Source organism: Acinetobacter sp. ANC 3903 (genome assembly GCF_002135315.1).
Taxonomy (GTDB): Bacteria; Pseudomonadota; Gammaproteobacteria; order Pseudomonadales; family Moraxellaceae; genus Acinetobacter.
Map to the genome: position 1 here is coordinate 57,672 of NZ_NEGA01000005.1, position 115,343 is coordinate 173,014.

Annotated in this window: 104 protein-coding genes, 1 other RNA gene and 3 pseudogenes; 35 read left to right on the top strand and 73 right to left on the bottom strand. The window is 41.7% G+C overall.

Annotated elements, in window-relative coordinates; translation table 11 throughout:
• Nucleotides 1-38: 38 nt before the first annotated feature.
• Both B9T29_RS04820 and B9T29_RS04825 read left to right on the top strand, forming a co-directional pair.
• Entirely contained in the window at nt 39-1,541 is a 1,503-nt protein-coding gene (locus B9T29_RS04820; protein ID WP_086174826.1) for a PLP-dependent aminotransferase family protein, read from the top strand.
• Between the two features lie 417 nt (nt 1,542-1,958).
• The gene (locus B9T29_RS04825) at nt 1,959-3,404 is read left to right on the top strand and encodes an amino acid permease (RefSeq protein WP_086174827.1); all 1,446 of its coding nucleotides are present in this window, start codon (nt 1,959-1,961) and stop codon (nt 3,402-3,404) included.
• Between the two features lie 1,718 nt (nt 3,405-5,122).
• Here B9T29_RS04825 and B9T29_RS04835 read toward each other — a convergent pair.
• The 7 genes from B9T29_RS04835 to B9T29_RS04865 form a co-directional block, all read right to left on the bottom strand.
• Nucleotides 5,123-6,304: a maltoporin gene (locus tag B9T29_RS04835; protein ID WP_086174828.1), complete on the bottom strand. Its 1,182-nt coding sequence runs from the start codon at nt 6,302-6,304 to the stop codon at nt 5,123-5,125.
• Between the two features lie 90 nt (nt 6,305-6,394).
• Nucleotides 6,395-7,462: a maleylacetate reductase gene (locus B9T29_RS04840; protein ID WP_086174829.1), complete on the bottom strand. Its 1,068-nt coding sequence runs from the start codon at nt 7,460-7,462 to the stop codon at nt 6,395-6,397.
• Between the two features lie 11 nt (nt 7,463-7,473).
• On the bottom strand, nt 7,474-7,839 hold the full coding sequence (locus tag B9T29_RS04845; protein WP_086174830.1) for a nuclear transport factor 2 family protein: 366 nt from the start codon (nt 7,837-7,839) through the stop codon (nt 7,474-7,476).
• Nucleotides 7,840-8,141: 302 nt separating this feature from the next.
• Nucleotides 8,142-9,353 (bottom strand): 3-oxoadipyl-CoA thiolase, encoded by a 1,212-nt coding sequence (gene pcaF, locus B9T29_RS04850; RefSeq protein ID WP_086174831.1) that lies wholly within the window; start codon nt 9,351-9,353, stop codon nt 8,142-8,144.
• A gap of 160 nt (nt 9,354-9,513) precedes the next feature.
• Nucleotides 9,514-10,170: a 3-oxoacid CoA-transferase subunit B gene (locus B9T29_RS04855; RefSeq protein WP_086174832.1), complete on the bottom strand. Its 657-nt coding sequence runs from the start codon at nt 10,168-10,170 to the stop codon at nt 9,514-9,516.
• A 13-nt stretch (nt 10,171-10,183) separates the two neighbouring features.
• Nucleotides 10,184-10,864, bottom strand: a complete 681-nt coding sequence (locus tag B9T29_RS04860; RefSeq protein WP_086174833.1) for a 3-oxoacid CoA-transferase subunit A — start codon at nt 10,862-10,864, stop codon at nt 10,184-10,186.
• Nucleotides 10,864-11,739, bottom strand: coding sequence for an intradiol ring-cleavage dioxygenase (locus tag B9T29_RS04865; protein WP_086174834.1), 876 nt, complete (start codon nt 11,737-11,739; stop codon nt 10,864-10,866). Before B9T29_RS04865 ends, B9T29_RS04860 begins: the two co-directional genes overlap by 1 nt.
• Nucleotides 11,740-11,858: 119 nt before the next feature.
• Here B9T29_RS04865 and B9T29_RS04870 point away from each other — a divergent pair, with 119 nt between their 5' ends.
• The 3 genes from B9T29_RS04870 to B9T29_RS04880 all read left to right on the top strand — a co-directional run bounded on the left by B9T29_RS04870 (nt 11,859) and on the right by B9T29_RS04880 (nt 14,379).
• Entirely contained in the window at nt 11,859-12,779 is a 921-nt protein-coding gene (locus B9T29_RS04870) for a LysR family transcriptional regulator (protein WP_086174835.1), read from the top strand.
• Between the two features lie 178 nt (nt 12,780-12,957).
• The gene (locus B9T29_RS04875; RefSeq protein ID WP_228146560.1) at nt 12,958-14,031 is read left to right on the top strand and encodes a Gfo/Idh/MocA family protein; all 1,074 of its coding nucleotides are present in this window, start codon (nt 12,958-12,960) and stop codon (nt 14,029-14,031) included.
• A 57-nt stretch (nt 14,032-14,088) separates the two neighbouring features.
• The gene (locus B9T29_RS04880) at nt 14,089-14,379 is read left to right on the top strand and encodes a putative quinol monooxygenase (protein WP_086174837.1); all 291 of its coding nucleotides are present in this window, start codon (nt 14,089-14,091) and stop codon (nt 14,377-14,379) included.
• Nucleotides 14,380-14,502: 123 nt separating this feature from the next.
• Here the strand turns inward: B9T29_RS04880 and B9T29_RS04885 are convergent, their stop codons facing one another.
• From B9T29_RS04885 to iolG, 4 genes are all read right to left on the bottom strand, one after another.
• Nucleotides 14,503-15,693 carry an MFS transporter gene (locus B9T29_RS04885; RefSeq protein WP_086174838.1) on the bottom strand — a complete coding sequence of 397 codons (1,191 nt, stop codon included), beginning with the start codon at nt 15,691-15,693 and terminating at the stop codon, nt 14,503-14,505.
• Between the two features lie 253 nt (nt 15,694-15,946).
• A complete protein-coding gene (locus tag B9T29_RS04890) occupies nt 15,947-16,810 on the bottom strand; it encodes a sugar phosphate isomerase/epimerase family protein (RefSeq protein WP_086174839.1) in 864 nt (287 codons plus the stop codon).
• Nucleotides 16,811-16,841: 31 nt separating this feature from the next.
• Entirely contained in the window at nt 16,842-18,113 is a 1,272-nt protein-coding gene (locus tag B9T29_RS04895) for a sugar MFS transporter (protein WP_086174840.1), read from the bottom strand.
• Nucleotides 18,114-18,221: 108 nt separating this feature from the next.
• A complete protein-coding gene (gene iolG, locus B9T29_RS04900; protein WP_086174841.1) occupies nt 18,222-19,247 on the bottom strand; it encodes an inositol 2-dehydrogenase in 1,026 nt (341 codons plus the stop codon).
• A gap of 625 nt (nt 19,248-19,872) precedes the next feature.
• Here iolG and chvE point away from each other — a divergent pair.
• The 6 genes and pseudogenes from chvE to B9T29_RS04930 all read left to right on the top strand — a co-directional run bounded on the left by chvE (nt 19,873) and on the right by B9T29_RS04930 (nt 26,039).
• Nucleotides 19,873-20,937, top strand: coding sequence for a multiple monosaccharide ABC transporter substrate-binding protein (chvE, locus tag B9T29_RS04905; RefSeq protein WP_086174842.1), 1,065 nt, complete (start codon nt 19,873-19,875; stop codon nt 20,935-20,937).
• Nucleotides 20,938-21,040: 103 nt separating this feature from the next.
• Nucleotides 21,041-22,585 carry a multiple monosaccharide ABC transporter ATP-binding protein gene (gene mmsA, locus B9T29_RS04910; RefSeq protein ID WP_086174843.1) on the top strand — a complete coding sequence of 515 codons (1,545 nt, stop codon included), beginning with the start codon at nt 21,041-21,043 and terminating at the stop codon, nt 22,583-22,585.
• Nucleotides 22,572-23,786 carry a multiple monosaccharide ABC transporter permease gene (gene mmsB, locus B9T29_RS04915; protein ID WP_086174844.1) on the top strand — a complete coding sequence of 405 codons (1,215 nt, stop codon included), beginning with the start codon at nt 22,572-22,574 and terminating at the stop codon, nt 23,784-23,786. The genes mmsA and mmsB overlap by 14 nt, the downstream gene beginning before the upstream one ends.
• 339 nt (nt 23,787-24,125) lie before the next feature.
• Nucleotides 24,126-24,767 carry a hypothetical protein gene (locus tag B9T29_RS04920; protein WP_086174845.1) on the top strand — a complete coding sequence of 214 codons (642 nt, stop codon included), beginning with the start codon at nt 24,126-24,128 and terminating at the stop codon, nt 24,765-24,767.
• A gap of 94 nt (nt 24,768-24,861) precedes the next feature.
• A pseudogene (locus B9T29_RS16465) lies at nt 24,862-25,278 on the top strand (HD domain-containing protein); the annotation flags it as partial.
• 365 nt (nt 25,279-25,643) lie between these two features.
• Nucleotides 25,644-26,039 (top strand): hypothetical protein, encoded by a 396-nt coding sequence (locus tag B9T29_RS04930; RefSeq protein ID WP_086174847.1) that lies wholly within the window; start codon nt 25,644-25,646, stop codon nt 26,037-26,039.
• Between the two features lie 106 nt (nt 26,040-26,145).
• Here the strand turns inward: B9T29_RS04930 and B9T29_RS04935 are convergent, their stop codons facing one another.
• The 12 genes from B9T29_RS04935 to ssrA form a co-directional block, all read right to left on the bottom strand.
• The gene (locus tag B9T29_RS04935; RefSeq protein WP_086174848.1) at nt 26,146-29,352 is read right to left on the bottom strand and encodes a type I restriction endonuclease subunit R; all 3,207 of its coding nucleotides are present in this window, start codon (nt 29,350-29,352) and stop codon (nt 26,146-26,148) included.
• Nucleotides 29,353-30,759, bottom strand: coding sequence for a restriction endonuclease subunit S (locus B9T29_RS04940; RefSeq protein ID WP_171263977.1), 1,407 nt, complete (start codon nt 30,757-30,759; stop codon nt 29,353-29,355).
• The gene (locus tag B9T29_RS04945) at nt 30,749-32,326 is read right to left on the bottom strand and encodes a type I restriction-modification system subunit M (protein ID WP_086174850.1); all 1,578 of its coding nucleotides are present in this window, start codon (nt 32,324-32,326) and stop codon (nt 30,749-30,751) included. The genes B9T29_RS04940 and B9T29_RS04945 overlap by 11 nt, the downstream gene beginning before the upstream one ends.
• Before the next feature lie 372 nt (nt 32,327-32,698).
• Complete coding sequence (locus B9T29_RS04950) at nt 32,699-32,929, bottom strand: helix-turn-helix transcriptional regulator (protein ID WP_086174851.1); 231 nt, start codon at nt 32,927-32,929, stop codon at nt 32,699-32,701.
• Between the two features lie 96 nt (nt 32,930-33,025).
• Entirely contained in the window at nt 33,026-33,925 is a 900-nt protein-coding gene (locus B9T29_RS04955; RefSeq protein ID WP_086174852.1) for a hydrolase or metal-binding protein, read from the bottom strand.
• A gap of 176 nt (nt 33,926-34,101) precedes the next feature.
• On the bottom strand, nt 34,102-35,166 hold the full coding sequence (locus tag B9T29_RS04960; protein ID WP_086174956.1) for a YqaJ viral recombinase family protein: 1,065 nt from the start codon (nt 35,164-35,166) through the stop codon (nt 34,102-34,104).
• A gap of 158 nt (nt 35,167-35,324) precedes the next feature.
• The gene (locus B9T29_RS04965; protein ID WP_086174853.1) at nt 35,325-36,362 is read right to left on the bottom strand and encodes a DUF932 domain-containing protein; all 1,038 of its coding nucleotides are present in this window, start codon (nt 36,360-36,362) and stop codon (nt 35,325-35,327) included.
• A 20-nt stretch (nt 36,363-36,382) separates the two neighbouring features.
• Nucleotides 36,383-36,655: a hypothetical protein gene (locus tag B9T29_RS04970; protein WP_086174957.1), complete on the bottom strand. Its 273-nt coding sequence runs from the start codon at nt 36,653-36,655 to the stop codon at nt 36,383-36,385.
• Between the two features lie 66 nt (nt 36,656-36,721).
• Nucleotides 36,722-37,639 (bottom strand): inovirus-type Gp2 protein, encoded by a 918-nt coding sequence (locus B9T29_RS04975; protein ID WP_086174854.1) that lies wholly within the window; start codon nt 37,637-37,639, stop codon nt 36,722-36,724.
• Between the two features lie 307 nt (nt 37,640-37,946).
• On the bottom strand, nt 37,947-39,497 hold the full coding sequence (locus tag B9T29_RS04980; protein WP_086174855.1) for a hypothetical protein: 1,551 nt from the start codon (nt 39,495-39,497) through the stop codon (nt 37,947-37,949).
• A 380-nt stretch (nt 39,498-39,877) separates the two neighbouring features.
• Nucleotides 39,878-41,020, bottom strand: coding sequence for a tyrosine-type recombinase/integrase (locus B9T29_RS04985; RefSeq protein ID WP_086174958.1), 1,143 nt, complete (start codon nt 41,018-41,020; stop codon nt 39,878-39,880).
• Nucleotides 41,021-41,201: 181 nt separating this feature from the next.
• Nucleotides 41,202-41,560: a transfer-messenger RNA gene (gene ssrA / locus B9T29_RS04990) on the bottom strand.
• A gap of 131 nt (nt 41,561-41,691) precedes the next feature.
• Between ssrA and glpK the strand changes: the two genes are divergently transcribed.
• On the top strand, nt 41,692-43,176 hold the full coding sequence (glpK, locus tag B9T29_RS04995; protein WP_086174856.1) for a glycerol kinase GlpK: 1,485 nt from the start codon (nt 41,692-41,694) through the stop codon (nt 43,174-43,176).
• A gap of 54 nt (nt 43,177-43,230) precedes the next feature.
• Here glpK and B9T29_RS05000 read toward each other — a convergent pair whose 3' ends face one another.
• From B9T29_RS05000 to B9T29_RS05010, 3 genes are all read right to left on the bottom strand, one after another.
• Nucleotides 43,231-44,763, bottom strand: a complete 1,533-nt coding sequence (locus B9T29_RS05000; protein ID WP_086174857.1) for a DHA2 family efflux MFS transporter permease subunit — start codon at nt 44,761-44,763, stop codon at nt 43,231-43,233.
• Between the two features lie 6 nt (nt 44,764-44,769).
• On the bottom strand, nt 44,770-45,921 hold the full coding sequence (locus B9T29_RS05005; protein WP_086174858.1) for an HlyD family efflux transporter periplasmic adaptor subunit: 1,152 nt from the start codon (nt 45,919-45,921) through the stop codon (nt 44,770-44,772).
• 287 nt (nt 45,922-46,208) lie between these two features.
• The gene (locus B9T29_RS05010) at nt 46,209-46,706 is read right to left on the bottom strand and encodes a thioesterase family protein (protein WP_086174859.1); all 498 of its coding nucleotides are present in this window, start codon (nt 46,704-46,706) and stop codon (nt 46,209-46,211) included.
• A 108-nt stretch (nt 46,707-46,814) separates the two neighbouring features.
• On the opposite strand from B9T29_RS05010, the gene hemB reads away from it, so the two are divergent.
• Nucleotides 46,815-47,828: a porphobilinogen synthase gene (hemB, locus tag B9T29_RS05015; protein ID WP_086174860.1), complete on the top strand. Its 1,014-nt coding sequence runs from the start codon at nt 46,815-46,817 to the stop codon at nt 47,826-47,828.
• Between the two features lie 18 nt (nt 47,829-47,846).
• Nucleotides 47,847-48,971 (top strand): glycine oxidase ThiO, encoded by a 1,125-nt coding sequence (thiO, locus tag B9T29_RS05020; RefSeq protein ID WP_086174959.1) that lies wholly within the window; start codon nt 47,847-47,849, stop codon nt 48,969-48,971.
• Here thiO and B9T29_RS05025 read toward each other — a convergent pair.
• From B9T29_RS05025 to B9T29_RS05040, 5 genes are all read right to left on the bottom strand, one after another.
• The gene (locus B9T29_RS05025) at nt 48,957-49,865 is read right to left on the bottom strand and encodes a TIGR01777 family oxidoreductase (protein ID WP_086174861.1); all 909 of its coding nucleotides are present in this window, start codon (nt 49,863-49,865) and stop codon (nt 48,957-48,959) included. The two genes, thiO and B9T29_RS05025, sit on opposite strands and share 15 nt — an antisense overlap.
• An 84-nt stretch (nt 49,866-49,949) precedes the next feature.
• Nucleotides 49,950-50,399, bottom strand: coding sequence for an ABZJ_00895 family protein (locus B9T29_RS05030; RefSeq protein ID WP_086174862.1), 450 nt, complete (start codon nt 50,397-50,399; stop codon nt 49,950-49,952).
• A 117-nt stretch (nt 50,400-50,516) separates the two neighbouring features.
• A complete protein-coding gene (locus tag B9T29_RS16720; protein WP_265733360.1) occupies nt 50,517-50,648 on the bottom strand; it encodes a hypothetical protein in 132 nt (43 codons plus the stop codon).
• Between the two features lie 167 nt (nt 50,649-50,815).
• Nucleotides 50,816-51,439: a LysE family translocator gene (locus tag B9T29_RS05035; RefSeq protein ID WP_086174863.1), complete on the bottom strand. Its 624-nt coding sequence runs from the start codon at nt 51,437-51,439 to the stop codon at nt 50,816-50,818.
• A gap of 427 nt (nt 51,440-51,866) precedes the next feature.
• A complete protein-coding gene (locus tag B9T29_RS05040) occupies nt 51,867-52,058 on the bottom strand; it encodes an NF038215 family lipoprotein (protein WP_086174864.1) in 192 nt (63 codons plus the stop codon).
• Nucleotides 52,059-52,370: 312 nt separating this feature from the next.
• Between B9T29_RS05040 and B9T29_RS05045 the strand changes: the two genes are divergently transcribed.
• Nucleotides 52,371-53,252, top strand: coding sequence for a 1-aminocyclopropane-1-carboxylate deaminase/D-cysteine desulfhydrase (locus B9T29_RS05045; RefSeq protein ID WP_086174865.1), 882 nt, complete (start codon nt 52,371-52,373; stop codon nt 53,250-53,252).
• A gap of 54 nt (nt 53,253-53,306) precedes the next feature.
• Nucleotides 53,307-54,506 (top strand): NAD(P)/FAD-dependent oxidoreductase, encoded by a 1,200-nt coding sequence (locus B9T29_RS05050; protein ID WP_086174866.1) that lies wholly within the window; start codon nt 53,307-53,309, stop codon nt 54,504-54,506.
• Nucleotides 54,507-54,521: 15 nt separating this feature from the next.
• Here B9T29_RS05050 and B9T29_RS16245 read toward each other — a convergent pair whose 3' ends face one another.
• The 4 genes from B9T29_RS16245 to B9T29_RS05060 form a co-directional block, all read right to left on the bottom strand.
• Nucleotides 54,522-54,674: a hypothetical protein gene (locus tag B9T29_RS16245; RefSeq protein ID WP_171262957.1), complete on the bottom strand. Its 153-nt coding sequence runs from the start codon at nt 54,672-54,674 to the stop codon at nt 54,522-54,524.
• 139 nt (nt 54,675-54,813) lie between these two features.
• Nucleotides 54,814-54,984, bottom strand: a complete 171-nt coding sequence (locus B9T29_RS16250; RefSeq protein WP_171263978.1) for a hypothetical protein — start codon at nt 54,982-54,984, stop codon at nt 54,814-54,816.
• Between the two features lie 213 nt (nt 54,985-55,197).
• Nucleotides 55,198-56,979, bottom strand: coding sequence for a mechanosensitive ion channel (locus tag B9T29_RS05055; RefSeq protein ID WP_086174867.1), 1,782 nt, complete (start codon nt 56,977-56,979; stop codon nt 55,198-55,200).
• A gap of 220 nt (nt 56,980-57,199) precedes the next feature.
• Nucleotides 57,200-57,478, bottom strand: a complete 279-nt coding sequence (locus B9T29_RS05060) for a hypothetical protein (protein ID WP_086174868.1) — start codon at nt 57,476-57,478, stop codon at nt 57,200-57,202.
• Between the two features lie 467 nt (nt 57,479-57,945).
• On the opposite strand from B9T29_RS05060, the gene B9T29_RS05065 reads away from it, so the two are divergent.
• Complete coding sequence (locus B9T29_RS05065; RefSeq protein ID WP_086174960.1) at nt 57,946-58,368, top strand: hypothetical protein; 423 nt, start codon at nt 57,946-57,948, stop codon at nt 58,366-58,368.
• A 172-nt stretch (nt 58,369-58,540) separates the two neighbouring features.
• On the opposite strand, the gene B9T29_RS05070 is transcribed toward B9T29_RS05065, so the two are convergent.
• Nucleotides 58,541-59,302, bottom strand: coding sequence for a ferredoxin--NADP reductase (locus B9T29_RS05070; protein WP_086174869.1), 762 nt, complete (start codon nt 59,300-59,302; stop codon nt 58,541-58,543).
• 85 nt (nt 59,303-59,387) lie between these two features.
• On the opposite strand from B9T29_RS05070, the gene gigC reads away from it, so the two are divergent.
• Nucleotides 59,388-60,272, top strand: coding sequence for a LysR family transcriptional regulator GigC (gene gigC, locus B9T29_RS05075; RefSeq protein WP_086174870.1), 885 nt, complete (start codon nt 59,388-59,390; stop codon nt 60,270-60,272).
• Nucleotides 60,273-60,308: 36 nt separating this feature from the next.
• Here the strand turns inward: gigC and B9T29_RS16815 are convergent.
• The 16 genes and pseudogenes from B9T29_RS16815 to ndhC form a co-directional block, all read right to left on the bottom strand.
• Nucleotides 60,309-61,041 (bottom strand): annotated as a pseudogene (locus tag B9T29_RS16815) (cold shock domain-containing protein).
• An 87-nt stretch (nt 61,042-61,128) separates the two neighbouring features.
• A complete protein-coding gene (locus tag B9T29_RS05085) occupies nt 61,129-61,422 on the bottom strand; it encodes a cold shock domain-containing protein (protein WP_086174871.1) in 294 nt (97 codons plus the stop codon).
• 83 nt (nt 61,423-61,505) lie between these two features.
• Entirely contained in the window at nt 61,506-62,141 is a 636-nt protein-coding gene (upp, locus tag B9T29_RS05090) for a uracil phosphoribosyltransferase (protein WP_086174872.1), read from the bottom strand.
• Nucleotides 62,142-62,263: 122 nt separating this feature from the next.
• Nucleotides 62,264-63,757 (bottom strand): NADH-quinone oxidoreductase subunit NuoN, encoded by a 1,494-nt coding sequence (nuoN, locus tag B9T29_RS05095; RefSeq protein WP_086174873.1) that lies wholly within the window; start codon nt 63,755-63,757, stop codon nt 62,264-62,266.
• Nucleotides 63,758-63,760: 3 nt separating this feature from the next.
• Complete coding sequence (gene nuoM, locus B9T29_RS05100) at nt 63,761-65,365, bottom strand: NADH-quinone oxidoreductase subunit M (RefSeq protein ID WP_171263984.1); 1,605 nt, start codon at nt 65,363-65,365, stop codon at nt 63,761-63,763.
• A 7-nt stretch (nt 65,366-65,372) separates the two neighbouring features.
• Nucleotides 65,373-67,268: an NADH-quinone oxidoreductase subunit L gene (gene nuoL, locus B9T29_RS05105; protein ID WP_086174875.1), complete on the bottom strand. Its 1,896-nt coding sequence runs from the start codon at nt 67,266-67,268 to the stop codon at nt 65,373-65,375.
• Entirely contained in the window at nt 67,265-67,573 is a 309-nt protein-coding gene (gene nuoK / locus B9T29_RS05110; RefSeq protein ID WP_004651041.1) for an NADH-quinone oxidoreductase subunit NuoK, read from the bottom strand. Before nuoK ends, nuoL begins: the two co-directional genes overlap by 4 nt.
• The gene (gene nuoJ / locus B9T29_RS05115; protein WP_171259646.1) at nt 67,573-68,091 is read right to left on the bottom strand and encodes an NADH-quinone oxidoreductase subunit J; all 519 of its coding nucleotides are present in this window, start codon (nt 68,089-68,091) and stop codon (nt 67,573-67,575) included. The genes nuoK and nuoJ overlap by 1 nt, the downstream gene beginning before the upstream one ends.
• On the bottom strand, nt 68,091-68,633 hold the full coding sequence (nuoI, locus tag B9T29_RS05120; RefSeq protein WP_086174877.1) for an NADH-quinone oxidoreductase subunit NuoI: 543 nt from the start codon (nt 68,631-68,633) through the stop codon (nt 68,091-68,093). Before nuoI ends, nuoJ begins: the two co-directional genes overlap by 1 nt.
• Before the next feature lie 18 nt (nt 68,634-68,651).
• Nucleotides 68,652-69,668, bottom strand: coding sequence for an NADH-quinone oxidoreductase subunit NuoH (gene nuoH / locus B9T29_RS05125; RefSeq protein ID WP_086174878.1), 1,017 nt, complete (start codon nt 69,666-69,668; stop codon nt 68,652-68,654).
• Nucleotides 69,669-69,671: 3 nt separating this feature from the next.
• Nucleotides 69,672-72,353, bottom strand: a complete 2,682-nt coding sequence (gene nuoG, locus B9T29_RS05130) for an NADH-quinone oxidoreductase subunit NuoG (protein ID WP_086174879.1) — start codon at nt 72,351-72,353, stop codon at nt 69,672-69,674.
• Between the two features lie 11 nt (nt 72,354-72,364).
• On the bottom strand, nt 72,365-73,693 hold the full coding sequence (gene nuoF / locus B9T29_RS05135) for an NADH-quinone oxidoreductase subunit NuoF (RefSeq protein WP_086174880.1): 1,329 nt from the start codon (nt 73,691-73,693) through the stop codon (nt 72,365-72,367).
• Nucleotides 73,690-74,199, bottom strand: coding sequence for an NADH-quinone oxidoreductase subunit NuoE (gene nuoE / locus B9T29_RS05140; protein ID WP_086174881.1), 510 nt, complete (start codon nt 74,197-74,199; stop codon nt 73,690-73,692). Before nuoE ends, nuoF begins: the two co-directional genes overlap by 4 nt.
• Nucleotides 74,200-74,213: 14 nt before the next feature.
• On the bottom strand, nt 74,214-76,001 hold the full coding sequence (nuoC, locus tag B9T29_RS05145; RefSeq protein WP_086174882.1) for an NADH-quinone oxidoreductase subunit C/D: 1,788 nt from the start codon (nt 75,999-76,001) through the stop codon (nt 74,214-74,216).
• Between the two features lie 88 nt (nt 76,002-76,089).
• Complete coding sequence (locus tag B9T29_RS05150) at nt 76,090-76,767, bottom strand: NuoB/complex I 20 kDa subunit family protein (protein ID WP_086174883.1); 678 nt, start codon at nt 76,765-76,767, stop codon at nt 76,090-76,092.
• 6 nt (nt 76,768-76,773) lie between these two features.
• Nucleotides 76,774-77,319 (bottom strand): NADH-quinone oxidoreductase subunit A, encoded by a 546-nt coding sequence (ndhC, locus tag B9T29_RS05155; protein WP_086174884.1) that lies wholly within the window; start codon nt 77,317-77,319, stop codon nt 76,774-76,776.
• Nucleotides 77,320-77,890: 571 nt separating this feature from the next.
• Between ndhC and B9T29_RS05160 the strand changes: the two genes are divergently transcribed.
• Nucleotides 77,891-78,247, top strand: coding sequence for a hypothetical protein (locus B9T29_RS05160; RefSeq protein ID WP_086174885.1), 357 nt, complete (start codon nt 77,891-77,893; stop codon nt 78,245-78,247).
• Between the two features lie 35 nt (nt 78,248-78,282).
• Here B9T29_RS05160 and bfmS read toward each other — a convergent pair whose 3' ends face one another.
• Nucleotides 78,283-79,950 carry a sensor histidine kinase BfmS gene (gene bfmS / locus B9T29_RS05165; RefSeq protein WP_086174886.1) on the bottom strand — a complete coding sequence of 556 codons (1,668 nt, stop codon included), beginning with the start codon at nt 79,948-79,950 and terminating at the stop codon, nt 78,283-78,285.
• Between the two features lie 31 nt (nt 79,951-79,981).
• Complete coding sequence (gene bfmR / locus B9T29_RS05170) at nt 79,982-80,695, bottom strand: response regulator transcription factor BfmR (protein WP_086174887.1); 714 nt, start codon at nt 80,693-80,695, stop codon at nt 79,982-79,984.
• A 590-nt stretch (nt 80,696-81,285) separates the two neighbouring features.
• Here bfmR and B9T29_RS05180 point away from each other — a divergent pair.
• From B9T29_RS05180 to B9T29_RS05205, 7 genes are all read left to right on the top strand, one after another.
• Entirely contained in the window at nt 81,286-84,105 is a 2,820-nt protein-coding gene (locus B9T29_RS05180; protein WP_086174888.1) for a ribonucleoside-diphosphate reductase subunit alpha, read from the top strand.
• Nucleotides 84,106-84,230: 125 nt separating this feature from the next.
• Nucleotides 84,231-84,362 (top strand): hypothetical protein, encoded by a 132-nt coding sequence (locus B9T29_RS16725; protein WP_265733361.1) that lies wholly within the window; start codon nt 84,231-84,233, stop codon nt 84,360-84,362.
• Between the two features lie 142 nt (nt 84,363-84,504).
• Nucleotides 84,505-85,788: a ribonucleotide-diphosphate reductase subunit beta gene (locus tag B9T29_RS05185; protein ID WP_086174889.1), complete on the top strand. Its 1,284-nt coding sequence runs from the start codon at nt 84,505-84,507 to the stop codon at nt 85,786-85,788.
• A 106-nt stretch (nt 85,789-85,894) separates the two neighbouring features.
• Nucleotides 85,895-86,080, top strand: a complete 186-nt coding sequence (locus B9T29_RS05190; RefSeq protein WP_086174890.1) for a hypothetical protein — start codon at nt 85,895-85,897, stop codon at nt 86,078-86,080.
• A gap of 107 nt (nt 86,081-86,187) precedes the next feature.
• Nucleotides 86,188-86,535: a Shedu anti-phage system protein SduA domain-containing protein gene (locus tag B9T29_RS16730; RefSeq protein ID WP_265733363.1), complete on the top strand. Its 348-nt coding sequence runs from the start codon at nt 86,188-86,190 to the stop codon at nt 86,533-86,535.
• Between the two features lie 20 nt (nt 86,536-86,555).
• Entirely contained in the window at nt 86,556-86,750 is a 195-nt protein-coding gene (locus tag B9T29_RS16735) for a Shedu anti-phage system protein SduA domain-containing protein (RefSeq protein WP_086174892.1), read from the top strand.
• 157 nt (nt 86,751-86,907) lie between these two features.
• Complete coding sequence (locus B9T29_RS05205; protein WP_086174893.1) at nt 86,908-87,513, top strand: DUF805 domain-containing protein; 606 nt, start codon at nt 86,908-86,910, stop codon at nt 87,511-87,513.
• 328 nt (nt 87,514-87,841) lie between these two features.
• On the opposite strand, the gene B9T29_RS05210 is transcribed toward B9T29_RS05205, so the two are convergent.
• Nucleotides 87,842-88,255 (bottom strand): TM2 domain-containing protein, encoded by a 414-nt coding sequence (locus tag B9T29_RS05210; protein WP_086174894.1) that lies wholly within the window; start codon nt 88,253-88,255, stop codon nt 87,842-87,844.
• 456 nt (nt 88,256-88,711) lie between these two features.
• On the opposite strand from B9T29_RS05210, the gene B9T29_RS05215 reads away from it, so the two are divergent.
• Complete coding sequence (locus B9T29_RS05215; protein WP_086174895.1) at nt 88,712-89,311, top strand: hypothetical protein; 600 nt, start codon at nt 88,712-88,714, stop codon at nt 89,309-89,311.
• A 36-nt stretch (nt 89,312-89,347) separates the two neighbouring features.
• Here the strand turns inward: B9T29_RS05215 and lysM are convergent, their stop codons facing one another.
• The 6 genes from lysM to B9T29_RS05245 form a co-directional block, all read right to left on the bottom strand.
• Nucleotides 89,348-89,821 carry a peptidoglycan-binding protein LysM gene (gene lysM / locus B9T29_RS05220; RefSeq protein ID WP_086174896.1) on the bottom strand — a complete coding sequence of 158 codons (474 nt, stop codon included), beginning with the start codon at nt 89,819-89,821 and terminating at the stop codon, nt 89,348-89,350.
• 181 nt (nt 89,822-90,002) lie between these two features.
• Nucleotides 90,003-90,239: an acyl carrier protein gene (acpP, locus tag B9T29_RS05225; protein ID WP_004651013.1), complete on the bottom strand. Its 237-nt coding sequence runs from the start codon at nt 90,237-90,239 to the stop codon at nt 90,003-90,005.
• Nucleotides 90,240-90,322: 83 nt separating this feature from the next.
• A complete protein-coding gene (gene fabG / locus B9T29_RS05230; RefSeq protein WP_086174897.1) occupies nt 90,323-91,057 on the bottom strand; it encodes a 3-oxoacyl-ACP reductase FabG in 735 nt (244 codons plus the stop codon).
• Nucleotides 91,054-92,040, bottom strand: coding sequence for an ACP S-malonyltransferase (gene fabD, locus B9T29_RS05235; RefSeq protein ID WP_086174898.1), 987 nt, complete (start codon nt 92,038-92,040; stop codon nt 91,054-91,056). Before fabD ends, fabG begins: the two co-directional genes overlap by 4 nt.
• Nucleotides 92,041-92,245: 205 nt before the next feature.
• Complete coding sequence (gene rpmF / locus B9T29_RS05240; protein WP_004279227.1) at nt 92,246-92,428, bottom strand: 50S ribosomal protein L32; 183 nt, start codon at nt 92,426-92,428, stop codon at nt 92,246-92,248.
• 77 nt (nt 92,429-92,505) lie between these two features.
• Nucleotides 92,506-93,063 carry a YceD family protein gene (locus B9T29_RS05245; protein WP_086174899.1) on the bottom strand — a complete coding sequence of 186 codons (558 nt, stop codon included), beginning with the start codon at nt 93,061-93,063 and terminating at the stop codon, nt 92,506-92,508.
• 97 nt (nt 93,064-93,160) lie between these two features.
• Between B9T29_RS05245 and B9T29_RS05250 the strand changes: the two genes are divergently transcribed.
• From B9T29_RS05250 to B9T29_RS05260, 3 genes are all read left to right on the top strand, one after another.
• Nucleotides 93,161-93,823, top strand: coding sequence for an elongation factor P hydroxylase (locus B9T29_RS05250; protein WP_086174900.1), 663 nt, complete (start codon nt 93,161-93,163; stop codon nt 93,821-93,823).
• An 84-nt stretch (nt 93,824-93,907) separates the two neighbouring features.
• Complete coding sequence (locus B9T29_RS05255; protein WP_086174901.1) at nt 93,908-94,525, top strand: L-threonylcarbamoyladenylate synthase; 618 nt, start codon at nt 93,908-93,910, stop codon at nt 94,523-94,525.
• Between the two features lie 54 nt (nt 94,526-94,579).
• Nucleotides 94,580-94,876, top strand: coding sequence for a hypothetical protein (locus tag B9T29_RS05260; RefSeq protein WP_086174902.1), 297 nt, complete (start codon nt 94,580-94,582; stop codon nt 94,874-94,876).
• 13 nt (nt 94,877-94,889) lie between these two features.
• On the opposite strand, the gene B9T29_RS05265 is transcribed toward B9T29_RS05260, so the two are convergent.
• Nucleotides 94,890-95,549, bottom strand: coding sequence for a GNAT family protein (locus tag B9T29_RS05265; protein ID WP_322853468.1), 660 nt, complete (start codon nt 95,547-95,549; stop codon nt 94,890-94,892).
• Between the two features lie 436 nt (nt 95,550-95,985).
• Between B9T29_RS05265 and B9T29_RS05270 the strand changes: the two genes are divergently transcribed.
• The 3 genes and pseudogenes from B9T29_RS05270 to rluB form a co-directional block, all read left to right on the top strand.
• A complete protein-coding gene (locus tag B9T29_RS05270; RefSeq protein WP_086174903.1) occupies nt 95,986-96,780 on the top strand; it encodes a segregation and condensation protein A in 795 nt (264 codons plus the stop codon).
• A complete protein-coding gene (gene scpB / locus B9T29_RS05275) occupies nt 96,777-97,367 on the top strand; it encodes an SMC-Scp complex subunit ScpB (RefSeq protein WP_086174904.1) in 591 nt (196 codons plus the stop codon). The genes B9T29_RS05270 and scpB overlap by 4 nt, the downstream gene beginning before the upstream one ends.
• 41 nt (nt 97,368-97,408) lie before the next feature.
• Nucleotides 97,409-98,263 (top strand): annotated as a pseudogene (gene rluB / locus B9T29_RS05280) (23S rRNA pseudouridine(2605) synthase RluB); the annotation flags it as partial.
• 416 nt (nt 98,264-98,679) lie between these two features.
• Here the strand turns inward: rluB and bioD are convergent.
• From bioD to B9T29_RS05305, 5 genes are all read right to left on the bottom strand, one after another.
• Complete coding sequence (bioD, locus tag B9T29_RS05285; RefSeq protein WP_086174906.1) at nt 98,680-99,324, bottom strand: dethiobiotin synthase; 645 nt, start codon at nt 99,322-99,324, stop codon at nt 98,680-98,682.
• The gene (gene bioC, locus B9T29_RS05290; RefSeq protein ID WP_086174907.1) at nt 99,321-100,091 is read right to left on the bottom strand and encodes a malonyl-ACP O-methyltransferase BioC; all 771 of its coding nucleotides are present in this window, start codon (nt 100,089-100,091) and stop codon (nt 99,321-99,323) included. Before bioC ends, bioD begins: the two co-directional genes overlap by 4 nt.
• A 9-nt stretch (nt 100,092-100,100) precedes the next feature.
• Complete coding sequence (locus B9T29_RS05295; protein ID WP_086174908.1) at nt 100,101-101,258, bottom strand: 8-amino-7-oxononanoate synthase; 1,158 nt, start codon at nt 101,256-101,258, stop codon at nt 100,101-100,103.
• The gene (gene bioA, locus B9T29_RS05300; protein WP_086174909.1) at nt 101,255-102,550 is read right to left on the bottom strand and encodes an adenosylmethionine--8-amino-7-oxononanoate transaminase; all 1,296 of its coding nucleotides are present in this window, start codon (nt 102,548-102,550) and stop codon (nt 101,255-101,257) included. Before bioA ends, B9T29_RS05295 begins: the two co-directional genes overlap by 4 nt.
• Before the next feature lie 84 nt (nt 102,551-102,634).
• The gene (locus tag B9T29_RS05305; protein WP_086174910.1) at nt 102,635-103,366 is read right to left on the bottom strand and encodes a hydrolase; all 732 of its coding nucleotides are present in this window, start codon (nt 103,364-103,366) and stop codon (nt 102,635-102,637) included.
• A 195-nt stretch (nt 103,367-103,561) separates the two neighbouring features.
• Between B9T29_RS05305 and B9T29_RS05310 the strand changes: the two genes are divergently transcribed.
• Nucleotides 103,562-104,083 (top strand): peroxiredoxin, encoded by a 522-nt coding sequence (locus tag B9T29_RS05310; protein ID WP_416202478.1) that lies wholly within the window; start codon nt 103,562-103,564, stop codon nt 104,081-104,083.
• 486 nt (nt 104,084-104,569) lie between these two features.
• Here the strand turns inward: B9T29_RS05310 and ftn are convergent, their stop codons facing one another.
• On the bottom strand, nt 104,570-105,034 hold the full coding sequence (ftn, locus tag B9T29_RS05315; protein ID WP_086174911.1) for a heteropolymeric bacterioferritin subunit Ftn: 465 nt from the start codon (nt 105,032-105,034) through the stop codon (nt 104,570-104,572).
• Nucleotides 105,035-105,511: 477 nt separating this feature from the next.
• Between ftn and B9T29_RS05320 the strand changes: the two genes are divergently transcribed.
• On the top strand, nt 105,512-106,576 hold the full coding sequence (locus tag B9T29_RS05320) for an SDR family oxidoreductase (RefSeq protein WP_086174912.1): 1,065 nt from the start codon (nt 105,512-105,514) through the stop codon (nt 106,574-106,576).
• Nucleotides 106,577-106,631: 55 nt separating this feature from the next.
• Here the strand turns inward: B9T29_RS05320 and ligA are convergent, their stop codons facing one another.
• From ligA to B9T29_RS05345, 5 genes are all read right to left on the bottom strand, one after another.
• Complete coding sequence (ligA, locus tag B9T29_RS05325) at nt 106,632-108,665, bottom strand: NAD-dependent DNA ligase LigA (RefSeq protein WP_086174913.1); 2,034 nt, start codon at nt 108,663-108,665, stop codon at nt 106,632-106,634.
• Between the two features lie 91 nt (nt 108,666-108,756).
• A complete protein-coding gene (locus B9T29_RS05330) occupies nt 108,757-109,734 on the bottom strand; it encodes a cell division protein ZipA C-terminal FtsZ-binding domain-containing protein (protein WP_086174914.1) in 978 nt (325 codons plus the stop codon).
• Between the two features lies 1 nt (nt 109,735).
• Nucleotides 109,736-113,188, bottom strand: a complete 3,453-nt coding sequence (gene smc, locus B9T29_RS05335) for a chromosome segregation protein SMC (protein ID WP_086174915.1) — start codon at nt 113,186-113,188, stop codon at nt 109,736-109,738.
• Between the two features lie 10 nt (nt 113,189-113,198).
• A complete protein-coding gene (locus B9T29_RS05340) occupies nt 113,199-113,894 on the bottom strand; it encodes a GntR family transcriptional regulator (RefSeq protein WP_086174916.1) in 696 nt (231 codons plus the stop codon).
• Between the two features lie 364 nt (nt 113,895-114,258).
• Nucleotides 114,259-115,068, bottom strand: coding sequence for a sulfite exporter TauE/SafE family protein (locus B9T29_RS05345; RefSeq protein WP_086174917.1), 810 nt, complete (start codon nt 115,066-115,068; stop codon nt 114,259-114,261).
• Nucleotides 115,069-115,343 lie beyond the last annotated feature (275 nt).

Sequence of the window (115,343 nt, forward strand, 5' to 3'; positions counted from 1 at the left end):
CTCACGAGAGCCACTTTGAATTTGTAGGAGAGAGCCAATTGCGTAGCTTGCTTGGAGACTATTTGCTGCAGCGATTACAGCAAGATATCGATGGAACATTGCAGCTGCGATTATTTCGCTGCTTACGCAATGCCATAATTGACGGCGTATTGGCACCCAAGACTCGCCTGCCGGCATCCCGCGATCTGGCCAAAGAGATCAAGGTTTCCCGCAATACGGTATTAAGCGCGTATGAACAATTACAGGCACAAGGGTATATCGATGCCCGCACAGGACAAGGCACCTGGGTCACAGATAAACTGCCCGAATCCTTTTTAGTCAAGGCGGAAAATAGCAACGCCCCTATTCAAGAAAAAAAATCTCAGCAAAGTTACAGCTTGTCTCAGCGCGGTTCTTACTTAATCGGCTATTCAGCAGCTTCGCCTTATCAATGGGGTGCTTTTGTTCCCGGTGCGCCGGATGTGACAGAGTTTCCGCATCACATTTTTAGCAAAATTCAGACCCGTTTGAGCCGTGAACCGGAAATTACCCGCTTGATTTACAGCAATGCCGGCGGCTGTCTGGAACTGCGCCAAGAACTTGCGGAATATCTGAAAATTGCACGTTCGGTGCAATGCGATGCCGATCAAATCATTATTACCGAAGGCACGCATCAGGCGATTGATTTAGTCTCGCGTACCTTGAGCGACATTGGAGATGAAGTCTGGATCGAAGATCCAGCCTACTGGGGCGCCCGCAATATTTTGCGCATTAACGGGGTCAATCTGCGTTCACTACCGGTCGATCAGGAAGGCATTATTCCGGATCTTGATCCGAAAGTACCCCCTAAGCTGATCTTTGTTACACCCTCCCACCAGTATCCCCTAGGTTCACATCTAAGCCTGGAACGGCGCAAACAGCTGCTTGCAATTGCCCGGCAGCATAAAAGCTGGATTGTGGAAGATGATTATGACAGTGAATTCAGGTTTTCAGGCCAGCCCTATCCGTCTTTACAAGGATTGGAACCTGATGCCCCGGTCATTTATATGGGCACATTCAGCAAAACCATTTATCCTGCACTGCGTATCGGCTATCTGGTGGTTCCGAAGAAACTGTTTTCCCCGCTGCGCATTGTGGCCGCAGAACTCTATCGCGGTGGACATTTAATTGATCAGAAAGCACTGGCAGAATTTATCCGTGAAGGCCATTATGAGGCGCATATCCGACGCATGCGCTTACTCTACAGTAAACGCCATGCATTTCTGATTGATTTAATTCACCGTCATTTAGGTGAAGATTTTCTGCACGAATACAACACGGCAGCAGGCCTACACCTGATTTTAAAACTGCCAAGCAGCAGTGATGATGTCCTGATTGCATCGAATGCACTTGATCAAGGTATTAAGGTCAGAGCCCTATCGCAATACTATACCAAGCACTATTCTACCCGGCAGAAAGGATTACTGCTCGGTTTCGCCTGCGTGAACGAACAAGAAATATTGGTGGCTTTCGGCGTACTGTTGAAATGCTTGCGCGACAATGGAATTCATACTTTAAATTAGTAAAATTTCAATTCTAATTAAAATTTTATTTTTAAAATCAATATATTCTCGGCCTGTTTTTAAACAAGGAGTAAAACCTTTTATGGCCGCTTCATTTTATTTAGTCTTTATTTTTCTGTAAACATTTCTTTCTGTAATTTTCACCTTTTTAAAGCAATTGGCTCCCTTCAATAGCTAAAAAATGGCTCTCGTCACCTGACAACAAAAAAGAGAAATTAGCAGCATACATAAACAGCATGTAACAGTTTTGTAATCAAAGTGTGATCTTTCATGTATTTATAGAAATATCAGCTTTATTAAGTTTAACTTAAAATTAATGAAGTGATTACGAATTCGGTTACAGTTTCAAAGGACAGATAGTGTACACAAGATAGAGAGCTCTATTGCTGTTGCACTATGGATATTAAGGGAAATTATATGGCAGAACATCAACATGTCTCCACGCCCGATTCATCACACAGCTTAAAAAGTGGACTTAAGTCACGTCATCTTACAATGATCTCGATTGCCGGGGTAATTGGTGGCTCACTGTTCATTGGCTCTGGTAATGTAATCTACTCGGCAGGTCCCGCTGCAATTTTGGCCTATGCTTTTGGTGGATTGCTCATTCTATTAATCATGCGCATGCTGGGTGAGATGGCCGTTCTCAACCCGGATAGCGGTTCATTCTCAACCTATGCTGATCGTGCAATTGGCCGCTGGGCAGGTTTTACCATTGGCTGGCTGTATTGGTGTTCTTGGGCCTTACTGATGGGCTGGGAAGCATATGTCGCAGGTAAAATTCTCAACAGCTGGTTTCCGTTTATCCCTATCTGGGGCTACATGCTCCTAGTTATAGTGTCATTGGTTGTAGTTAACTTACAAAATGTCAAAAACTATGGTGAATTTGAGTTTTGGTTTGCCCTGATCAAAGTGATTGCAATTGTTATTTTCTTAGTCATTGGTAGCTTGGCAGTCATGCACTTATGGCCGTGGAGCCAAGCAGGTGCGACAGGTATTACCCATTTAACCGCTGAAGGTTTCATGCCCAATGGTTTCTCTGCGGTAATCACGGCATTACTGGGGGTTATGTTTGCTTACATTGGCGCTGAAATTGTGACGGTGGCTGCCGCAGAATCGCAAAACCCTTCACATGAAATCCGTAAAGCATCTAACTCAGTGGTATGGCGTATCCTGTTATTCTATGTTGGTTCAATGTTTATTACCGTCTGCCTCATTCCACATAACAATCCACTACTCAAAGACCCAACTTGGGGAACCTATAGTGTGACCTTAACCGCACTCGGTATTCCAGAAGCAAAACACATTGTCAATTTTGTGGTCCTGACTTCAGTGTGTAGCTGTTTTAACTCTGCACTCTATACCTGTTCACGTATGCTGTTTTCATTGTCAAAACGTGGCGATGCACCGAAAAGCTTTGGTTTAATCAACCGTAATGGTAGTCCTTGGATGGGTGTTCTGGTGTCATCATCATTCGCTTTATTCGCAACCTACCTGACTGCCACTGAAAGTATGAATGTCTATGACATCTTTATGTTAGCGACAGGTACAGCAGCACTCTATGTCTATCTCACCATTGCTTTTTCTCAATTACGTATGCGTAAGAAATTAGAAGCGGAAGGACAAGTGATTGACTTTAAAATGTGGTTATTCCCTTGGCTGACTTATCTGGCAATCGTCTTTATTATTGGTGCCCTGATTACCATGCTGGTTGAAGGAACATATTTCAAAGAAGTGACTTATACCAGCTTGCTTGCACTCTTTATTGTCGGATTAGGCATCTGTGCACAAAAATTCAATTGGGGTAAAGATTCACAAAAAAAAATTCCGCAAAATAGAATAAACCTGAGCGACAATATTTAACGCTCACGCTGATAAAATAAATCTTGGGGACAGAATCAGACCCGGCTGGTAGGTGAATCGTTAATCTAACTTTTCACCTACCAACAGCAATAAAAGATCTTTTATCATTCAAAAACTGCTCTTCTTTTATCGGATATAAATAGTAACAACGTTTTCAATAGTCGGGCATCATCTACCTAAAATGCCTTAAATAATCTCCCATTTTATAGATCTTTTTTTCCTGGATAACATGGCGAAGACATCAAGCCACAAGCAGCAAAAATCAGCTGATGAATACAAGCCTGCTGTTGTTTATCCAACTTTAAACACGTGATCAAGCTAAATACTCCATCAAGTTATATTCGATCCTGTGATTAAAAAAACAGCCCATCAAAACCTTATGCTAAAAAATTCTATTCATGCACAAATTTAAAAATCTCCCTGAATATGATGTTTCTCCAAGATCAGCAGGCTTTCCAAGCCATTAAATTGCTGCATCCTTGTTTGGCATACTTTTCCATTAGTCTTAACCATTTTTCACGTTTTAGCTCACTTGAACCGCGAACAGAACCCATATAAGCCGTGTTGATCTTTTTTATACCGCAGAACGCTAAGGTGGCTTTTTTCAGCTACCGAGTACTCGGTTCACCCAAATACCATTTATAAAACCAGCCTGGCTGGTCTAATGTGGTGATGATTCTGGCTGTTTTATTGAATAAATACCCTGGGATAGGAGTAATGGTTCAAGTTATATAAATAGTACTGCTGGCACAGGTGGTACAAATACAGTTACAACTGATTCAAGCTGCTTTGAAGTACAAATTAATCAGAATGGTAATGATGCTGTAGTTAACCCAAACAATCGTGGAGAACCACAAAAAGGTGCTGCTGCTATAAATTCTAGCATTCGGGTAATAGTGGCGGTATTGGTGCCATATTGGAATTGGAGATATTGGCTGGTCTTATGGCGGCGGTGGCGGTTCAGGTGGACGATTAAAAGTTAAATTCACTAATACAACTGAAGAAGTAATTACTTTTGATTTAGTCGTTGGTGCTAAAGCTCAAGGCTGGAAGAATGGAGGTAATTCAGGTCCAAGATGGCGGCATTGGATTTGCTATTGTTTCGACGAGTTAATTGACTACCCTGCACTATCTGGCAATTCGTTAGATAATGCAGAATAACTGCAAAATATTAAGTGCAAAATAAAAACCAGATTAGTGCAAAAAAAAGCCGAAAACTTACAGTATGGTGGATTTTTCCTAACTCACCCTATACACACCACCATACACAGCAACAAACTATATGCTCATTCATGTAACGGTATATACAGGCATAAAAAAAGCCCAAATCATTGAGATTTAGACTTTATTTATTCATACACCGTAATGTTACAGCATACAACTTTAAAAATTTGGGGTGGCGTCAATTGAACTCAAATCCCAAGCAACTGTTTTTATGTAATTTATAAGAAAAAATATATTTCATTGACCCAATTTTGACCCATATCAGATTTAGTGTATTTAATCACTTAAAAATCCTGTTCAAATCCTAATTCAGGATTTGAACTAATGTACCGATTGTATCAACATTAATAGCAATATAAAATATTACGATATAATATATCACCATCAAGCAATTCTAAAAATTTAGAGCGAAATCATTGTAATGACAACATCAAATTTATGTGGCTTAGTCTAATAGCCACATAAATTCAATTTTCCAAATGATCCTTCAAAAATTACCATGAATGCTCTAATTGAATTCCAAAATTAGAACCATTAGATGTGTTATAGAAGCTACTATCTGGGTTAACCAAATCTCTCATCCGTTGTTCAGCTGCATTCCAAAATGCATATGTATAGTAAAGCCTCAGTTCAGGTCGATCATTATATCCATTTCCATGGAGAGTAAATGTTGGAGCAAATGTTATCTTCGTCAAATCACGTGTTTCACTACCTTGTTTAATTTGATCGTAGCCAATCTCACCAGTTAACTTGAAATGATCGCTTACTACATATGATGTTCGAGTACCGACAGATAACCACTTCGCATCTTCTTGCTGTTCGTAATCATTAATTTGATAAAGAATCTGAGCTTGCCCATTAAGTACTTTATTCGGACTTTGCCAATCCAATACATCAAGCATACGGATAGCAGTATTATCACGACTTAGACTGACATCCCCAGTATAACTTAACCCTGTGCCGGGTCCTTCACCATATTGAAATGCAACAGTATTTTTACCATTAAGAATATTTGATGTAATATTTTGAATAGTGAATGCCCAGCCATCATTATCATGATCAATATAAGACACACCAAAATTCAATTTATTTCTTTCATTTAACTTGATGTCACTCACTGTGAAATCATGTTTACTGATGTATTTATCCTGAAACAAATCATCTTTTCTTGAAAAAACATAACTAAGGGCAAAATTATCTAGTTTATAGTGGTCTATCCCGAAACCAGTTCCGCTTTCATTCCAATAAAAGAAATCAGACATGTTGATATCATTTCGATTGTAGTAGCGTCGTCCAGCCCAAAAATTACCTCCATTCAAGAATGAAACATTCGTCCAATCCAGATAAATCTGGTTCATCCGAGTGTATCCACTATCCCCACTAAATTTTAAAGATTTACCATAATCATTGTAGAATTGAACCATACCATTGATGTTAATTTTCGAATGATCTGAAAGCTCAGCTAACTCTTGTGATGCAAATACCTCACCATATTGCTCACATTCGTTGCCTAAACGGTATTTTGATGGAGCACCTGTCAGCTTAAAACACTCTTGCATGTCACCATGATCTGTACCCCCCATACCCGTACGGAAGTATCCATTTACTTCCACTGCAGATACAAATTGTGAAGACATAAGTAGTGCGGCACTATACATCCATAGCGTCTTTTTCATTTTAAAATTCCATTTTTTAGACAAAATTATCCAACTGACCTAAATAAATAGGTCAGCTGTAGTACACTCGTTAATTAAGAATTGACGAATTTAGTTAGGGCGAATCCCTTCAAATGCATTCTGTAATAAATGACGAATTGCATTTTTTTCGATAGGTTCTGGATTCCAGTACGGATTAGATAATGCAATCTCCGTTGCCTTATCTAGACCAGCTTCGGTTAAACCTAGCTCAGATAATGTAGTAGGTCCTTCTAACTCAGAAACGAGATCGAATAGTGCATTTGCAGCGGTACTTTCAGTTGCGCCTAATGCTCGTTTAATTCGCTCCATTGCCTCAGGTACTGCTTTTTCGTTGTACGCGATTGCATGAGGAAGGACGACAGTATGTGTTTGTGCATGTGGTAAGTTGAAGCTTCCACCCAACGTATGGCAAAGTTTATGATGAATAGCCATACCAACATTACCTAAGACATATCCACACAACCAAGCACCATACAAACACAAGCTACGTGCTTCAATATCTTGATCATTTTTCTTAAGAAGTCTTAACCCATCAGCTAATGCACGAATCCCTTCTTCAGCCAGTAAAGACATAATAGGATTACCATTTTGGGCATACAAACCCTCAGCTGCATGAGCTATTGCATTTATCCCACTGGTGATGGACATATCAAGAGGTAAGCTTAAAGTTAGTTCAGGATCATAAATCACTGTTTTCGGCAGGACTCTTGGATCTTTACCTGTTTTCTTGATCCCATTTTCAGTGATTCCATATACAGGTGTCATTTCTGAACCTGCATAAGTTGTCGGGATAGCAAGTATTGGTAGATCATACTCAAGAGCAATTGCTTTACCTAAACCTGTAGTTGAACCGCCACCCACTGCAATTGCACAGTCAGCCCCCAATTCTCTCGCTACAGCTACTGCTTCTTTCGCTGTTTCTACTGGTACATGCATGACAGCCTTAGGAAAAATACCAACAGAAGCACTTCCGAGTAATTCTGATATTTTCTCAGCTAGTCCAACCTGTTCAGGTGTTGATAGGATTAATGCCTTTTTTGCACCTAAAGCCTCTATTTCAGCCTTTAAATTTTTGAGGGAACCTGCTCCAAAAATTACTCTGCTCTGAGGGATGTCATATATAAACTCATTTTTCATTTCAAATATCCTTATGGCAATGGCGTAGGCTGATAGGCATAGAAAAGCCATGCGCTGTTTTCTTTTCTCCAAATGGCTAAAGACTTATTCTTTAGGTTTTTTTGAATATTTCCAGCAACTAACTCTGAATGCATTTCACCAAAAACAAGTGCAACATCACCAATAATTTGAATTTTAGAAATTGGGTGTTCAATCCATTTATAATCATAGAAACCACCAAATAACTTATCTAAATACGACTCTTTAGAATCAGTAATTCCACTAGTATGGGTATAAGTCATTTCAGGATGGGCCAGTTTGGCAAAATCCTCATAGCGTCTTTCAACGATTGCATTGAACCGCTCATCTTCCAGATTTTTAATTAAAATATCGTCCATTTGATTAACAGCACTCTATATAACTCAAGATACAATTAATCCTAACTTTAAAAAAAAAAGTAAAAAACAACGATTTAGGAAATTATATTTTCAAAAATGAAAGAATAATAAATATATAAAAAACGTAAAATAAAACATAAGCTTAAAAATCATACCAACTGTTATTAGCGATATTAATTTCTACAATTCATTCACTTATTTACTGAACTCTTAGTTCTTAGAAATAATTATATAATCAATATTCAAATATTAAAAAGGACCCCAATATGGATCCTTTCTAATTCACTCCCTCTCGAGTAAAACTAGGTCACTACTCTTTCAATAATGACCGCAATTCCTTGTCCCACACCAATACACATTGAACACAGGGCATAAGTACCACCCGTTTGTTCCAATTGATTCAGTGCAGTCGTCACCAAACGTGCACCTGAAGCACCGAGTGGATGACCAATCGCAATCGCACCACCATTTGGATTCACTTGCGTCGTATCGTCTGCCAGACCTAAATCACGGGTCACTGCTAGTGCCTGTGCAGCAAAAGCTTCATTCAGTTCAATCACATCCATCTGTTCGATTGTGAGATTGGCTTGTTTGAGGAGCTTCTTAATCGCAGGGGCTGGGGCAAAGCCCATGATGCGAGGTTCTACACCCACAGCAGTAGACGCAATAATCTTGGCACGTGGTTTAAGCTGGTACTGTTCAACGGCTTGTTCTGAAGCGATCAGTACAGCAGCCGCACCGTCATTGATGCCTGACGCGTTTCCCGCTGTGACGGTGCCTTCTGCTGTGACGACTGGCTTCAGTTTAGCCAAACCTTCTAATGTGGTCGATGCACGAGGATGTTCATCCGTGTCGATCACAATCGGATCTCCCTTACGCTGCGCAATGCTCACAGGGATGATCTCGTGTTTAAAAAAGCCTTGAGCTTGCGCGGCTGTTGTGCGCTTTTGACTCGTCAAGGCAAACTGGTCTTGATCTGCACGATCAATATTAAATTGTTGTGCCACGTTTTCAGCGGTTTGCGGCATGGTGTCTACACCATACATCGCTTTGAGCTTAGGATTGATAAAACGCCAGCCCATGGTGGTGTCTTCAATCTTTTGGCTACGGCCATATGCTGTTTCTGATTTACCCATGACAAAAGGTGCGCGAGACATACTTTCGACGCCACCTGCAATGATTAAATCCGCTTCGCTGGCTTTAATCGCACGGGCTGCCATCGCAATCGCATCTAGTGATGAGCCACATAAGCGATTCACAGTCGTGGCAGGAACTTCAACGGGTAAACCTGCAAGTAATGCCGACATACGACCCACATTACGGTTGTCTTCTCCCGCTTGGTTGGCGCAGCCATAGATCACGTCATCGACTTGGGTCCAATCTACACTGGGATTACGTTGCATTAAGGCTTGAATCGGCACTGCGCCCAAGTCATCGGCACGTACTGGAGCGAGCCCACCTGCATAACGTCCAAATGGGGTGCGGATGGCATCGATAATATACGCATTTTTCATATTTCACTTTCCCTTTGAATCCCCCTAAAGCCCACTTTGATAAAGGGGACTTTCTCTGGGAGTATTCTTTTCTTTCTTCAATCCATTCCGTGTAGCTCCTCCCTTTTAAAAAGGGTGAGAAGCACTGCTTCGCAAGAGGGATTTAAGGAGATTTCATCCGTTAATTCTGTTGTGTCGAATCCACTAAAGTTGCACCCGTCATGGCCTGCAATTCTGCAAAGCTTAAACCGTCGACTTTCTCAATCACTTTTAAACCCTCTGCGGTGACATCAATCACACACAGATCCGTGTAGATCCGATCCACACATTTCAGCCCTGTTGCTGGATAAGTCAGTTCCGCCACAATCTTCGGTTCACCTTGTTTAGTGGTATGGTCAGTGGTGATAAACACTTTCTTGGCACCGACGGCTAAATCCATGGCACCACCGACTGCTGGAATGGCATCAGGTGCACCGGTATGCCAGTTGGCTAAATCACCATTGGCTGCCACTTGAAAGGCACCCAGAACTGCAATATCTAAGTGTCCACCACGCATCATGGCAAAAGAATCCCCATGATGGAAAAAGCTACCACCTTGCAGCATGGTCACATATTCTTTACCTGCATTGATCAGCTCAGGATCTTCTTCACCTGCGGCTGGTGGTGGCCCAAAAGCCAATAAACCATTTTCAGAATGCAGGAACACGTCTTTGTCGCTTGGAAGGTAGCTGGCAATCTTGGTCGGTAAGCCAATACCGAGATTGACATACGCACCATCGGGAATATCTTGTGCCACACGTTCTGCAATTTGGTTACGGCTGAGTTTTTGATAGCTCATGATGTTCTCCCGATTACACAGCAACAGGTTCAGGTTGAACCTGCACCACGTGTTGAACAAAAATACCTGGGGTGATGATGTGTTCAGGGTCTAACGCCCCCAGTTCCACCACTTCAGAGACTTGCGCAATGGTTACACCTGCGGCCATGGCCATAATCGGGCCAAAGTTACGTGCCGATTTGCGGTAAACCAGATTGCCCCAACGGTCGCCTTGCTGCGCTTTAATCAAAGCGAAGTCAGCTTTGATTGGATATTCCAGTACATAATCTTTACCGTCGATGTGACGGGTTTCTTTGCCTTCGGCCAATAAGGTGCCGTAGCCTGTTGGGGTGAAGACTGCACCGAGTCCCATACCTGCGGCTTGAATACGACAGGCTAAATTGCCTTGAGGCACCAGTTCCAATTCGATTTTGCCTGCACGATAGAGTTCATCGAAGACCCAAGAGTCGGACTGACGCGGGAACGAACAAATGACTTTTTTCACGGCACCGGCTTTGAGTAATTTAGCCAGACCATAGTCGCCATTACCAGCATTGTTGCTAACGATGGTAAGGTCTTTAATGCCGAGTTGAATTAAGCCATCGATCAGTTCAGCAGGTTGTCCTGCTGTACCAAAACCACCGATCATGATGGTTGAGCCGTCGGTGATTTGGGAGAGCACTTCCTCAATAGAAGCCGCAGTTTTATTAATCATTATGCAGCCTCTACCTTTTCCTTATTTAAAATGAAATCAAAATCTAAAGTATAGAAAGGCGCATTTTGGTATTCACCATTCGGAGCGGTTCCACTCTCATGTTTTACCCATTCCGCGATAAGCGAAGTTCGTACTCCAAATACTGCATCAGAATCCAAATATTCGCCTGCATCTTTAAATACATGAGTTACCAAACGCTCATAGCCGGGAGCAGAAATCATGAAATGTAAGTGAGCAGGTCTCCAAGGATGGCGATTTAATGCTTCAAGCATTTTTCCTACTGGACCATCATGTGGAATTGGATAAGCTTCGGGAACAATGGTTTGAAAATGATATTTACCATCTTTATCAGCATGGAATACAGCGCGACCTTGGTATTGTTCAAGATGTTCTTTCTGAACATCATAAAAACCTTCATCATCTGCTTGCCAAACTTCAATCTCGGCATTAGGAATAATTTGACCATCTATTCCTTTGATGACACCATTAACAAACCAAGATGTACCTTTAACCCCTTCACTCATATTGCTTCCTAGCTCTAAATGTGGGGCATCTTGAACGTGAAATGGACCAAATACTGTTGCTTCAGTACAGCCAATCGGCTTTTTGTGGTTTTGAGCAATTACTAAAGTGGATAGACCAAGTGTGTCAGATAAAAGAATGAATTCTTGACGCGTTGGACTACAAATTTGCCCAACATCTGTCAGGAACTTCACACCAATTTCCCATTCTTCTTCCGTTAATTGAACTTCACGGGCAAATGAATGAAGATGCTGTACTAAAGAATGCATAACATCCTTTAATCGCTCATTCTGTGTGGAACAATTTCTTTCGATAACAGCTTGCGTGATTGTTCTTTCATCTAAATTTTTCATAATTTTTCCATAAAATGAATCAAACTCCTATATTTCTCATGCTAAGCTGTTAATTATTGAAATAAAATGTTGGTTGAGAAAATCTTTATTTCATATTGGAAATAATAGGAAGGGATTGTATGGACAGATTAACGAGCATGGAGTTATTCGTTGCTGTTGCAGAGCTAGGCACACTCAATAAAGCTGCTGAAAAATTAGATATATCTAATGCGGCCGCAACTAGACATATTGCCGCACTCGAAAGTAGACTCAATGTAAGATTGATTGAACGCAGTACCCGTCGTTTATCTTTGACAACAATAGGACTCGAATATTATAAAAAGTGTAAAGACTTACTTTCCGAAATTGACCAAGCTGAATCCTCAATCAGTTCTGCTGCAGTTGAACCAGAAGGGACTGTGACGATAACTTCCTCAATTTCATTTGCGATTATGCACATCACTCCGTTAATCCCTCAATTTAATAAACTTTATCCTAAAATTAAAATCAATTTGGTTGGTGCTAATCGCTACCATGACATTATTGATAGCAACATCGATATTGCTATCAGGACTCGCGAATTTGAACCTGATTCCAATCTAACTATCCGAAAACTAGCAACTACACACCGAATTTTAGCTGCCTCATACGACTACATTAAACGTAAAGGCAAACCTCAAACTATCGAAGAACTCAAAGATCATGACATTTTGCTCTACAGTCATGCGAATAATCCGAGAATTCTAAGTTTTAGCAAAGATGATGAAATTAAAAATTTTGCATTAGATCCCATTATGGAAACCAATGATGGTCAAATTGTTAGATCAGCCGCTTTGAACGGTGCAGGTATTTTAATTCAACCTCTTTATATTATTTATCAAGATATTGTAGAAGGTAGGCTTATTCCAATTCTAACAGATTGGAAACTTCCAGAACTTACGGTCAATATTGCCTTTCAAAGTAGGCAATTTATGCCGATTAAAAATAGATTATTTATAGATTTCTTAATCGAAGACTTTAAAAACAAAGAATATGAACGTTACTGGAGTTCCATTCAATAACTGCACTTTGAGCTATGGAATATGCCAATCATTTCCCTAAACCATCATTGATATAGCATTCACAAATGATTATTTCAAAATTGAAATAATCATTTCCTTAAAAGTTCTTTATACACATATTAGAAAAAGCTAACTTTCATGTATTCAAAATTGGAAAGTTCTTTACAGGAGTTTTATTTTGCAAAAAGATAAATTAAAAGTTGCGCTTTTAGGTATTACCCACCCGCATACTTCAGGACGAGTAAAAGCACTACAACGTCGTCAAGATATTGAAATTTATGGTGCCGCAGATCATAGCGAACTTTTAAAGCCTTTCTGTGAGGCTTTGAATCTTACTGAACGCACTAAAGAAGACATTTTAAGTAATCCAGATATTGATATCGTTCTAGTTCATTCAAAAAGCTATGAAATGGCTGATTTAACAATCGCTGCATTACAAGCAGGAAAAGCTGTTTTAGTTGAAAAACCAGCTGGCCGAGGTGTAGCAGATACTCAACGCATTGTTGATGCTGTTAATGAATATAATGGCTTTGTTCAGGTTGGTTACTGCTGGCGTTTCGCCCCTTCAATCAACGTAATGCATGATGTTATTCAGCAAGGTAAAATCGGTAAAGTTTTACAAATTCGTGCTCATGCTGGTTGCTCGCACAATGAAGCTGAAACCGCACATATGAGACAGCCTGGCGATCTTGGTGGCGCATTCTTCGTTATTGGTTGTCATTTATTTGACCGCGTACTTCATCATTTTGGTATGCCTAAATCTGTGAATGCACGTATTACCAAATTCAAAGATTTTAAAGGTGAAGAATCTCGCGAAGATGCTGCAGGTGCGATTCTTAACTATGATGATAAAATTGTTGTTGTAGACTTTATGTCTTGGGATGTTCTTCCTTGGACTGAAAGTTGGGATATGACTGCATATGGCACTGAAGGTATTATGTCTTCACGTTCATTACCTTCATCTTACAAACTTTATCAAACTGGTAATATCGAAGGTACTACGGAAGGCTGGACTGAGTGGCATGAGACAAGTTTCCCTGAGATTTGGGCTACGAAGAAAACTGAATACTCTCCAGACATTGCTGAAATCGGTAATCCAGTCTATTTCGATCGTGAATTAAACGCGTTCTTGGATTCGTATCAAAATGGAAAACCATCTCAGGTACCAGCCACTCAAGCTCATAACATTTCTGTTCTACTTGCAGCGTTATTCGATTCTGCAGGTAAAGATGGCACTGAAGTCTTTCTATAATGATTAAATAAAAATGCAACTACTTATAGTTGCATTTTTACTTTTATTTGAGATTTTATGAATAAAGAAATTAGAGTTGTTGCTAAATTAGAAATTCAACGAGAACACATTAATCAAGTTATTGAAGTATTTAAAGAGCTCGTTAATAAGACCCGTAAAGAGTTCGGTTGCTTACAATATGATTTACATCAAGAGGTACATGATCCTGCTACGTTAATCTTTTTTGAGAAATGGAGAACGATGGATGACTTAAATAAACATTTAAAAACAGCGCACTTTATTGCCTGTTTTAAAGAAGTTGGAAGTCTGGTTGAGCATAATGAAACTCGCATTCTAGAGAAAATATAATAGTATATCCAACGTGTCAGTCTGAATATAAATACATAAACTAAAGAATAGTTAAACCTCAACCCTGATATTTATAAAATCACCTTTTAGCATTATAAGATAAGAGGTGATCTTATCTTAAATTTAAATTTCGTGAGTAGATTTTTCAACAAAGAAAGCGATTAATAAAATAAATAATCCACCTAAACTTAATATTGATCCAATCCAGATAGGAGCCAACCACCCCATATCATGTGTCAATACCCAGCCACCTAAAAAAGCACCGAGGGCATTGGCTAAATTAAATGCAGAGTGATTAAGTGAAGCAGCTAATACCTGTGCATCACCTGCAACATTCATAAGACGCATTTGTAGGGTATTACTTAATCCAATAATTATCATTCCGATTGCAAATAAACCAGCAATAGCAGTATAAATGTTATTCATAAAAAAACTCACTAAAATAAATGTGAGTGCAGAACTGATTAAAATACCAATAATAGTTTTATTTAGATTTTTATCAGCGAAATGGCCAGCTAACAGCCCTCCGATCACCATTCCAACTCCCCAAATCGCAAGTGCAATAGGGACGATTGAAATATCGGCATGAGTATATTCAGTGAGGATTGGAGAAATATAGGTGTATACAGAAAACATCCCACCAAATCCAACAGACCCAACAGCTAGGGTCAACCACATATTGATGTTTCTAAGACCTGCTAATTCATTCTTTATACTTGCTGTTTTATGAACAGGAATATTAGGAACAAAAATGATAATCGCAATAAGTGTGATAAAGGCGATTGTAGCTGAAACTTCAAATCCTGATCGCCAACCAAATTGTTGCCCCATCCACGTTGCCAAAGGAACTCCAACGACAGTCGCGGTGGTGAGTCCCATCATCATGAAAGCAACTGCTGTAGATCGCTGCTTAGGGTTTGCAAGTTGAGCCGCGACCAAGGCACCTACACCAAAATATGCGCCATGTGGTAACCCTGCAATAAATCGGGATAATAATACTGTTTCTGGGGTCTGAGCTAAAGCTGTAAAAGCATTTGCAATACCGTAAAACAACATGAGTATAAGGAGTAAAGTCTTACGAGGAAGCTGGGCACACAAGATAGCAATAATGGGAGCACCAATCACCACGCCTAAGGCATAAGCACTGATAAAATAACCAGCATCAGGAATAGAGACCTGTAAATCTTCCGCAATTTCCTGAATTAGGCCCATAGCTACAAATTCAGTTGTACCGATACAAAATCCTCCAATTGCAAGAGCGAAGATAACGGCAAAAAGTGAATATGAGTGAGGTAAAGTAGGATCTGATGTCATAATAATAAAAGAGAATATTGAATTATAGTTTAAAGATAAAACGGGCCTAGAAAGTTAATTCTTAAATCCACACAAGCTATCAGCAAGTTTTGGATAGCATTCTCGAATTATGTATTGATTCAACATAATGCTTTCAAAACTGTTACACCTCTTTTTTAAATTCGCCGAGCTTTAATTAAATATTTTATAAACAAAATAAAATCGACACTTATAAACCCCAATAGTTTAAAAATTACTATTGGGGTGAAAGCTATTAAGCTGTTACAAAATCGAATGCACTAATTGTTGTCTCATAAGCCCGTTTTGCCATCTCATCAAGCGGAAGCACTCGATGCTCCTGTGAAATCAACTCAACGCCATAATACGGCTGGTTAAAGCCCGCTTTCTTAATTTCATTTAAGAACAATGGGATGTCATATGATCCTTGACCACAAAGTTTTCGATGGTGTGTAGAGTCGTTAAATAAATCACCTTGAACTTCATCTGCAGCATCATTCAATTCAACTGATTTAATTAAGTGTGCTGGTACCATACTAATTTTTTCAAAATCAATATTACCACGTGCTAAATGCCAGATATCTAAGCACAATCCACCATTAGCATCACCAGTATCAACGACTTTCAAGCCATCTTCTAATGTAGCTAAACGCGAGAATGGCATAATTTCTAGAGCTACATTTGCATTCACTTGAGCCACTTCTTTACACAGCTTAGAGAATTCCTCAGCCATGTTTTCCAAGCTATTTGGAGAATTTTCAAATGGCTTAGCACCAATTTTTAAATTACACATTCCAAGCTCTGCACCAAGCTCAATCATTTTAGAACGCTCATAGTCAGAGACTTTACGAGCATCGCCAGTTAAATACCAATCTAATAAAATTTCTAGTTCGAAATATTTAATATCGTTGTCTTTAAATAACTGACGGATTGTAGCTACACTATTTTGCTCAAGTGTTGCTTGCAAATCGCTAAGTACAAGGCCAATTCCTTTCCAACCTGCTTTAGACGCTGCTTCAACACGCTGCTGTAATGTAAATGGGCTAATTTCTGTTGGAGCACCCGGGTATACATTTCCAGCTAATGTCCAATAAGCTGCTAATAAATATGGTTTGTTCATAAAATATTTCCTTTAATTTGTATTACGAAAATTATGCTTTCGAAAATTTATATCCAGTAAGATCTTGAGTAATTGCACACCAGCAAATTAGTGCATAACAAATTGCAGGAACAATAAACGCTGTAGAAATGCTTGTTATATCTGAAAGATAGCCCATAACTAGAGGTAAAATCGCACCACCAACAAACATCGTCACCATCAAAGATGCAGCCATTTGTGATTTTTTACCTAAACCGCGGACACCCATAGAGAAGATTGTTGGATATAGCGTAGATTTGAATAAGAACATACAGATAAGAACTACAACTGAAATATATTGATAGCCCAACATCACGAATAAGCATGCCAATACACAAACTGAACTATTAAAGATCTGTAGCTTTCTCGGATCGATATACTTCATTACGAAGATACCTAAGAAGCGACCACTCATATAACAGAACATAGCCATAGATAGGAAATATGCTGCTTTAGCTGGAGTGATGCCATCCCAATGCTCAATGACATAATTGATAAAGAATGCACCGATACCAAAATGCGCACCGTTATAACAAAATTGTGAAAGCATCGCTTTACGCACATTTTTATTCTTTAATAACGGAACATTTTCATAAACTGTATCTTCTGGACGCGGCTCAATATTATTTTCATCCTGATGATTAGCTTCTGGCAATCTGATCGAAATCATATAGCCCACGACACAAACTACAAGAATGGAAAGCATCACATAAGTTAATGTTGCTGGTTCGACATAGAATCCTGCAACAGTCCCAGCAGGAATGAAGAACACAGCTCCACCTACTAATGGTCCGCACATACCGCCCATTCCACCAAAAGCTTGAGCTAATGTTAAGCGACGCGTAGCATCTTTTGGATCACCCAATTTAGTGGCATATAAGTTACATACAATCTCAAGACAAGCTAAACCTGATGCTAAAATAAAAATTGCGGTTAAAAATGCTGAGAAAGTACCTACCATCGCAGCAGGAACGAAACCCATACATCCAGTAGCAAAGAGTAATAAACCAATAATAATCGAGTTTCTATAGCCAAATCGCTTCATCAGCAACCCAACAGGTATAGCTGACAAGAAGTAAGCACCTAAGTATGCTGTCTGAATAAAAGCTGACTGACCATGTGAAATATGGAAGACATCCTGAAAGTGTTTGTTTAAAACATCTAATAATGTATGTGAGAAAGCCCACATGAAATTAAAAGCAGTGACTAAAATCAGCGTTGCTTTTATCGAGATAGCTTTCTTACTCACAGGTAGTTCTGTGATTTTACTTAAACTTGCGTCCATTGCGAGTTTCCTTGTAAACAGGTAATACTTCCCTATTAAGTATGATAATCCATACTTAATAGGTTGATTTTGTTTTCTGAGTTGCTTAATTCAGTTAAATGTTACGAATTAAGCGGCAAGAGACTTTGAAGGGCCTTCAGGATTTACAACGATTGCTTTATTGGTTTCAACGGACTCCATTGCACATACAGCTAGGTAGAGTGCTTGTAATCCATCAAATAAATTCGTAGGGAATTCTTGACCAGCAACAAGGCAAGAAACGAATACATCGAATTCTTTGCGGTAAGAGCCAACATAACGCTCTAAGAAGAAGTTTAATAAAGGTTGCTGAGACCCTGTGAAGTCTTGAGTATATTTCTTAAGCGTAGAAGGTCTATGGTTCTGAGTTTTCAATAGACCTTGTGAACCTAATACTTCAATACGTTGGTCATAACCGTACACTGCTTCACGACAGTTATTGATAATACATTGTTTACCAGATTTAGTTTTCAAGGTAATACTACAAGTATCGTAGTCATTAATTGTTGCTAACTCTTCATCTACTAATCGGCTTGCTGTAGCAAAAATTTCTACTGGCTCTTCACCAAGAATATGTCGAGCTGTATCAAAATCATGAATTGTCATGTCTTTGAAAATGCCACCAGAAGTTTTCATATACTCTACTGGCTGCATGCCTGGATCACGGCTTGTGATAATGACTTGGCGAACATCACCAATTTCATTGTTCAAAATTGCATTTTTGATTGCAATCGTGTCTTCATCAAAACGACGATTAAATGCCAACATCACTTTACCATTGTGGCTTTGGATTTCTTCAACAGCTGTGATTGAACGTTGGAAATCTAAATCGATAGGTTTTTCACATAATACTGGCTTTTTATGTTTAACCGCATGTAGCATTAAATCAACATGTAGATCAGTTGCTGTAGCGATTACAACTGCATCAATATCATCGCGAGTGATTGCTTCATAATAGTCATAACCAGCTTCGCAATTTAACTCATTTGCTAATTTATCTACGCCTTCTTTCCAAGGATCAGCAATAAGTTTAAGTTCACATTGTGTATTTAAAAATGCACTCTTAGAATGGATCTGAGCGATGCGTCCCGCACCTAGAATTGCTACTTTTAACATACAGATACTTCCTTTTAATAACGATACTTCAAAAATTACTTATTCTTGATAATTCTTAGGTTATACAAGCCAATTTTGAAAGAAAATAGCGATTTCTAAAAACACTTTTTCATTTTTGAAATTAATCCCGCACCCCACTTATCACTTTTAAACCTGAATTAAAACCCCTTTATTTTTCCTAAATTTGAAAAAAACATTTTCAATATTTGACATTTTTTTCCAATTTTTACGCTTCTATACTCCAAGTCAATTGATAAAAACCATGCCCAATACTCAAACATTGGAAAAATTCTGATTAATCGACAGGAACGTCGAAAAAGGATGAGGAGAAATGGATTAAGGAAAATTGAAATATGGAGAGATGTATCAAGTCATGCTTTTAATACTTTAGTTTTACACATGCAACGGAGTTTAGCTCAATCAATCGCTGTAAAAACAAAGCATTAGGCTCAAATAACTTGATCACTCATCTGAATGAGATATTCAGATCCAAGAATGAATATTCACACACCTAACGTATGCCCTCCCAAGGGCTGTTAAATCACAAGCAATCTTGCAGTTTTTAAATGGAATTTAAAAAGTATCTGCAGATGTAAATCATGCTTAAAATTGAAGGAAACATGCAATGAAAATGTATAAAACACTCACTACTTCTGTCGCTACTCTTGCCTTAGCCACTTTTGCAAATTGCACTTTCGCAGCAGGTGAACTAATCGGTATCGCCTTGCCAAATAAAACAGAAGCACGTTGGATTATGGATGGGAACAATATTGTCAAAAATCTGAAAGCTAAGGGTTATAAAACAGATTTGCAATATTCAACGCTTGATGTACCTACGCAAATTTCTCAAATAGAGAACATGATTACTGCAGGTGCCAAAGTTCTAGTGGTTGCCCCAGTTGATGGTGCGACGGTTTCGAATGTATTAAGCAAGGCAAAAAAGAAAGGTATTAAGGTCATTTCATACGATAAATTGATTATGAAAACCAAAGATGTGGACTACTACGCCACATTTGATAATTATCAAGTTGGTGTATTACAAGGTACCTCTATTGTTAAAAAACTTGGGTTAGATACAGGCAAAGGTCCATTTAACATCGAACTATTTGCTGGCTCTTTAGATGACAACAATGCCCATATGTTTAATGCAGGTGCGATGTCAGTTTTGAATCCTTATATCACCAAAGGCAAACTTGTCGTGCGTAGTAAGCAAACTACTCTTGCTAAAGTTGCGACCCTGCGTTGGGAAGGTGCCACAGCGCAAGCGCGTATGGATAACTTATTAAGTGCCTTTTACGGTGGTACCCGTGTAAATGCTGTTTTAGCACCAAATGATAATCTCGCGACTGGTATTATCTCTTCTCTTAAAGGTGTCGGTTATGGTCGTAATAATCAGCCAATGCCAATAATTACAGGTCAAGACGCTCAACCAGCCAACATCAAAGCCATTATCAAAGGTGATCAAACATCAACAGTATTTAAAGATACTCGTTTATTGGCTAGTGCTGCCGCGAATATGGTTGATGCAATCATTAAAGGTCAAACCGTTCCTGTAAACAACACTAAATCCTATAACAATGGCGCTAAAATTGTCCCAACCTACCTAGTTAAACCTCAATTAGTTGATAAAAATAACTGGAATGCGGTTCTTGTAAAATCTGGTTATTACACAGCCAATCAACTGAAATAAGTTATCAAAAATTCAATAACTTAAACCTTAATCAGTAAAAGTTTAGGCGATTAAAAACAGATATATGTTGGTCGGTAATCACTGACCAACAGAGGATTGCTGTATGGAAACAATACTAGAAATGCGTGGCATCAAGAAGTGTTTTGGACATGTTCAAGCACTTAGTCATGTTGATATGGTTGTCAAAAAAGGAGAAATTCACGCAATTTGTGGTGAAAATGGTGCTGGTAAATCCACATTAATGAAAGTGTTGAGTGGTGTTTATCCTCATGGTTCTTATGATGGCCAGATCTTTTATCAAGGTGAAGAACAGAAATTTTCTGATATTCATGACAGTGAAGAAAAAGGAATTATCATTATTCATCAAGAGCTTGCTCTTGTCCCAATGTTATCCATCACTGAAAATATTTTTTTAGGGAATGAACAGTCCCAATTAGGCATTATTAACTGGAATAGTTCTTATCAAAAAACTAAGCAGGTACTGGCTAAAGTAGGTTTATCCGATTCACCAGACACTTTAATAAACGATCTTGGGATTGGTAAACAGCAGCTCGTCGAGATTGCAAAAGCATTATCAAAAGAAGTCAAACTGCTAATTTTGGATGAACCGACAGCAAGTTTAAATGACAATGATAGTGACAGACTACTGACCCTTCTTTTAGAGCTTAAGGCTCAAGGCGTTACATCTATCATTATCTCACATAAGCTAAATGAAATTTCAAGAGTAGCGGATAGTATCACGATCATACGAGACGGCTCTTCAGTAGATTACCTAAATTGTCGAGAAGAAGACGTAAGCGAAGATCGCATCATTAAGGCAATGGTCGGTCGGGATATGGAAGATCGTTACCCCCCAAGAACGCCAAATATTGGTGAAATATTATTTGAAGTCAAAGACTGGCATGTTGATCACCCAAATCATGCTGCACGTGAAGTCATCAAAGGTATCAGTATAAATGCACGTAAAGGTGAAATAGTAGGAATTGCAGGACTCATGGGCTCTGGTCGTACAGAACTTGCAATGAGTATCTTTGGAAAATCTTATGGTAAGAATATTCGCGGCAATGTCTCTATTCACGGTAAGTCCATTGATGTATCTACTGTCAGAAAAGCCATTGATAACGGTCTGGCTTATGTAACAGAAGATAGAAAAGGATACGGCCTATTACTCGAAGAGAGTATTAAAAAGAATATCTCTTTAGCGAACCTTTCTGGCATCTCAAACAAATTGGTAGTCAATGATTATCGAGAGACAAACACTGCAAATGATTTTAGAAGCAAGTTGCGAATTAGAAGTGCTGATGTAGAACAGCATACGGGCAACTTGTCAGGTGGAAATCAGCAAAAGGTCGTGATTAGTAAATGGTTATTCACAGCACCAGATGTCCTCATTCTTGATGAACCCACACGAGGTGTTGATGTTGGTGCCAAGTATGAAATTTACACGATTATTGATCAAGTCGTCCAAGAAGGTAAATGCATAATCATGATCTCTTCCGAAATGCCCGAGTTATTAGGCATGTGTGATCGGATTTATGTCATGAACGAAGGAAAGATTGTTGGTGAGTTTCTGGCAAAAGATGCGAATCAAGAAGCCATTATGCGATCTATTATGAAGAATGGAGAGAACGAAAATGAACAATACTAATAGCGCAGAAATTTCCAACAAAATTAATGGTAAAGCAAATAAAGGATTCCCTGCTAACTTCTTAGCACATGGCTTGAAAGAATATGGCTTGTTATGTGCATTGATTATTATTGTGACCTTTTTCCAGTTTGCAACCAATAATGTTTTACTACAGCCTTTAAACCTAACGAATTTGATCTTGCAAAACAGCTATATCGTTATTATGGCACTTGGCATGCTCATGGTCATTGTAAGTGGGCAAATTGATCTCTCCGTCGGATCAGTCGTCGGCTTAACTGGTGCTTTAGCCGCTAGCCTTATGGTCACACATGAAATGCCTTTTGTACCCGCAATGTTTATTTGTATTTTTGCAGGTGCAGTCATAGGAGCAATTCAAGGATACTGGGTTGCATATTGGAAAGTACCATCCTTTATTGTTACTTTAGCAGGGATGCTTGTTTTCCGTGGACTGACATTAATTTCACTTGATGGCCAATCAGTAGGTCCATTTGAAGATGGTTTTAATGCTTTTAGTTCAGGCTTCATTCCAGACTTTTTTGGAATCGAAGGCATCCATACTACTTCCCTGCTCGTCGGGGTAGTGGTTAGTGTTGCATTTTTTATCTTTGAACTACGTCAACGTAAACAAGCTGCATTACATGGAATTGAAAATAGTTCAATGGTGCTGTTTGTTTTGAAAAATGTAGCATTGAGTGCAGTAATTATCGCATTCTCATACTTATTAGCCCTCTATCAAGGTATGCCAATTGTCTTGATTATTATGGGAATTTTAGTAGCATTCTATACGTTCATCATGAACAAAACGACTATTGGGCGTCGCATCTATGCTGTTGGTGGAAATGCTAAAGCAGCGAAACTCTCAGGTATTAAAACTGAGCGTGTTATTTTCTTCGCCTTTGTAAATATGGGAATTCTTGCTGCTTTTGCAGGGCTAATTTTTGCAGCACGTTTGAATAGTGCGACGCCAAATGGTGGCTATGGATTCGAATTAGATGTAATTGCTGCATGCTTTATTGGTGGCGCATCTGCTTCAGGTGGTGTAGGTAAAGTATTTGCAGTTGTGATTGGTGCATTTATTATGGGCGTCATGAACAATGGTATGTCAATTATGGGGATTGGAGTTGACTACCAACAAGTGATCAAAGGATTAGTATTACTTGGTGCTGTTCTTATCGACGTTTATACCAAAAATAAGGGATGAGTTAATGGTCTTTGATGTATTTTCAATCGCATCAAAGACCACAATATAAATTTAGAAAATCTATCTAATAATTTTAAGTAAACCTAATTATTCCCATAATAATGCATAATTATTTTTCTAATATTAGTTGAGATGGTGGCAGCTGAACTAAAGATATAAAATTTTGATTTATAAAACTTCATTCTAGATTTTTTATACTTATAGACCCTATTATGATCCAATCTAAATTTTCAAGCTCTTATCCAATATTTGGGTTGCTTAGAATAGAGAAATAACTTTTTAAACCTAATAAGAAATAGTTCATGAAGCTTTAGAGTTCAATCTGGAATGTGAAAAATTATGAATACTGAGCAATTATCAAAAACATCTTTTAGTTCTGATTTTTTGAATAAATCTCTCTTACGCCCTACAACTGAGAAAAATTGTTCTTGCTATGTTCTTCCAGGATTTACGCTGTCAGAAAATGCTGTGAGTCATGAGCGAGCGATAATCGTTGATATTGCTGCAGCCTTATTTGGGATGAAATACCCCTTCGAGCAGCTTATTCTTCAATTTTCAAAAAGCAATACTGACAATCAAACTGAAATGGATAAATTTTTCTTTTTAGTTAAACAACCCGAGCATACGTTAGATACAACTTTCCATCATGATATTCAAAAAATTTGTCATTATTTTCAAATTAAACCGAACTGTTTTATTGAATTCACAGACAACCAAACCACTCTCTCTATTTCAGATCTCAATGTAGTTAAAAAAGTGAATGACGAAACGCAAAAGGTTACAGATTTACTCATGACTGAGTTTTGGCCATTGTTTAAAGATCAGCATCAACAGATTCTAGATATTCGTTCTGCTAACGAAACTGAGGCCGTGAGTAAGCTACAAACCAACTTCGGCAGGCTGGCACGCCAACTCAAAGCCAATCAGATTTTAGAGCAGTTAAAAACCAAAAATAATTCATACGAAACCAAGCGACCTTAATTGTCGCTTGGCAGTGAAAAACCATAGATCATAATTTACTAATTAGTTAATATATCAGGAGAAAGTATAAAGAAAACAAACTGAGGACACTGTTATTTCCACTTTAGAAAAAGCAATTATTTTTGCAACTGAACAGCACCAGGGACAGTTAGATAAAGCAGGTAAGAACTATATTCTTCATCCATTACGGATCATGCATAAAGTACAAGATACCGATGCAAAAATCGTAGCGGTACTACATGATGTTTTGGAAGATACACCGACTTCTGCTGAAGATCTACTCGCACTTGGCTTTAGTACCAATATTGTTAATGCCGTTCTAGCAGTTACTAAAAAAGACGGTGAAAACCGCTTTCAAGCAGTACAGCGTACTGTAAAAAATCCAATTTCTTGCACGGTAAAGCTGGCTGATTTAAGTGACAATATGGACTTATCTCGATTGGCGAATATTTCAGTAAAAGATCTTGCACGACTACGCCAATATTCAAACGTTAAAGATATTTTATTAAGCGCACAAAGTATTCATAAACATATTTATTGCTTAGATATCAATCAGGATTATCCAAAATTTGATTATCAAAATGCTCTGCAAAATTTTCAATATTTACTTAATGTGATGTTCGACTATCAACATAAAATTGGCGGCGTAAATATCGGCAGCCCACAAGAGTGGTGGATCTTATTTGAAGATGCCAGTGCATATTTTGCCTACTGTAAACGCAAAGGTTTTTCACCTCTAAAGAGTGTTTATTTGCGTTTAGTGAATGAAACTGATCTGAATTATTTTTCAGGTGTTTTTCAAGATGATACCAGTCAAAAACTCTTCCAAGACATGTTTAAATCTTTTCTACAATTTCATTTCAAAAAGGATTCAGAATGATCATTAAAGAGAATCTATATATAGAGGACTTACACTATATCCTTAGATTCAATCATCACGATTTTTCCTTTTATTTAGACCGCCCTCCCCGTACTCGATTAAACATTAATTTTAAGAAACATCCAGAAATGGCCCTATTTCGGGATGACCCTATTTATGAAGATGTAAATTTAAAACTCCCCGCTTTAAAAATTTTCAACCTCGTTAGCCGACGTATCGAACAACTCATTTATAAATACAAAATCCAATATTGGACTTTTAGTGCGACTTCAATGAAAAAAGCAGATGTTTATGAAAAGCTTTTGGCGCGCTGGATGGCACGTACCTCTATGCCCTTTCGGTATGACCGTTTAGGGCAAAATTTTTATGTTTATTTACAGAATAATTTTTAGCATAAAGCTTAGAGGTACGTTCTGACAATTAGAACTCTTTAAAAAAACTTCACTCTGAAGTCATATCACTTTATTAAATGTGAGAGCTGATCACCTTATTTCAGAGCTAAGATAGTGAAACATTTCTATTTCTCTTAAAGTTTTCAGCCTGCTCAAATATCTCTTTATAGACTTCACGTCGATCAATAGGTGGATAGCCCCACTCATCTAGCAACACCATTAGATCAAACTGTAATTCAGCTTTGATATCTTCTCGCTTGTTCCAGTCGGTGTATTTTGCCTTGTCATCGATGATCTCTTTCACTTCTTTAGAAAGCTCCAATAATTTATCTTCTGGATAAGTGAAATCATATTTATGAGCTAATGATATCAAGATATCGTAAAAGGCTTTTTCTTCGAAATCTATCCCCATCTTGCCGAATGATACCATCTCTTCACGAAGCTCGTTATACAGCTTGATAATCTCATCAGAAAAGTCTCCGATTACCTTAACCTGAAGTACATCTTGCTCATCACGCTCGTTATATTTCTCAACAAGAGCATTCATTTTCTTACTGAAATCGATACCCTTAATCTTATTGGTCTTTTTGAGTTCACCAATCGCCTTAGCGAGTAATTGCTGAAGCAATTGCAGCTTAGTGTTTGGCTGTTTAATTACCTCCAGCTTAGCGAGATAATCTTCATCAAAGATATCGATCTCACCATCCGTACTATCACCAAGCTTAAATATTTCTTCTACTCCATCACTAATCAGAGCATTTTTCACTAGGTCACGTACTTTTTGATTCATCTGTTCAACGTCAGGTGCACCACCAGTAGTAATTTTAAAGATGATGGTACGTACGGCTAAGTAGTAATGAATTTTGTCTTTATGTGCTTTGGTTAAATCTTCGCTACCTACACAAATATCATAAGCAGATTTAAGACGCTTGGTTAAATCCATAAAGGTTTTTTCAAATTTCTTGGTCCGCAAAGCATAGTCAGCTGAAGCATTTAAACAATGCAGCTGCTCAAGTGGTGTACCACTGTAATAAAGTTTGGAATCGAATTTATAATATAAGTTATCGAGTAAGCTCAAGTGGTCTTTCACAACAACGACAGACTTTTGAATATCTTCTAAGTCCTGAATTTGACTACCCGTGTAATGTGAGAGGGCAAGGTTCATCTGCTTCTTAATACCGATATAATCGACTACTAAGCCGCTTTCTTTGCCTTCAAATTTTCGGTTTACCCGAGAGATAGTTTGAATCAGATTGTGCTTTTGTAATGGCTTATCAATATAGATGGTATCAAGAAACGGTACATCAAAGCCTGTTAACCACATATCCACCACGATAGCTATTTTGAAGTTTGATTTGCCATTTTTAAACTGACGATCCAGCTCTTTACGGTAGTCTTTATTTCCAAGCCTATCCCACATGCCTTTTTCATCATCCTTGTTCCGAGTCATGACCATTTTGACTCGTTCCATTGGCATGACCTTTTTCTGCTCGCTTTCAGATAAAGTTGAGCCTTCTTCACATGCTCTTACCTCATTCCATTCAGGACGCAGCTCAATGATGTCTTTATACAACTGATAGGCAGCTTCACGGCTACTACAGACAAACATCGCCTTGCCTTTTTGAGTCGTGCCCTCACTAACACGGGCTTCATAATGCTCAACAAAGTCTTCTGCTATTGCTTTAATACGGTCTGGGTCACCCAATATGGTAGACATACTCGCCATGGTCTTTTTGCTTTTTTCAATCTGGTATTCGTTTGCACCAGCTTCTGCACTTTCTTTGTAGTATTTTTCTACCTCATCAAGCTGGCGACCATCTAGTAAAACTTTGGCAGCTCGACCTTCATAAACAATCCGTACAGTGATTTCATCAAATACGGACTCAACCATGGTGTAGCTATCGACCACTGCACCAAACACTTCCAGGGTGGCGTCAATTGGTGTGCCTGTGAAGCCCACGTAAGTAGCATTGGGTAAAGAGTCATGCAAATATTTAGCAAAGCCGTAGGTCTTTTTGACACTGTCTTCTGTGAAAGTAATCTTTTGCTCTAAGTTCACTTGACTGCGGTGCGCCTCATCCGAGATACAGATGACGTTAGAACGTTCGGTCAGTAGTGCTAAATCTTCAGTAAACTTGTGAATGGTCGTCAAGAACACACCGCCACTTTTACGACCTTTAAGCTGTTCACGCAGCTCAACACGACTTTCCACACTAATGATGCTTTCGTCGCCCACGTAGGTTTTAGCATTTGTAAAAATTCCAGCAAGCTGATCATCCAAATCTGTTCGGTCAGTGATTAAGATAATAGTTGGACTACCCAGTTCGACATCTTTCATCAACAAGCGTGCCAAAAACAGCATGGTAAAACTCTTACCACAGCCTGTAGCACCAAAGTATGTACCACCCTTACCATCTCGCAATTTATCCACATCAACCAATCTGCCCTGATCATCAACCAGCTTCATATGTTGCTTAATATTGGCATATAGCTTGGTTGCGGCATAATACTGCGGATAACGACAGACGATCTTCTCATCTTTGCTTGAGGTATCAGGTATATAGATATAGTTACGGATGACATCGACCAAGCGCTCTTTATTGAATAAGCCGCTGATCATGGTCAATAGTGAATTGATACCATCTTTTTCAAGCTTCTCTTCACCTGTCACTTTGCGCCAAGAATAGTAGAATTCATACGGAGCAAAGAAAGATCCCATCTTCGAGTTGACCCCGTCACTAATAACGCATAGGGCGTTATATTTAAATAGCTCTGGAATATCCCGTTTATAACGGGTGGTCAGTTGTTTGTAGGCATCAAACATGGTGGCATCTTCACGAATGGTGCTCTTAAACTCAAACACCACCAGTGGTAGGCCGTTGATATAGAGAATGCCATCAGGAATACGCAGCTCATAGCCTTGTATCTCCATTTGGCTGACGATGCGATAACAATTACTATCAATTGAGCTGTCACCAATCACATCATAGTCGATCAACTGGATGTATAAATCTTTCTGCGTGTGATCTTCACGCTTTAATAAAAAGCCATCAGCGATAAACTTCATGATGGCTTTGTTGGTATCGTAGAGGTCGGAAGCTGGAAGGTATTCGAGCTTATGAATAATCGACTGAATCTCATATTCAGTGATTGAGTCAGCTTGGTAACGGGTTGCTAGAAACTCACGAAGATCGGACTTAATCAGCACATCTTCAGAGCTACGATCAATGGAGTCACCACAAGTATGTGGGTAGCCTTCAGCTGCTAGCAGCTTAATAATGGCTTGTTCAAGCCTATCTTCATTGAATTTCAACTATGCCTCCTCCACTAATGCGGCAGCTTCTGGGATGCGTATTTCACCTGACATTAGCTTGGGTAAGAGAGTGTCTCGTAACTTTTCCAAAGTTAAACACTCTTCACGATTTATTAACATTTTAGATAAATTGCTATCAACTGCATCATTGAATATATTAATTAGTTCATCAGATGGTTTTACTAATTGAGTTGCCATTATCGAATCTGCGCTAATATTTGGTTGAGCACTACCTTCAGCGATATTGACAATATAATCAATCGTGGATTTTTGATTTAAAAAACAATAAATGAACCAAACTTTATCGCCAACTGAACCAACAGGACTAAACTTAGCAACCCGTTGATTTAACAAATAAATATTTTTATTCTCTGCAACTAATAGACCAAACTTTCCAACTGTTGCACCAGTCATTGCCATCATTAAATCGCCAGTTTTCAACCAAAAGTTTTCTGCTTTTTTAGCAATTTGATTGGGTATAAACTGGACATCAGACGTATTAACTGTTCTGTCACTGTTTATATTTTTAATTTTAATTACAGGAAATCCAGTATCTGTAAAATCTTTACTTTTAAACGCATATCCACCTTTTACGAAAGATATATCTGCAATAGTTCCAGACTCCCACCCCTTTGGAATCCAGCCCATATCTTCAGTAAACTCAAACTCATCTGGGAATAAAGAACGGATAGCTTGATTCTTTTCACTGTTATTTTGTTTGATAGTTTTACGCTGTTCAGCTTGTTCAAAAAGCTCATCAGGAATTGAATTACCTGCTGCTAAGGCATTGTCAATCACTGGATCAAAATCAACAAACCAGCTCTTAAATAAAGCCTGTGCCATCGCCTCTAGCGTCTCGTTCATTTGACTGTTGAGTTCGATTTTGTCATCAAGTGTGCCGAGAACATGAGCAATGTTATCTTGCGTATCTAAGTCTGGTTTAGGAATACTCAAACCTTCAATCATACTTTTAGTTAAAGCATTTCGAGTTGCACCTGCACTTGCATAGTTTAATAATAATTGTTGCACTTGCGGTGATACTAATTGATATCGTAGATATAAAGGATTAAATGAGCTTTCTTTAGGTCTGATTATTGAGACGTGCTGGTTAACTCTAGCAGGTAAAACCTGATTATCAATCATACAAACCCTAGCAACAGAATCGCCAGTGATATTTAGCAAAATATCATTTTCTTCAACGATAACGTTTTTTAATTTCTCAGCAGCTTCTTCTGTTATAAAGACTAGACCATCTCTTTTAAAACCGTCGTTATAAATATTTTGGCTTCTTATTAATGTGATTTCACCTTCTTCAAGATAAACGCTACTACCACCCCTAGGCGTTGCACCACTACCAATTTTTGTACAATGCTCTGCTAATGAAACTACTTTCCAATCATTCGCCATAACCCAATACCTCCAAGTTCTTACGAATGACCGCATCTAGCTTTTCGGACGCTTGCATCTGTGCATACAGCGTTTGGCTGAGTTCTAGCATTTTTGTCTCAAACGCTATGCCATCATCTTCTATTTCAGCGGCACCGACATAACGTCCAGGGGTGAGTACATAGTCATTGTATTTGATCTCATCAAGGGTCGCAGATTTACAGTAGCCTGCTTTATCTGCGTAGGCTTCATAACCGCCTGCATCCGCTTCACCACGCCATGCATGATAAGTCTTGGCAATCGCCTCAATGTCTTCAGTAGAAAATTCTTTATGGGTACGGTCAATCATACTGCCGATAGCACGGGCATCAATAAACAAGGTTTCGCCTTGACGGTCTCGAAGTCCACGCGCTTGACTATTGGCTGATTTGGCTTGTTTATCTTTACTGATGAACCATAAACATACTGGAATTGGGGTGGTGTAAAACAACTGCCCCGGTAGCGCAATCATGCAATCAACCAAATCATTTTCTATAATCTGCTGACGTATTTCACCCTCGCCACTGGTAGTAGTAGACATCGAACCATTTGCCAGTACAAACCCAGCTGTGCCATGCTCAGAGAGCTTGGATATCATGTGCAATATCCATGCATAGTTGGCATTCCCTGTAGGCGGTGTCAGGTAACCTGCCCAACGTGGGTCATCGACCAACTCATCAGACGCACGCCAATCTTTTTGGTTAAAGGGTGGGTTTGCCATGATGAAATCAGCTTTAAGTGTTTCGTGCTGATCCTTGAAAAAGGTATCGGCAGCAACGTCACCCAAGTTGCTAGAAATACCACGAATGGCAAGGTTCATTTTGGCAAGTTTGTAGGTCGTGCTGGTGTATTCTTGCCCATAAATAGACACATCTTTGGTATTGCCGTGGTGACTTTTAATAAACTTGATGGACTGCACAAACATACCACCCGAGCCACAACACGGGTCATAGATTTTACCTTGATACGGCTCCAGCATTTCTGCAATAAGATTAACCACTGATTTAGGCGTATAGAATTCACCACCACCTTTACCTTCAGTCGCAGCAAATTTACCCAAGAAGTATTCATATACACGACCCACGGTGTCTTCTTCTGGGTTTTCTAGTGTGTCGATGTTATTGATTACATCAATCAATGCTGAAAGTTTACTTGTGGTTAAACCAAGACGAGAAAAGTAGTTATCAGGTAATGCACCCTTCAGAGATTGGTTCGTCTTTTCAATAGTACTTAAAGCTGTGTCAATTTTAAGCGCAATATCTTCTTGCTTTGCATTTTGTTGAATGAAGCTCCAACGACTATCAACTGGCAAGTAGAACACATTATCTTTTGTGTAAGCTTGCACCATGTCGATGTGCTTTTCATGGCCTGTATCAATGAGTTTCTGTTTTTGTTTTTCGAAAGTATCGCTGATGAATTTTAAGAAAATCAGGCTTAAAACAATATGCTTGTACTCGGATGATTCAACACTGCCACGCAATTTATTAGCTGCATCCCAAAGTGCTTCTTCAAATGATTTATCATTCTTTTTTTCAGGTGTTTTAGCCATAACTTTCAATTCTCAACTATTCATTCGTTAATTGGGGGCAAAGAGTAAATCATTTGCTATGTGAAGGTGAAACATGTGTTTTTCCAACCATAGCCATTTTGAATATTCTATTTAATGCTTAACGCTTATGCTTCAAATAACAATATATTTCTTTCACTTTTATACCCCTAATACGATACTGGATACATATCCTATAATGCTACATGATTGTTCTTCGTAAAACATTCCGAGCTTAAAAAAAATTATTCAAAATAACAACATATTTAAACTATTGAGTATAAGGATAATTTTTTCCTTCAACTTACTCAGAAGGAAACATTTGGTGAAGCCCTATTTCTCATCAAAAAAATAAGGGAGCCGAAGCTCCCAGTTTTATGCACGATTTGCCAGCTTACTTTCAATCCATTGATTAATTTCCCAAGCCGACCAACCAATACGGTTTTGTGTGATTTTGACTTTCTTTGGAAATGTTGGATCATAGTAAGGTGAATCCTCATCCATCATTTCATAGATAGTTGAACGTCCAACTCCTGTAAATAACGCAACTTGTTTAATATTGATGAGCTGGTTCATTTGGAATGGTTGACCAACAAATGTATTCATGACTGATTCTCCTTAGATTGTTTAAGCGAGCTGTCTACTGCTCAAACAAATAGGACCGTCTGTAAAAAACTAATTTGAATGCCTCATCAAATCGATCTAATTCACAGCTCTCACACTCTGCTTCAATCCTTGTTGAATATCCTGAACAAACCCTTCAGTTGAAACCTCTCGCTCCACTGCCAGGCTCTGCTCTTGTTCAGGAAAGTACTCCTCTACAATATCCATCCCTTCCTCACCCTGTATTTCAAACCTGGCATTAGCAAAACCCTGCCGTGCCATAAAGTCCACAGCCTCCTGATAGAATCCTGCAGCCTTGCTCTGTTCATCAATCTGCCTAGCAGACACAATTGCATCATTCAGACTCACCCCTTCACGCAAAGTCAGATCCACGTAGTACACAGGTTGGCGATAGCTCTGTGTGGTGCTTTTCCCTCTTAAGGTCAATTGCAATGGCAAGCAAGACAGTAAGCCTCCTGAAGCGGCATGGTAATAACTCAGCCGTGCGGCTAATGTCCGAATACTGTTAAAGCCGGTGGTTCTGAAAACAAAGGTTCCAAACTCATCCGAGTCATCCAAATTCACATGCAAGCGACCATAGGGCTTACAGTTCCCTCCTTGAGCCAGTGGACACAAATCTGGTGATGGACAGGGATGCTGTTCTACTCCTTGATTGGTTAAACGTTGGCAGGTTTCTCCATTCCCTACACAGATGGGACGACCTGTTTGTCGGTCAAACAAGCTGTACTCCACCCGTAGATTTAAGTCAGGATCATTAAAAATCATGCGCACAGGAATAGTTCTCAGTTTCTGCCCTGTAGCCTGACTGCGTAGCTGTTCATCGAGTGGATGTTTCACCCAGCCCTCTTTGCTTTGGATCTGGGAAGTAATGGTGAACTGGTCATCCTTTTCAGGCAAACGCTTGCCGTTCTTTTCTACCACTCGGCCAATACTGATACGTCCCAATGCCGGTGGCGTAATCGCTAAACCTTTAATCATCCTATTTTCCTCAATTTGATTTTTTACAGATCATCCACCTTTATGTAGATCTCTTGATTCAATAAATATGTATATAGCTCGCTACAAAAGCCGCGACCGTATTGCCCTCTATTCCTAGCGAATGGAGGGCGGGGAGCGGTTTTTGCGCTTCGGTGATTGAATGGACTGAAACAGGCTTAGTCGGTATAAATGTTGAAGCGACGGCTGCCCGGCTTATACAGTGGATACTGTTCAATTAAGTCAGGCTGATGCTGAAGTAATGACTTGGTATCCAGGCTGACTGCATCTTTTGACTTTTTCCAGACCACTGAGCCACCTATAAAGGTGGCTCGTTCGGCATCTTTCATCAGCATCTGGATTTGATGTTTCAGCTGGTCAAAACGTTCCTGCTTATGCTGAATCTCTTCCTTCATTTTGATGAGCTTGTCGAACATCAAATTGGCATTTTCATTGTGCGAGAGATCTTCGACAGTCAGCGGGGTATGTGCTGGATACATTTGCAGGATGGCTTTGGCTGCGGATTCACTGGCATCCACAGATGGTGGTATATCATTTTCAACACACTCCCAGAAGTAACGCTCTGCTTTAACGATATGTTCAATCACCGATTCAGAACGGGTGACTTTAAATATCTTGGTTTCATGACCACAGAGCAATACACAGACATGCGCTGCCTGTTTGCCGGTTACGGCCAGTTGGTGCTGTACCTGACACAGTACGTATAAAGGCACACCATCACGCCAAAGTTTTACCCCATGTTCCCCTGCGGTTTTGCATTCAAGGATCTGGACTTCATCACTCCCCACCACAGCATAATCCAGGTTGGCCAGCATAAAGGACTTATCCGGATCGGGATGCTGTAATACGGCATTAACCCGACGGACTTTATTATTGGTATGCAGGCTGTAGTACTCGGCCACAAGCGGTTCAAGCTGTTTACCCCAATATAAAGGTGCAACGCCGTTACTCTCATCTTCAAGATTCTGCTGCACACGTCCGGTCTTAATCAACCAGAGTTCCAGCATGGACATATAGGGATTGAGTCCGCAGGCGGTTGCGGCATCGCTGCTGCCAATGCCCTGTTTACGGACTTCTAACCATTCCTGGTAATCCATATTTTTAGTATTGGCTAAACGCCTGGCTGTCGCTGTTCTTTTAGCCACCGTGTTCGATTCATGCATCTCATTCGGAATTGGGAGATGAGGGAGTTGATTGGTATTCACCAGTGCAATCTGATTCATGGTCTTATCCTTATAAATGGTTGAGGCTGTAAAAATTTGCGGCATAAAAAAAGCCACATCCGAAGATGTGGCAAAGGGGGTTCATTAACTGGATATTGCTGAAGGGCCATGTGACTGAGTACTTGCAGCAATTTTAATTACATTCGATTAAATCAAACTTAAACTGCCAGTTTGAGGACCTGTTCCAGGCCACGCTGTTTTAAAGCAGCCCCAGCACCGAACCAGGCAGAATCGAGTCGGTGATCGGTACTCATGGCACGACGTTCATGATCGACAAACTCCGTGATCGAGCACAGCAGACCATACGCCGTATCTTTGGCTGAGCTGAGTTCTGCACCCCGGCCCTGACCATTGAACATATCCATGACCTTATTCATGGCCCGGGCATTCGGCTCAGTCTTATTGACTGGTGGACTGGCCTGATTCGCCACATTGCGGTAGAACTGGATGATGTTCTCCTCCTGATCTGCAATGCTTAGGCTAGTGTTGTTAAACACCGCATCAAAATAAGCAACGGCTTCTCCCTGAGTAACTTTACGCTGGCTCAGCTGTTTCATTTCATACATGTGTTCCTCCCAGGCACGGACTGAAATACCCAGCTGTTGCTTGACTTTATCTGCATCAAACTTGGTACTGTGTGGGACTTTGACCACCCCGGCACTGCTGCTTTGTCCACGTAGAGCAATGGCTAAGGTGTTGTTACACACTACTCGAATGGAAGTAAATTGTGCTGTAGTGGCCAGTGTGCCATCGCAGGCAGTTGCCAGCAGAATATAGCCATTACTGACATCCTTGCCCTTGAGTGCTGTGCTTTGTCCGGTACGTGCCAAGGCCCAGAACTTCTTACCGCCTTTCAGCACCCCTGCGGTTTCCAGTTCAAAGCCGGATTGCTCTGTCAGATCCCGGTAGAACTCCAGAATCTCTTTGGGCTGAACTTCCTGATAACGCTGACTGACCACAGACAAGGGTGCATGGGTATCTGAACGATACAGTACCCGCTGTTCTTCATACGGCATGATGATGCTCTGCCCGCGTTCATTCTGTGCCAGGTAGCTGACATCGGAGGATTCAATCCGCCAGTCCATACCTGCCTGTTTTGCCCAGACTTCAATCGGCTGATTTTGTGTCAGGTGATTACCCAAGCCATGCCAAGGGGTATCACCCATATAAGCCATTTGTTCGACTTGATGCGCCATATCCGTTCTCCTGAGCTGGGTTAATCAAAATTGCGTTGGCATTGATGACAGTGGAAGTAACGGACGGGGGCTGCTACTGGCCGAGATGGCTGAATAAAGCTATCAATCAATCCACCGACCACAGCACCAGCAATCCCACCCATCCACGGAGAGATCGGCATCGGCAAACTTTTAGAAATGCTGGCACCAATACCGGCACAGGTCATGGAAGACAGGCTCCCCTGATTAGCTGACTGCTGATCAATCACACGGCTGACGTTTTCGGAATAACAGTAGGGACATGTAATATTCATAAGATATACCTCTAAAATGAAAAAAGGCTTACCGTCTGATAAGCCTTTGAATGTAGGAATAAACACTCATTGTTCATGTAGATGATGTGTATCTATGATTTTTTGGGATCGACGATTCTTACGCTTACGCTGATCTTTCTTTAATTGCCCCTTGCTAAACTGTCGCATACCCAATAAGGGTCCTCGGATATATTGATCATCCTTTTCAGGATCAGCTAAGTAAGCGAGCATCTTTTGGGCCTTACTTCTTTTAGCTAGATCGGACCTTTCCAGCAAACCAAGCCCCCACTGATCTTTCTGCTGATGATACTGCCTGTAATCAGACTGGTTACAATTGAAAAACAGACCATCATCTCCCGTAACTTTTTCCTTCCAGATCTCACCTATACGCATTCCTAGATAACTATCACCATATCGCAATGAGCCGTTATAGATCACTAAGAGATGACAGTGATACCCCTTATTCGTTCCTCCTTGTTCCAGTCGATAGGCATACCCTACCTGATCTTTAAAAATCGTATCCTTGTCTTGAACCCGCTTAATCATTCTTTTGATATCTTGAGCAAAGCGTTCAATACTTGGGTCACGCCCAGTTCGATAAAATAAATCCACTCGTACAAGCAATAATTTGCAATGGTCGTCAACCAGCCCATCAAAGTACTTAAACAAACTTTTTCTATTCTTCTTATTATTTTCACAGAGTTCATTAATGAACTCTTCATGACGCTCTCTAAGTTCGGCCTGAAACCTTTGGAATGCAGCACGACGATAGAATATTTCTTTATCGCTACATTTAATTCGTTTAGGTAGCAAATCAAAGTAAGCCTGAATCAAAGGGCTATACATTCTGTTTGAGGCAGAAATTAATTCGGCATCTTTGCTTAATCCATCCAAATCCCATTCGAGGTCTTGCCAATGATAAGTTTTCTTAATCACTTTCTTCATCAGGTTTTCAATTGCCAGTAAAGTTTGTGCTTCATTCATCGTTGTTGTCCTATGGTGGTTAATTCCATAGGAGTGACTGATCTGTATTTTTTAACTTTGAAGCGGGTGGGTTATTTTTCTCTCAATAAAACACCTTCATCATTTGGGGATGATGAAGGTTATTAAGTTATTTAAGTATTTAATAATATTAAATATATATCCTAGCTATTCTCAGACTGAGTAAGCTAGCAAGTAAGTGACAGAAATGAAAATCTCTACTTCTATAGCAAAGAAGGAAAATCTTACGAGTCCCCCCCTTTTTTATAGAGAAAAGTTAAGCGTAAGTTGAGTACAAAAATTAATGCTATTAACTTGTTTGACCTCTCTTAAAACGATTCCTGATCTCATCAGAATAATCTATATCGAAAAATTCTAGAAAAATGAAATATGGTAAAACTTTTTGTTCAAAAATTTTCCATTTGGTTTTATCACCTAATTCAATGAGAAACTCTGGTGTCAGCCCATACAAGGAATTTTGCAAAATTGGAGTGGGCTTAAATTCCATAGAAACTTTTCTCCCTTCGAAAATCTCAGGCTTTTCATCCAGAACTATTTGAAGAAAATTTTCCAATTCCATAGGAGTATTTCTATATTTATATAGCTGCTCACCATCATTTTCAGTTTGTTGCATCAAAGCTTTTGCCTTGAATACACATACTAAATCGAGCACAAGATCCTTAGTTTCAAAATCCTCTTTCCAAAAATATAAAAAATCTGAATAACCATTTAATCTATTATTTTTTTTAGCTTTTTTATTAAAAGTACCAAATAAATTTTGAAATTGCTCAGCTGTTACACGTCCAGAGTCCAAAAATAATCGTATTTGAACACGGTACAAAAGAATATTCTCATGTTTCTTTTTTCGGAAATACACAATCGCATCTGATAGTTGTTGAGAACGTCTGTCCCATGCTTTCGTCATATCAATATGACTCGGCTTTACTATTACAACATCACGCTCTGCATCTCCCTCTCGTACCCTATTCTTCATTTTTGAAGGCAAGTTTTTCTTGTGCCTACCACTTTCAGCAAATGATTTTAATTCTAATATAATATGATTTAAAGCAAATAATGAATCCAATGTTAGATCTTGTTCAAGCGTAAAAGCCGTTTTTTCCCCAAAAGCAGGTTCTAATTCATTAAAAAAATCAGCTAATATTTTTATATTTCTCGTCAGAAAATCACAATTCAGCCATTTTATTAAATCTTTATTTTCCCACAAAAACAAAAATTCCACCCCCAAACGTGTCATTCTTTCTTTCAATTGTAATGGGGTCTCTTTTTCCACCCTTTTGCCTGACGTTCCGAAAAATATGAAAGCTGGTGTTGGCTGATATAACAGCGCCAACATAAAGATTTCTATTCGTATTAATACTTTAAAATCGTCCTTAGCGTAAAGCACTTTATGAATTGGATTTATATACGGACTGTCTCCAGTACACTTGAAAGGAAATCCTTCATATTCTACATCTAACTCTTCGTAGAGAACTTCTATAACATCTAAATATTCTTTTGCCCACTTATGCTGCTTAATGCTCGCTGCTAACGCTTTATTATTATCTAGTACCAAATCTCCTAATAAAATACTCTGATTCGTATTTTTTTCAACTTTACATCGATCATCATATCTTCTACCACCCTCATTTCTTTTGCTATCCGTAATAGAATCCTTTGAAGGCTTTAAGGTTTTAATCCTTTCATCATCAAGTATTCGATTCAGAATAGCTTCAGCTACGCTTTCTATCATTTGGTCCTTTTCATCAAATATTATTCCTCCTAAAATATCATTACTATCCTGGTCATCCTGGTCATCCTGGTCATCCTGGTCAACTGATTGATCTTTTTCGACATCATTCATAACGCTATATCATCGCTGCTACTATATCTATGCCTCTCAAACTACCACTACAATTCCCAGCATGTAAACCATTAATTCCCATATATTTTTCATTAAATTCTCGAGTTTTTTGACTTAAATTCCCAACCAAGTCAACAGTAGACCAGAGTTATTTATTGTAATTTTTGATCAAAATATATTCGATTTAATTTCAAACCACATAGTTAACCTAATGGCATCTTTCAAAGATTGGCATTCATATCTCTCTGTAAAATACGATAGTCATTATTCTTTCATACATAAAAAAACCACACCTAACGGTGTGGTTTTTTTATGTATTAGTAGGTTTGGATTTAATCAAATAAACAGCAGATTCAGCTTACTTAACGAGATAACTATTTCTATATTTGCCTCAACCATCCCTTCACCTGCTCTCCATACCACTCCATCAACCTTACCCTATCATCCCAGTACTGCGCTCGGTTATAGGCCGAGCGAATTCTATTCTGTGGCACATGAGCAAGCTGACGTTCAATGGCATCTGGATTAAACAGATTCGATTCGTTTACAACTGTACTGAATAGCGATCTAAAACCATGTGTGGTCATCCGACCTGCATACCCAGAACGCTTGATGACTTGAAGAATTGTCTCGCTGCGCATTGGTTCCTTATTGTTAAGCCTATGAGGGAAAAGTAGTTCCTGATTATGAGTTAAACGTAATGCGTGCAGCTCCTCAATGATTATATCCGTTAAAGGTACGCGATGAGGCAATCCATTCTTCATACGCTCTTCAGGGATATCCCATTTACGTCCTTCTATGTCAAACTCTTCCCAACGTGCTTGCAGTAACTCACTTACCCGAACGCCTGTAAGCATGATTAATATAATTGCATGATGTGTCTGTGCATCACTTGGGTAAGCTTTAACTCTTCTCAGAAACTCAGGCATCTCTGAAGCGGACAATGATGCCAAGTTTTTCACTCGCTTATTTTTCAAAGTACAGACTAAATCACTCGCAGGATTATCATATCTGTAGCCATGTGCAATCGCATTTTTCATAACCATGCCACAACGTGACAAAGTACGTTTAGCCACCTCCAGTGATCCACGCGCCTCAATTTTCTTAATGGTTTGTAGTATCTCAGGTGCTGTAATTTTATTGATGTGTTTATCACCCAATGAAACATATAACTCATCTAAAGAAGCGCGCACATTTAAGATATGTTTATGTGACCAAGTTTCTTTTTGGTTATTGAACCAGTCCTCAGCCACTTCACGAAATATTGGTTTGAGCTCTTCAATCTCATTCAAAGGAGAAAATTTATATTTAAGCTCATTTGCCATTTCTCGTGCTTTCTTTAAACCTAGTTCAGGATATTGACCTAAAGCCTTAGATTTCCTCTGTCCATTCACAGTGAAACGGATTGTCCAATACTTATTTCCATTAGGATCAATTTTAAGCGATAAACCATTTAAATCGGACAAACGATATTGTTTGTCTTTGGGCTGTGCTTTTTTACACTCAGTATCTGTTAGTGCCATAACCTTTAAACCCACATAACCAAATCTTGTGGGTCAAATTGTCCCAATTTTGACCCACAAAGAGCAAATATGGGGTCAAATGGGATCAGACTATATCGGACAAACAAGCATAAAAAAAAGCCTTTAAACATTGAGTTTAAAGGCTTTTTTAGATTCCGATGGATTTCTTCGGAAAGAATTTTGGTGGAGGTGGCGGGAGTTGAACCCGCGTCCGCCAGCATTACGCTCGAGAATACTACATGCTTAGATATCGTCTATTGTTTTAACTCTTTGTGACCCGACGAACAGGGTACAAATCGCGATCCTCTAAGTTTAGTACAAAGCCCCGAGGCTTGGCTTTATACGGACTTGTGTGCGTGCGCTTCAGTCGGACTCTCTAACCACAAGTATTCGGAGAGGCGGACAAGCTGCCCTTAGGCAGCTAGAGCGTATGATTCGTCGTTTGCGACTAAAAAATGCAAATTTGATTTACGAGAGAAAATGCGCTCTCGACATGCATCTATGAGTTTCATCACCAGCGTCGAAGCCAGAAACACCCCCAAAGTAGACCGCAATCATAACATAAATGTTCAAACCCGCAGTGCGTTTTTTAAACATTTACACAAACAGATGCGATTAATTCAATAATTGCGCTAATATTTTATTTTTCAAGTCCTATAAAAGAAAAATTTATGAGCTATTTACTTGCACTCGATCAGGGAACTACCTCCAGCCGTGCGATTATCTTTAATGAACAAGGAAAAGTTCAGGCAACAGCTCAGCGTGAAACGCATATTTCTACTCCACATTCAGGCTGGGTTGAACAGGATGCACAGGAAATCTGGACCACACAAATTGCAGTTGTGCAGCAAGCCCTCGCCTCGGCCCGTATTCTTGCCAAAGATATCAAAGCCATTGGTCTAACCAATCAGCGTGAAACAACGGTAATCTGGGATAAGCGTAATGGTAAACCGCTTGCCCCGGCCATTATCTGGCAAGACCGTCGTGCAACTGAATGGTGTAACCAACTCCTGCAACAAAATTTGCAAGCGACTATCCAGCAAAAAACCGGTTTACTGATCGACCCCTATTTTAGTGCCGGTAAATTGGTCTGGTTACTGGAAAATGTAGCTGGCTTACGTGAACTTGCCAAACAGGGTCATGTGGCTTTTGGAACGGTCGATAGCTGGCTGATGTGGAATTTAACCCAAGGTGCTGAACATGTCATTGAAGCCAGCAATGCTTCTCGCACCATGCTGATGAATCTGCAAACTCAGTCCTGGGATGAAGATCTTCTCGAGCTGTTCAATATTCCGCATTCGGTTTTGCCAAAAATTATTGCCTCGGATACTTATATTGCCGACACTGCCACAGGTTTGTTGGGCGCAAATATTCCAATCATGGGAATTCTGGGAGATCAGCAATCTGCCCTTTTTGGTCAATCTTGCTTTGAAGTTGGCACGGCAAAAAACACCTATGGCACTGGCTGCTTTATGCTGTTTAATACCGGCCATCAAGTTCAATTTAGCCAAAATAAATTACTCAGTACACTGGCGTGGCAATGCCACGATCAAACCACTTATGCACTGGAAGGTAGTGTGTTTATGGCCGGTGCCATCGTGCAATGGCTACGGGATGGTCTAGGCATTATTCAAAATAGCAGCGAAGTTGAAAAACTGGCCGGTCAGGTGAATGATACCGATGGTGTGGTTCTGGTACCGGCTTTTACCGGACTCGGCGCGCCACATTGGGACAGCGATGCCCGTGCCCTGCTCTGCGGGATGTCTCGCGGAACTAATAAAGCCCACATTGCCCGTGCAGCCTTGGAATCTATTGCGTTTCAGGTTTCCGATGTTTTAACCGCGATGCAATCCGACATTCACCATCCTTTAAAAGAATTACGTGTTGATGGTGGTGCCAGTCGCAATGACATGCTGATGCAATTCCAGGCCGACATTCTCAATGTTCCAGTACTACGCCCTAAAATGCTGGAATCGACTGCATGGGGTGCTGCGGCAATGGCAGGTTTAAAGGCAGGTGTATTTTCAAACCTGGACGAGATTGCGCAATCCTGGCAACTTGAACGAATATTTGAACCGCAGATGTCTGATGATGAAAGACAAAGCCAGCTCAATAAATGGCAAACAGCACTGAAACGTGCCAAATCAGACTTATAAAATACGCTATAAAAAACCGCTGAATGCAGCGGTTTTTTATTTTAGAATCTTCGATTAATGTGCATGACCACCGCCACCCACACCTAATTTGGGTCTTGGTGCGAGCCAGACAATTAATGCAGCAAAAACAAAAACCATCGCTAAAATTAAAAACACATGATTGGCAGATAGAGTTAAAGCTTCTTTATCCACCAGACTTGAGATATAGCCCAGCGCACCTTCTGAACTCATACCCCTTTGCATCAAGGTATTTTGCACTTCATCTACATGCAAGTTGGACACCAGCTCACTACGAGCAACTTTGGTGTGATCATCCCACAAAGTTACCGCAATGGATGCTCCGATTGCCCCGGCCATGGTACGCAGGAAGTTCATTAAGCCCGCAGCAGATGCCACTTCCTGAGGTTGTACGGAAGCCAATGCCATATTGGACAAAGGAATAAAGAAGAACGGCACAGCAAAGCCTTGCAAAATCTGCGGCCATGCCAATGCCATAAAATCAGCATCAGTCGTCCAGAAAGCCCGCATTAAGGTCACTGCAGCCAAAAGACTTAAGCCAAAACTGGCTAAAATCCGCTGGTCATATTTGGTTGCCATTTTTGCCACAATCGGTGACATCAGCAGACTACCAAAGCCCATGGTCGCCGTGAGATAACCTGCCCAGGTTGCGGTATAGCCCAGGTTAATCTGTACCCATTGTGGAATCAGCACAATACTGGAGAAGAATGCACCGAAGGCAAAGGCTAAAGACAGCACAGAGAAAGTAAAGCCGCGATATCTAAAAATCTGGATATTCACCACTGGATGGCGTTCGGTCAGCTCCCAAATAATAAACAGAATTAACCCGACGACAGTAATCACCGCCAGGACACAAATGAAGGTACTGTTAAACCAGTCATTTTCATGCCCAAGATCAAGCATCAACTGTAAGGCACCAATCCATAAAATCAGCAAGAACAGCCCAATAGTATCAATTCTGATTTTTGAAATTAAGGTTTCCGCAGGTTTTAATAAGCGTAATGCGGCAAGCGCACAGAAAATCCCGACTGGAATATTGATAAAGAAAATCCAGTGCCAGGACAGGTTATCACTAATCGTACCGCCTAAAATCGGGCCCAGAATCGGTCCGACTACGGTGGTCATGGCCCACATACCCATGGCTTGAGACTGCTTTTCTGGAGGGAAAATACGCATCAACAAGGTTTGACTGAGCGGCATGATTGGCCCGCCAAACAGACCTTGTCCAATCCGGCAGAAGACCAGCATTTCCAGGCTGGTGGATAATCCACACAGAATGGAAAAAACCGTAAAGCCAATCAGGCTGATCACAAACAGTCGCACCGCACCAAAACGCCCTGCCAGCCATCCGGTTAATGGAACACAAATCGCTTCTGCAACCGCATACGAAGTAATGACCCAAGTTCCCTGCGAACTGGAAACTGCCAGACTACCCGTGATATGCGGCACGGAAACATTGGCAATGGTCATATCCAGCACCACCATAAAGTTGGCCAAAGCCAACACAAAGGCAGCAAGGATCAGGCGTCCCCCTTTCAGGTCGCCGAATGGTACGTAATTATTATTCATAAGCCATTACTTCGAAGCGAGGTTGATTTTCGCTTCCATCGACAAGCCGACACGTAATGGATGTTCGGCCAACTCTTGAGGATCAAGTGCAATACGTACCGGTAAACGCTGTACCACTTTAATCCAGTTACCCGTCGCATTTTGTGCAGGAATTAAAGCAAATGCTGAACCCGTGCCACCTGAAAAGCCAACCACAGTGCCATGGTATTCAACTGCATCACCATACAGGTCAGATACCAGTGTGGCCTTTTGACCTGCCCGTACATCTTTCAGCTGGCTTTCTTTAAAGTTGGCATCGACATACAGTTTGGATACCGGAACCACCATCATCACCACGGAACCGGGTGCTACCCGTTGCCCGACCTGCACATTGCGGCGTGTCACTACGCCATCAAACGGTGCCTTGATTTCAGTGCGTTCTAAATCAAGCAGTGCCTGTTTCAGTTTTGCCTGAGCAATCAATACATCCGGCGTTGAGGTTTCATTGCTGCCGCGAATTAGGGCTTCATTGGCTGCCAAGGTACTTTGTGCCGCTTTTTGACTGGATTGCGCTTGAGCCAATCCTGCCTTGGCCAAGTCCAGTCCCGCTTTGGCATTGTTTAAAGTGCTTTGAGCGGTACTGAGTTCTTCTTTGGAAATTGCACCCGATGCACTCAGTTGTGTACGGCGTGCCAAATCTTGCTGTGCTTTATTAAATTCTGCCTGAGCTTTGGCTACCTGGGCTTCGGCACTGTGAATACCATCATCACTGACAAAAACTTGTGAATTTAAGGCACTGCTATTGGCTTGGGTCTGCTTGTATTGGCGCTTGGCTTTCATCAGTTCCGCTTCAGCCTGTGTCACCGCAATTTCTGCATCACGATGATCCACCAGCAGTAGCACATCATCCTTTTTAACGGCTTGAGTGTCACTGACCAGAACTTGCTCAACCTGTCCACTGACCATTGAAGTGACAGAGGCGGTTTCTGCACCGACATAGGCATTATCGGTGCTTACGGTGTGGTTAAAAAACAGTGTCCAAATGGCATAGACAATGGCAATGATCACAAAAATGACTGCAACGATAGCTAATGCCTTTTTGCGTTTGGCTTTTAATGCATCGTCTGTAATTGCTTCATCTTGTTTTGATTCTGGCAGGGTATTTTCAACATCTGTCATCGATTATTCCTAAATCCATCAGACTTGGTCACTACACATCATAGATGCCGTTTTAATTGAGATGAAACGAACAGCTACGCAAGACAACGAATGCCAGGAGATGGTGTCAATGAGAAAGTCATTTTTTCTTTAAATATTGATGCACATTTTAATAACAAAAAATCATGATGCGATAATAAAAATGTAACTCATCAGTCTTTAAAAATGAATTCGGCACTGAATTTTCATTCAATGCCGAATAAATAGGGTCTTTGTACTGGTTTTAGCACCATGGTCTTAAAGCAAACTTAATAGGTATAAGATGCAATTGCAGTCGCAATCGCCTTGTTTTCATCATTGACCAAGGTCATGCGCATGGTGCAGCCTTTACGGCCTAAACGCAAAGTCTCAGCGCGGGCAGTAAATGACTGGCCACGACCGGGTGCCAGATAATCGACCCGCATATCGACCGTTGCTAAACGGGTGACTTTTTTGATGGTTTCGGGTAAATCGTCAGCATTGGCCTTTTTATACAGCTCTCCCATAGCCACAATACCACCCACACTGTCCAGAATGGTCGCTGCTACACCGCCATGCAGAATCTGGAAAGCTACATTGCCAATCATATAAGGCTGCATTTCGATATAGGCTTCAATCTGGCCATCTACGACCCGCATGGTCATAGCATTATGCTGAAAGAAAGGAGATTTATTAAAAGCTTTGCATAACTGGTTCAGCACTACATCAATATCAACTTTCGAGCCTAAGTGAATGTTACCAGTCCAATTTTTCTCTGCTTGCGTCATAGTCTGCCCGAATTACCTAGATTGAATAAAAAAATGAATACAGTCGCCCTAAACTCAAATTATGAGTCTACAATAGCGGCTAGTTTAATACTGATCATTGAGATTGTTATGACTTATACGTTCAATCGTCCAGCATTTCCCGCTACCCGCATGCGCCGTATTCGTAAAAATGACCAATTACGTGCCATGGTTCGTGAAACCCAGCTGACGACCGATCATCTCATTTACCCAGTATTTGTACTTCCGGGGCAAAATCAAACCCAAGATATTCCAAGTATGCCAAATGTTCAGCGTCTTTCGGCTGACCTATTGGTTAAAAAAGCACAACGCTTACTGGAACTTGGGGTTTCTAAACTGGCTTTATTTCCAGTCACACCACAAGAAGATAAAAGCTTAACCGCCGAAGCAGCCTGGCATGAAAATGGCCTGGTACAAAACACGGTTCGGTTACTGAAAAAAGAATTGCCAGAAATGGTACTCATCACTGATGGCGCTTTAGACCCCTATACCACGCATGGTCAGGACGGCATCATTGATGACAGCGGTTATGTACTGAATGATGAAACTGTTGAATGCCTGATTAAACAGGCACTCAGTCATGCCGAAGCAGGTGCAGATGTGGTTGCACCGAGTGACATGATGGATGGCCGTATTGGTGCGATTCGTCAGGCTTTGGAAGCTAACGGTCATATTTATACCAACATCATGGCCTACTCGGCGAAATATGCTTCCAGCTTCTACGGTCCTTTCCGTGATGCAGTCGGTTCATCGACTAACCTGAAAGGGGGCAACAAATACAATTACCAGATGGATATTGGCAACCGTGCCGAAGCGCTGCATGAAATTGCCCTGGATATTCAGGAAGGTGCAGACATGGTGATTGTCAAACCGGGTATGCCTTATCTCGACATCGTTCGTGAAGTAAAAGACAACTTTGGTGTGCCTACTTTCGTGTATCAGGTCAGTGGTGAATATGCCATGCTGGCTGGCGCCATTCAAAATGGCTGGTTATCCGACAGCGTAATCATTGAATCACTGATGAGTTGCCGCCGTGCCGGTGCAGACGGTATCTGGACTTATTTTGCCGAAGAAGCAGCGCTTAAACTCAAAGACATGAAATAAGGATTAATGGCACAAGCGATGAAAATTGCCATCATTGGAGCAGGCATCAGTGGTCTGATGACTGCACTAGAGCTTGTGGAACAGGGATGTTCCGTAACTATTTTCGATCAACAGCAAGCCGGTAAAGCTGCCTCTTGGGCGGGAGGTGGCATCCTCTCCCCGATGTATCCCTGGCGCTATCCGCAAGCAGTCAATGAGTTGGCGCAATATGGCAAGTCGCTCTATTCTGCATGGAATGAAAAATTAAAACCGGTTTCCGGAGTTGATTTTCAAATCCATGAAACCGGGTTGCTGATTTTTGACGAAACTGATTTTGAAATGGGCTTAAATTATGCCAAGCAATTTCAGGAACCGATGCAGCAATGTGAATATTTACAACACGAGCAGATTGAACAGGTTAATCCTTTTATCAATTCAAAATTCCAGCAGGCGATTTATTTTCCCCAGATTGCCAATGTCAGAAATCCGCGTTTACTGCAATCCATCACCGCCTATTTAAAACAACATTCCCAAGTCGAATTTATTGAACATTGCCCAATTGAGCAGTTCAATATCACCAATGGAAAGGTGCAGTCCGTAGCTGCTCAAAATGGCAAAACTTATGATGCAGATCAGTTTGTTATCACCACCGGCGCTTGGTCGCAGCACTGGTCTGAACAACTGGAACTGGAAATTCCGGTACATCCTGTTCAGGGACAAATGGTGCTGTTTAAAACCCCTGAAAACTGGTTGCCGACCATGTGCATGAACGATGTAATGTATCTGATTCCACGTTTAGATGGCCATGTAGTCTGTGGTTCCAGCATGGCCAATTGTGGTTTTGATACCACCCCCACCGCCGCAACCAAAGACAAGATTTTACAGGCCTGTTTTGAAATGGTGCCTGAACTGGCCAATTTCCCGATCGAAAAACAATGGGCGGGTTTAAGACCGGGTTCCCCCACTGGTATTCCTTATATTGGCAAAATGCCGAATCTGGATAATCTCTGGGCCAACTTCGGGCATTTCCGTAATGGCTTATGTATGGGCCCAGCCTCTGCACGATTGTTAAGACAGCTGATGCTGCAACAACCCACGCTAGTCAATCCTGAACTTTATAGTGCTACACGACTAAAATCCGAAACTGCTTTAACCGCTGACTAGAATATCCTGCAACGCACTTTTTAAAGTCGGATACTTAAACTCAAAACCGGCCTCTCGCAGGGCTTTGGACGATACATACTGACCATTCAGCACCAGCTGCGACTGTTCACCCAGCATCCAGCGCAACACAAAACTGGGTAAACAAAAAAATGGTTTCCGTTTCAGCATCTGTGCAGCTGTTTTGGCAAACTGTCCTTGTGAGACTTTTTCCGCTGCGACCACATTAAAAATCTGCGCGGATGTTTCATGCAGCATTAGAAATTCAATGGCACGCAGCACATCCTGAATATGCACCCAAACCACCGGTTGCCGCCCGTGGCCAATTTGCCCCACCAGATTGAGTTTTATTGGCAATAACATGCGTGGCAGAATTCCGCCATTTCGGCCAAAAACAATGCCCAGACGAATAATCCTGGTTTGTTGCTGCGCGAAACTTAAGGCTGCATGTTCCCATAACTGGCACAGTTCCGACATAAAAATCGCTTGTGGCATCGACTGTTCGGTACAGATGGTGGACCATTGTTCCGTCGGATCAATACCGTAATAACCCACTGCAGAACCTGAAATGATCCGTTTTGGAAAAATCTGTCTTTTCTCCAGATAGCGATAAAGCTGATGCGTGGTTTCAACCCGGCTCTCAATCAGTTGTTGCTTGCGGTTGGCTGTCCAGCGTGCCTTGGCAATGCTTTCACCGGCAAAATTGATCACATAGTCAATCCTATCGGTTTTCAGTTCTTCTAAATGCTGAATCCAGGTGAGATCAGGATGCCGTGAAATCTTATTCTTCTGGCGGGTCAGCCCAATTACCGCATAATCACGCGCCAGTAAATAAGGCAGCAAATGCGAGCCGATAAAACCGCTTCCACCGGTAATCAATACACATGCTTTTTGCATTGGATAAGCACTCGTGTTTTTCTTATCTATAGATCAAGCTCAGTACAAATTCAAGCGTACATCAGTTGAGCGCATGTTGACGCGTTATTCGCCAAACATTTTTTTGGCCATACGCTGTGCCTGTTTGCCATAAAACCAATAGGTCAAAAGATAAAGCGGGATGGCAATCAATAAAAGCATAATCAGCACAATACTCATAAATTGCGGATTTTTGAGATATAAAAGAAAATTCTGCCAAATTTCAGGATCATTCTTGGCAAAAAGCCCAATGCCCAGCAGTAAAAAGGCCAGGTTATAGCCCCAAAAAATTGCCGTGAATCCCAGAGTGATTTTTTTGCGTTCCTGATCGGTCGGTGCACGTCTCTGTTGCTTTAAAAACTTATACAGCACTAAAATCATTGCAGTTAAATAAGGCACGATGGTCAAAATTCCACCCATGCCGGCTGGCAGTAAAGCAGCCAGTACGCCGCAAATACAGGTAAAAATAAAACAAAAGAAAAAAAACCATAAAAAATATCGATTTAATGACACGATGTACCTGCATAAACAACTCTTAGAGCTTCAGTATAAAAAAAAATGAGTTTTTTTTCATTTTATTGTCAACCAATCTGTAAAAGCCTGCGTTATATAGGGTACGAAGTTCATAAACCGTTAATTTGTACCGGCATCCACAATATTTTCGGTGAACTTTTCTAAAGCAATAAACTTAGTTTCAGGTTTTAGTGCGGAACAGCAGCCCAAGCTAAAACTTGCAACAGATTTTTTGACCGACGATTTCATCATCACTCGAATCGTCGGTCTTTTATTTTGTAGAGTTTATTTTACCCGTGGTTCATTTTAGATAACATCTACTCAATTTTAATTATAAATGTCTGGCTGACATCTCATCTCAGATCGACAAAAAATATTAAATGATTAAACAATCATTCTGTTTAAGCCAAAACCTGAAATCATTTCATTCCAAAGATTAACTTTAAACCCAGCAAAGTCATGATTCCACCCGCTGCACGGTCAAAACCGGCTTTAAATTTTAAATAGACACGGCGTGGCTTTTCTGCCGACAAAGCAACTGCAACCAGTGAACACCAGCCTGCATCAATAAAGAAGCACAGAATGGGTAACACAAAATAATAATAGGTCGGAATTTCTTTGGGTAAAAGTGCAGTAAAAATACTGGCCAAGACAATCGCAATTTTTGGGTTGGAAAGCTGGGTAATTAAGCCTGTGGTAAATGCACGGCGTAGTGACATTTGCGCTGCTGAATCATGGCCAGATTCAATTGGCTCTTTGGCATGTTTAATAATTTTATAAGCCATCCACAGTAGATATAAGCCACCACAGATTTTTAAAGCCAAATAGGCTGACGGCACTGCCAATAAAAAAGCCTGTAATCCAAGCACGGCCAACAAGCCAAAAATGGCAGCCCCTGTACCTGTACCCAAAGCCGTAAACAAACCGTGCCGACGTGAAATTGCAATTGAATTTTTAGCGACATACATTGATGTCGGTCCAGGACTCATTGCACCTAATATCAAGGCAAATGCAATTGAGCCCAAAATCCAAAATGATTCCACAAATACACCTGTTTAAATTAATTTCGCGGCAATTTTACAATTTAAAAAGCTGAATATCTCCCGGTATTTCACCTCTTTTTCACAATTCCACCGAATAATTCACTAGGCATTTACAAAATTGCCTATAGAACCACTAACCAAGCGAATTAAATCCCTCATTAATGAGAAAATAGATGAGCATAGCTGCTGTATAGCGAACGACATTTGGGTCTGGAAAAGAGCGTTTAGCTTGAAAAAAAGATAAGCATAATTCGTCTAACATTCGCAGCATTGGATCCATTTTAGTGGCAGTCCACAAAACCGGAAAATGAAAATCAGTACATTATTTCGGTACAATAACTTATAGATGCTAGATGCATATAGATTTAGACCTGCCAGTTGGCAGGTCTAGCTTGATTTAAAGTTCGGGATTAAAACTCAGCTCAGTTTATTCTTGAGCCACTGGCTGAATTTCACGCGCGCTAAGCTGAGAAAGCCGATAATCTTGCTCATACACAGGAACACCACCAATAATCATGCTACGGACTTCGGTTTTCGGCTTGTTATAGTCATTTTTGGCATCGCAAGCAGTCATCAACAGCAACATGCACAGCGATAAACCTACGGATAGCGTCTTCATCACATATCCTCTTTTTCATCCTTGTTATATATTTTAGATTAACACTAATGAGTATTTTTCGATCATTTTTTTATGCTTTTAATTCAATTTCTTAAGATATTTTTACAAAATAAATATCGCTAGTAAAATTTACCATTCACAGAAATATCCATTCAAAATTTAATTCAATACACTGACTGATAAAAAATTGAATATCTTGACTCTAACCTGTCTGTCGCAATCTCCATAGATACACGCGCTTAAGAAATAATATTGCTATAGGCAAAAATATTTTGCGTACAATAGCTTTGAATATTCCAGGATCATGATGAAATGTTTGATCGTATTACACAGTCAGTCACTTATCAGCAACTTGAGCTGAATGCACCCGTTACAGTGACCGTGAAGCGATTGGATCAGATTCATGCTCAAATTTCCGGCAACAAGTTTTTTAAACTGAAATACAATTTTCTGGATGCAGAACAGCAAGGACTTAAAAAAGTCCTGACTTTTGGTGGCGCTTATTCCAACCATATTGCCGCCACCGCTTATGCAGCACAGCTGTTCGGCTTTGCAAGTATTGGGATTATTCGCGGTGAAGAACTTAAAGATAAGGCACTCAATCACACCTTGGCCACGGCGCAGCAACTGGGTATGCAATTGCATTTTGTCTCCCGACAACACTATCGTGAGAAAAACAGTCCCGTATTTCTAGAGCAACTGCAACAGCACTATCCAGAGTATTACCTCATTCCCGAAGGAGGAACCAATGCGCTTGCCATTCAGGGCTGCAAGGAAATTTTAACTGCCGAAGACCGGCACAATTATGATGTGATCTGCTGTGCCGTTGGAACAGGTGGAACAATGACAGGACTGATTGAAGCAAGTTCCAACCATCAGCACATTCTCGGATTTTCTGCGCTAAAAGGTGATTTCCTCAAGTCGGATGTGCAGCAATCGACCAGCAAGCAAAACTGGCAAATTAGCGATGCCTATTGCTGCGGTGGTTATGCCAAGACCAGCCCTGAACTGTTACAGTTTATGCAGTCTTTTCAAAACCGGCATCATCTCCCATTGGAACAGGTCTATACCGCTAAAATGATGTATGGATTGATGGATTTAATTGGCCAAAACCATTTCCCGGCAGGCAGTCGCATTCTGGTCATTCATACTGGCGGCCTGCAAGGTCGGCATACAAATGCAGATCCATCCTGAAATTGCACGCAAAATTGTCTATAATGCCCTGCTTTTATCTCCCGCAGGTTGCTCATGTCTACAAATCAGTATGATGTCATTGTTTTAGGTGCAGGTGCATCAGGTCTGATGTTGGCATTTATGGCAGCACAGCGTGGCCGTAAAGTTTTGGTACTGGAAAAAGCCAATAAAGTTGGCAAAAAAATTCTGATGTCGGGTGGCGGTAAATGCAATTTTACCAACCTGTACGTAGAGCCTGAAAACTATATTTCACATAACCCTCATTTCGTGATTTCTGCACTGAGCCGTTATACCAACTGGGATTTCATTGGCTTGGTCTGCGAGCATGGTATTGAATATGAAGAACGAAAACACGGACAGCTATTTACCTTAAATGGTGCCAAAGAAATTTTGGCCATGTTGTTGAAGGAATGCGAGAAAACCGGTTTGGTCGAAATTAAAACCAGCTGTGAAGTCAAAGCAGTAACAGCGGTTGCAGATCAGGGCTTTCAAGTCGCAACGACTCTTGGTTATTTTCAGGCTGAATCGGTGGTTGTGGCGAGCGGTGGTTTATCTGTTCCTACACTGGGTGGTTCAGGGATCGGTTATGAAATTGCCAAACAGTTTGGCCATCATGTTCATGCTACCCGTGCAGGTTTGGTGCCCTTTACTTTTAGCGACCAGTTCAAAGAAGTGACCACACGTTTAAGTGGTAATGCAGTCGATGCTACCCTATCCAATGATTTAAACAGTTTTACTGAAGCCTTGCTGTTTACCCATCGTGGTTTAAGTGGCCCAAGTTCGCTGCAACTTTCCAACTACTGGAATGTCGGACAAAGCTTTCATATCAACTTCCTGCCTGATCTCGATCTGGTGGATTTCTTTAAAGCCAAAAAAGCCAACCAGCCTAAAGTGTTGCTGCGTACTCTATTAAATGAGCATCTGCCAAAAAGTGTGGTGCTGGAACTGCAAAATTTAATCTGGACAGAGTCTGCCGATACCGCGATGGGTAATTTAAGTGATGAAAAGTTAGAACAGATTGCCAAGCGTCTGCATCAGTTTGAAGTGAAACCTTCAGGCACTGAAGGCTACCGTACTGCAGAAGTGACTTTGGGTGGTGTCGATACCACAGAAGTTTCATCCAAAACCATGGAAAGCAAGAAGCAGCAAGGCTTGTACTTTGTCGGTGAAGTGCTGGACGTGTCTGGTCATTTAGGTGGTTTTAATTTTCAATGGGCATGGGCGTCTGCACATGCCGCATCGCAATATGTTTAATTCATTCGCACTGAATTATTCTAAATAATCGGTACGTAAAATTTCAATATTCTGTTTCTGCTGCATACGCACAATTGCTTGATTCATCTTTGCAACTGCTTGTGTATGTTGGCAGTCTTGTTGGAATGTTTGACCAAATAAATCAAAAAACTTCTTAACTAACATCATAATTTCCCCTCAATAATTATTTATACGTCCTAGTATAGAATGATGAATATTTCAAGAATATTAAAACTAAGTCTTTATATTCTATAAATATTGCAATTATATTTAGCATAATACATGCCAACAATCGAGCATTTATTGATTATTTTTCATCTGAATGTTCGGCTAAATATTCTTGATATTCCTGGCTTCTCTCTTGAGGCTCAGCTTTAGATTTGGCAAATACAAATTTATAGGCACTAATAAAGAATCCAGCCGTAATGCCAGCGATCACAATTGGTGCAAGAAACTTGTTCGGTTCTCTTTTACTCATTTAAATCTTCTGTTAAGAATTAAGATTTAGTGAAAATTCGTCTATCGTTGCGTCAATCATTTTTTAACTAATATCAGGCTCGAAATAGAAAATTTAGTCATGCTCACTGACTGCTTCATAATGAGGAGCAACAAAAAAAAATGCTCATCCCTTGTGCACAAACAAAGCAGCGCTTTGTTTGTGCTCATGTGGCCGATTTTCTGATTCTAGCGATTATTTTTTATCATCGCTGGAGCCAGAATTATTTTGACCTTTGTCGTTATTGATATCGACATCGGATTCTTTTTCACCAGTAGATCCAAAAGGATTATTTTGTAGCGGCTGATTAGGATTAACATTCAGCGAATCGGGAACACCGTGATCAGAAATTGAAGGTTTATTTGCTGGAGGGTTGGTGCCCTGTCCTGAAGTTTCTGGACCATGTTCAGTAAATTCACGTGCAGCCAGAGCAGAGACTGAATTTGAATCTTGCTCTGAAGTGATTCGGTCCGAATTTTCCTTATGCAAAGGATTAGGTTCCTTCGCATCTTTTTTGCATTTATCAATTAAGTCATTCAGCACCTGTTCTGCAGGCTGACGTCCACCTAGACCAAAGGCCAATGCAAACGCAACGGCAACCGCACCCAGTGTTAGACCAAAGGCCAGATTAACGATGGAGTCGGCAATACCCATTGCACGCAAGCCCATGGCAATTACCAGGCCCATAATCAAGATACGGACCAGATTGGCCAGCCAGCGTGAACTGTTGTACTCGCCCCGTCCAATCACTTGAGCCACCAGATTGGCCAGCCAGAAGCCGATCATCAGAATGACTGCACCCAATAAAATATTGGCACCAAACTGGATAAACATCGAAATCAGTGCACTGATCTGTTCAAAACCCAATCGGTTTGCAGCTTCAGATACTGCAAACAGCATGGTGAAGAACACAATCAGATAGCCAATGATTGTAGAAACCTTGGTTTCACCCAGGAAGCGCTGTGCATCCATTTTGGCGGGAATTTCATCTACTCCTGTTCCAGAAACGACATCGACCACCAGATTGGCAACGAAACGGGAAACCACATAAGCCAGAATCAGGATCAAGCCAGCTGCAATAATGTGCGGAATGGCATTCATAATCTCATACAGCATGGCTGTGGCAGGCTGCGAAATTGCCGCAATACCCAAAGCTTCAAATGCAATGATTAAAGCGGTAATGATGATGACTGCAAAGATGAATGAACCGAGTACTTGCGGCAAATTGGAATTTTTAAACATGCCGATTTTTTGTGCCTGCTGTTGCAGGTTCAGACTGCGAACCAGACCTTCAACAATACCGCGTACAATTTTTGCCAGGATATAGCCAACAAATACAATTACACCGGCAATGAAGATATTCGGCAAGAATGAAACAACTTTATTCACCATGTTCTGTACAGGGAACAATAATCCGTTCAGACCCAGAATAGACAGTACAATAGGAAAGAACAGTAATAAAATCAGCCAGTAAACAATATCACTAATATTCTGGCTAATTGGGCTTACCCCCACATCCGCACTGAGTTTTTCATCCAGCTGAGTACGGTCGAGCAGTCTCTGCAAGCCTATCTTGACCAGATTGGCGATAATCCAGCCCACAAAACCTACTGCTATCGCAGCGATCAGTTGAGGGATAAATACCAGGATATTTTGCAGCATATTGCTGAACGGCCCACTCACACCGGTGAGGTTCAGTACATTCAAGGCACCAATGATCGCAATAATCATGACTACCCAAAAGACAATCCGGGAGACAATATTTTCAACATTGGAATGGTGTCCGGTGGCTCCGGAAAGTCGGCGATTGGTTTCCAGTTTTTCTAAAACTTTTTTAATGCCTGCTGCAATAATCAGAGCCAGAATCCAACCTATCAATAAAATAGCGACGGCAGCTAAAATGGGATGAAATTGATTCCAGTAATACATGGCATCAAATTCACCGCCTCTAGGGCCTCCAGAAAAATATTCATTCATACGGTTATTCCTCTTGTTATTACTTATTGATGTTCTGATGAATCGGGGGTTATGTAGAGTGTGCTCAACCTGAAATGACGGCATTAAAAACACATTAAATTTTGGTTGTTTTTTATTCAATATGAACCAGCATAAATACAACAAAAGCGCACATGAGAATGCACAAAAGCCCTAATCCTTTGCAGATTAGGGCTTTAAAAAATATGACTTAAGTTTCGAGCTATCGATTTGATGCAGTCGCAGTATTGCTGTCTGTGGCTACAGCGTCATCTGTTGCTGTAGCGGTGGTGCTGTTATTTGGTGTTGCAGGTTGGGCAGTAGGTTCAGGATGTCCTGGAGGTGCATCCTCTGCGGTGGGTTTATTATCCGCAAACATGTAAACCAGTACGGCAATGAAGAACACACCCACAAGAACTAAAATATAAACTGGCAAACGTTTCTTTTGAGATCTTTCTTCTGCGCTAGTAACATGAGGTGGTTTGTTAAAATCATGTGTCATGTTTTTCCCCTCTTTTTATCTAGTTTCCGTATTTTTATATTAACAATATCTGCTGATGGGTTATGTATAAAAGCATAGTGACATGGTGAATACATGTAAATTTTACTTAAAAAACAGTGGATGGCGAAAACTGTCTTTTAAATCGTTTTAGCACCGAAAAGAGTTTAGCCATTTGATTTTAACTTATGCCAGAGCTCATTTAATTTTACTGCTGCTACTGTTTTAATGAAGGTCTAAGGGATTTTCTATTACACTTTTTTTATATTAGGCATAATGAATTATGAGTTTATTTAGGCCCGGGTAAAATTTTAAAAAATCCAAAAAGTGATTTAAGTTACAGTTTTAAAATAAGTAAATTAACGGTTTTTTAATCGTGGTCGGTTTAACAAGATGATATGTGCTTGAGGTGCTGAAAAATCTAAAATAAGCTATAATTACGCACCTTGTTTTTCATGCTGCTTAATTTTATGGCGTATCGTCAGCAATCTGTAACGCTTGATCTGGACACTGATGTCACCCATCAATGTGGCTTGCATTACACACGTGATGAACATCTGATTGGTATTATTGAATTTAATAAACCAAGTTACATACTTAAATGGGGTGATCTGGAATATTTCCGCCGTCGTACCGAAGAATTTTCGGTGATGCCTTTCCCCGAATGCATCAATGCCATGGTGATCGACATTCGTAATATTGCGCCTTTTTTAGACAATGAAGTGCCGATTATTCCTTGGCGCTTGCTGGAAGAAGAGTGCCCGATCCGTCTGGTGGTTCCGCAAGACCGTCTTGAACATTATTCAGGTCTGTTTGAACCGACCTGGCTCACCAGCGATGTAGAAACGGCCATTCAAGAAATTCGTGAATATATTGATATGTTTGTGCATTAAAAGATGAACAATAAAAAACCTCCGCAGTGGAGGTTTTTTGTGCCTTGTATTTCCTCCCTTTCTTAAAAGGAGGTTGGGAGGGATTAATTTTTAGATGATTTACATCCGATTGAATCCCGCCCTTGCGAAGCAGTGCTTCTCACCTTTAAAAAGGGAGGAACTCTAAATGCTCTTACCAATAATTCTCTACTGCAATATTGCCTTCACCACGACGGTTCATCTTCAGACCACGTGCTTTTAATGCTTCTTTGGTATCTTCTACCATTTGTGGGTTGCCACACAGCATCACATGGCTGGTTTCAACATTCAATTGTAGTCCCACCGCTTTTTCCAGTTCCCCATTTTCAATCAGCACAGGCAAGCGGTCATGTAACGCTGCATTGGGATCTCGGGTGATAATCGGTACGAATTGAAAGCCGCTATGCCCTTCACCAAAGGTTTCTGCAATTTCCTGAATACGCTCTACATAAGCCAGTTCAGCTTCTGTTCTGACACTATAGACCAAGTGGATATTTTTATATTTAGACCAGGTTTCAAAGTCTTGTAGCATGGAAATAAAAGGTGCCAAGCCTGTACCTGTAGCCAACAGCCATAAATCCTGCGGTAACGGCAGTTGATAACGTGCCAGGGTTAAAAAGCCATAGGGAATTTTTTCCAGGTACAGCTCATCACCTACTTTGAGATGTTGCAAATTCGAGGTAAACGCGCCTTCGGGTACCACAATTGAGAAAAATTCCAGCGTTTCATCAAATGGTGATGACACTACAGAATAAGCCCGAACCACCAGCTCATCACCCACTTTTAAGCCAATACGTGCAAACTGTCCGGCGGTAAATTTGAAATGCGCAGGTCGTGTCATGGTAAAACTGAATAAGGTATTGGTCCAACGATGTACAGATAAGACTTTTTCTAAGCTAAATTTTTCAATTGACATGATTTCAACGTGGCATGAAAGACTGTGCTCATGGTAGCATGACCACATAATTTATTAATATTTTTTAAATGTTAAGGCTCTATTCATGCGCATGACTTTACGCCAGTTGGCTGTTTTTGTAGCAGTCGCACAAGAAGGCACAGTAACCAAGGCCAGTGATGCCGTCAAGCTCACGCAAAGTGCTGCAAGTATGGCTTTAGCAGACTTGGAAGATGGCTTAGGTGCTCCACTGTTTGACCGTCTCGGTAAACGTCTACAACTCAATGATTTAGGCCGTTTTTTACTCCCGCAAGCTCTGGAAATTTTAGGTCGTTGCGACGCTTTTGAACAGGCTGCCAAAGGTGAATTGCAAAGTATTGACCTGCGCTTGGGTGCAACATTGACTATCAGTGATTATCTGATGCCCGACCTGATGGCTGACTTTCTCCAGATCCAGCCGCAAGCACATTTACAGTTGCAAGTGGGTAATACCCGGCAGATGATTGAAGCCGTGAACCAGTTCCAGCTTGATTTAGCCTTGATTGAGGGTTCATGTCATCTACCACAATTACAGTGTATCCACTGGCGTGACGATGAACTTGCGGTGTGTTGTGCACCGGATCATCCGCTGGCGCAACTTGGACGTCCATTAACCTCTGCGGACTTCGAGGCAGTAGGTGTAGAGTGGATTTTACGTGAAGAAGGTTCAGGTACCCGTGAAGTTTTTGATAATGCCATTCTCAAAGATTTACCGGATGCCAATATCCGATTAACCCTCGGTCATAATGAAGCCATTCTTAAAATTGTCGCTGGTGGTCTGGGAATGTCCTGTATTTCTAAACTCGCCATTGAACCTTTACGTGAAAAAGGTCAGCTGGTCATTTTAGAAACGCCTTTCTGGCAACTGACCCGTCCTTTATTCATGTTAGTGCATCGTCAAAAATATCAGGGTCCGGGTTTAAAAGCCTTTATGAAATTCTGCGAAGAATAATTTAAAGTCATAAAAAAGCGCCAAATGGCGCTTTTTTTAGCGTCCGAATTGGCGCTCGCAAGGCTCACCATCATTATTACCATCCATTTGTGTACCTGGACAATTTCTTAAGAAGAATAATGCTTCTTCATAAGAACTCATTTGTGAACAATGCGTTCGTCCATCACATTTAAATTGTGTGGTTGCCAGCCTCACTCCATTTTGCTGATCAATACTGGCACTGATTTTTTCTGAACGCGGTTTATTGGTATTGTAAGTTTCAGCAGCTAGATTACGCTGCCCCTGCTCCGATAAAATCGCTTCTGGTAAATCTCCCAGTGCTTCTCGCTGTTGCGACACAATACGCCGTTGCTCCATGATCAACTGTTGTGCTTTCAGCTGCTCTGCAGTGCGATAATCCTGATATTTTCCATAGCCCATCACAGCTCCCACCGCCATGATGATCAATGCAATGCCGGTCAAGATTTTGCCTGTTTTGTCCACCTTTATGATAACGTGGCGAAGTAGTCGATTTTTTGCTACCCGATGGCTTGGCGGCTATGCGATCTATTGAAACAGATTGTATGTCCAGTCGCACAATACGATCGGCTTTGAATTTACCGTCATCTTCGGCAATAATAAATTTAAAGTTCTCACCGACTTTAGGTTCGATACTGCTATTTGGTACATCCTGAATGTGAAAGAACACGTCTTTCACGTCCCCATCCACTGCTATAAATCCAAAACCACGCGTAGCGTTATAGGTTTTGACTTTCCCCTGAATAAACATAAGATACTCTTTTTCATTTATATTTTTTCTTATTATAATAAAAAAGAGACTAAAAAGTCTCTTTTCCATTCAGATCATTTGCAATGATCAGCGTTTAAAGTTAGACAGCAAAGCTGAAGTAATCGACTTGTTATGTGCTGCCACTTTAGATTTTTTAGCTTTCGCAGAATTGTCTTCGACACGCTCAATTTTAACAGCTTTATATTTATCGCCATTTTGAACAACATTGAACTTCACGCGTTCGTTACGTTTCGGTTCACCATCAGCAGCTGGGAAATCTGAAATATGGAAGAATACGTCACCTTCTTCTGACCCAATAAAACCGAACCCTTTTGCAGCGTCGTATTGCTTTACTTTGCCCTGATACAATTCATCTTTCATGTTTCTGTCCTATTCTAAAAATCCATATCTACAGTATATAAAAAAGAGGCTGTATCAGCCTCTTTTTTTGGTTCTTTCAAAAATTAGTCTTTTTGAACTGAACCAAAGATTTTATCACCGGCATCGCCAAGACCTGGAACGATATAACCGTTTTTATTTAAACCATCATCAATAGATGCGGTGAAAATTGTCACGTCCGGGTGTTTTTCTTCTACTTTCTTAATCCCTTCTGGCGCAGCAACCAGAACCATCACGCGGATATCTTTACAGCCGCTGGCTTTTAATACATCAATAGCTGCAACCAATGAAGAACCGGTGGCCAACATTGGATCAATAATCATCGCCAAACGGTTTTGTACGTCTGGTACCAGTTTTTTATAGTAAGTACGTGCTTGCAAGGTTTCTTCATCACGCTCAAGACCCAGTACCGATACTTTGGCACTTGGAATCAGGTTTAAAAAACCATCTAACATGCCAATACCGGCACGCAGAATTGGCACAACGGTAATTTTTTTGCCCGCAATACGGTCTACAGTTACTTTGCCATTCCAGCCATCAATTTCATGCTCACACATCGGTAAGTCTTTGGTTGCTTCATAAGTAAGCAGCATGGTGACTTCTTGAGCAAGTTCGCGGAAGTTTTTTGTACTAATGTCTGCACGGCGTAGCAAACCAAGTTTATGTCGGATAAGCGGATGACGAATTTCATGAATAGCCACGGGAGAACACCTAAAAGATGAGATAAAAATTTCGACTATTATAAATGTTTTTTATATCTCTTATAAACAAAAAGCCCCCTAACTAAGGAGGCTTTTTGCTAAAAACTTATAGTTTTTTTAGATTAGTGTTGAGACAGCATGAAATGTAATGGAGATAAAATCTCGGCTTGGAGCGCTAACTTGATGAGTGGATCTGGGTAAACACCAATAACCAATACAGCAAGTGCCGCAGCCAACACCATAATACCACCCACTTTTTGACCCCAATGTTTATCGGCATCAATACGTGGGGTATCCGGTGGAGTCATGTACATCACCACCATCACACGCAGGTAGTAGTACAAGCCAATACCAGAACCAACAACGATCATTGCAGCAAGGAACCAGTGCTGAGTTGTTACCGCAGCCATTACCACCAGGAACTTACCAATGAAGCCCGCAGTCAATGGAATACCTGCAAGAGATAACATCATCACAGTCAAGGTTGCAGTAAGCACTGGACGACGCCAGAACAAACCACGGTAATCTGCAAGGCTTTGTGCTTCATCCACATTGTTAAACGGACTAGACATTAACGCTACAACACCGAAGGCACCAATCGTAGTCAACACATAAGTGATTACGTATACCGACACGTTACCCAAGCTTGCGTAAGTCATGCTGATTAAACCAATCAACAAATAACCAAAGTGTGCAATTGAAGAATAACCCAGAATACGTTTCAAGTTCACTTGACGCACTGCAAGGAAGTTACCCACCAAGATAGAAAGCACCGCAATAATCGTGATGATGGTTACGATTGACTCTACTAGGATTGCACCTGAAGTCAGTAAATAACGTACGAACAAGCCAATGGTCGCTACCTTGGCAACAGTTGCCAGGAATGTAGCGATTGGTGCTGGTGCACCTGCATAAACGTCTGGTGTCCATTTGTGGAATGGTGCAAGAGACAATTTAAATGCAACGGCAAACACGATTAAGCCTAGACCTAAAATCACCATTGGCTGTTTGATGGCTTGCATCAATGCCTGAACGTTGTCATAGAAAGATAACGAGCCGGTATATGCATAAATATATGCCATACCCATCAACAACATTGCAGAAGCCGTTGCTGAAAGCACCAGGTATTTAATACCCGCTTCTAAAGATTGCGAACGCTGATGTGTATAAGCCAACAGGCCGTATACAGGAATCGACATCAGCTCAAGGCTAATGAAGAACGCTGCATAGTGAGAGCTTGCCACCATGAGCATTGCACCCGCTACCGAACACAACATCAAGATGTAAAGTTCTTCACGGTTATCTTTATAGCTTTCAATATAAGCATGTGACAAGGTACAGCAAGCCAGTGCAGCAACCAGAATCACCAATTGATAAAGCAAGGTAAATGGATCAACCATAAACATGCCCATCACGTTCGACGGTGCAAAAGCACCACCGAACATCGCAATCAGGACGTATGCTGCAGCAAGGTTTAAACCGACTACAGAGGCTGTTGCAATTAAATTATGGTTACGTTTAATTGCAATAAGAAGCATCACTACGATCGCAGTTAAAGCCACGATCATCACAGGAGCTAATGGCATAAGCTCAGAAAATGACATTGTGAAGTTCATGGCTTATTGGATCTCCACATTTTGTTGAGATACGACTTGTTGAGTCGCATCGACAACTTCTTGAACTGGGATATAGCTGTTTGCTAACCACGCCATGCTTGAATTTGAAATATCAAGGAAGCTTTGTGGGTAGATACCGAGCCATAGTAGACCAAAAGCACACACTAACAAAATAACAATTTCACGCGCATTCAAGTCTTTCAATGGGTTTGTATTATGTTGTTTTTGCTCTTCATTTGGCGTACCAAACAATGCTTTGTGAATCAGGATCAAGCCGTAAAGACCTGCCAACACCAAGCTGATTGCTGCCACAATGGTGTAGGTTGGGAATTTACCGAATGAACCCATAAGAATCAGGAATTCACCAATAAAGTTACCTAAACCTGGAATACCGACAAGTGCTGCAACAAAGAACATCAAGAAGAATGAAAGGTATTGGAACTGACCACGCATACCGCCCATTAAACGTAAATCACGTGTATGTAAACGCTCATACACTTGACCACACATAATGAACAATGCAGCAGATGAAATACCATGTGCCAGCATCATGATCATTAAGCCTTGGAAAGTCAAAATATTACCCGCGTAAAGTGCAAGTAATACAAAGCCCATGTGCGAAATAGATGTATACGCAAGCAAACGTTTCATATCGGTTTGCTGGAAAGCACACCAAGCGCCGTAGAACACACCAATTAAACCAAAGATGATGGCAATGTCTGCAAACTGTGCAGATGCTGCCGGGAAGAACGGCATAACAAAACGCAGCAAACCGTATGCAGCTGTTTTAATCAAAATACCGGCCAAGTCAACAGAACCAGCTGTCGGAGCTTGAGCATGTGCATCTGGTAACCAGCCATGCAATGGAAACACTGGAAGTTTTACAGCGAAACCAATGAACATACAGATCATCAAGGCATAAGCCACTGATGGCAATTGTGCATCCAGGGTATTCGCCACACCTAACAGGTAGTTGTAATCGAAACCGATCATACCGGTCATCATGTAACCGTAGACCACCAGACCCAGGATACCGATCAGCATGATCAGGCCTGCAACCTGCGTATAGATGAAGAATTTGGTTGCTGCGTAAACACGTGACTTACCGTCTGCTCCCTTATGACCCCATAACGCAATCAGGAAGTAGATTGGTACCAGCATCATCTCCCAGAAGAAGAAGAACAGGAACAGGTCAATCGCCAGGAATACACCGATTACCCCACCTAAAGACCATAAAAGGTTCAGGTGGAAGAAACCAACATTCTTTTGAATCTCACCCCATGAACAGCCCACTGCAAGTACACCGAGTAATGCAGTCAAGCCAACCATAAGAAGTGAAAGACCATCCACCGCAAGGTGAATGTTAATGCCGAGGGTTGAAATCCACGGCAACATGAATTCGGCAGCCCAAGTTGGAACTTTTGCGCCGAGTTCATAGTTATAAGTACCCGAATTCCAAAGCGCAACGGTTAGGCCCAAAGTAATGAGCATACCGAATAGCGCAATGTAACGTGGTAATTTGTCGTTGAACTTGTCAACTAACCAGCAAATAAAACCTGCAATGAACGGTACGAGGATCAGCGCGGGTAAAATCCAGTTGTTTGTGATTTCCATCTTATTTCCCCACTACCTGAATCACGATCAGGATCATCAGTAACACCACTACACCGAGTGACATACTTGATGCGTATTCACGCAATGAACCTGTTTGACGTGAGCTGGTGAAGCTATGGCCACCTTTCACAATGGCAGGAAGCACTAACCACAAGCCATCAATCGGATCACGACCTAAAATTTTCGCGATAAGCAAATATGGTTTCACAAATACGATGTTATACAAGGCATCGAAACCAAGTGCATTACGGCAGATATTAGCAAGACCAGCACCGAATGAAGTACAGGCAAAAGCTTTTACTGCATTATATGCAAAGGCAAATAACACAATACCCACCACCAGACCGGCAAGTGCAATACCTACTGCTGTATATTCGGCACCGTGTACACCTGCTTCAAGCGCTTCAGGAATGACAAAAGCTGGAATATTAGCTTTGGTTAACGCAGCTTCTACTGGTGCTTTCAAGAAGTAAGCCAGACCAGTTGAAAGTACCGCAAGGATACCCAGCGGAGCCCAATAAGTTGCGCCTTTGATTTCGTGATACGGTGTGTTTTCTTTGCCAAAGAATACAACCCAGATTAAACGGAATGTATAGATTGAAGTTAAGAATGCACCGGCAACACCTGTCCAGTACAAGCAGTTATATACAGGAAGATTTGCAATATGGCTTTGTGCCCAAACTGCACCAAGGATGGCATCTTTAGAGAAGAAGCCGATGGTCAAGAATGGAATTGCAGCCAACGCACCGCCACCAATCGCGAAGCAGGCAAACAAGAATTTGTTATGTTTGAACAAGCCACCCATTTTGAAAATGTTTTGTTCGTGGTGGTAAGCCAGAATCACCGCACCAGAAGACAAGAATAATAATGCCTTGAAGAATGCGTGTGCAAGCATGTGGAACAGACCAGCCTGGTATGCTTCAGCACCCACAGCCATAAACATATAACCCAGCTGACTCATGGTTGAGTAAGCCAGAATACGTTTAATGTCGGTTTGAACCAATGCAGCAAAACCAGCAACAATCAATGTTACCGCACCAGTGATCGAGATAAACATCATCACTTCTGGTGTCATTTCAAGCACGGAGAACATACGGCAGCACAGGTAAACACCTGCTGTTACCATTGTTGCAGCATGGATCAATGCAGAAACAGGTGTAGGACCTGCCATCGCATCGGCCAACCATGTTTGTAATGGAATTTGCGCAGATTTACCGGCAGCACCCAAGAACAACATTAATGATGTCCAGATCGCAAGTGAATGGTCACCCGCTAAAACTTGAGGTGCATTGGCAACGATTGTTCCAATATGCAAAGTACCAAACTGTTGGTAAAGCAAGAACAATGCAATCAGCAAGAATACGTCACCAATACGGGTTACGGTAAATGCCTTGATTGCCGCAAAACCATTTTCAGGGTTTTGGTAGTAGTAACCAATCAACAGGTAAGAACATAGACCTACGCCTTCCCAACCCAAGAACAATAACGCCAGGTTATCGCCAAGAACGAGAAGCAACATGCTTGCTACGAACAGGTTGAAGTAAGAGAAGAAACGTGCGAAGTCTTCTTCACCGCGCATGTACCATGATGCAAAGATGTGAATCAGGAAACCCACACCGGTGATCATACCGGTCATGAGTAAAGACAGGCCATCTAAATGCAAGCTCATGCCCGGTGCAAAACCACCGACATTGAACCAGGTCCAAAGATGTTGAACTTGAGCCACTGAACCATTGCTTACAAAGCCCATGCCGGCAATCAGTGCAAATAAAGCAGATAAACCGACTGAACCGACACCAATAATGGCTGCTACATTTTCAGGAAGCTTGTTACGCCCCGCCGCTAAGAGGACAAAACCAATGAGCGGAAATAATACTGTTAAATATAAATAACTCATCCGCGCATCTCACTAGCAGCATCCACATCCAAATGATGGAAGCGATGGTAGAACTGAAGGACGATCGCAAGACCAATACAAGCCTCTGCAGCAGCAAGAGTTAAAATCAAGATAAACATAATCTGTCCATCTGGCTGTAACCATGCACTACCCGCCAAAACGAACGCAAGCGCAGCTGCGTTCATCATGATTTCAAGGCTCATCAACATAAATAATAGGTTGCGTCGCACCATTACACCGTAAAAACCCAGTGCAAAAAGAATGGTTGCAACGATCAAACCATGTTCTAAAGGAATGTTGCCCATTATTCTTTTTCCTCTTTTGCACTTGGTTCACGTTTACCTAAGTGGAATGCTGCAACGAGGGCTGCAAGCAATAACATTGCGGCAACTTCTACCAATAGTAAGTAGTGAGTAAAGAGCGCTGTACCTACAGCTTTAGGTCCCACAACTTGAGTGCCCATCACAGGACCTGCGGTTGTGTAATCTGAACCAAGCATCCAGACAAGCACTAAGCCCATCAGGAAACTCATCAATGCTGGATATGCCCATGCAGATGAAGTCAGCCATTTACGTTCCTGTTCAACCGTATGTTGACCAAGATTCAGCATCATCACCACAAACACGAACAACACCATGATTGCGCCAGCATAAACAATAATTTCAAGCGCACCGGCAAATGGCGCGCCCACGATCATGAACATGCCTGCTACAGCAAGCAATGACACGATCAGGCTTAATAAAGCATGTACAGGATTCGCGTTAGTGACAACACGAACCGTAGATACAATGGCCACGAGTGCCATCAAATAAAATGGCCACATCATGGTAATAAGCTCCGTACGTCAACAGGTGCACTTTCACGTTGTGCCTGACCTTTGTCTTTACCTGTAACTGCCATACCGGTTACACGGTAGAAGTTGTAGTCCGGATATTTACCAGGACCTGAAATAAGCAAGTTCTCTTTCTCGTAAACCAAGTCTTGACGAACGTATTCACTTAACTCGAAATCTGGTGTCATTTGAATTGCAGTCGTTGGACATGCTTCTTCACACATACCGCAGAAAATACAACGAGAGAAGTTGATACGGAAAAACTCCGGATACCAACGACCATCTTCTTTTTCTGCTTTTTGTAGTGAAATACAGCCCACCGGACAAGCCACCGCACACAGGTTACAAGCAACACAGCGCTCTTCGCCATCCGGGTCACGTGTCAAGACAATACGACCACGAAAACGTGGCGGAACAATTTGTTCACCTGGTACTTCTGGATAAAGAATAGTGTCACGTTTACGTGTCACGTGGCTGAAGACCATCCACAGTGAACGTACGATTGACCCGAATCCAGCTAGAATTTTATACATTTTGTACTCCCTGCTGTCCTAGGCCTGATTCATCAGAATCACAGCACCAGTCACCAACAAGTTGACCAACGCCAATGGCAAACAAATCTTCCAACCAAAGTTCATCACCTGGTCATAACGTGGACGCATTAATGAGCCACGTGCCAAGACAAACATCATCACAAAGAATGCTGTTTTGATAATGAACCAGAATACTGGTGGAATAAATGGAATTTCTAGGTTAAATGGTGCTAACCAACCGCCAAAGAATAAAGTGACGATTAATGCTGAAATAAGAACCACGTTGACATATTCTGCAACGAAGAACATACCCCATTTCATACCACCGTATTCGACGTGATAACCTTCAGCCAATTCTTGTTCAGCTTCCGGTTGGTCAAATGGATGACGGTGAGTTACTGCAACACCTGCAACAATAAAGATGATGAAACCTAAGAATTGTGGAATCACAAACCAAACATCGCGTTGTGCTTCAACAATTTCACGCATGTTGAATGAACCGGCAATTGCCACCACACCCATCAGCGAGATACCCAGGAACACTTCATAAGAAATGGTTTGAGCTGCAGAACGTAGACCACCCAATAACGCATATTTGTTATTTGAAGACCAGCCACCGAACAACACTGCATAGACTGCAATACCTGCCATTGCCATAAAGAACAACAGGCCGATACTCATGTCTGCTACGCCCATTGTTGGACTTACAGGAATCACCATGAATGAAAGCACTGCAGTCGCCATCGCAACTGCTGGTGCTAAACGGAAAGTCAGTTTGTCGGCAAACTTAGGTGTCCAGTCTTCCTTGAACATGATTTTCAGCATGTCGGCAACGATCTGGAACATCCCCCCGGGACCAACACGGTTTGGACCGTAACGGTCTTGCCATAACGCAAGTAAACGACGTTCGATGAATGACATCAACGCAGCGACAAGCACCACTACAAGCAAGATCACAATCGCTTGAACCACAGAATAAGCGATTGGCCAGTTCTCAGCCCATAGCGGTGTTTGACGTATAATTTCTTGATTCATGAATTACACTCCTACCGCGACTGAGACAGGTTCTGCAAGTGAAACCGTTGGTGCAAGACCAATTGGATAACCGATATAACCTGTAGGTAAATATTCGATCACTTGAACTGGAAGGCTAATGGTTGCCTCACCTGCTTTCACAGTAATTTTTTGACCATCTTGAACGTTTAGACGCGCAGCATCTTGCTCACCTACTGCAAACATGGCATTCGGAATACGTGATTCCATGGCCGGAGTTTTCACCGTAAATTCACCAGAAGCAAAGATATGATGCATAGGCACTAAACGGAAGCTTTCCGCATTTACAAGTACTGGTGCTGGAGCAACGAATGTACGTACAGGACGTTTAGCCAAACGATCGAATAAACGAATACCTGAATCACCGCCTTTTAAGTGACCACCCACTTGGTCTTGGAATTTGTTCCAGGCTTGTGGAGAGTTCCAGCCTGCAGACCATGCAAATGGAACCAGTGAAGATGGAGTCTGATTACCCACATAACCTTCCATAGAGAATGTTAATGCAGAATCAACATCGACTGGCTGTTTAGGTTCATGCACTGAAAGCGGAGCACGCATAGAAGTACGACCTGAATAACGACGTGGTTCACGTGCAATCTTCAAGCCATGGACACGGTAACCCGCGTCTGGTGCTACATCTTGAATAGCTTCAAGTGCAGGAACATTTTTCACTACGGATTCAATAACATCATCCAGCAATGTCCAAGAAATCGCTTTGCCTTTCACACCAGTTTCAATGGCATGCAACCAGCGCCATGATTCTTTGATCGCAAGTTCAGGTTTGTAGTAGCTTGGGTCATACACTTGGTAGAAACGTTGTGCACGGCCTTCTTGCGATACCACAGTACCATCACCTTCCGCGAAGCTGGCAGCTGAAAGCACAATATCCGCTTTCTTCACTGTTTCAGTTTCAGAGTGATCTAAAACAATCACTTCTTTGCCTGAAAGTGCAGCATTCACTTGTGCAGCTGGTAAACGACGGTAAAGGTCATTTTCAACCACAATAATGGTGTCGTAATTTTGCGCGAAAGCTTGTTCTAAACTTTGACCACCGAAGATTGCCAAGCCCATTGAGTTCACTTCAGGAACAGTCAATGTTAAGCCTGCATTATTACCCAGGTTCTGAGCCACTTGTGCAGCAGCTTCCATGATGGCAGCATCTTGCAAGCTTGTACCAGAGATGATCAGTGGTTTTTTAGCTGCTTTTAAAGTATCCGCAATGGTTTGCGCAAATGCTTTGGCATCGTCATCTAAACCAAGAATGCTTTCACCTTTAACACCAGCAGCAACCGCAAAGCCTAAACGCGCGATGTCGTTTGGAGATGCAACAACTTCACCCGTCGCCACGTCTGCTAAACGTGTTTGTGTAGCAGCAAGAATGAAGATTGGAGATTTTTCATCCTGACCAATACGTTGTACCGGTTCAGCCAACCATTCTTGGGTGCGACGTTCTGCTGCCATTTCTTTGGCTTTGTTTTTCGCAGCCTGACGAACAGACAATGCCATACGTGGCGCAGTTTGGGTTAAGTCTTCACCCAGAATCAATACAGCATCATAGCTTTCGATTTCACGCATGGTCGGGTTATAGACACCCTCGGTTTGCATGATAGAAGCTGCAAGTTCAACCAGGTTTTGCTCTTTTTGCGACATACCGGTTGAATAGTTGTCTTGACCAACAAGTTCGCGAAGCGCGAAGTTAGTTTCAAGCGATGCACGTGGTGAACCAATACCTAGAACTTTTTTGCCCTGGATATTTGCAATCACGGTGTCTAATGCCTGATCAACTGAAATAGTCGTTACGTTGGCACCATCACGTAATTGTGGTTGACGTGGACGGTCTGCACGGTTCACATAACCTGTACCAAAACGACCTTTGTCGCAAAGGAAATATTGGTTAACGTCACCATTGAAACGGTTTTCTACGCGACGAAGTTCGCCATAACGTTCACCCGGAGAGATGTTACAACCTGAAGAACAGCCTTGGCATACGCTTGGCGCATACTGCATGTCCCACTTACGGTTATAGCGTTCAGAGTGAGTTTTGTCGGTAAATACACCTGTAGGACAAACTTCAGTCAAGTTACCAGAGAATTCAGATTCTAAAGTACCTGATTCTGGACGACCAAAGTAAACTCGTGATGCACTTGCGTAAACACCAAAGTCTGTACCACCCGCATAATCTTTGTAGTAACGCACACAACGGTAGCACGCAATACAACGGTTCATTTCGTGAGAAATGAATGAGCCAAGCTCCTGGTTGTAATGGGTACGTTTAGTGAAACGGTAGCGACGACGGTCATGCTGAGTCATCACAGTCATATCTTGCAAATGACAGTGACCACCTTCTTCACACACTGGACAGTCATGTGGGTGGTTGGTCATCAAGAATTCAACAATCGAAGCACGGAAATCTTTTGCTTCTTTGTCTTCAATCGAGATGTAGGTATTGTCAGAAGCAGGTGTCATACATGACATGACCAAACGACCACGGGTATCTTCCGGATTCGCGTATTGAGTCACGGCACATTGACGGCAAGAACCGACAGAACCTAAGGATGGATGCCAACAAAAGTATGGGATATCAATGCCAAGACTCAAACATGCTTGTAGCAAGTTTTCCGAGCCGTTGACTTCATACGATTTGCCATCGACATGAATTGTAGCCATAGTCGAATTCCTTAAGCTTGTTCTACGTTGCTGGTTTGAGCGGCGGCATTGACTACCTTCGCTTCAAATTCGCCACGGAAATGTTTGAGTGCGCCCATGAGTGGTTCCATAGCACCTGGAGCGTGAGCACAGAAAGTTTTACCAATCCAAAGCTTACGAGTCAGTTCTTGTAAGTGATCGATATCTTCTTTCTTACCTGTACCATCTTCAAGTGCTTTCAGCGCTTTCACCGCCCAAGGTAGGCCATCACGGCAAGGGGTACAGAAACCACATGATTCACGCGCAAAGAATTCTTCAAGGTTACGCGTTGCTGAAACCATACATTGAGTTTCATCAACCACCATCAGCAAACAGGTACCTAAACGTGAACCTGCTTTCATAATGCTTTCTGCATCCATTGGCAAGTCGATATGCTCTACTGCTAGGAAGTCAGTCGATGCCCCACCTGGTAACCATGCTTTCAGTTTCAAACCATCGCGCATACCACCAGCGTGATCTTCAATCACTTCACGTGCAGTGGTACCAAATGGCAGTTCCCAAAGACCAGGGAATTTCACTTTACCTGATGCACCGTAAATTTTGGTACCTGGATCTTTCGATTTACCCGCAGATAAGCCGATATACCATTCAGGACCACGCAGCATGATTGCCGGTAAGTTGTTGTAAGTCTCTACGTTGTTGACAATCGTAGGACGACCCCAAGCACCTGCAACTTGCGGGAATGGTGGTTTGGTACGTGGGTTGGCACGGCGACCTTCAAGCGAGTTAATCAATGCGGTTTCTTCACCACAGATATAACGACCCGCACCGGTATGCACATGCATTTCGAAGTTCCAGCCAGTTCCAAGGATGTTTTCACCCAGGTAACCTTTGGCACGGATTTGCTCTAACGCTTCATTTAAGTAGCCAGCAGCTTCGATGTACTCACCACGGATAAAGATATAACCCTGAGTTGCTTCTAGCGTATAGCCTGCAATCAGCATACCTTCGATCAATTGATGCGGAAGTTTTTCCATCAACAAACGGTCTTTAAAGGTACCCGGTTCCATTTCATCGGCATTACAGATCAGGTAGCGCGGACCACCATCATTTGGCGCCATAAGCGACCATTTAATCCCTGCCGGGAAACCTGCACCACCACGGCCTTTTACAGTCGCAGCTTTAATGACTTCAAGCACATCTTTCGGAGGCATAGTCAGTGCTTTTTTAAAGCCTGCATAACCTTCAAGTGTTTCGTAGTCATCTGCACTACGAACATGTTCCTGTTTGCTCAAACGCCATGTTAATGGGTGAGTTTCTGGATTACCGTCGCCATAAATTGGTTTTGGTTCAGTATTCATACATACTTCTCCAATAACTGTTTAATTGAAGTTACTTCAACCAAACCGTGCGTGTCTTGATCAATCATCAGGGTTGGACCTTTGTCACAGTTACCCAAGCAGCAGATTGGCAATAAAGTGAAACGACCGTCAGCGGTGGTTTGACCAAATTGAATACCCAATTCACGCTGAAAGGCTTCTGCCAAAGTTTCCGCACCCATCAAGAAACACGCGATCGAGTCACATAATAAAATTACGTGACGACCGACCGGTTGACGGTAAATACGGTTATAGAAAGTCGCTACGCCTTCAAGATCTGCAACGCTCATACTCAAAAGCTGAGCAATTGCATTCATTTGCGCGTCATCTACCCAACCATTACGGCGTTGTACACACTTCAACGCATCTAGACATGCGGCACGTGGGTACGGATAGTGACCAATGTGATGTTCAATTTCGTGGATTTCTTCCGAAGTTAAAATCCCTTCAACATTCACACGTGGCTTTTTATCAGTCAAAATCATCATAATGCGATTACCCCTTAGCGATCCACGTCAGCCATTACGACGTCAATTGTCGCTAAATAAATGATTAAGTCAGACACAAGACTGCCATTAATCACAGAAGGCATTTGCTGTAAGTGCGTGAAAGTCGGTGTACGAATACGGGTACGGTAACTCATGGTTGACTTGTCTGAAGTCAAGTAATAGTTAGACGCACCTTTTACCACTTCCGCCATCACAGATGCTTCACCTGCAGGCATTACAGGACCCCATGATACGCTCAAGAAGTGCGTAATCAAGGTTTCAATATCTTGCAATGTCTTGTCTTTTGGTGGTGGAACAGCCAGTGGATGGTCTGCTTTGTACGCACCAGAAGGCATGTTGTCTAAGCACTGTTTGATGATTTTCAGTGACTGTTCGATTTCACGGAAGTGAACAATCACACGCGCGTAAGCATCGCCTTCGTATTCAACCGGTACGTCGAAGTCATAGTTTTCATAACCGCTATAAGGACGGTATTTACGCACATCGAAGTCGATCCCTGTTGCACGCAGACCAGTACCGGTTACACCCCAAGCCAACGCAGATTTTGCATCGTATTGCGCAACATTACGGGTACGACCAATAAACACCGAGTTTTTCAATGCTGCGGTGTAGTATTCATTCATACGTTTTGGCATCCATTCGAGAATTTCACGAATGAGTGATTGCCAATTGTTCGGAAGATCGTGTGCAGTACCGCCAATACGGAACCATGCAGGGTGCATACGGTAACCGGTAATGGCTTCGATGGCGTCATAGATTTTTTGACGGTCAGCGAACATATAGAATACTGGGGTCATACCGCCGGCATCCTGAATAGCCGTACCGATATATAACAAGTGGTTATTGATACGGAACAATTCAGACATCATGACACGGATACATTGTGCACGGTCAGGAACGGTGATTCCCGCCAGTTGCTCCACGCCCATCACATAAGGCATGTTTTGCGCACAACCACCCAGGTAGTCAACACGGTCGGTATACGGAATGAATGAATGCCAGGTTTGACGTTCAGCCATCTTTTCCACACCACGGTGGTGATAACCGATGTCTGGCACACAGTCTTTCACTTCTTCGCCGTCCAGCTGCAAGATCACACGGAATGCACCGTGCGCAGATGGATGGTTAGGCCCCAAGTTCAGGAACATGAAGTCTTCATCGGCATTACCGCGTTTTAGACCCCAGTCTTCAGGAACGAAACGCAAGTGTTCTTGCTCAAAATCCTGTTTCGCCTGGTTCTGCATATACGGCGTATATTCAGTGGCACGTGCAGAATATTCTTTACGAAGTGGGTGACCTTCCCAGTATGTAGGCAACAAGATACGACGGAGCATTGGATGCCCTTCGAAGTTGATGCCAAACATATCGTAAGCTTCACGTTCGTACCAGTTGGCATTTGGCCAAATGTTGGTTGCTGTTGGAAGATTTACATCATTCTCGTTTAACGCAACTTTGATACGAATATCCGTATTACGCTCTAGCGACAACAAATGATAGAACACAGTGAAGTCTGACGCAGGCAAACCGTCGCGGTGAGTACGCAAGCGTTCATCTACCGCAGACAAGTCGAACAGCATCACGTAAGGACGTGCCACTGTACGCAAGAACATTAAAACTTCTTGTACACGTGCGCGCTCAACCCAGACTGTTGGAAAGTCTTCAAAAGTCGTTTGCACAAAGAAGTTCTCACCAAATTTGGTTTTGAGCTCTTCTATAATTGCAAATGCTGGGCGTGAATCAACTGGAGTTGATTCTGGCATAGCAATGTTAGTTTCAGCCATTGGCTTGGCTTCCTATTTAATACAAATTCAGGCAACCTTAAACGACAATTACACCCAAACCGGGTGCATCAATATTTTGTCGCTCAGATTATTTAATTTCATCCATAGAGCGTAAGTTTTTCACTGCAATACGTTCAGCATTCTTACGGTCACGTTCTGGCTGCATCTTTGGCTTATATACTGGCTGAAGATCATCACCAATGACCGCTGAAAGCGGACGGCGCTCTAATTGAATTTGGTCTTGTAACAACATTAATGCTTGCAGCAATGCTTCAGGACGTGGCGGGCAACCTGGGATGTACACATCGACAGGGATGATTTTATCCACACCTTGCACCACTGAATAGATGTCGTACATACCGCCAGAGTTTGCACAAGCACCCATTGAAATCACCCATTTAGGCTCTAACATTTGCTCGTATAGACGCTGGATTACAGGTGCCATTTTCACGAAGCAGGTCCCTGCAACGATCATTAAGTCAGCCTGACGCGGTGAAGCACGAATAACCTCGGCACCGAAACGTGACATATCATGCACACCGGTCAAAGTGGTTGCATATTCTACGTAACAGCATGATGTACCAAAGTTAAACGGCCATACAGAGTTTTTACGGCCCCAGTTTACAGCTGTATGCATTACATCCTCTAAACGAGTCATGAACACATTTTTATTCACTTCTTCTTCAAGCGGATCGCTAACGATCTGACGCTCTTGAAGTGGATATTGATCAGCATCCGGATTCGCACGGGTTAATGTATATTTCATCCCGAGTTACTCCTTACTAGATGATGTAGTCGCAGATTTTTTCACACGACCAGATGATTGAGCTGGAATTTGACCTGTAGGATCAACAACCAACTCTTCAATAGAATTGAAGCGCGTAATGTCGGCAAGGTTCATATTCGGCGAACCCACTTTCGACTTCATAACTGCTGCTTTGAGACGATCGGTTGGTGCCCAGTTTAATGCCCCTACAGAAATGGCATAAACCAAAGCAATCAATAAATCGACCACAAAAATTACAACAGTGGTAAAACCGAACCAACCTACTTCACGAACTGATGTAGCCCATGCGTAGAGATACAGTGCTTCCAGGTCAAATACCACAAAGAAAATAGCAACCAAGTAGAACTTTGCAGACAAGCGGATACGTGCTCCACCAGCCCCTACCACACCTGACTCAAATTGCTCTTGCTTTGCACGGCCCCATGATTTACCCCCAAGGAGTAAAGGAACTGTGAGCATAAAGACACAAAGAAATGTAACGCCGATCACGAAGGCAATAATTGCCCAATCGTATGGAGTAATGGCACTCATGCGGGGATAACTCCTGGCAGGCCTAATTTATTAACAAAGAATGTATGTATTGGCCTTCAAATACACCAAACACAAAATTAATCCCGCCAATTGTACCTGATTTATGATTTCACTTGCTAGCTTATAAGCCTTAGTCTTTTGGATGATTTTTTCGACATTACCGCTTTTAATTTGCGTATATTCCCTTGCACACAACTTTTATCGTTTTATTTAATAAAAATAGTTATTTTTATTAAATTTTCTCACATTAAGATTTTATGAGGAATTTTTACTCACTTATTTTTCAAACCAGAAGTGCAGTTATTAATGAATATCCTATCTATTTTAAAAGTTCATTTTATTTTCAGTATTTATTTAAAAAATGATAGCAACCACGGAAATTGATTAAATTTTCCTCCTGATCATCACGACATTAAACATAAATCACCTTCTTTTGCTTTATAAGCTAACCCATATTTTTTGCATAAGCTGCTTTATTCTTGTGGTTTTTTTGCAACACTTTGACATGCGTTTAACAGTTTGTGATATTTGTATTTAAAACTCAAAAAGTGAATAGACAGGAGAAACTATAATGACATTAAAATATGCCCATGAATCTGAATACTTCTTCTTTGCACAACTGTTAGTGCGTCATGTGGAACGATATATCGAGAAACATCCAGATGCACGTGATGCTATTTTTGACCTGCGTGATATTTATGATCTTTTCCGCCAGGACTTTGCTTCAACCACCACCAATCTCGAAGCTATTTTAAACGTTGCTGATGAATACAGGGTCGAAACATTAAACGGGGACCAGAAATTGATCAGCCATTATGCAATTGACCCCAAAAACAATTCTTTGCTGCTAGATTTCAATGCAGATGCACTCGCCAGCTTAAAACAGGGAAAAAGCCTGATTGAACCGGATGCTACCAGTCACGAATAAGACTAAAAAGCACCGAATCCGGTGCTTTTTATGATCTAAAATTCTGTATTCAAGATGCCATCTTTTATAAGATTGGTTTTCTTTTTGGTTTTATTAAAGCGCTGCACAGGCCAGCACATGGTGAAGCGTGCACCACCCAAAACCGGACTTTGATCGACTTCAATCTTACCGCCAAACCAGTAGGCAATACGACTCACAATGGATAAACCTAAACCATAGCCTCCGGAAGCACGGGTACGACTGTCATCCAGACGTGCGAAAGCTTCAAAAATGCGCTGACGCTCTTCTTCCGGCACACCTGCCCCGTCATCCTCTACCTGAACATAAGCCAAGCCTTCATCATTAATTCCACCACTGACAATCACCTTATGGTCGCAGTAGCGAACCGCATTACCGACTAAATTTTGTACAACACGATGCAAGTAACGACGCTCGGCATCGACCACAATGTTAATTGGCGGGGCTTTCAGTTCAATTTCTTTTTGCGTCTTCAGTGCTTCGGTTTCAATAACCACCTGATCCAATACTTCAAACAGAATAATTTTTTCAAAATCTAAAGAAGGCGTACCCTGCTCCAGTTTTGCATAGGTCATGATTTCATCGATCAAGGTATTCAGCGCTTCAATATCCTTATCAATCATTTCGACCTGCTGCAAGCGATAGTCGTAATCTTCCTCTTCCGCCAGCATCTCCATACCAAAACGAATACGCGCCACAGGCGTCCGCAGCTCATGCGAAACTGCACGCATCAGCTCACGCTGCGCCTCAATCAAACGCTGAATGTGATCAGACATGCTGTTGTAATTGGTCGCCAGACTGGCCATTTCATCGGTACCATCAACCGGCAAACGCAAAGTCATGTCACCCGATTTCATGCGATGCAGTGCATAATTTACTTCGCGTAAGCGGCGCTGCATAGGCACCAGCAAACCATATACCCCAAGGCTCAATACAAACAAGCTTAACAAGGTAATGCCTGCAGCCAACTGGAAAGGCATCCAGTTAAATAAAGGTACAGGGCCTAAAACCAGCACCTCTGAAGGTGAACTTGGCATTGGTGAAACAATCGAGATAGTGGTACCGCGCACCGAGGCATTATCACGGTATAAAATAATACTGTGATCTAGTCGAAGTCGGCCAATTTGCTCTGAATCGAGCGGCAGGTTTTGAACTTTTTCAATGGCAATTGGATAAGAAAAATTCGCTTGAATTTTGGCAAGATATTCTTTTTCCTGCCCAGGGTAATACACCAGATAATCCAGAATAAAAATCGGCAACGCCTTCATTTGACGTTCCCCAATTTTATCTACTTTTACATAAAGTAAATGCCTGGGATCATCCTTCAACCCAATAATAATATAGGCAATTGAGTTTTCTGCGTCATAACGAACTGCCGCTTTACGCTCCTCGACCCGTCTTTGCTCGGCACGGGATAAATCGACCTTGTTGGCATCGACATAATAAATGGGCAGCTCAAGCAAATCTGAAGCATCAGAAATCCAGTCCCGCTTTTGTTGCTCATTCGGCTGTCGGGCAATACCCTCGCTAATGATATAAGAAATACCATCGGTTAAAGATTCACGATACTCTTGTGCACGCTGGTAATTGATAATTTGTACCAACAGGTAGCCAAATAAAGCCACCAACGCGACTAAAATCACTAACCCGGCATAAATGCGCAAGAATATACTGTGTTTAAACACGAAGCTGTCCTATAAAATTAGCGGGTAGCGCTTAAAGACCGGTTTCTTTAACGAACAGATAACCTTTACTACGTACAGTCTTAATACGTTTTGGATTTTCCGGATCATCACCAATTTTTGGACGGATACGTGAGATACGCACATCGATTGAACGGTCCTGACCATCATATTCAATGCCGCGCAGACGCTCAAAAATATCCTCACGAGACAGGATACGACCAGCATTTGAAGCCAACAGCCATAACAGGTCATATTCAGCGCTGGTAAAGTCAACCAAATCGCCATTCAAGGTCACTGAACGGCCACCGTTATCAATCACCAGGTCATCAAATTCGATGCGTTGAGCGACTTCATCTTCAGGCGCCTTGTCGGTACGACGCAGCAAGGCACGGATACGGGCAAGCAATACACGCGGTTGAACTGGTTTGGCAACGTAGTCATCGGCACCCATTTCCAGACCCAAAACCTGATCCATATCTTCAGTACGTGCAGTCAACATCAAAATTGGTTGATGATAATGTGGACGCACTTCACGACAAATGGTCAAACCATCTGCACCCGGCAACATCACATCAAGTACCACCAAATCCGGCTGTTCAGCAATGATACGGCGGATTGCACGATTACCGTCAGGCTCTACCCCAACCTCTAACCCATTACGGATAAGGTATTCTTGAGTCAAACGCGCAAGACGTTCATCGTCTTCAACAATTAAAATTTTAGGTAACTTTTCTTCTTGGCTCATAAAATGCCCCTTTATATTGGATTAAGGTATCCTTAAAAATCCATTGGATACGCTTTAATATATTCAGCAATATACACACGTTTACATTGTAAACAAGATACCGTTCACCAAACTGATACATCAAAGTAGCATTTTGTTATATTTTTTTTAAACATTGAATTTATTGGATTTTTCATATTTTAGTAATTTTCAGGCTATTTATAGAAATATTTAGCTACAAAATGTCTATTTTTTAAACCGCCCGTCTGTTTGCACAGTTTCTGACTAGTTAGATAGCTTCTTTTAAGTTATCCACAATGTTATCTATAAGCACATTTTTTTAGCTTTGCTATGCTATGCCCTTGTCTAATAAGGCTTCTACAAGAAACATAAAAATAGGGACGTTTTTGCAAAGGATCATTGCAGAGTTCAATCAAAAATTTTAACGAAATGTCAATATTGATCTACCCTGAATTTTCCCGTATCTTGTGCTTATTCCGATTTTAAACCACTAGTTCTTGTGTTTAATCATCAAACACTGAGATGAAATATCGTCCAGTTCAAATGGTCCACACATATAAAACAATAGATGACAATGGAGCTATGCCACAATGAGCGTAATCACTTCAACTCCTGGTCAACTTCAGGTGATTAAACGCACCGGTGATGTTGCCACTTTTGACGCAGAAAAAATTTCTGTAGCGATAGGTAAAGCTTTTTTGGCTGTAGAAGGCCAGCAAAGCGCTGATTCAAGCCGTATTCATGACCGCATCGAGCAGCTGACCGAAATGGTCATGAACACGTTTAACCGTCGTTTACCGTCAGGCGGCACGATTCATATTGAAGAAATTCAAGACCAAGTTGAACTGGCGCTCATGCGTACAGGTGAACAAAAAGTTGCGCGTGCGTATGTCATCTACCGCGAACAACGCTCTGAAGCACGCAAACAAACTGGCGCTCATCATCATCCAACCCTGCAAGTGATTACTGCAAACGGTCAACATAAACCGCTTGACTTGGGGGCATTAGAAGCTCATGTGGCAAAAGCTGCTGAAGGCCTTGAAGGCATTGACGTACAGGCAATTGTCGATGAGACCGTGAAAAACTTGTACAACGGCGTAAAAGAGTCTGACATCTCAACGACCATGATGATGGCGACACGTACCCGTATTGAACAAGAACCAAACTATACCTATGTCACTGCACGTTTACTTCGTGACAACTTGGTTGCTACAGGTCTTGAGTTTTTAGGTCTGTCTACAGATACCAATGAAGGCGACGCACTTGAAACTTTCTTGAAGAAAGGTATCGAGCTTGAGCTGCTTTCTCCAGAACTTCTTAACTTTGACCTGGCTAAACTGGCAGCTGCGATTCAGCCAGAACGCTCAAATCAATTCACCTACTTAGGTCTACAAACTTTATTTGACCGTTACTTCATCCATTCAGATGGCGTACGTTTCGAATTGCCACAATTATTCTTCATGCGTGTTTCGATGGGTCTTTCACTCAACGAAGCAAACCGTGAAGAACGTGCAATCGAGTTCTATAACTTATTATCGAGCTTCGATTACATGGCGTCTACGCCTACCCTGTTTAACTCAGGAACACTACGTCCACAGTTGTCGAGCTGCTATTTAACGACTATTGATGATGACCTGTATGACATTTATGGCGCGATGCGTGATAACGCAATGTTGTCTAAATGGGCTGGCGGCTTAGGTAATGACTGGACACCAGTTCGTGCCTTGAACTCGTATATCAAAGGTACAAACGGTAAGTCACAAGGTGTTGTTCCATTCCTTAAAGTGGCGAACGATACCGCTGTTGCCGTTAACCAAGGTGGTAAGCGTAAAGGTGCCGTATGTGCATACCTTGAAACCTGGCACCTGGACATCGAAGAATTCCTGGAACTGCGTAAAAATACGGGTGATGACCGTCGCCGTACGCATGACATGAATACAGCAAACTGGGTTCCTGACTTGTTTATGCAACGTGTCTTTGAAGATGCTGAATGGACACTTTTCACACCATCGGAAACACCGGATCTTCACGACTTAACGGGTTCTGAATTTGCTGAGCGTTATGCTTACTACGAAGGCATTGCCAAAGAAACAAACATGTTGCACAAAAAAGTACGTGCAAAAGATTTGTGGCGCAAAATGCTGTCTATGTTGTTTGAAACAGGTCACCCGTGGATCACATTCAAAGACGTATGTAACTTACGTTCACCACAACAACATGTGGGTGTAGTACATTCATCTAACTTGTGTACAGAAATTACTTTGAACACAAGCAAAGAAGAAATTGCGGTATGTAACCTGGGTTCGATCAACCTGGTACAACACGTTCAAGGTGGTGTGTTAGATCGCGAAAAATTGGCGCGTACAGTGAAAACTGCTGTTCGTATGCTTGATAACGTCATCGACATCAACTACTACGCTGTTCCGCAAGCGAAAAATTCGAACTTGAAACATCGTCCGGTCGGCATGGGCATCATGGGCTTCCAGGATGCATTGTATGAAATGAAACTAGCCTACGGTTCAGATGCTGCGGTAGATTTTGCTGATGAATCTATGGAAGTGATCAGCTACTACGCGATTTCAACATCAAGTGATTTGGCTGTTGAACGTGGTACTTACGAAACTTTTAAAGGTTCACTGTGGGATCAGGGTATTTTACCGATCGACTCACTTGACCTGGTTGCGAAAACACGTCCGGAACGCATGTTCGAAGTAGACCGTACACAACGTTTGGACTGGGACACTTTGCGTGCCAAAGTTCAAAAAGACGGGATGCGTAACTCGAACGTGATGGCGATTGCACCGACTGCGACCATTTCGAACATCTGTGGTGTTTCTCAGTCGATCGAACCAACTTTCCAAAACTTGTATGTGAAATCTAACCTTTCTGGTGAATTCACAGTGATCAATCCGTACCTAGTACGTGCGTTAAAAGATCGCGGTCTTTGGGATGCTGTGATGGTGAACGACCTGAAACACTTCGAAGGTTCTGTACAAAAGATTTCGCGTATTCCTGAAGAGCTTAAAGCAATCTTCGCGACTGCGTTTGAAGTTGAACCACGCTGGATTGTGGATGCTGCATCACGTCGTCAAAAATGGATTGACCAAGCTCAGTCACTTAATCTTTACATCTCTGGTGCAAACGGTAAGAAACTTGACCTGACTTATAAAATGGCTTGGTTACGTGGTCTTAAAACAACTTATTATCTTCGTGCATTGGGTGCGACTTCTGCTGAGAAATCAACTATTAACACTGGCGCATTAAATGCAGTTAAACCTGCAACTGTTGCAGCACCTGTTACTGCTGCGGTAGCGCCTGAAGCGAAAGCTGAAGAAGAAGATTTTGCTCAAGCAGCACCAGTGCCAATGGCATGTTCAATTGATAACCCTGATTGTGAAGCTTGTCAGTAAGCTTCATAACCTCCCCTAACCCCTCCTAAAAGGAGGGGGAATCACACCTCTTAATTAAGGGTGAAAGTCCCTCTTTCATAAAGAGGGATTTAGGGAGATTAAAAATATAAATAAAGGAAACCACCATGCTTCATATGACTCACAACTACATGTTAGGACTTGCGGTATTGGTTGTTTCCTTTATTCTGACTTTTTATGTACCGATTGCTTACTTCTGGGTAAAACAGGGTAAGAAGATGCGTAATCAAAATAAGTAGTGGGGATATTTGCTCTACCGTACAAGTTTAGAGCAGTGATCGACAAAACTTGATTTTGATTACACAAATTGAGCGTATAGTAGGACATCTCAGCGTTGCTGGATGTCTAATAAAAGATATAAGCATCGAAGAGAGAATTGATATGTCTATCCTAAGTTGGGACGATTTCGAAGATGATTCACAGAAACCGGCTGCACCTGAACACCAGTCTGCGCCCGTCGAACCGAAAAAAACGGCTCATTCACAGGTGGTATCTGATGCACACAACGCACCGTCGCATGTGGCAACTGCACAACCCCTTAGAGCCACTCAAAACCGAGGATCAAATCCAACCGATTCGTTGGCAAGAGCATCTGCTTCCCTAGATCAACTTGACGTTGCCCCAGGCTTGGAAGAGCTTGAAATGGGTGCTCAACGTGTACAGGTTGATGATAAAGCAATGATCAACTGTCGTGCTGACTTAAACCAGCTAGTACCGTTCAAATACGAATGGGCTTGGCAAAAATATCTGGACGGTTGTGCCAACCACTGGATGCCACAAGAAGTCAACATGAACCACGACATCGCACTTTGGAAGTCTGAAAATGGCTTAACCGAAGATGAGCGTACTATTGTCATGCGTTCGCTTGGTTTCTTCTCGACTGCCGATTCACTGGTTGCCAACAACCTGGTACTGGCGATTTACCGCCACATTACCAACCCTGAATGCCGTCAGTACATCTTGCGTCAGGCATTTGAAGAAGCAATTCACACTCATGCTTACCAATACTGTATCGAATCTTTAGGTATGGATGAAGGCGAAGTCTTCAACATGTACCGCGAAGTACCGTCTGTGGCACGTAAAGCGGCTTGGGGCTTGAAATATACCCAGTCTTTAACCGATCCTACTTTTAAAACCGGTACACCTGAAAATGATCAAATCTTGCTTCGCAACCTGATCGCGTTCTACTGTGTACTTGAAGGTATTTTCTTCTATTGTGGTTTCAGCCAAATCCTGTCTATGGGCCGTCGTAACAAGATGAATGGTGTTGCCGAGCAATTCCAGTACATCTTGCGTGATGAGTCTATGCACCTGAACTTTGGTATCGATATGATCAACCAGATCAAAATCGAAAACCCAAGTTTATGGACTACTGAGTTCCAGGAAGAAATCATCCAGATGATTCTTGAAGGTACGATGCTTGAAATCGAATATGCGCGTGACACTATGCCACGCGGTGTACTCGGTATGAATGCAGCGATGATGGAAGAATACTTGAAGTTCATCTGTAACCGCCGTTTAGCGCAACTTGGCTTGCCTGAACAGTTCGCTGGTGTGAATAACCCATTCCAGTGGATGTCGGAAATGATGGACTTGCGTAAAGAGAAGAATTTCTTCGAGACGCGTGTAACGGATTATCAGACTGGCGGTGCGTTAAGCTGGTAATGCTTTTTTAGATTTATTTCTAAAAGGGAGGGTTTATCCCTCCCTTTTTTATTGTGATTCGAATTAAAAAAATATTTTTATATAAATCATATACATGAGATAAATTATGCAAAATTACTTCAGTTATCAAGATCCTTTTTTAGACATATCACCGGATCTTCAAATTGCATTTAATTCTTCAACATCTACTTTATATACAGCTGATTTTCCTCAAGGGAAATATATAAGTATGTATTTCGATGAAGAAAAAGAACACTTTATTCAAGTAAGTAAGAAAATTAAATTAAATTAAATATTACTTGTATTGTTAATACAGGCTATAGAAAACGATCACTTCAAGAATTTGAAAAACTTCTCTATGACACGAGTTATGTAGATGCTTATAAAAATGAAAATAGTATTGCCAAGGCATCTGTAGAAAAAGTATGGCAACACTTTTTTAAACATAACCAATGGATTTTTGGCTATGGTTTGGATTATAGATTTCAGTCTATTTTGCAAGATGAAGTAAATTTGAATACAGCAGATTTAGATGGAAAAAATACAGTAAATGGAGATTTTCTATTAGCTGACAATAAATTTACAACATTTGTTGAAATTAAAAGACCAGATATGCAACTATTTCATGGAAATAGAAATCGTGCAGATTGTTGGAAACTGTCATCAGACTTATACGATGCACATTCACAAATTCTAGAACATAAAGCAAGTGGACAGATCAAGCTTCAGATGGATATAACTAACTAGGGGATAGCAATGATAATTTAGTGAAGCAAAAAGCTTATGATTCAAAAACAATATTAATTATTGGAAGTTGGACTGAAATTAATAATGATAATCCACGTATAAAAGCTATCAAGGAAAAAACTTTCGAGTTATTTCGTCAAAATTCTAAAAATGTAGAAATTATTACATTCGATGAACTTTTTGACAGAGCAAAATTTATCGTCGAACATCAATAATTCTAATCCCCCGCTCATGTAGCGGGATTTTTATAAAAATCACATTAATACAAAAACTTAAAAAAACAATAAGTTTAGTTTTTAAACAGTCTGATATGATTAAGTCAAAAGATAAACATAAATGAATACTTTATATCCACAAAAATAGAGGCCAATAATGAAAGGAACAATTCTGGATTATTCAATCCAAAGCAATTCAGGCATTATCAGTGGTGATGACCAGAACCGCTATAACTTTACTGGTGCGGAATGGCGAGGTCAACGTCCGCCTAATCGTGGCGAACATGTCGATTTTGCTGTCGATGATGCTGGTAATGCCACTCAGATCTATATTACCCTCAACCGCAACAACCCTATTCAAAACCTATCTGAGCAACTGGATAAAATTTCAAACCAGAATCAATCTGAAGAACAATTTAATATGATTGACTGGTTTGTAAAATGTCTTAAAAATTATGTCACCTTTGATGGATGTGCACGACGTAAGGAATTTTGGTTCTTTATGCTGGTTTCTTTCATTTTGGGGATTATTGTACAAATGATTGATGCCATACTCGGTACAGATCGCCTTTTAAATGGCTTATTGAATCTGGCCCTATTCCTCCCAAGCCTAGCCGTAGGTGCCCGTCGTCTACATGACACAAATCGTTCTGGTTGGTGGCAACTTCTTGTTCTGACTGTTATTGGCATTATTCCACTCATCATCTGGTGGGCTTCAGACACCAAACGCGAAAATAATCAATGGGGACAACCTGCTAAATAAAGCGGATTAAAAAAGGGCGATAACACACTGCTACCCCATAGTTGAAGTCCATATATTGGATTCGCGAGTGTGGCAGGGATGCCACACATTCCACATCACGACAGGAGGTCGTGTATGGGGAATAAAGACTTTTGCCTACTTTTGGTCTGTCAAAAGTAGGGTTTAGCCTACACAAAGCCATTTAAACCTTTAAAGAAAAGACAAGGCTGTGAAAAATGTAAATATCAAATAGTTAAAGATAGTAAATCATCATGCTGATTCAATACTAAAATAAAATTTAAACTATAGAACAGTAGTGGCGGATAACGCCCTTTTCTCTTATCTGAAATTAACCATATTTTCGGACAAAATCTTCATCTGATGTACATAAGTAAATAATGAACTCAATGAAAGCTACAATCGCAGGGATAAAGGTCCAGAAGAAAATCAGATAAACAATACCCCAGCCAATTTGCCCTAAATAAAACTTATGCACACCGAAGCCGCCGAGGAAAAAAGCTAAAATTGCAGCCACAATCCTGTTTTTCTCACCTACTTGAGTGGCAAATGCTGGAGCTGAACTCAGCACATAAATATCATTGGCCTGACCTGTTCCATCCACGGTAAAATCAACTTTCTGACCGCGGGCAGGTGGAACTTGTCCACGCCAGCTTGCACCAGAAAAATTATAGCGATTCTGGTCATCACCACTAATCACACCAGAATTACTTTGAATAGAAAAATCCAATATCTGACCTTTCATAAATACCCTTATTTTTCTTTATATTAGCTTTTAAAGCATACGTTCAATTGCACACATTTAAAATATTTTAATCACATTTTTCTAGGCGTATCAGCTTTGTTCTTTTATTTCCTTTGGCTAATTTTTTAACCAATAGAAAATCTCAGCAGCCGCTTTATACTTTAAAGCGTAAAAATTTGAATCTAAAAATTGCATAACAAGATTTACGTTCACACTCAAATCTACAACAAAAATAGCCAAACCCGACTAAGCTCAAAAAACTTACAATAGATGAGCACAGGAAAGACCAATACAAGAAAATAATGCGCGAAAACGAGCATTAAAAAATCCAGATGCGGCTCAATTGGAGTCACATTGATCACAACCGCATGCAATAGCTGTCCCGTGATGGAATAGTCATTGTACAAAAAATTGCAATCACACCCTCTTTATCATTTTCTTGAAAGGTGATGGTTCATGGACATAGCAGCTGAATATCCCCTATTCCAATGTCGTTATCTGCCGCATTATTTAATAGGGCTGATCTTTATCCCTGCCATATTTATTATTTTAGCGCAGCATTCACTCAGTAGCATCAATATGGTTCAGGATTTCAGTAGCCTGATTCAGTATTTATCGCATCAATCCCTGTCGGGCTGGTTAATGGTAACACTCGTCATCATACTGGCCTGTATTGCCATAAATATGAAACTTGTGGTCACCAGCCAAAGCATATCCATTCAAAGCTTAGGAATAAAGCTCAATAAGCTGGTGCAGCGCGATAGGCTGTTCAAAGCCCAGCTTTATTCTTCACATGCCTCAAAGTATCGTATGCTAAAGCCCCTCACAGCAGAAGCATTAAGCAAGGCGCAACAGTGGAAAACCTGCAGGATCGGCTTTATTTTAAAACCTGAATTTCGCAAGCAATATAAAATGGCGCATATCGACCTGAATATGTTGAATGAGGACAACCGACGACAGCTGATCCAGATTTTGGCGCAACACTACTATTTAGACCCTAAATTTTTTCTAGGCAGAGCACAATTTGCCAGACGAAAACTGCAGCACAAATTTTAATAAAAAGCGCTCTTCGCGCTTTTTATCACTCCCTGTTTAGGCTGGAATACGCAGCACCTGCCCTGGAAAAATGTCATCGGCATTTTTTAGCAAGGGACGATTGGCTTCAAATATTCTGTTGTATTGATTAACATCCCCATAAAATTCTTTTGAAATTTTAGACAGGGTATCTCCCGATTTAACGGTATAGAATTTACTTTCAGGTGCTGGGGTAGCGACAGTCATCTGATCATCCACCTGGGCAACATGATCGATATTTCCCACCGCCAATACAATTTTTTCACGGTCAGCCTGGCTTTGCACCTGACCTTTAATGGTCGCCAGATCCGTCGTGCCATTATAGCTAACAGATAGCCCTGTTACAGGTAGTCCCAATGCCTTGATATGCCCTAGAAGCTTGTTTGCAATTTCCTGTGCAGAGGGTTCAGCTGGAGTGGCAGGCGCAGCCTGTTGTTCTGCGGGTGCTGTATTTTTTTTACCAATACCTTTTACAAAATCAAAAAGACCCATTGTATTTCTCCATCATTATTATTTGTACGATTTAAAAATAGCGCTCTTTTTTTATACCTAAAATCTATTCACAGAAAGGTTGTCTTTGGTCAAGTATCAGTAAAGATATGTAATTTTAATTATTCAATAAAAAAGCCACCTTTCGGTGGCTTTTTTATATTCAGCAAAGCTGAAACAACAATTAACCTAGTTTCTTAGAAACATAGTCAATAGCTGATTGAACAGTTGTGATTTCGTTAGAATCTTCATCAGGGATAGTGATGTCAAAATCATTTTCGAAAGACATAACAAGCTCAACTAAGTCCAAAGAGTCAGCACCTAAGTCATCCATAAAAGATGCTTCGTTTTTGATTTCTTCAGCTTTAAGACCAAGTTGTTCTGCAACCGCTTGTTTGATACGTAGTTCGATATCGCTCACAGGAATTCTCCTCATTGCTTGTGGCGTTTTTAATGCCGTTAGTTTAATTGAATATCTTATTTTTGCAAAGTTTATAGTTGAGCTTAGCTCATGTATAAACCGCCATTTACATGTAAAACAGTACCGGTAATGTAACTTGCCTTCTCGGAAGCCAAGAAACTTACGGCATTTGCGATATCTTGTGGATCACCTAAACGGTTTAACGCCACTTGATCACTCATTTTCTTGCGAATGTCTTCACTGAGTTGTTCAGTCATTTCTGTTGCAATAAAGCCTGGAGCCACGGCATTCACGGTAATTTGGCGGCTTCCCATTTCTTTTGCCAGACTGCGACCAAACGCTTCTATGCCTGCTTTGGCAGCAGAATAGTTGGCCTGTCCCGGATTTGCAAAGTGTGCAACGACAGAACTGATATTAATAATGCGGCCAAAACGTGCCTTGGTCATGCCTTTTAAAACACGCTTAGACAGGCGATATACGGCTTTCAAATGAATGTTGAGAATGTCATCCCAATCATCTTCTGACATACGCAGTAACAAATTATCTTTGGTAATACCGGCATTATTCACCAATGCAAGTACAGGGCCATGTTTTTGTTCAATTTCTGTAACCAGCGCATCAATCGCAGCTGCATCACGTACATCAAGAACTTTACCTGCGCCATTTTCAGCAAAACTTGCAAATAATTTTTCTGCGCCTGCTTCTGATGTCGCAGTACCCACTACAAAATAACCGTCTTGAATCAATTGCTGAGCGATGGCTGCACCAATCCCTCTGCTCGCGCCTGTCACTAATGCGACTTTGCGTTCTTGTGTCATGCAATTTTCCCTTCAGCCACTAAAATGGCGCTTAGTGCATCTTCCATACGACTGTTGCTGTCGAGTGGGAATGCTTTTTCGATATTTGGTAAACGCTTCGCAAGGTTGGCAAGCACATTACCCGGACCACATTCAACTACGTACTGCACTCCCTGATCTTGAAGGAACTGCATGGTCTTGGTCCATTGCACCGATTGATACAATTGTGCAGTCAATGCCTGACGTAACCCTGCCACATCTGTCGCGATTTCCGCGTTGACATTTTGTATTACAGGAAGGCCAGGTAGCTCAATGGCAGTATGTTCCAAAGCTTGTGCAAATTTGTCAGCAGCAGGTTTCATCAGTGAACAATGCGATGGCACAGAAACTGGCAAGGCAATGGCTTTACCGCCATTTTCTTTGGCCAAGTCCATGACCGCCTCTACCAAAGTCTTATCACCGGCAATCACCACTTGACCTTGGGCATTGTAGTTAGCAGCTTCTACCGAACCACGCCCCTGTATATTGACCTGTTCGCATAGCTCAAGCACTTTGGCATCTTCCAGACCCAAAATCGCAGCCATTGCGCCCTGACCTTGCGGTACTGCATCTTGCATGAGTTTGCCACGCAAGTTCACCAGCTTAACTGCATCACCCAGTGACATCGCTCCAGCGGCAACCAAGGCACTGTATTCACCCAGAGAGTGTCCTGCAAGATATTTTGGTGCCACCCCACCCAATTCTAACCACACACGCCATAAAGCGATTGATGCTGTCAACAATACAGGTTGGGTAAATTCAGTCTGATTTAAACCTTCGCCGCTTTGTGCAATCTGCCATAGGTCAAAACCCACAGCTGCCGATGCTTCTGCAAAAGTTTCTGTCACGCTACTAAACTGTTCAGCCAATTCTGCGAGCATGCCGACTTTTTGTGAGCCTTGACCCGGAAATACAAATGCTGTTTTCGTTGCTTGAGCGACTTGCTCGAGTTGTTTAGCAGACATAAAAAAATCCTGTAATGAAGTGATATTGTTATTCAACAATCGGTTAAATAACCAACATACACTTATGTAAGCTTATTTACGGAACGGAATTTAACATTTAATTTTTGTTTTGGTAATTGCCAAATACAACAAAAATACAGCACAAAAAAAGGGAGCTTAACGCTCCCATTTTTTCTACTAAGCTTGACGCTTAATACATCATCAATTATTCAGCAGATGCTTTAGCGAATAATTGGCGACCACGGTAGATACCATCTTTAGATACGTGGTGACGACGGTGAGTCTCGCCAGTAGCTTGGTCTACAGTTAATGCATTCTCGGTTAAAGCGTCATGTGAACGGCGCATGTCACGGCGAGAGCGACTTTTACGGTTTTGCTGAACGGCCATGATGGCTCCTTACAAAGATCGAAAAAATGGATCAGAACAAATTCAGTTGTCTTATACTTAACAGTATAACACAAAAATTAGTTAAGTTTACCCTTCAAACTTGCCAAAACACCAAACGGATTATCCCGTTTTTCTTCGACAATGTCCTCAGCGGCAGGTTGATGCTTATGCTCACAAACGTCATGCTTAGGAGACAAAGGCACCAACAATAACAATTCATCTTCTATCAGAGAAAGTAAATCAGCCGTCGCAGGTGCATCAAAGCTGCCCTTTGTCGTTGCTTCACTTTCACCTAAGACGATGAAATCAGCATCCTCATCCAAGCGCTCTATCAGTGATTCATCATCCACAAGCGCTAAATGAAAGTCTGAAACGAGAGAAATTTCAACGGGATTCAGACAACGCTGACATTCCATTGGCACTTTCGTTTCAACATGACCATCTAACCATACGACACGATGATACGCATCCATTGATAGCTTACAGTCTATATTGATCAATTGGTTATCAATTGATCCAACAGCTTCACGGGAAATTCGAACAAAGCGAGACAATGGCAGTGTACCTGACCATGTAAAGCCTTGTTCAGCCCATTTAAACGGCTCAATCTGTGCCGGAAAGGTATTTGCTGACATAATTAAGGCGGCAATTCTACAAATTCATCGGTACTCTGTCAAAGATTAAGATACAATTTTGTACTTATTTAGACAGATCAATTGGGTAATACAAGTCATGCATCAGTTGCAGCCGCAACCTGAAGTCACCACTTCATTACAGTTAACCACTTATTCAACCTCAAGTTCTGCTGTTTATATCGACCCTGTGCAACTCTCACCTTGGGTCAGTTTGCAAACAGAAGTTCAACAAGTAGATTGGCTTATATTACACTTTAATCACTGGTTTTCCCACTTAAATGTGAGTTTAGTCAAAGGTGATTTTGAACCTGAATATTTTCCGGCAACTGCAGATGCCCCTGCCCGCATTCAATTTGCCCATGGTTTCTTTAATAGTGCCTTGCATGAAATCAGCCACTGGACCATTGCAGGTGAAAAGCGTCGTTTATTGCCAGATTTAGGCTATTGGTATGCTCCGGATGGCCGCAGCGCCGAACAGCAAGCGCTGTTTGAACAGGTCGAAATCAAGCCGCAAGCGATTGAATGGATGTTTGCCAAGGCCTTTGGACGCAAGTTTCGCGTGTCTTTAGATAATTTAACTGGTGATGGTGGTAATGGTGCCAGCTTTAAAGACAATGTTTTTGCTCAGGTTCAGCGCTATTTTAAGGGTGAGGCCAAGCTTCCACGTGATGCTGCACATTTTATTGCCTGTATCTGTGCCTGCACCCGGGGTGGCAAAACATTACAAAGTGACGAGTTTCAACGTCACATGCTGGATTAAATTACACAAAATCATCACAGCCTGATTGCAAGACTTTGTAAAATCAACAGATAATGTCTAACAACAAGTCGGGGGAGAATAAATATGCTGCATTTAAGAATACATCCTGATAATCCTCAGCCGCGTTTGATCACTCAGGCGGTAGAGCGGATTCGCGCCGGTGATGTGGTGGTTTACCCGACCGATGCCGCTTATGCCATTGGCTGCCAGATCGGAAATAAAAATGCCATGGAGAGGATTGCACAGATTCGTGGCTTAGGGCCGAAACATCAATATGCCATTCTGTGTTGTGATTTATCCGATATTGCTACCTATGCCAAGGTGGACAATGCCATGTATCGGTTGCTGAAAAATAACACCCCCGCTGTCACCACCTTTATATTACCTGCAACCAGTGAAGTCCCTAAGCGACTGATGCATCCTAAAAAGAAAACGATTGGCCTGCGTATTCCAAGCAATCCGATTTGTCGAATGTTATTGAAGGAATTAGATGAACCACTATTAACCAGTACGCTGATTCTTCCCAATCATACAGAGCCTTTAGATGATCCGTATGATATTGAAATGGAACTGGGCAAACGGATTGATGTATTTGTCGATGGCGGTCTGGGAATTTTAAATACCACCAGTATCGTGGATTTATCCGGTGATCATCCTGAAGTGATTCGACGCGGCATGGGTGATGTCAGCGCATTTGAATAAGCACTGTTAAGATTAAATATTAGGGCGTGATCAGGATCAAGGAGTAGCGCTAAAATGGATCTGTTTTATGTGCTGCTCAACTATCATGATTTTGAGGCAAATAGCCGCATTTATGCGGAAATTCCCTGGACACTTGAGTCTAAAGTCAAAATTATTGCGGCAGAGGCTGAGCAAGCCTCATCCCTGATGATCAATAACACCGTGTATGCGTTTTTCTCAGAAATTGCATTGATTCACAAATTATCCAGCATCTATCAAACTCAGAATCTATGCACGCGAGACAGCGCGCAACGAATGATCGAATTCATCCTCAAGTTATCTGAACACACCTCAACAGATCACTCATCGTAATAGCACAGTAAAATTAAAGAAAATCACGCAAGCGCATTTTTTGTTGACCATTCACGTCAAAATTATCGGCTTTTAACCAGGCCAGATAGCTGCGTTCCAATTCCGGCCATTCTTGATCCAGAATGGAAAACCAGGCAGTATTGCGGTTACGACCTTTGGCAATACGGTCTTGTCGAAAAGTGCCTTCATGCTGAAAACCAAAGCGCAAGGCCGCACGTTTAGACGGCTGATTCAAGTCATCACACTTCCATTCCACACGGCGAAAACCCTGCTCAAAACAAGCTTTTAATAATAAATAGATAACTTCTGTCGAAGCTGTGGACTGCTTTATTTGATGGGAAAAATAAACATTGCCGATTTCAATAACATGATCTACAGAACACTGATTTAGCAAGCCTAGCCATTCCACAAGCCTATGATTGACCTCCACCAGATAATGGATTGAGTCTTTGAAATTAAAGTTATTGTCAAAAGCAGCTCGCAATTCCTCAGTCGTTTCAAATCCTGAATAAGGCAAATAGGTCCAACAACTGCGATCTACTTCGCTATTTACACATTGCCAAACTGGCTGCATCCGATTCGGGTCAAGTTTTGCTGAGGACAGTACCTGCAAGGTAGCATGTTTTCCATAAAGGATTTTCGCTAAAAAATAGCGAGGCAAAGAATGAGACACCGGAAGTCCAATAAATTGACCCTATTCATTTTCTTGTACTTTTTGATTATTTTTCATGACAGATGAGATCTCTTTTTATTGGCTTTCATATTGTCCTAATATTTTGTTTTATTCTATTCAGAACTTTCTTTAATTTTATTCAGTATATAAGGCTGAGGAATATGATCAGCTTTGTCCATGAAAATTTAAATATTAAATCCAATAGATCGATCTAAAAAATCAAAATCATACAAAACCAGTCCATTTCACATAATCAAGCCGCTCAAAAACCTTACTTAATTTCAGGTTTTTTTGTATTTGATCACTTAACTAATTTATTTGAAGTCAAATTTCCATTACACTAGCGCTTACTAAATTACGTGCTTTTTCTTTCGATGCGAGATCGAAGCAAAAGCCTTCTGCATGCCTTTGAAAATTCGCGTGGCCTATAACTGCAATGAATCAACCTATCCATAATCCTATGGAGCCAAGCTCACACATCCGTGTTATGGATGAGTGGCAAGAATCGATTCCAGAGGATTTATATATTCCTCCTGCTGCATTTGAAATTCTGTTAGAGCATTTCGAAGGTCCACTCGACTTCCTGATTTACCTGATTCAAAAAAGCGGTTTCGACTTATTACAGCTCGATATCGCTCCGATTGCTGCTCAATATCTATCTTACATGGATGCCATGAAGTCCTTGAATATTGAGCTGACGGCAGATTATATGGTGATGGCAGCTTTATTGGCCGACCTGAAATCACGACTATTACTACCAAAACCAAGTGCTAGCATCGTCGTTGAAAAAGATCCTAAACAAGAACTGATTGACCGGCTGGAAACCTATTTACGGGTGAAACAGGCGGCTGAACGTCTGGGTCAGATGCCGGTTCTGGAACGTGATACCTTTCCAAGCAATGTCAGTCTGGGGCATGTGGTGCAAAGCAATGAAGGCTATGATATCAGCCAGCTACGCGATGCGCTGTTTTGTGTGTTTAACCGCCCAGAACCGGTGGTTCATCAAATTCAGCAAGAACCGGTGTTACTGGAAGAACGGATTGCTTTTATTAAAAGCCGTTTACAGTCCGGTGAAGTGCTGCATTTTGAAGCCCTGCTCAAACCCAGCCAAGGGCGCATGGGTATGGTGGTCACCTTTATGGCTATTTTAGAGCTTAGCCGCCAACAAAAAGTGAATATTATTGCGACAGGTATTGAAGCGCCACTGGCGATTCAAGGAGTACAAGCATGATAAATGATCAAGCGATACCCCTATCTGTTGCTGATAACCAACATGAAGTTTTGATGCAACTGGAAGCGATTATTTTTGCCAGTGAAACAGCTGTTTCGCTTGCACGTTTGAAAGAAGCCTTCCAAAATCAATATACCAAACCAGAATTGCATCAGTTGTTACAACAGCTTGCCATGCTACAACATGGCAGATCAATCGAACTGGTAGAAACCGCACAAGGGTTCCGTTTCCAGGTTCGGGCTAAATATCGCAATATCATTACTCAGGTGTGGCCAGAGCGACCAACTCGCTTGTCGCCCACCTTGCTCGAAACCCTTGCTGTGATTGCTTATCATCAACCAGTAACCCGAGCAGATATTGAACAGATTCGTGGAGTTTCAAACAATAGTCAGATCCTTCGATCATTGTTTGACTGGAACTGGATTAAAGAGTCCGGTTTTAGAGAACTTCCGGGAAGACCCGCGTTGTTAGTTACAACGCCACAATTTTTAAATGCTTTTGGCCTGTCTTCACTGGGTCAATTGCCTCCCCTGCAGGATGCCAAGGAAGCTTTTATGGCGCTCGATGCTCACGCACCGAAGTCATAGATAGGTGAACTGTTGATGATAATTTCTAAGGTTATGCTGTCATGAGTGAAAAATTACAAAAGGTGCTTGCACGCGTAGGTTTGGGTTCTCGCCGTTATATGGAAGAAGTCATTGCTGCTGGTCGTGTGAGTATCAATGGACGCGTTGCCCAAGTGGGTGAACGCATTGAACCGGGTGATGAGCTTCGCATCGATGGTCGTAAAGTCCAATTCCAGATTGAAGACGAAATTCGTCGTCGTGTTCTGATTTACTACAAACCAGAAGGCGAAATTTGCTCACGCAATGATCCTGAACAACGTCCAACCGTATTCGAGCAACTGCCTGCGATTGCCAATGATCGCTGGGTCATGGTCGGCCGTCTGGATATTAACTCGACCGGTCTTTTACTGTTCACGAATGATGGTGAATTGGCCAACCGTTTAATGCATCCATCTAACGAAATTGAACGTGAATATGCGGTTCGCGTAATGGGTGAAGTAACGCCACAAATCAAAAACAACATGCTTAAAGGCGTTGTTTTAGATGATGGTCCGGCAAAATTTGAATCATTCACTGAAATTGGTGGTGACGGGATTAACCGTTGGTATCAGGTGGTGGTGAAAGAAGGCCGTAACCGCGAAGTGCGTCGTATTTTCGAATCACAAGGTTTAAAAGTCAGCCGTCTGCTTCGTACCCGTTATGGTACTGTCATTCTACCGCGCGAACTTCGTACCGGTCGCTGGATGGAACTCGATAAAAACGATATCGATAACTTGACCAAAGCTGTTGAGTTGAAACCGCGTCAAGGCACAGGCTTGTTTGGTATGGCTAAACGTCGTACCGAGCGCATGCAAGATAAACCAATGGCGGCACGTCGTGGCGGTTATTTACGTCAGCAACGCCGTGACACCGAAGAGGGTGAAAATCAAAACCCAATGGCCTATGCACAGCGTGATCGCCGTGAAAACCAGAATGGTCATGCGCAACGTCGTCAAGAGAGCACCCAAACCGGTAATGCTCAACGCGAACGTCGTGATGGCAATAGCAATGGTTTTGCCCAACGCGGTGAGCGTCGTCAAGACAGCAACCAAAACACTTATGCTCAACGTGAATCACGTCAAGGCAACAGTAATAGCTATACACAGCGTGAAAACCGTCCTGAAAACTTTGGCAATCAAGGTACTTATGGCCAACGCGAACGTCGTGATGAAAATGCACCGCGCAAACCATTTGGCAACAAAAGCTTTAAGAAGTTTTAATTTTTAAAGCTTTTCCTTGCAAATAAAAAGCCACTCTATTGAGTGGCTTTTTTATACCCTTTTTTAGGGAAGAATTAGGATAAAACAGGAATATCAATCCACTGTGCCTTGGGAAAATGTTTCGCCAAATACGCTTTTAAATACTCAGATGTATCTTTAGAAATCAATGCGTCTTGCGATTCGTCATTCAGGTTATAGGCCAAAGCATACAATTCCAAACCACGACTTTTTAAAGCTTCCAAGCTCAGCAAAGTATGATTAATACTGCCTAAACGACCTGAACTGACCAAAATTACAGGGAATTTCTTTTCTGCCACATAATCAATCATCAGTAATGTTGTGGTTAAAGGCACCATCAAGCCACCAGCACCTTCCAGCAAAACCACCTCATATTTATTCGCCAATTGCTGAGTTGCATCTGCAATTTTCTGAAAATCAATTTCGCGACCATCAATTTTGGTCGCCAAATGCGGCGAAGCCGGATAAGTAAAAATTTCCGGCATGGTCAGTTTGCTTTCATCTTCAGGAAACCAGCCCATCTGCATCATTTTACGGTGCTGTTCGATATCTTCAGAAATATCGGTATTGCCGGTTTGCACCAACTTCTGGGTGATGGTTTTCTTGCCCTGCTCATTCCATAACTTGGCTAGATAACCTGTAGTATAGGTCTTGCCAATTCCGGTATCAATCCCGCTGATAAAATAAACATCTGCTGTCATGCTGTGCTCCGAGCAATGCAATAAATAGGATGGTAACTGAGCTGGTATTGTCGTTGTCCCATCTGATCAAGTTGTGAAAATTGCTGATAGTTCTGATAGAACTGCTGTAAAGACTGTTTGGTCCAGCGATGCTGTGCGGCGGTTGCAGTGACCCCGGTGGCCTTTAAATGTTGCAGTACGGCTTTAGGATGGGAAAAGCTCAGCATTTCCAGGTTTTCGGAAAGATGCAGGATTTCAAAACCCTGTTTGAGCAGCTTGTGCTGAATCTCTGCAAGAGTGAGATAATCTAATCCCTGTCCAGTCAGTGCCTTAATTTCTTGTAAATTCTGCTGACCAAAAGTCGAGAAACACAAATAGCCTTGCTGCGTTAAAGCATCTGCACAATTTTTAAAAACAGCCTCCAGATTGCCGACCCATTGCAAGGCCGAACTGGACGCAACCAGATCAAGTGATTTTGGAAAATCCAGTTGCTCAATATCGCCAATCCACCATTTTAGTTTCGGATCATTTTGAAAATGCTGCTGAACTTCGAGATACAGATCATTTAAAAACAAATGCTTTATTTCAAAGTTTTGCATCAGCAAATGGCTTAAATTGCCTGAGCCACAACCGATTTCAAACACACGATCTAAACTGTTTTTGGATATGTGTTCTTGCATCAACCCAATTAAATGCTGGCAAATCTGTTTTTGTACCACAGCATGTTGAGCATAACTTTGCCCGGCCTTGGCAAAACGCTGTGCAACTTGAGACTTATTAATATTCACGGCTACAACTCACAGCAACGCCACCAGCTGCTCAAGATCGGTCTGATTCACTTGGGAAGTCAATGAAATACGCAATCTGGAACTGTGTTTTGGCACAGTCGGTGGGCGTACCGGCATAATATAAAACCCGGCCTGTTGTAGCTGTTGGGCTTTTTCCACGGTCTTTTGCGACTCGCCAATAATCACCGGCACAATATGTGAAGTCGATGGACACTCAAAGCCTTTGGCCTGTACCGCTTGCTGTAAATATTGGCTGATCTGTTGCAGATGCTGGCGCTGCTGCTGTAAACCTAAAACTTTCTGGAAAATAAAATTAGTCCAGGCCATACACATCGGTGGCTGTGCAGTACTGAAAATCAGTGGACGCATGGAGTTGATCAGATATTCACGGATAATGGGATGGCAAATCAGATATCCCCCGACCGATGCCAGCGCTTTACCAAAAGTTCCGACCAGCAGGTCAATCTCATCAATCACCGCATATTGTTCTGCACAGCCCAAGCCTTGCGCGCCACGTACGCCAATCGCATGTGCTTCATCCACATACAGCATCACCTTAGAAAATTGCTGTTTGATGCGCACCAGTTCAGCCAGATCGGTTTCATCACCGTCCATGCTAAAAATGGATTCAGTCACTACAATGATACGATCAAAAGCCTCATCTGCATGGTATTGCTGTAAAAGCTGTTGCAGATGGTTCAGGTCATTATGCCGATAACGTACATATTTGGCGGTAGATAAACGGATACCGTCAATCATACTGGCATGCACCAGTTTATCGGCAAGAATCAGGGTTTTACTGTCACTAAGCGCAGGTAAAATTCCGATATTCATGTGATAACCACTGTTAAATAACAGCGCAGCGTGACCATGAAAAGCCTGACTCAAACTGGCTTCCAGCTGTTCATATTCAGCAAAGTTACCAGTCAGCAAACGTGAAGAAGATGAACTCATTCTGCGCAGTTCATTCGGCGTCTCATCAAAAAACTGTTCACGCAGTTGCAGATCCGCTGCCAAGCCCAAATAATCATTGGATGAAAGGTTGAGCATCTTCCAATGCTGGATTTCGATATAACGGTCTTGCTGAACATTGCAGGTAAATTGCCGTAAATTGCCCTGCTGTTTTAATTCATCCAGCTTCGCTGCATAGCTATCCAAAAGGCTCATGCCATTTCCTCCTGCATCTGTTCTACGACTTCGACCAGCTGTTGCAACAAGGTATTGAGTTCTGCTTCAGTAATCACATAAGGCGGCATGACATAGACCAGTTTACCGAATGGGCGAATCCAGATGCCACGCTTAACAAACTGTTGTTGCAGGGTTTTCATATCGACATTGAATGTTAGCTCAACCACGCCAATCGCCCCCAGAACCCTTACATTCTGCACATAATCGAGCTGTGCCAGCGGTTGCAGCTGTTGCTGTAACTGTTTTTCGATCCGTTGAATATTGGCTTGCCAGTCTTGAGCCAATAAAACCTCGGTACTTTTCACAGCCACCGCACAGGCCAGCGGATTGGCCATAAAGGTGGGGCCATGCATGAACACACCCGCCTCGCCCCGACTGATGGTTTCTGCTACATATTTGCTGGTTAAGGTAGCCGAAAGCGTCATATAGCCACCAGTTAACCCCTTGCCGATACACATGATATCCGGTTCAACCCCGGCATGCTCCCAGGCAAACAGCTTGCCGGTACGACCAAAACCGGTGGCAATTTCATCAAAAATCAGCAGCACATTATATTTTTCACACAGCAATTTGGCCTGACGCAAATATTCAGGGTGATAAAAACGCATCCCGCCTGCACCTTGCACAATCGGCTCTAAAATTAAAGCAGCAATGGTGTGATGATGTTCAGCTAAAGTTTTTTCCAGTTCAGCAATATCGTCCTGATTCCATTCATCATAAAAACCGACTTGCGGCGCAGGAACAAAGAAACGGTTGGGTAAGCTGGAACCAAAAATTTGATGCATGCCTGTGACCGGATCACAAACCGACATGGCATTCCAGGTATCACCGTGATAGCCAGAACGCGGCGTGACAAAATTGGTTTTCTGAGTTTTGCCTTGTGCAGTCCAAAACTGAACCGCCATTTTCAGTGCCACTTCAACTGCGACAGAGCCTGAATCGGCATAGAAAATTTTGTCCAGACTGGGCGGCGTTATTTTTAATAAAAGTCTGCCGAGTTCAATTGCAGGATCATGGGTAAACCCCCCAAACATGATATGCGACATGTTTTGCAGCTGATTGGTTACTGCCTTGTTCAGTTCAGGATGGTTATAACCATGAATAGCACACCACCAAGAAGACATGCCATCAATCAATTTCCGTCCATCTTCCAGCTCAATGATTGCTCCATAAGCCTGTTTAACCTTAAAGGTCGGCAATGGATCGGTCATGGAGGTATAAGGATGCCAGATATGCGCAAGATCAAAGTCCAGATCGGTTAACTCGGTCATCCATCACTCCATGCAGATGCTTGAAATCAATTTTTCATGATCTTAAACCTGACGAAAATAAAAAGAAATTGCGAGATAAACCAGTTATCCGTTTATTTGTTCTATTTTCTTTAAAAAATGACAGATTTTGCCAGTTATTATTTCAGCTTCAAAAACAGGAACGCCATGTGACCCGCTTATCAACTCCGTTTCTAAAAACTTTGCATCCATTTTTTGAAGATTTTGTTGTACTTTGTAACTAACTAAAAAATCCTGTTTTGCAAAGACATGCAATTGAGCACCTGAATAGTTTTTCAAGATATCTACATTATTTAACTGTTCAAGACACAATAACCCCTGTTTTAATAGGTCAATAGACTGAGGCTGAATCAAACTTTGTAAAGTGATAAAGTCAGCTTTGGTGGTTGCTGTGCCCTGACATACCATATAGCCAAATTTTTTTAAGGTTGAAATGGCATCCTGCTCAAATGACTGTTTGAACTGCTGAAATGTCGGCTGATCCATTGCCATAGGCCATGTATCATTCGCTACGAAACAGGGATTAGAACCCAACGTAATCAATACTTTTTCCAGCCCATACTGCTTTTGAATCTGATCGACTAAAACTGTGGCCAGCTGACCACCCAATGACCAGCCAGCAATTACATCAAACTGGCGGGCCAGTTCGGCTTGCTGCACTAACACCTGCTCATCCAGAGCATTGAAAATATTCCACAGTTCAACCTGATGCCCTTGCTGTTCTAAAGCCTGCTTTAAAGGATTGAGCAGTTTGCTGCCACCGCCCCAGCCTGTGATGAGTAAAATACGTTGCTGCAATGTTGACCTTTAAACTTATGCTCTGATTGACTGCAGTATATAAAATTTTATTGCTTTTAAACTGCACAAAATCCATCAAAAAATGATGTACGTCTAATGAAGATTATTTTGTTAGTATTTAAGCATCCTTCCCACAACAAAAATATTATGAAAGCTTCTAAAATATGCAAAGCTGGATTACTGTGGATCAGCTGTATGACTGTATTGTCTCAGCCGGGTTATGCTGAAGACTCCATTTTTTCCAAATCAGAACAGGCTCAAAAACAGTGGGTCGGAAAATCTGCTCCGGCGTTTAAATTGCAGGATCAAAATGGTCAATGGCATTCCTTGAACCAGCACAAAGGCAAATGGGTGGTGTTATATTTCTATCCTAAAGACAACTCTCCCGGCTGTACTCAGGAAGCCAATCAGTTTAAGGCACTCTATCCGCAGTTTATAAAAAATAATGCTGTAGTACTTGGCGTCAGTCTGGATGATGTGAAGTCTCATCAAAAATTTTCAGAAAAGTTAGCTTTACCTTTTCCTATTCTGGCAGACCACAATCATCAATTGGCAGATCAATTCGGAATTGTCCGCAACCTAGGTATTATTAAAATAGCCAAACGGGAAAGCTTTTTGGTTGATCCCAAAGGAACCATTGTTTACCACTACAATAGTATTAATACACAATCACATGCGGCTCAGGTTTTGGCAGACATTCAAAAGTTTTCTAAATAGATTTTCGCTTATTCAAAATTTCAAAATCCAGACAATAGACTTCTTTCATAAATCATTTTTCAATTACTATAAGTCGTTCTTAAAGCCAAAATTAAAAATAAATTTTAGTCGATATTAGATTCATGAGTGTGGCATGGATGCCACACATTTCCCATCCCTTGCGCTGCATTTTAAAACAGTGCTTAAAAACTGGCTCAGGATGTCGTGTATGGGGAACAAAAGGTTTTTCTTGCGGACTCAAAATATATTTTGAGTTCCTCATTTTGACCTTTCAGAAGTAGAGATAATGCCTACACAAAAGCATAAAAATTGAATCAATCAAATGAGGCAGTGCTGATTTTCAAAATCTAATATTGAACGTTTTTAATTTATGCAAGTTGTCTAATATGATTCGGCACAAAAGATAAACCGGGTTCAAATAATAAAAAATAAAGATATAAAAAAAGCCCGACTATGGTCAGGCTTTCTCTGTCTAAAGTTGCAATCTTACATTTGCGATTGAATATAGTTTTGCAAACCAATGAGTTCAATCAAACGAATTTGTTTTTCCAACCAGTAAGTATGATCTTCTTCCGTATCCGACATTTGCTGACGCAGCATCTCACGGGTAACGTAATCGCCTTTTTCTTCGCAAAGTTTTACACCTTGCGCCAGTTTTTCACGTACATGATATTCGAGTTTTAAATCCGCTTTTAAACATGTGACCACATCTTCACCTGTTTCGATGTCATCACGGTTCATATTCGGTGTACCTTCCAGGAATAATACACGGCGAATAATCGCATCGGCATGCGATGCTTCTTCCTGCATTTCATGGTCGATACGTTCAAAAATCTTGGTTAAACCCCAATCTTCATACATGCGAGAATGAATAAGATATTGATCACGAGCCGCCAGTTCGCCACCGATCAACATATTTAGATAGTCTACGACTTCTGGATTGCCACGCATTTCAATTACTCCATACCCTTTTTCTAATATTATGGACAAAACCGCCGCTTAATGCAAAATAAAAATTATGTAAGTTTATGATTTTTATAAAATTAAAATGAGAAACATACGCATTTGCAGCTTATTTAACAAAACTTTCCATATATAAAATAAGCCTTTGCGTAATTGAAGCAATTTCCACAAGGCTTATTTAAACTGTAAAAGTATATTTTTAAGATTTGTAACGCTTACAAATAGTTCTTATTTCCTCCGCCAATAAAAAACATGAACTTCGCCATACCTGTCTTACCGGACAATTGTTCAGCAGCAAACACTTCTGGTTTTAAACCAATTAGATACAAGTAGATTATTTATTTATAGGAAATAGAGCATTACCAGGTACAACTTTTAGCTAAAGTAAGCATCAATCAGTCAAAGACACGCCTGTAATTTCACTCTAAGATATGCGCAAACTCAAAAACAACAACGGTTTAACTCATGACGAATCCACAACATAGCGCACCCATTCTTGTGACAGGTGCGACAGGCTACATCGCTAGTTGGGTCATTAAAAATTTACTGGAGCAAGGCCATACCGTACATGCTACTGTCCGTGACCTGAACAAAAAGCCAAGCTTTGCACATTTAGATAAAATTGCCGCTAAAACTACGGGCACACTTAAACTCTTTAAAGCCAATCTACTTGAAGCCAATTCATTTGATGAAGCCATGCAAGGCTGTGAAATCGTGTTGCATATGGCATCGCCTTTTGTGGTGAACAACTTTAAAGATGCGGTAAAAGACATTATTGAACCTGCTATTTTAGGTACTGAAAATGTGCTGAATAGTGTCAATAAAACCGAGTCAGTTAAACGTGTGATCGTGACCTCGAGTATTGCCTCTACTTATGGCGATGCGATTGATATTCAACACACCGCAAAGAATGAGTTTGATGAGTCGCATTGGAATACCACCAGTTCAGAAACACATCAACCCTATTCCTACTCCAAAGTCATGGCAGAACGTAAAGCATGGGATATGCAACAAGCACAGCAACGTTGGGACTTGGTCTGTATTAACCCGGCGCTGGTTCTCGGTCCCTCATTAACCGCAAATACCCAGTCAGGCAGTGTAGAAGTGCTGCAACAGTTTGCCAACGGCATGACCTTGTTCGGTGTACCGCCTATGTGGAATGGTATTGTCGATGTCCGTGATGTAGCGGATGCACATACTCAAGCCGCCTTTAATCCTGATGCCAAAGGTCGCTACATCATTAGTGGCGGTACGCTGAGCTTACTGGAAATGGGAAAAATTTTACGTCACAACTTTGGTCCTAAGTTCCCTTTCCCACGTAATCAGCTCCCAAAAGCGGCTTTCAAATTGTTTGGTCCTTTGGCTGGTTTTTCTAAATCATTTGTTGAACTGAATATGGGCTATCCAATCTATTTTAATGCCAGTAAAAGTCAGCAGGAACTCGGCATGCAATACCGAAATATTGAAACCAGTCTGGTTGAGCATTTCCAGCAATTACTGGATGATGGTGTCGTGAAGAAATATCTTTAAATATTGAATCTCATCAATAAAAAAGCCACCTTCGCGGTGGCTTTTAAGTTGAACTTTACATTTGTCCGTATTCAGCCATCAAGCTTAAAAAGTCAGTTTCATTCATCACCTGCACGCCCAGCTTTTCAGCTTTTTCAAGTTTAGAACCGGCTTTTTCCCCGGCAACCACACATTTGGTTTTACTGGAAACACTGCCACTCACCCGAGCGCCTAAGGCTTGAAGTAATTGTGTCGCTTCATCACGCCCCATACTGCTTAGCGTCCCAGTGACTACCCAGCTCTCTCCATTCAATGGCTGACGTGTAGGCGCAATTGGTGCATCCCAGTGAATTCCAGCTTCAAGCAAACGGTTCACCACTTCCAGATTATGTTCAGCCTGGAAAAAATCGATAATCCATTCAGCGGTAATATCACCGACATCTGGCGTTTTCTTTAAGGCTTCAAGATCAGCAGCTTTAAGGGCTTCAAAAGTCTGGAAAGTATTGGCCAGCATACGTGCTGTAGTTTCACCAACACCGCGAATACCCAAGGCATAAATGAAGCAAGCCAGTGTAGTTTTCTTGCTATTTTCAATGGCATCAAACAGGTTCTGAACCGACTTTTCACCCATTTTTTCAATCGTCAGCAACTGTTCCCGATGTTCATGCAGGCAATAAATATCGGCCACATTTTTCAACAAATCGAGGTGTAATAAAGATTCCACCCAACGATCACCCAGGCCTTCAATATCCAGTGCTTTGCGCGAAACGAAATGGCGAATCGCTTCTATACGCTGTGCCGCACAGTACAAACCGCCTGAACAACGCGCCAAAGCTTCACCTTCTGGCATCACCACCGGCGAATCACAGACTGGACAATTTTCAGGAAGATGGACGGCTACCGCCTCATCCGGGCGAAATTCCGGCCAGACTTTTTCCACTTTGGGAATCACATCACCACTACGGTACACGCTAACCGTATCGCCAATACGCACATCCAGACGGTGGATTTCCCCAATATTATGCAGGGTGACATTGGATACCGTTACCCCACCGACTGCAACTGGATTTAAACGCGCGACTGGGGTTAAAGTACCGGTACGTCCCACTTGCCAATCAATATTTTCAACCGTGGTTAAAGCCGCTACTGCCGGGAATTTATATGCTGTTGCCCAACGTGGTTCACGACTTAAGAAACCCAATTGTTTTTGCTGTTTTAAGTCATCGACTTTAATGACCATGCCATCAATTTCAACACTCAAATTCGCGCGTTTCGCATTGATTTCTTCATAAGCCTTTTGTACATCCTGAATATTGTCACAAATAAAATGACATTCCCCCACCGCAAAGCCAAATTGGGTGAGCCATTCCAGGCTGGCATACATAGTGGTTTGACCATGATGCGGTTCACACTGCGCAATACCATAAGCATAAAAGGCCAAAGGACGCGAGGCGGCAATATTCGGATCAAGCTGACGCAGACTGCCTGCGGCGGCATTACGCGGATTGGCAAAGGTCTTCTCACCTTTGGCTTCATTTTCCGCATTCAGTTTTTCAAAGCCGGCTTTAGGCATCAGCACTTCACCACGCACTTCTAATAGCGCGGGAACTGAACCTTGAGCAGATGAAAGCACTTTCGGCAAGTTACGAATGGTTTTGACATTATGGGTAATATCTTCACCGGTTTCACCATCGCCGCGAGTGACGCCACGCACCAGCACCCCATGTTCATACCACAGTGAAATTGCCAAGCCATCAAACTTCAGTTCGACATCATATTGAATCTTCTGATTCGGTAAACGCTCTTCGATACGGCGGGCAAAGGCAAACAGTTCTTCCTGGTTAAATACATTGCCCAATGACAGCATCGGCACCGCATGGGTCACGCTTGCAAATTTAGTCAGTGCTTTGCCACCAACTTTATTGGTCGGGGTATCGGCCTGTATATATTCAGGGTATTGTTCTTCTAAGGCTTTAAGCTGATGAAAGAGCTGATCATATTCACTATCTTCAATGCTTGGTTGATCCATCACATAATAGGCATGATTATGCTTGGCTAAAATTTGAATCAATTGACGCATTTGCGCTTTGATAGTTGAATCTTGAGTCATTTCTACACCATAAAAAAGGGCGGTCTAGTTCCGCCCTTCACAAATATTTGATCTACTCGCTATTATAGAAATCGAGTCGTCCAGTTTCAAATTAAACTTCTGTACTCTGACCTACGCGGTAGTCAATCGCAAAATGACGCCATTGCTCACGCAGTTGTGGCGTAAATTCCTGATTGTTCTGATCATACACGGTACCATCAACTTCACGTGCAATTAAACGTGAAAGACTGTCCATGGTATCAAAGGCATTTTGCACATCACTATGTGGCAAGGCCAGGAAGAAAGCCAAGCCTTTCACCTGTTCAGTGGATAAGGTTTCCAGATCAAAACCGGACGCACCCTCATCGGTAATTTGCAATACCGAGAACAATAACTTACTGCCATCTTCACTATAGCGATGGAAACAGGCCATTTCACCAAAACGCAGACCGTATTTAAGCAATACTTTTAGGGTTTTTTCCCCTGAAAGTACGCGACGTTCCGGATAAACATTTAAAGCCACAAACTCAGCCGCAGTAGATAATGCACTGGCTTCATCCACGCGTTGCTGTTCATGCAAGTGTTCATCCAGAATGCTGCTTTCATCTTCAAAGTCTGAAATTTCAGCTTTGTCGATATTGCTGTTCAGGTTAAATTCAGCTGACGCTTTATCTTCAGCCCGCTCGGCTTGCTGTGCTGGCTCTGAGCTGGCTGCCGATTTTGTCTCTTCTACTGAAGCTGTAGCCTCGGCTTTCAATTCAGACTTCGCTAGAACTTCTGATGCAGAAACTGCTCCTTCTACAGGTGGGGCTGCTTCAGTTTTCACTTCTGCCTGCTGAGATGCTTTAGCCTGTTCTAGCGTTTTTTCATTTAAAGTCGGTTCAACACGTTCTAGACTTGAGGCTTCATTGGCACTTTGTAATTGATCACGGACATGGCGAGGAATCACCGGTTGCTGGCTATCTGTATTGACATGAAGTTCTGAATCTAATGAAGGTGCTGCATCCGCAGGTTTTTTAAACAATAACCTTAAACCGAATAACATAATGATAACGGCGATAACAATACCAACAATCGTGGTGACTTCCATTTTATGACTCCGCAACTAAACCGTATTCTTTTGCCTGTTCCAAATCGACAGTGACTAATTTTGAGGTGCCCGGTTCCGGCATGGTAACACCCAACAAATCTGTTGCCATCGTCATTGCAACTTTATTATGGGTAATGTAAATGAATTGAACCTGTTCAGAAAGTTCTTTTACCAGGTTACAAAACCTACCCACGTTTGCATCATCCAAAGGTGCATCCACTTCATCCAGTACACAGAACGGTGCCGGATTTAAACGGAAGATGGCAAACACCAATGCCAATGCTGTTAATGCTTTTTCACCACCGGACAATAACGCCAGAGAACTGTTACGTTTGCCTGGTGGTCGCGCCATTAGTTTTACACCCGATTGCCAGTCATCTTCAAGGCTTAAACTGGCTTCCCCGCCATTAAATACTTTAGGGAACAAGTCTTGCAGTTCATGATTGACCTGATCAAAGGTGGTCATGAACAATTTACGGGTTTCCTGGTCAATGCTTTTCATGGCGCCCTGTAATTGATCGACCGTTTTTTCAAGGTCTTCAATCTGGTGGCTCAGTTCTTCAAAACGTTTGGAAACTTCTTCATATTCTTCCGAAGCCGCCAGATTGACCGCACCGAGTTTTTCAAAGCGCTGCTGTGCCTGTTCCAGCTGTTTTTGATGGGCAACGATATCAATCGTTAAACCGTTAATCACTTCACTATTCAAAGCTGTCAATTGTTCTGAATAATGCTGGAAATCAGATTTGGCTGCTTGCCAGGCCAAACGCTTCTCTTCCAGCTGTCCGCGCAATTTTTCATCCTGCTGCTGATGCTGATGGCGCTGTTCGGTCAAGTGCTGCAGTTTTTCTTGAACACTGTTCAGCTCGACTTGCCACTCACTCCAGGTTTTTTGCAGTTTCTCGGTAATTTGCGCCTGCTCGTTAAACTGGGATTGCAGTGCCGGCAATTCCAGCTGTACCGGATCGACAAACTTTTTTGCCTGTTCCATTTGCGCAATAATCTGCTGATATTGCGCTTTTGAGAATGAAGCATCTTTTTCAAGCAATTCAATCTGCTGCTGGGTTTGCGTGGCTTGACGACGCAGCAGCTCCAATTCCTGTTGCGCCTGCTGCCAGCTGTGCTGGGTATTTTCCAGCTGTTCACTCAGCTCATCAACCTGAAACTGCATGGTTTTGTAATTCGGTAAAGCCTGCTCCAGTTTCAGATTCAAGGCATGCAAATCAATTTCCAGATCATCTTTCTGCATGGCATCTTCTTCCAGCTGCTCATCCAGTTGTTGTAACTGATTTTGCAATTGTTGCTTTTGTACTGAAAATGCCTGAACCGTGCTTTGTATTTTCGCAATATTGACATCAAGCTGTTGCAACGCTTTTTGCTGTAACCTTAACTGCTCTTGCTGATCTTGAATGTTTTTTTGCAGGCTTTGAGTCTGCTGTAACACGGCTGGCAATTGCTGTTCCGCGGCTTCAAGCTGAGGTAGCTGCTGTGCCAGTGCAGTTTCAATTTCATCCAAACGGATACGATGGCTGAGTGTCCCTTGCCCGGCTTGACTTGCTTCGTCATAAAACAGGCCAATGACCCAATCCTGAGCCACCTGATAACCATCCAACGTCAAGATGGACTGACCAATGCCCAATTGCGACTGTAAAGCCAAAGCCTGATTAAGATTGTCTACAACTGCCACCTGCTGCCAGATAGAATGCTGCGGTGATTCAATCCAGTCGGCTAAACAAGGCAGCCCGATCAACTGAATCTGATCTTGCGAAGCATTGCTTTTAAGCTGACGGGCAATACTCTCACTAAAATCAGCATTCGCCTCTAATACTTGTGCAGAAAGCCATTTTGCCAAAAACTTTTCAATCAGATTGGCATGTGCTTTGGCCTGATCTTTCAGTTTCAAGACTTGCATCAATTGCATAGTATTGTCCTGAATTTTCGGACTATGCTTAATCAGTAACTGATTCAGGTTTTTCTGTTCCGATTGCAACACCTGAATGGCTGCTTTCAAACTCGAAACATCATTTTTCTGCTGCGCGTATTGTGCTTGTACTGACTCTAATGCTTGTTTCTGAGTTTGAATATGGTGTTCTAATTGCTCAATCTGCTGGCTGAGTTGAACTTTTTCATGTTCCAGCTGTTCAATGTCATCTTGCTGATCCTGATTTTGAAGCTGTGCTGTTTGCTGTTGCAAGGTCTGTTTTTGCTGCTCGATCCGGGCAATATTTTTGGCCAGCTGCTCACTTTGCGCCAGCATCTGCATTTTTTGTTGCTGCTGTTTTTCAATCTGGGTTTTGACCAGTTCAAATTGCTGTTGTATCTGTTGCTGCTGCGCTTTTAAATCACCCAGATTTTGGCTCTGATCCTGTCCCTGACTTTCTTGCTGCTGTAACTGTTCAGTCTGCTGTTCATGCTGAGATTGCAAAGTTTCAATTTGCAATTCAATCAGTTGTAACCGCTCTTTGGTCTGTCGTTTTTGCTGTTCCAGCTGAGTTAAGGTGGTCGTATTTTGCTGGAACAAGGACTGCTTCTGTTCCAGCGTCATTTTCAATTCAGAGAGTTTCTTTTCTGCCTGTTGCCACTCATTTTGCAGCGGTGTGGACTGCTGAATCAGGCGCTGAAATAATTCACTGGTTGCGGTCAGGTCATGTTCCAGCGTGGTGAGTTCAGAACGAACCAGTTTAAAACTATCCCCCAGTTCATTCATCTGCAAGGTATATTCCTGCTGCAAGCGACTGCTTTGCTCACATTGAAACGACAGCACTTCCACTTTGATGGTACGAATCTGGGTTTCCAGTTCTTTATATTGAATGGCTGTTTCGGACTGACGTTTCAGGGTTTTCAGCTGGGATTTTAGTTCCGCGGCAATATCTTCTAGACGCGATAAATTCTGTGTGGTGTGATCCAGATGCAGCAGAGTTTCACGGCGACGTGCCTGATAACGTGAAACACCGGCAGCCTCTTCAATAAACACCCGCATTTCTTCAGGTTTGGCATCGACCAGACGGTTAATCATGCCCTGTTCGATAATCGCGTAGGAACGCGGCCCCAAACCAGTACCCAGGAAAATATCGGTAATATCACGACGGCGGCATTTGGTGCCATTCAGGAAATATTCAGACTTGCCATCACGATTCACCTGACGACGCACTGCCAGTTCATTATAGGCATTGTAGGCGCCACCGAGTTTGCCATAGGTATTGTCAAAACGCAGTTCGACACTGGCGACCCCGACCGGTTTACGTTTCGCAGTTCCGGTAAAAATGACATCCTGCATGCTGCCGCCACGCAGCTGGCGTGCACTGGACTCCCCCATCACCCAACGTATGGCATCAATGACATTCGATTTACCACAACCATTGGGTCCAACCACAGCGGTACGATTTGCCTTGAAATGTAAAGTTGTACTGTCGGCAAAAGATTTAAAGCCGGAAAGTTTTAAGCTGCTTAAACGCATAATGTCCTGATCAACGTCGTGAACGTCTTGCCCATGCAAGTTCGATTTGTTTCATCCGTGTTAGAGATTCCAACACAAGGTTGCGCAAGTGTCGACAAAAATCGTCCATAAATAAAGTAGCTTGTTGTGATTTTCGGATCAAAACTGCATCAGTCACCAACTTAAACAAATCAAATGATTCCTGTAGCTCACGACGCGAGATATTTAAGGTTAAAAAATAGCTGCGGCGCAGTGAGGGTAACAGTTCCTGATAGACCTTCATTAAGTAGGGATTGCCGACCATTTCATGTTGCCGAGCCAAGCCCTGAAAGATCAGGTCATAGAATTTTTCGGTATGCCCCTGACGGGTTTCTTCCTGCAATTGTTCCAACAATGCCTGAATTCTTTCGGCTTCATGGCTACGCCAGGTTTCGGCCATGCGTTGCACAATTTGACCACACAGCAATGCACACAGCTCAAACAAGGCACGTACCTGTTGAGCAGACATTTCCGAGACAATCGCACCACGGCGCGGGTAAATTTCAATCAGCTGCGTACGTTCCAGCAACAGTAGCGCTTCACGTACCGAACCACGGCTGACATCCAGTTCCGAGGAAATTCGCAACTCTTGAATGCGCTCACCTTCAACCAGTTCACCGCGAATGATTTGTTCACTAATATGCCTGGCAATTTGCTCGGACAAACTGCCCTTTTCTTGTTCTTGCATACTGTTCCTATCTTGTTTTTATAAGATGCAATCAAAAAAATTGGATAAATCTTGGGGGATAAATCCTGATTGTTACTTGCTTTTTTACTTGATTTTAACTGCAAAAAATATGACATTGTCAGACAATTTTTAAGTCGATAAAGCCAATATCAGTTTGTTATGAGTAGATCGGATAAAACAGTCTATTTCCGTCAAATATCCTACTCTAGACTAACTTCAACCTAAGTGATTCATTTAAATTATAAAATAAATCTTATTTTTAGTTCAGCACATCCACCGAAAAACAACAGAATAAGTGATCTCAAGGTGTGTATGCAAAAACCATAGCACACCTTTTCATCTCTTTTATATTGTTTTTTTTAAATTAAAAAAAGGTCGAAAAACCTTGATAAATAAAATACACCCCCACGGTTGCCAACAGGCAGGCAAAACATCTTTTCAGCATGGCTGGGGATAACTTATGCGCCACTTTTGCACCTAATTTCGCTGTCATGAAGCTCATGATACTAATGCCAATAAAGGCATAGATATGCACATAGCCAATGCTATGCGGTATTTCAACTTCTGTATTGGAACCAAACCACATAAAGCCTAAAGCACCGGCAATCGCAATCGGCAAACCGCCTGCAGCTGAGGTGGCCACCGCTTTCTGGATCACTACGCCATGCCGGCTTAAATACGGCACGGTCAGACTGCCACCGCCAATGCCAAATATGGCAGAGGCGATTCCGATTCCTCCACCCGCCAGTATTTGCATGGCTTTGGAAGGTAAATGATGGTCAGGGTCAACCGGTTTTCTTGCGCCATTAAACATGGTGTAAGCCACCCAAATAGCAAAACAACCAATCAATAACTGCAAGCCCTGACCAGAAATGTAGTCGGCAATGCCTGCCCCTAAAAATGCCCCGAATGCCAGACCTGGAGCCAGGTTGCGAAATACGTCCCACATCACTGCACCTCTTTTATGATGCGCTGTGATTGAGCTAATGGAGGTCACAATAATGGTGGCCAGCGAAGTCCCCAGAGCCAAATGCATAATCACCGAAGGATCATAATGTAACTGGGTAAAGACGATATAGAGAATCGGAACAATAATCAGGCCACCACCGACACCAAACAGTCCAGCAGCAAAACCTGCCATTGCACCAATCAATAAATATATGATTAATTCCATTCGGTCATTTCCAGCCATTCGTAAATGCAAGTAGAGCGTGATATTAGATGAGTTTTACCGTTTTTTCCAAAAAATTAGTAAAATCATTAAATTGTATTTCTTGTCATCATCCATTTAACGCATAATCATCCTATCCATTAAAAGAGCTGTTCTTTCCGGCTCAATTCTGGTTTTGATGATGCATCATCATTTTATGATAAACCGAGTTTGAATAAGGAAGTGGATCGTTTTCTAAAAATGAGCAACGATTTGTATTCCGTTCATTCCCCAACTCT

Bases quoted from the DNA above. Each gene is read 5' to 3' on its own strand.
- bfmR (WP_086174887.1), bottom strand. From the start codon at position 80,695: ATGAGCCAAGAAGAAAAGTTACCTAAAATTTTAATTGTTGAAGACGAT.
- nuoF (WP_086174880.1), bottom strand. From the start codon at position 73,693: ATGAATACTGAACCAAAACCAATTTATGGCGACGGTAATCCAGAAACT.
- B9T29_RS05330 (WP_086174914.1), bottom strand. From the start codon at position 109,734: ATGGAAGTCACCACGATTGTTGGTATTGTTATCGCCGTTATCATTATG.
- fabD (WP_086174898.1), bottom strand. From the start codon at position 92,040: ATGTCTGCTAAACAACTCGAGCAAGTCGCTCAAGCAACGAAAACAGCA.
- bioD (WP_086174906.1), bottom strand. From the start codon at position 99,324: ATGACAGCAGATGTTTATTTTATCAGCGGGATTGATACCGGAATTGGC.
- B9T29_RS04845 (WP_086174830.1), bottom strand. From the start codon at position 7,839: ATGGACGATATTTTAATTAAAAATCTGGAAGATGAGCGGTTCAATGCA.
- lysM (WP_086174896.1), bottom strand. From the start codon at position 89,821: ATGGGTCTTTTTGATTTTGTAAAAGGTATTGGTAAAAAAAATACAGCA.
- B9T29_RS16725 (WP_265733361.1), top strand. From the start codon at position 84,231: ATGCTTCATATGACTCACAACTACATGTTAGGACTTGCGGTATTGGTT.
- B9T29_RS04955 (WP_086174852.1), bottom strand. From the start codon at position 33,925: ATGATTAAAGGTTTAGCGATTACGCCACCGGCATTGGGACGTATCAGT.
- B9T29_RS05310 (WP_416202478.1), top strand. From the start codon at position 103,562: ATGACTGTATTGTCTCAGCCGGGTTATGCTGAAGACTCCATTTTTTCC.
- ftn (WP_086174911.1), bottom strand. From the start codon at position 105,034: ATGCGTGGCAATCCAGAAGTCGTAGACTATCTAAATATGTTGATCGGT.
- B9T29_RS04835 (WP_086174828.1), bottom strand. From the start codon at position 6,304: ATGAAAAAGACGCTATGGATGTATAGTGCCGCACTACTTATGTCTTCA.
- B9T29_RS05150 (WP_086174883.1), bottom strand. From the start codon at position 76,767: ATGAAATATACATTAACCCGTGCGAATCCGGATGCTGATCAATATCCA.
- thiO (WP_086174959.1), top strand. From the start codon at position 47,847: ATGAAAATTGCCATCATTGGAGCAGGCATCAGTGGTCTGATGACTGCA.
- B9T29_RS04985 (WP_086174958.1), bottom strand. From the start codon at position 41,020: ATGGCACTAACAGATACTGAGTGTAAAAAAGCACAGCCCAAAGACAAA.
- B9T29_RS05205 (WP_086174893.1), top strand. From the start codon at position 86,908: ATGAAAGGAACAATTCTGGATTATTCAATCCAAAGCAATTCAGGCATT.
- B9T29_RS05340 (WP_086174916.1), bottom strand. From the start codon at position 113,894: ATGCAAGAACAAGAAAAGGGCAGTTTGTCCGAGCAAATTGCCAGGCAT.
- glpK (WP_086174856.1), top strand. From the start codon at position 41,692: ATGAGCTATTTACTTGCACTCGATCAGGGAACTACCTCCAGCCGTGCG.
- B9T29_RS04840 (WP_086174829.1), bottom strand. From the start codon at position 7,462: ATGAAAAATGAGTTTATATATGACATCCCTCAGAGCAGAGTAATTTTT.
- ligA (WP_086174913.1), bottom strand. From the start codon at position 108,665: ATGACTCAAGATTCAACTATCAAAGCGCAAATGCGTCAATTGATTCAA.
- B9T29_RS04880 (WP_086174837.1), top strand. From the start codon at position 14,089: ATGAATAAAGAAATTAGAGTTGTTGCTAAATTAGAAATTCAACGAGAA.
- fabG (WP_086174897.1), bottom strand. From the start codon at position 91,057: ATGACACAAGAACGCAAAGTCGCATTAGTGACAGGCGCGAGCAGAGGG.
- B9T29_RS04945 (WP_086174850.1), bottom strand. From the start codon at position 32,326: ATGGCTAAAACACCTGAAAAAAAGAATGATAAATCATTTGAAGAAGCA.
- nuoK (WP_004651041.1), bottom strand. From the start codon at position 67,573: ATGGGCAACATTCCTTTAGAACATGGTTTGATCGTTGCAACCATTCTT.
- chvE (WP_086174842.1), top strand. From the start codon at position 19,873: ATGAAAATGTATAAAACACTCACTACTTCTGTCGCTACTCTTGCCTTA.
- nuoL (WP_086174875.1), bottom strand. From the start codon at position 67,268: ATGAGTTATTTATATTTAACAGTATTATTTCCGCTCATTGGTTTTGTC.
- nuoG (WP_086174879.1), bottom strand. From the start codon at position 72,353: ATGGCTACAATTCATGTCGATGGCAAATCGTATGAAGTCAACGGCTCG.
- iolG (WP_086174841.1), bottom strand. From the start codon at position 19,247: ATGTTAAAAGTAGCAATTCTAGGTGCGGGACGCATCGCTCAGATCCAT.
- B9T29_RS04960 (WP_086174956.1), bottom strand. From the start codon at position 35,166: ATGAATCAGATTGCACTGGTGAATACCAATCAACTCCCTCATCTCCCA.
- nuoH (WP_086174878.1), bottom strand. From the start codon at position 69,668: ATGAATCAAGAAATTATACGTCAAACACCGCTATGGGCTGAGAACTGG.
- B9T29_RS05180 (WP_086174888.1), top strand. From the start codon at position 81,286: ATGAGCGTAATCACTTCAACTCCTGGTCAACTTCAGGTGATTAAACGC.
- B9T29_RS05055 (WP_086174867.1), bottom strand. From the start codon at position 56,979: ATGAATGAATATTTTTCTGGAGGCCCTAGAGGCGGTGAATTTGATGCC.
- B9T29_RS05060 (WP_086174868.1), bottom strand. From the start codon at position 57,478: ATGACACATGATTTTAACAAACCACCTCATGTTACTAGCGCAGAAGAA.
- B9T29_RS16245 (WP_171262957.1), bottom strand. From the start codon at position 54,674: ATGATGTTAGTTAAGAAGTTTTTTGATTTATTTGGTCAAACATTCCAA.
- B9T29_RS04865 (WP_086174834.1), bottom strand. From the start codon at position 11,739: ATGAAAAATTTAGATGAAAGAACAATCACGCAAGCTGTTATCGAAAGA.
- B9T29_RS05185 (WP_086174889.1), top strand. From the start codon at position 84,505: ATGTCTATCCTAAGTTGGGACGATTTCGAAGATGATTCACAGAAACCG.
- smc (WP_086174915.1), bottom strand. From the start codon at position 113,188: ATGCGTTTAAGCAGCTTAAAACTTTCCGGCTTTAAATCTTTTGCCGAC.
- B9T29_RS04825 (WP_086174827.1), top strand. From the start codon at position 1,959: ATGGCAGAACATCAACATGTCTCCACGCCCGATTCATCACACAGCTTA.
- B9T29_RS04870 (WP_086174835.1), top strand. From the start codon at position 11,859: ATGGACAGATTAACGAGCATGGAGTTATTCGTTGCTGTTGCAGAGCTA.
- B9T29_RS04895 (WP_086174840.1), bottom strand. From the start codon at position 18,113: ATGGACGCAAGTTTAAGTAAAATCACAGAACTACCTGTGAGTAAGAAA.
- B9T29_RS05320 (WP_086174912.1), top strand. From the start codon at position 105,512: ATGACGAATCCACAACATAGCGCACCCATTCTTGTGACAGGTGCGACA.
- B9T29_RS05085 (WP_086174871.1), bottom strand. From the start codon at position 61,422: ATGAAAGATGAATTGTATCAGGGCAAAGTAAAGCAATACGACGCTGCA.
- B9T29_RS04970 (WP_086174957.1), bottom strand. From the start codon at position 36,655: ATGAATATTACATGTCCCTACTGTTATTCCGAAAACGTCAGCCGTGTG.
- B9T29_RS05270 (WP_086174903.1), top strand. From the start codon at position 95,986: ATGAATCAACCTATCCATAATCCTATGGAGCCAAGCTCACACATCCGT.
- B9T29_RS05025 (WP_086174861.1), bottom strand. From the start codon at position 49,865: ATGCAAAAAGCATGTGTATTGATTACCGGTGGAAGCGGTTTTATCGGC.
- mmsB (WP_086174844.1), top strand. From the start codon at position 22,572: ATGAACAATACTAATAGCGCAGAAATTTCCAACAAAATTAATGGTAAA.
- ndhC (WP_086174884.1), bottom strand. From the start codon at position 77,319: ATGAGTGCCATTACTCCATACGATTGGGCAATTATTGCCTTCGTGATC.
- B9T29_RS05210 (WP_086174894.1), bottom strand. From the start codon at position 88,255: ATGAAAGGTCAGATATTGGATTTTTCTATTCAAAGTAATTCTGGTGTG.
- B9T29_RS05245 (WP_086174899.1), bottom strand. From the start codon at position 93,063: ATGTCAGCAAATACCTTTCCGGCACAGATTGAGCCGTTTAAATGGGCT.
- B9T29_RS04980 (WP_086174855.1), bottom strand. From the start codon at position 39,497: ATGAATGATGTCGAAAAAGATCAATCAGTTGACCAGGATGACCAGGAT.
- B9T29_RS05190 (WP_086174890.1), top strand. From the start codon at position 85,895: ATGCAAAATTACTTCAGTTATCAAGATCCTTTTTTAGACATATCACCG.
- nuoI (WP_086174877.1), bottom strand. From the start codon at position 68,633: ATGTATAAAATTCTAGCTGGATTCGGGTCAATCGTACGTTCACTGTGG.
- nuoN (WP_086174873.1), bottom strand. From the start codon at position 63,757: ATGAACTTCACAATGTCATTTTCTGAGCTTATGCCATTAGCTCCTGTG.
- B9T29_RS04920 (WP_086174845.1), top strand. From the start codon at position 24,126: ATGAATACTGAGCAATTATCAAAAACATCTTTTAGTTCTGATTTTTTG.
- mmsA (WP_086174843.1), top strand. From the start codon at position 21,041: ATGGAAACAATACTAGAAATGCGTGGCATCAAGAAGTGTTTTGGACAT.
- B9T29_RS04885 (WP_086174838.1), bottom strand. From the start codon at position 15,693: ATGACATCAGATCCTACTTTACCTCACTCATATTCACTTTTTGCCGTT.
- B9T29_RS04890 (WP_086174839.1), bottom strand. From the start codon at position 16,810: ATGAACAAACCATATTTATTAGCAGCTTATTGGACATTAGCTGGAAAT.
- B9T29_RS04860 (WP_086174833.1), bottom strand. From the start codon at position 10,864: ATGATTAATAAAACTGCGGCTTCTATTGAGGAAGTGCTCTCCCAAATC.
- gigC (WP_086174870.1), top strand. From the start codon at position 59,388: ATGCGCATGACTTTACGCCAGTTGGCTGTTTTTGTAGCAGTCGCACAA.
- B9T29_RS05250 (WP_086174900.1), top strand. From the start codon at position 93,161: ATGCATCAGTTGCAGCCGCAACCTGAAGTCACCACTTCATTACAGTTA.
- B9T29_RS05010 (WP_086174859.1), bottom strand. From the start codon at position 46,706: ATGACGCAAGCAGAGAAAAATTGGACTGGTAACATTCACTTAGGCTCG.
- nuoC (WP_086174882.1), bottom strand. From the start codon at position 76,001: ATGGCTGAAACTAACATTGCTATGCCAGAATCAACTCCAGTTGATTCA.
- B9T29_RS04930 (WP_086174847.1), top strand. From the start codon at position 25,644: ATGATCATTAAAGAGAATCTATATATAGAGGACTTACACTATATCCTT.
- B9T29_RS05295 (WP_086174908.1), bottom strand. From the start codon at position 101,258: ATGAGCCTTTTGGATAGCTATGCAGCGAAGCTGGATGAATTAAAACAG.
- B9T29_RS04855 (WP_086174832.1), bottom strand. From the start codon at position 10,170: ATGAGCTATCAAAAACTCAGCCGTAACCAAATTGCAGAACGTGTGGCA.
- B9T29_RS05045 (WP_086174865.1), top strand. From the start codon at position 52,371: ATGTTTGATCGTATTACACAGTCAGTCACTTATCAGCAACTTGAGCTG.
- bioA (WP_086174909.1), bottom strand. From the start codon at position 102,550: ATGACCGAGTTAACCGATCTGGACTTTGATCTTGCGCATATCTGGCAT.
- nuoE (WP_086174881.1), bottom strand. From the start codon at position 74,199: ATGATGATTTTGACTGATAAAAAGCCACGTGTGAATGTTGAAGGGATT.
- B9T29_RS04950 (WP_086174851.1), bottom strand. From the start codon at position 32,929: ATGAATACATTTGTTGGTCAACCATTCCAAATGAACCAGCTCATCAAT.
- B9T29_RS05070 (WP_086174869.1), bottom strand. From the start codon at position 59,302: ATGTCAATTGAAAAATTTAGCTTAGAAAAAGTCTTATCTGTACATCGT.
- B9T29_RS05000 (WP_086174857.1), bottom strand. From the start codon at position 44,763: ATGAATAATAATTACGTACCATTCGGCGACCTGAAAGGGGGACGCCTG.
- hemB (WP_086174860.1), top strand. From the start codon at position 46,815: ATGACTTATACGTTCAATCGTCCAGCATTTCCCGCTACCCGCATGCGC.
- pcaF (WP_086174831.1), bottom strand. From the start codon at position 9,353: ATGAAAAATGCGTATATTATCGATGCCATCCGCACCCCATTTGGACGT.
- B9T29_RS04975 (WP_086174854.1), bottom strand. From the start codon at position 37,639: ATGAATGAAGCACAAACTTTACTGGCAATTGAAAACCTGATGAAGAAA.
- B9T29_RS05215 (WP_086174895.1), top strand. From the start codon at position 88,712: ATGGACATAGCAGCTGAATATCCCCTATTCCAATGTCGTTATCTGCCG.
- B9T29_RS05345 (WP_086174917.1), bottom strand. From the start codon at position 115,068: ATGGAATTAATCATATATTTATTGATTGGTGCAATGGCAGGTTTTGCT.
- B9T29_RS05040 (WP_086174864.1), bottom strand. From the start codon at position 52,058: ATGAAGACGCTATCCGTAGGTTTATCGCTGTGCATGTTGCTGTTGATG.
- B9T29_RS16720 (WP_265733360.1), bottom strand. From the start codon at position 50,648: ATGATGAAATCGTCGGTCAAAAAATCTGTTGCAAGTTTTAGCTTGGGC.
- B9T29_RS05005 (WP_086174858.1), bottom strand. From the start codon at position 45,921: ATGACAGATGTTGAAAATACCCTGCCAGAATCAAAACAAGATGAAGCA.
- B9T29_RS05065 (WP_086174960.1), top strand. From the start codon at position 57,946: ATGGCGTATCGTCAGCAATCTGTAACGCTTGATCTGGACACTGATGTC.
- B9T29_RS04940 (WP_171263977.1), bottom strand. From the start codon at position 30,759: ATGGCGAATGATTGGAAAGTAGTTTCATTAGCAGAGCATTGTACAAAA.
- B9T29_RS05050 (WP_086174866.1), top strand. From the start codon at position 53,307: ATGTCTACAAATCAGTATGATGTCATTGTTTTAGGTGCAGGTGCATCA.
- B9T29_RS04965 (WP_086174853.1), bottom strand. From the start codon at position 36,362: ATGGCGCATCAAGTCGAACAAATGGCTTATATGGGTGATACCCCTTGG.
- nuoJ (WP_171259646.1), bottom strand. From the start codon at position 68,091: ATGTGGCCATTTTATTTGATGGCACTCGTGGCCATTGTATCTACGGTT.
- B9T29_RS05255 (WP_086174901.1), top strand. From the start codon at position 93,908: ATGCTGCATTTAAGAATACATCCTGATAATCCTCAGCCGCGTTTGATC.
- B9T29_RS16250 (WP_171263978.1), bottom strand. From the start codon at position 54,984: ATGAGTAAAAGAGAACCGAACAAGTTTCTTGCACCAATTGTGATCGCT.
- scpB (WP_086174904.1), top strand. From the start codon at position 96,777: ATGATAAATGATCAAGCGATACCCCTATCTGTTGCTGATAACCAACAT.
- rpmF (WP_004279227.1), bottom strand. From the start codon at position 92,428: ATGGCCGTTCAGCAAAACCGTAAAAGTCGCTCTCGCCGTGACATGCGC.
- B9T29_RS05260 (WP_086174902.1), top strand. From the start codon at position 94,580: ATGGATCTGTTTTATGTGCTGCTCAACTATCATGATTTTGAGGCAAAT.
- B9T29_RS05160 (WP_086174885.1), top strand. From the start codon at position 77,891: ATGACATTAAAATATGCCCATGAATCTGAATACTTCTTCTTTGCACAA.